Source organism: Actinobacillus pleuropneumoniae (assembly GCF_003290385.1).
Classification (GTDB): Bacteria; Pseudomonadota; Gammaproteobacteria; order Enterobacterales; family Pasteurellaceae; genus Actinobacillus; species Actinobacillus lignieresii.
Map to the genome: position 1 here is coordinate 1 of NZ_CP030753.1, position 115,343 is coordinate 115,343.

106 protein-coding genes, 1 tRNA gene, 3 rRNA genes and 1 pseudogene (1 of these 111 running past the window's edge) are annotated in these 115,343 nt (G+C 42.4%); 66 read left to right on the forward strand and 45 right to left on the reverse strand.

All coding sequences use genetic code 11. The annotated features are described in order from the left end of the window. From dnaA to recF, 3 genes are all read left to right on the forward strand, one after another. On the forward strand, window positions 1–1,356 hold the full coding sequence (gene dnaA, locus DRF63_RS00005; protein ID WP_005595570.1) for a chromosomal replication initiator protein DnaA: 1,356 nt from the start codon (window positions 1–3) through the stop codon (window positions 1,354–1,356). Window positions 1,357–1,372: 16 nt separating this feature from the next. After that, window positions 1,373–2,476 carry a DNA polymerase III subunit beta gene (gene dnaN / locus DRF63_RS00010; RefSeq protein ID WP_005595575.1) on the forward strand — a complete coding sequence of 368 codons (1,104 nt, stop codon included), beginning with the start codon at window positions 1,373–1,375 and terminating at the stop codon, window positions 2,474–2,476. Between the two features lie 334 nt (window positions 2,477–2,810). Further along, complete coding sequence (gene recF, locus DRF63_RS00015; RefSeq protein WP_005595577.1) at window positions 2,811–3,893, forward strand: DNA replication/repair protein RecF; 1,083 nt, start codon at window positions 2,811–2,813, stop codon at window positions 3,891–3,893. Between the two features lie 54 nt (window positions 3,894–3,947). Here recF and sodC read toward each other — a convergent pair whose 3' ends face one another. Then, on the reverse strand, window positions 3,948–4,520 hold the full coding sequence (gene sodC / locus DRF63_RS00020) for a superoxide dismutase family protein (protein WP_005595580.1): 573 nt from the start codon (window positions 4,518–4,520) through the stop codon (window positions 3,948–3,950). 182 nt (window positions 4,521–4,702) lie between these two features. Here sodC and asd point away from each other — a divergent pair, with 182 nt between their 5' ends. Beyond that, window positions 4,703–5,815, forward strand: coding sequence for an aspartate-semialdehyde dehydrogenase (gene asd / locus DRF63_RS00025; protein WP_005595584.1), 1,113 nt, complete (start codon window positions 4,703–4,705; stop codon window positions 5,813–5,815). A 126-nt stretch (window positions 5,816–5,941) separates the two neighbouring features. Here the strand turns inward: asd and DRF63_RS00030 are convergent, their stop codons facing one another. Beyond that, window positions 5,942–7,072, reverse strand: coding sequence for a porin (locus tag DRF63_RS00030; protein WP_043991681.1), 1,131 nt, complete (start codon window positions 7,070–7,072; stop codon window positions 5,942–5,944). Window positions 7,073–7,220: 148 nt separating this feature from the next. Between DRF63_RS00030 and lpxB the strand changes: the two genes are divergently transcribed. From lpxB to recN, 19 genes are all read left to right on the forward strand, one after another. Then, window positions 7,221–8,402 carry a lipid-A-disaccharide synthase gene (gene lpxB, locus DRF63_RS00035; protein WP_005595590.1) on the forward strand — a complete coding sequence of 394 codons (1,182 nt, stop codon included), beginning with the start codon at window positions 7,221–7,223 and terminating at the stop codon, window positions 8,400–8,402. A 29-nt stretch (window positions 8,403–8,431) separates the two neighbouring features. Further along, complete coding sequence (sohB, locus tag DRF63_RS00040) at window positions 8,432–9,487, forward strand: protease SohB (RefSeq protein ID WP_005595593.1); 1,056 nt, start codon at window positions 8,432–8,434, stop codon at window positions 9,485–9,487. Window positions 9,488–9,722: 235 nt separating this feature from the next. Beyond that, window positions 9,723–10,181, forward strand: coding sequence for a division/cell wall cluster transcriptional repressor MraZ (mraZ, locus tag DRF63_RS00045; protein ID WP_005595596.1), 459 nt, complete (start codon window positions 9,723–9,725; stop codon window positions 10,179–10,181). Between the two features lie 25 nt (window positions 10,182–10,206). Further along, entirely contained in the window at window positions 10,207–11,148 is a 942-nt protein-coding gene (gene rsmH, locus DRF63_RS00050; RefSeq protein WP_005595598.1) for a 16S rRNA (cytosine(1402)-N(4))-methyltransferase RsmH, read from the forward strand. Window positions 11,149–11,160: 12 nt separating this feature from the next. Then, window positions 11,161–11,475: a cell division protein FtsL gene (ftsL, locus tag DRF63_RS00055; RefSeq protein WP_005595600.1), complete on the forward strand. Its 315-nt coding sequence runs from the start codon at window positions 11,161–11,163 to the stop codon at window positions 11,473–11,475. Window positions 11,476–11,478: 3 nt separating this feature from the next. Then, complete coding sequence (locus tag DRF63_RS00060) at window positions 11,479–13,539, forward strand: penicillin-binding transpeptidase domain-containing protein (protein ID WP_009874742.1); 2,061 nt, start codon at window positions 11,479–11,481, stop codon at window positions 13,537–13,539. 23 nt (window positions 13,540–13,562) lie between these two features. Next, a complete protein-coding gene (gene murE / locus DRF63_RS00065; protein WP_005595604.1) occupies window positions 13,563–15,065 on the forward strand; it encodes a UDP-N-acetylmuramoyl-L-alanyl-D-glutamate--2,6-diaminopimelate ligase in 1,503 nt (500 codons plus the stop codon). A 214-nt stretch (window positions 15,066–15,279) separates the two neighbouring features. Next, window positions 15,280–16,674, forward strand: a complete 1,395-nt coding sequence (gene murF, locus DRF63_RS00070; protein ID WP_005595606.1) for a UDP-N-acetylmuramoyl-tripeptide--D-alanyl-D-alanine ligase — start codon at window positions 15,280–15,282, stop codon at window positions 16,672–16,674. A 96-nt stretch (window positions 16,675–16,770) separates the two neighbouring features. Further along, window positions 16,771–17,853, forward strand: a complete 1,083-nt coding sequence (gene mraY, locus DRF63_RS00075) for a phospho-N-acetylmuramoyl-pentapeptide-transferase (protein ID WP_005595609.1) — start codon at window positions 16,771–16,773, stop codon at window positions 17,851–17,853. A 61-nt stretch (window positions 17,854–17,914) separates the two neighbouring features. Beyond that, window positions 17,915–19,225, forward strand: coding sequence for a UDP-N-acetylmuramoyl-L-alanine--D-glutamate ligase (murD, locus tag DRF63_RS00080; protein WP_005595611.1), 1,311 nt, complete (start codon window positions 17,915–17,917; stop codon window positions 19,223–19,225). A 1-nt stretch (window position 19,226) separates the two neighbouring features. Further along, window positions 19,227–20,405: a putative lipid II flippase FtsW gene (gene ftsW, locus DRF63_RS00085; protein ID WP_005595613.1), complete on the forward strand. Its 1,179-nt coding sequence runs from the start codon at window positions 19,227–19,229 to the stop codon at window positions 20,403–20,405. A 154-nt stretch (window positions 20,406–20,559) separates the two neighbouring features. Then, window positions 20,560–21,615, forward strand: a complete 1,056-nt coding sequence (gene murG / locus DRF63_RS00090) for an undecaprenyldiphospho-muramoylpentapeptide beta-N-acetylglucosaminyltransferase (protein ID WP_043991684.1) — start codon at window positions 20,560–20,562, stop codon at window positions 21,613–21,615. 51 nt (window positions 21,616–21,666) lie between these two features. After that, window positions 21,667–23,094 (forward strand): UDP-N-acetylmuramate--L-alanine ligase, encoded by a 1,428-nt coding sequence (gene murC / locus DRF63_RS00095; RefSeq protein WP_005595615.1) that lies wholly within the window; start codon window positions 21,667–21,669, stop codon window positions 23,092–23,094. A 107-nt stretch (window positions 23,095–23,201) separates the two neighbouring features. Beyond that, window positions 23,202–24,113 carry a D-alanine--D-alanine ligase gene (locus DRF63_RS00100; RefSeq protein WP_005595616.1) on the forward strand — a complete coding sequence of 304 codons (912 nt, stop codon included), beginning with the start codon at window positions 23,202–23,204 and terminating at the stop codon, window positions 24,111–24,113. Between the two features lie 140 nt (window positions 24,114–24,253). Beyond that, on the forward strand, window positions 24,254–24,907 hold the full coding sequence (locus tag DRF63_RS00105) for a cell division protein FtsQ/DivIB (protein ID WP_005595617.1): 654 nt from the start codon (window positions 24,254–24,256) through the stop codon (window positions 24,905–24,907). Between the two features lie 25 nt (window positions 24,908–24,932). Next, window positions 24,933–26,207 (forward strand): cell division protein FtsA, encoded by a 1,275-nt coding sequence (ftsA, locus tag DRF63_RS00110; RefSeq protein WP_005595618.1) that lies wholly within the window; start codon window positions 24,933–24,935, stop codon window positions 26,205–26,207. 38 nt (window positions 26,208–26,245) lie between these two features. Beyond that, a complete protein-coding gene (gene ftsZ / locus DRF63_RS00115) occupies window positions 26,246–27,457 on the forward strand; it encodes a cell division protein FtsZ (RefSeq protein ID WP_005595620.1) in 1,212 nt (403 codons plus the stop codon). A gap of 33 nt (window positions 27,458–27,490) precedes the next feature. Next, the gene (lpxC, locus tag DRF63_RS00120; protein ID WP_005595622.1) at window positions 27,491–28,411 is read left to right on the forward strand and encodes a UDP-3-O-acyl-N-acetylglucosamine deacetylase; all 921 of its coding nucleotides are present in this window, start codon (window positions 27,491–27,493) and stop codon (window positions 28,409–28,411) included. A gap of 161 nt (window positions 28,412–28,572) precedes the next feature. Continuing rightward, window positions 28,573–30,246, forward strand: a complete 1,674-nt coding sequence (gene recN, locus DRF63_RS00125; protein WP_005595624.1) for a DNA repair protein RecN — start codon at window positions 28,573–28,575, stop codon at window positions 30,244–30,246. Window positions 30,247–30,387: 141 nt separating this feature from the next. On the opposite strand, the gene DRF63_RS00130 is transcribed toward recN, so the two are convergent. The 5 genes from DRF63_RS00130 to prfC all read right to left on the reverse strand — a co-directional run bounded on the left by DRF63_RS00130 (window position 30,388) and on the right by prfC (window position 36,968). Further along, window positions 30,388–31,791: an ABC transporter ATP-binding protein gene (locus tag DRF63_RS00130; RefSeq protein ID WP_005595626.1), complete on the reverse strand. Its 1,404-nt coding sequence runs from the start codon at window positions 31,789–31,791 to the stop codon at window positions 30,388–30,390. After that, complete coding sequence (locus DRF63_RS00135; RefSeq protein WP_005595629.1) at window positions 31,791–32,576, reverse strand: ABC transporter permease; 786 nt, start codon at window positions 32,574–32,576, stop codon at window positions 31,791–31,793. Before DRF63_RS00135 ends, DRF63_RS00130 begins: the two co-directional genes overlap by 1 nt. A gap of 2 nt (window positions 32,577–32,578) precedes the next feature. Continuing rightward, window positions 32,579–33,526, reverse strand: coding sequence for an ABC transporter permease (locus DRF63_RS00140; protein ID WP_005595632.1), 948 nt, complete (start codon window positions 33,524–33,526; stop codon window positions 32,579–32,581). A gap of 93 nt (window positions 33,527–33,619) precedes the next feature. Continuing rightward, window positions 33,620–35,194, reverse strand: a complete 1,575-nt coding sequence (locus DRF63_RS00145; protein ID WP_005595635.1) for an ABC transporter substrate-binding protein — start codon at window positions 35,192–35,194, stop codon at window positions 33,620–33,622. Window positions 35,195–35,387: 193 nt separating this feature from the next. Further along, a complete protein-coding gene (gene prfC, locus DRF63_RS00150) occupies window positions 35,388–36,968 on the reverse strand; it encodes a peptide chain release factor 3 (protein WP_005595638.1) in 1,581 nt (526 codons plus the stop codon). 196 nt (window positions 36,969–37,164) lie between these two features. Here prfC and DRF63_RS00155 point away from each other — a divergent pair. From DRF63_RS00155 to DRF63_RS00175, 5 genes and pseudogenes are all read left to right on the forward strand, one after another. Next, a pseudogene (locus DRF63_RS00155) lies at window positions 37,165–37,619 on the forward strand (DUF805 domain-containing protein). A gap of 46 nt (window positions 37,620–37,665) precedes the next feature. Then, entirely contained in the window at window positions 37,666–38,181 is a 516-nt protein-coding gene (locus tag DRF63_RS00160) for a DUF805 domain-containing protein (protein ID WP_005595642.1), read from the forward strand. Between the two features lie 126 nt (window positions 38,182–38,307). Beyond that, a complete protein-coding gene (pth, locus tag DRF63_RS00165; RefSeq protein ID WP_005595643.1) occupies window positions 38,308–38,892 on the forward strand; it encodes an aminoacyl-tRNA hydrolase in 585 nt (194 codons plus the stop codon). 108 nt (window positions 38,893–39,000) lie between these two features. After that, window positions 39,001–40,092: a redox-regulated ATPase YchF gene (gene ychF, locus DRF63_RS00170; RefSeq protein ID WP_005618681.1), complete on the forward strand. Its 1,092-nt coding sequence runs from the start codon at window positions 39,001–39,003 to the stop codon at window positions 40,090–40,092. Window positions 40,093–40,163: 71 nt separating this feature from the next. Then, on the forward strand, window positions 40,164–40,601 hold the full coding sequence (locus tag DRF63_RS00175) for a methyltransferase family protein (protein ID WP_005595645.1): 438 nt from the start codon (window positions 40,164–40,166) through the stop codon (window positions 40,599–40,601). 49 nt (window positions 40,602–40,650) lie between these two features. Here the strand turns inward: DRF63_RS00175 and DRF63_RS00180 are convergent, their stop codons facing one another. Genes DRF63_RS00180 through DRF63_RS00190 form a run of 3 tightly spaced genes read right to left on the reverse strand, consistent with a single transcriptional unit; the run spans window position 40,651 to window position 42,044 of the window. After that, a complete protein-coding gene (locus DRF63_RS00180; protein WP_005595646.1) occupies window positions 40,651–40,926 on the reverse strand; it encodes a hypothetical protein in 276 nt (91 codons plus the stop codon). Window positions 40,927–40,956: 30 nt separating this feature from the next. Next, entirely contained in the window at window positions 40,957–41,421 is a 465-nt protein-coding gene (locus tag DRF63_RS00185; protein ID WP_005618683.1) for an outer membrane lipoprotein, read from the reverse strand. Window positions 41,422–41,447: 26 nt separating this feature from the next. Then, window positions 41,448–42,044, reverse strand: a complete 597-nt coding sequence (locus DRF63_RS00190) for a VOC family protein (protein WP_005595649.1) — start codon at window positions 42,042–42,044, stop codon at window positions 41,448–41,450. Window positions 42,045–42,141: 97 nt separating this feature from the next. On the opposite strand from DRF63_RS00190, the gene argS reads away from it, so the two are divergent. The 3 genes from argS to DRF63_RS00205 all read left to right on the forward strand — a co-directional run bounded on the left by argS (window position 42,142) and on the right by DRF63_RS00205 (window position 45,874). Then, a complete protein-coding gene (gene argS / locus DRF63_RS00195) occupies window positions 42,142–43,869 on the forward strand; it encodes an arginine--tRNA ligase (protein WP_005595650.1) in 1,728 nt (575 codons plus the stop codon). Window positions 43,870–44,012: 143 nt separating this feature from the next. Then, a complete protein-coding gene (gene cgtA, locus DRF63_RS00200) occupies window positions 44,013–45,188 on the forward strand; it encodes an Obg family GTPase CgtA (protein WP_005595651.1) in 1,176 nt (391 codons plus the stop codon). Window positions 45,189–45,262: 74 nt separating this feature from the next. After that, window positions 45,263–45,874 (forward strand): HI_0552 family protein, encoded by a 612-nt coding sequence (locus tag DRF63_RS00205; protein WP_005595652.1) that lies wholly within the window; start codon window positions 45,263–45,265, stop codon window positions 45,872–45,874. Window positions 45,875–45,973: 99 nt separating this feature from the next. Here DRF63_RS00205 and rlmB read toward each other — a convergent pair whose 3' ends face one another. From rlmB to ribF, 4 genes are all read right to left on the reverse strand, one after another. Then, window positions 45,974–46,717 carry a 23S rRNA (guanosine(2251)-2'-O)-methyltransferase RlmB gene (gene rlmB, locus DRF63_RS00210; RefSeq protein WP_005595655.1) on the reverse strand — a complete coding sequence of 248 codons (744 nt, stop codon included), beginning with the start codon at window positions 46,715–46,717 and terminating at the stop codon, window positions 45,974–45,976. 78 nt (window positions 46,718–46,795) lie between these two features. Continuing rightward, window positions 46,796–48,160, reverse strand: a complete 1,365-nt coding sequence (gene pssA / locus DRF63_RS00215) for a CDP-diacylglycerol--serine O-phosphatidyltransferase (protein WP_005595658.1) — start codon at window positions 48,158–48,160, stop codon at window positions 46,796–46,798. Window positions 48,161–48,311: 151 nt separating this feature from the next. After that, a complete protein-coding gene (ileS, locus tag DRF63_RS00220; protein ID WP_005595660.1) occupies window positions 48,312–51,128 on the reverse strand; it encodes an isoleucine--tRNA ligase in 2,817 nt (938 codons plus the stop codon). 60 nt (window positions 51,129–51,188) lie between these two features. Beyond that, window positions 51,189–52,151 carry a bifunctional riboflavin kinase/FAD synthetase gene (ribF, locus tag DRF63_RS00225; RefSeq protein WP_043991686.1) on the reverse strand — a complete coding sequence of 321 codons (963 nt, stop codon included), beginning with the start codon at window positions 52,149–52,151 and terminating at the stop codon, window positions 51,189–51,191. A gap of 332 nt (window positions 52,152–52,483) precedes the next feature. On the opposite strand from ribF, the gene nadR reads away from it, so the two are divergent. From nadR to DRF63_RS00245, 4 genes are all read left to right on the forward strand, one after another. Beyond that, window positions 52,484–53,764 carry a multifunctional transcriptional regulator/nicotinamide-nucleotide adenylyltransferase/ribosylnicotinamide kinase NadR gene (gene nadR, locus DRF63_RS00230; RefSeq protein ID WP_005618688.1) on the forward strand — a complete coding sequence of 427 codons (1,281 nt, stop codon included), beginning with the start codon at window positions 52,484–52,486 and terminating at the stop codon, window positions 53,762–53,764. Then, window positions 53,761–54,459, forward strand: coding sequence for a metallophosphoesterase family protein (locus tag DRF63_RS00235; RefSeq protein WP_005595665.1), 699 nt, complete (start codon window positions 53,761–53,763; stop codon window positions 54,457–54,459). The genes nadR and DRF63_RS00235 overlap by 4 nt, the downstream gene beginning before the upstream one ends. A gap of 172 nt (window positions 54,460–54,631) precedes the next feature. After that, entirely contained in the window at window positions 54,632–55,348 is a 717-nt protein-coding gene (arcA, locus tag DRF63_RS00240) for a two-component system response regulator ArcA (protein WP_005595668.1), read from the forward strand. Window positions 55,349–55,399: 51 nt separating this feature from the next. Next, a complete protein-coding gene (locus DRF63_RS00245) occupies window positions 55,400–55,918 on the forward strand; it encodes a porin family protein (RefSeq protein ID WP_005595670.1) in 519 nt (172 codons plus the stop codon). Window positions 55,919–56,000: 82 nt separating this feature from the next. Here the strand turns inward: DRF63_RS00245 and DRF63_RS00250 are convergent, their stop codons facing one another. Further along, the gene (locus DRF63_RS00250) at window positions 56,001–56,537 is read right to left on the reverse strand and encodes a KdsC family phosphatase (protein ID WP_005595671.1); all 537 of its coding nucleotides are present in this window, start codon (window positions 56,535–56,537) and stop codon (window positions 56,001–56,003) included. A 54-nt stretch (window positions 56,538–56,591) separates the two neighbouring features. On the opposite strand from DRF63_RS00250, the gene DRF63_RS00255 reads away from it, so the two are divergent. From DRF63_RS00255 to DRF63_RS00270, 5 genes are all read left to right on the forward strand, one after another. After that, window positions 56,592–57,275: a YggS family pyridoxal phosphate-dependent enzyme gene (locus DRF63_RS00255; protein WP_005595672.1), complete on the forward strand. Its 684-nt coding sequence runs from the start codon at window positions 56,592–56,594 to the stop codon at window positions 57,273–57,275. A gap of 41 nt (window positions 57,276–57,316) precedes the next feature. Further along, window positions 57,317–57,493 (forward strand): hypothetical protein, encoded by a 177-nt coding sequence (locus DRF63_RS11180; protein WP_233432330.1) that lies wholly within the window; start codon window positions 57,317–57,319, stop codon window positions 57,491–57,493. Continuing rightward, window positions 57,450–58,166: a hypothetical protein gene (locus DRF63_RS00260; protein ID WP_233432331.1), complete on the forward strand. Its 717-nt coding sequence runs from the start codon at window positions 57,450–57,452 to the stop codon at window positions 58,164–58,166. Before DRF63_RS11180 ends, DRF63_RS00260 begins: the two co-directional genes overlap by 44 nt. A 191-nt stretch (window positions 58,167–58,357) precedes the next feature. Continuing rightward, window positions 58,358–60,205 (forward strand): translational GTPase TypA, encoded by a 1,848-nt coding sequence (typA, locus tag DRF63_RS00265; RefSeq protein WP_005595675.1) that lies wholly within the window; start codon window positions 58,358–58,360, stop codon window positions 60,203–60,205. Window positions 60,206–60,363: 158 nt separating this feature from the next. Beyond that, complete coding sequence (locus DRF63_RS00270; RefSeq protein WP_005595677.1) at window positions 60,364–60,627, forward strand: GrxA family glutaredoxin; 264 nt, start codon at window positions 60,364–60,366, stop codon at window positions 60,625–60,627. A 58-nt stretch (window positions 60,628–60,685) separates the two neighbouring features. Here DRF63_RS00270 and rph read toward each other — a convergent pair whose 3' ends face one another. Beyond that, the gene (gene rph, locus DRF63_RS00275) at window positions 60,686–61,402 is read right to left on the reverse strand and encodes a ribonuclease PH (RefSeq protein WP_005595679.1); all 717 of its coding nucleotides are present in this window, start codon (window positions 61,400–61,402) and stop codon (window positions 60,686–60,688) included. Between the two features lie 203 nt (window positions 61,403–61,605). Here rph and DRF63_RS00280 point away from each other — a divergent pair, with 203 nt between their 5' ends. After that, on the forward strand, window positions 61,606–62,469 hold the full coding sequence (locus DRF63_RS00280; protein WP_005595681.1) for a YicC/YloC family endoribonuclease: 864 nt from the start codon (window positions 61,606–61,608) through the stop codon (window positions 62,467–62,469). Between the two features lie 8 nt (window positions 62,470–62,477). Then, complete coding sequence (ygfZ, locus tag DRF63_RS00285; protein WP_043991687.1) at window positions 62,478–63,365, forward strand: CAF17-like 4Fe-4S cluster assembly/insertion protein YgfZ; 888 nt, start codon at window positions 62,478–62,480, stop codon at window positions 63,363–63,365. Between the two features lie 49 nt (window positions 63,366–63,414). Here ygfZ and DRF63_RS00290 read toward each other — a convergent pair whose 3' ends face one another. After that, complete coding sequence (locus DRF63_RS00290) at window positions 63,415–63,675, reverse strand: YfhL family 4Fe-4S dicluster ferredoxin (protein WP_005595684.1); 261 nt, start codon at window positions 63,673–63,675, stop codon at window positions 63,415–63,417. 145 nt (window positions 63,676–63,820) lie between these two features. Beyond that, window positions 63,821–64,450, reverse strand: a complete 630-nt coding sequence (locus DRF63_RS00295) for a response regulator (protein WP_005595686.1) — start codon at window positions 64,448–64,450, stop codon at window positions 63,821–63,823. 203 nt (window positions 64,451–64,653) lie between these two features. On the opposite strand from DRF63_RS00295, the gene rlmKL reads away from it, so the two are divergent. After that, complete coding sequence (rlmKL, locus tag DRF63_RS00300; RefSeq protein WP_005595689.1) at window positions 64,654–66,792, forward strand: bifunctional 23S rRNA (guanine(2069)-N(7))-methyltransferase RlmK/23S rRNA (guanine(2445)-N(2))-methyltransferase RlmL; 2,139 nt, start codon at window positions 64,654–64,656, stop codon at window positions 66,790–66,792. A 57-nt stretch (window positions 66,793–66,849) separates the two neighbouring features. Next, a complete protein-coding gene (gene trmL / locus DRF63_RS00305) occupies window positions 66,850–67,329 on the forward strand; it encodes a tRNA (uridine(34)/cytosine(34)/5-carboxymethylaminomethyluridine(34)-2'-O)-methyltransferase TrmL (RefSeq protein WP_005595690.1) in 480 nt (159 codons plus the stop codon). Between the two features lie 139 nt (window positions 67,330–67,468). On the opposite strand, the gene tal is transcribed toward trmL, so the two are convergent. Then, window positions 67,469–68,416 (reverse strand): transaldolase, encoded by a 948-nt coding sequence (tal, locus tag DRF63_RS00310; RefSeq protein WP_005595691.1) that lies wholly within the window; start codon window positions 68,414–68,416, stop codon window positions 67,469–67,471. A 498-nt stretch (window positions 68,417–68,914) separates the two neighbouring features. On the opposite strand from tal, the gene DRF63_RS00320 reads away from it, so the two are divergent. The 4 genes from DRF63_RS00320 (at window position 68,915) to rrf (ending at window position 74,079) form a co-directional block, all read left to right on the forward strand. After that, window positions 68,915–70,456 (forward strand): 16S ribosomal RNA (locus DRF63_RS00320). 152 nt (window positions 70,457–70,608) lie between these two features. Continuing rightward, window positions 70,609–70,684: transfer RNA gene (locus DRF63_RS00325), tRNA-Glu, on the forward strand. 218 nt (window positions 70,685–70,902) lie between these two features. Continuing rightward, a 23S ribosomal RNA gene (locus tag DRF63_RS00330) occupies window positions 70,903–73,804 on the forward strand. Window positions 73,805–73,963: 159 nt separating this feature from the next. Further along, window positions 73,964–74,079, forward strand: a 5S ribosomal RNA gene (rrf, locus tag DRF63_RS00335). The 16S, 23S and 5S rRNA genes sit together here with 1 tRNA gene alongside, the layout of an rRNA operon. 43 nt (window positions 74,080–74,122) lie before the next feature. Here rrf and DRF63_RS11105 read toward each other — a convergent pair. Next, window positions 74,123–74,272, reverse strand: coding sequence for a hypothetical protein (locus DRF63_RS11105; protein ID WP_157752166.1), 150 nt, complete (start codon window positions 74,270–74,272; stop codon window positions 74,123–74,125). A gap of 197 nt (window positions 74,273–74,469) precedes the next feature. On the opposite strand from DRF63_RS11105, the gene DRF63_RS00340 reads away from it, so the two are divergent. The 6 genes from DRF63_RS00340 to DRF63_RS00365 all read left to right on the forward strand — a co-directional run bounded on the left by DRF63_RS00340 (window position 74,470) and on the right by DRF63_RS00365 (window position 81,933). Continuing rightward, on the forward strand, window positions 74,470–76,065 hold the full coding sequence (locus tag DRF63_RS00340; RefSeq protein ID WP_005595694.1) for an ABC transporter substrate-binding protein: 1,596 nt from the start codon (window positions 74,470–74,472) through the stop codon (window positions 76,063–76,065). Between the two features lie 167 nt (window positions 76,066–76,232). Beyond that, window positions 76,233–77,834, forward strand: a complete 1,602-nt coding sequence (locus tag DRF63_RS00345; RefSeq protein WP_005595695.1) for an ABC transporter substrate-binding protein — start codon at window positions 76,233–76,235, stop codon at window positions 77,832–77,834. A 127-nt stretch (window positions 77,835–77,961) separates the two neighbouring features. After that, window positions 77,962–78,966: an ABC transporter permease subunit gene (locus DRF63_RS00350; protein ID WP_005595696.1), complete on the forward strand. Its 1,005-nt coding sequence runs from the start codon at window positions 77,962–77,964 to the stop codon at window positions 78,964–78,966. Window positions 78,967–79,043: 77 nt separating this feature from the next. Beyond that, complete coding sequence (locus DRF63_RS00355; protein ID WP_005595697.1) at window positions 79,044–79,934, forward strand: ABC transporter permease subunit; 891 nt, start codon at window positions 79,044–79,046, stop codon at window positions 79,932–79,934. 10 nt (window positions 79,935–79,944) lie between these two features. Continuing rightward, window positions 79,945–80,931, forward strand: a complete 987-nt coding sequence (dppD, locus tag DRF63_RS00360) for a dipeptide ABC transporter ATP-binding protein (protein ID WP_005595699.1) — start codon at window positions 79,945–79,947, stop codon at window positions 80,929–80,931. Between the two features lie 12 nt (window positions 80,932–80,943). Next, the gene (locus DRF63_RS00365; RefSeq protein WP_005595702.1) at window positions 80,944–81,933 is read left to right on the forward strand and encodes a peptide ABC transporter ATP-binding protein; all 990 of its coding nucleotides are present in this window, start codon (window positions 80,944–80,946) and stop codon (window positions 81,931–81,933) included. Window positions 81,934–82,005: 72 nt separating this feature from the next. Here DRF63_RS00365 and psiE read toward each other — a convergent pair whose 3' ends face one another. The 10 genes from psiE to exbB form a co-directional block, all read right to left on the reverse strand. Beyond that, window positions 82,006–82,416 (reverse strand): phosphate-starvation-inducible protein PsiE, encoded by a 411-nt coding sequence (gene psiE, locus DRF63_RS00370; RefSeq protein ID WP_005595704.1) that lies wholly within the window; start codon window positions 82,414–82,416, stop codon window positions 82,006–82,008. A 77-nt stretch (window positions 82,417–82,493) separates the two neighbouring features. Then, complete coding sequence (locus DRF63_RS00375) at window positions 82,494–83,126, reverse strand: hydrolase (protein ID WP_005595707.1); 633 nt, start codon at window positions 83,124–83,126, stop codon at window positions 82,494–82,496. Window positions 83,127–83,180: 54 nt separating this feature from the next. Further along, the gene (locus DRF63_RS00380; RefSeq protein ID WP_005595710.1) at window positions 83,181–83,525 is read right to left on the reverse strand and encodes a RidA family protein; all 345 of its coding nucleotides are present in this window, start codon (window positions 83,523–83,525) and stop codon (window positions 83,181–83,183) included. Window positions 83,526–83,611: 86 nt separating this feature from the next. Then, a complete protein-coding gene (locus DRF63_RS00385) occupies window positions 83,612–84,649 on the reverse strand; it encodes a branched-chain amino acid aminotransferase (protein ID WP_005595712.1) in 1,038 nt (345 codons plus the stop codon). Between the two features lie 141 nt (window positions 84,650–84,790). Next, window positions 84,791–85,123 (reverse strand): Grx4 family monothiol glutaredoxin, encoded by a 333-nt coding sequence (gene grxD / locus DRF63_RS00390; protein WP_005595713.1) that lies wholly within the window; start codon window positions 85,121–85,123, stop codon window positions 84,791–84,793. 71 nt (window positions 85,124–85,194) lie between these two features. Beyond that, window positions 85,195–85,800, reverse strand: a complete 606-nt coding sequence (gene recR, locus DRF63_RS00395; protein WP_005618700.1) for a recombination mediator RecR — start codon at window positions 85,798–85,800, stop codon at window positions 85,195–85,197. A gap of 70 nt (window positions 85,801–85,870) precedes the next feature. After that, the gene (locus DRF63_RS00400; RefSeq protein ID WP_005600053.1) at window positions 85,871–86,200 is read right to left on the reverse strand and encodes a YbaB/EbfC family nucleoid-associated protein; all 330 of its coding nucleotides are present in this window, start codon (window positions 86,198–86,200) and stop codon (window positions 85,871–85,873) included. Window positions 86,201–86,368: 168 nt separating this feature from the next. Beyond that, window positions 86,369–87,226 carry an energy transducer TonB family protein gene (locus DRF63_RS00405; protein WP_005595716.1) on the reverse strand — a complete coding sequence of 286 codons (858 nt, stop codon included), beginning with the start codon at window positions 87,224–87,226 and terminating at the stop codon, window positions 86,369–86,371. Window positions 87,227–87,235: 9 nt separating this feature from the next. After that, window positions 87,236–87,625 (reverse strand): TonB system transport protein ExbD, encoded by a 390-nt coding sequence (gene exbD / locus DRF63_RS00410; protein ID WP_005595717.1) that lies wholly within the window; start codon window positions 87,623–87,625, stop codon window positions 87,236–87,238. Between the two features lie 44 nt (window positions 87,626–87,669). Further along, window positions 87,670–88,122, reverse strand: coding sequence for a TonB-system energizer ExbB (exbB, locus tag DRF63_RS00415; RefSeq protein ID WP_005595719.1), 453 nt, complete (start codon window positions 88,120–88,122; stop codon window positions 87,670–87,672). A gap of 187 nt (window positions 88,123–88,309) precedes the next feature. Here exbB and glpE point away from each other — a divergent pair, with 187 nt between their 5' ends. Beyond that, window positions 88,310–88,636 carry a thiosulfate sulfurtransferase GlpE gene (glpE, locus tag DRF63_RS00420; RefSeq protein ID WP_005595720.1) on the forward strand — a complete coding sequence of 109 codons (327 nt, stop codon included), beginning with the start codon at window positions 88,310–88,312 and terminating at the stop codon, window positions 88,634–88,636. 43 nt (window positions 88,637–88,679) lie between these two features. Beyond that, window positions 88,680–89,525 carry a co-chaperone YbbN gene (locus DRF63_RS00425; RefSeq protein WP_005595722.1) on the forward strand — a complete coding sequence of 282 codons (846 nt, stop codon included), beginning with the start codon at window positions 88,680–88,682 and terminating at the stop codon, window positions 89,523–89,525. A 73-nt stretch (window positions 89,526–89,598) separates the two neighbouring features. Here DRF63_RS00425 and dhaM read toward each other — a convergent pair whose 3' ends face one another. The 3 genes from dhaM to dhaK are packed head-to-tail and all read right to left on the reverse strand — an operon-like array spanning window position 89,599 to window position 91,713. Continuing rightward, complete coding sequence (gene dhaM / locus DRF63_RS00430; protein WP_005595723.1) at window positions 89,599–90,006, reverse strand: dihydroxyacetone kinase phosphoryl donor subunit DhaM; 408 nt, start codon at window positions 90,004–90,006, stop codon at window positions 89,599–89,601. 8 nt (window positions 90,007–90,014) lie between these two features. Then, the gene (gene dhaL / locus DRF63_RS00435; protein WP_005595724.1) at window positions 90,015–90,641 is read right to left on the reverse strand and encodes a dihydroxyacetone kinase subunit DhaL; all 627 of its coding nucleotides are present in this window, start codon (window positions 90,639–90,641) and stop codon (window positions 90,015–90,017) included. Window position 90,642: 1 nt separating this feature from the next. Next, window positions 90,643–91,713 (reverse strand): dihydroxyacetone kinase subunit DhaK, encoded by a 1,071-nt coding sequence (dhaK, locus tag DRF63_RS00440; RefSeq protein ID WP_005595725.1) that lies wholly within the window; start codon window positions 91,711–91,713, stop codon window positions 90,643–90,645. Between the two features lie 169 nt (window positions 91,714–91,882). Here dhaK and trxB point away from each other — a divergent pair, with 169 nt between their 5' ends. The 3 genes from trxB (at window position 91,883) to DRF63_RS00455 (ending at window position 94,245) form a co-directional block, all read left to right on the forward strand. Beyond that, complete coding sequence (gene trxB / locus DRF63_RS00445) at window positions 91,883–92,836, forward strand: thioredoxin-disulfide reductase (RefSeq protein ID WP_005595726.1); 954 nt, start codon at window positions 91,883–91,885, stop codon at window positions 92,834–92,836. A gap of 107 nt (window positions 92,837–92,943) precedes the next feature. Beyond that, complete coding sequence (gene kdsB, locus DRF63_RS00450; protein ID WP_043991695.1) at window positions 92,944–93,696, forward strand: 3-deoxy-manno-octulosonate cytidylyltransferase; 753 nt, start codon at window positions 92,944–92,946, stop codon at window positions 93,694–93,696. 123 nt (window positions 93,697–93,819) lie between these two features. Further along, window positions 93,820–94,245, forward strand: coding sequence for a YidB family protein (locus tag DRF63_RS00455; protein ID WP_005595728.1), 426 nt, complete (start codon window positions 93,820–93,822; stop codon window positions 94,243–94,245). A 73-nt stretch (window positions 94,246–94,318) separates the two neighbouring features. Here DRF63_RS00455 and nudC read toward each other — a convergent pair whose 3' ends face one another. The 5 genes from nudC to pepQ are packed head-to-tail and all read right to left on the reverse strand — an operon-like array spanning window position 94,319 to window position 98,472. Then, window positions 94,319–95,107 carry an NAD(+) diphosphatase gene (gene nudC, locus DRF63_RS00460; protein ID WP_005595729.1) on the reverse strand — a complete coding sequence of 263 codons (789 nt, stop codon included), beginning with the start codon at window positions 95,105–95,107 and terminating at the stop codon, window positions 94,319–94,321. Continuing rightward, entirely contained in the window at window positions 95,107–95,805 is a 699-nt protein-coding gene (locus DRF63_RS00465) for a pseudouridine synthase (RefSeq protein ID WP_043947919.1), read from the reverse strand. Before DRF63_RS00465 ends, nudC begins: the two co-directional genes overlap by 1 nt. Continuing rightward, a complete protein-coding gene (locus DRF63_RS00470; RefSeq protein ID WP_005595732.1) occupies window positions 95,806–96,654 on the reverse strand; it encodes a DMT family transporter in 849 nt (282 codons plus the stop codon). It abuts the gene before it with no gap. Next, complete coding sequence (locus DRF63_RS00475; RefSeq protein ID WP_005595735.1) at window positions 96,654–97,118, reverse strand: FxsA family protein; 465 nt, start codon at window positions 97,116–97,118, stop codon at window positions 96,654–96,656. The genes DRF63_RS00470 and DRF63_RS00475 overlap by 1 nt, the downstream gene beginning before the upstream one ends. Window positions 97,119–97,140: 22 nt before the next feature. After that, a complete protein-coding gene (gene pepQ, locus DRF63_RS00480; protein WP_005595736.1) occupies window positions 97,141–98,472 on the reverse strand; it encodes a Xaa-Pro dipeptidase in 1,332 nt (443 codons plus the stop codon). 23 nt (window positions 98,473–98,495) lie between these two features. Between pepQ and tusA the strand changes: the two genes are divergently transcribed. Next, window positions 98,496–98,735, forward strand: a complete 240-nt coding sequence (gene tusA, locus DRF63_RS00485) for a sulfurtransferase TusA (protein ID WP_005603270.1) — start codon at window positions 98,496–98,498, stop codon at window positions 98,733–98,735. A 49-nt stretch (window positions 98,736–98,784) separates the two neighbouring features. Here tusA and rraB read toward each other — a convergent pair whose 3' ends face one another. The 7 genes from rraB to ilvG form a co-directional block, all read right to left on the reverse strand. Beyond that, window positions 98,785–99,225 carry a ribonuclease E inhibitor RraB gene (gene rraB / locus DRF63_RS00490; RefSeq protein WP_005595739.1) on the reverse strand — a complete coding sequence of 147 codons (441 nt, stop codon included), beginning with the start codon at window positions 99,223–99,225 and terminating at the stop codon, window positions 98,785–98,787. A 1-nt stretch (window position 99,226) separates the two neighbouring features. Continuing rightward, complete coding sequence (gene yihA, locus DRF63_RS00495; RefSeq protein ID WP_005595740.1) at window positions 99,227–99,847, reverse strand: ribosome biogenesis GTP-binding protein YihA/YsxC; 621 nt, start codon at window positions 99,845–99,847, stop codon at window positions 99,227–99,229. Between the two features lie 281 nt (window positions 99,848–100,128). Next, the gene (locus DRF63_RS00500; RefSeq protein ID WP_005595741.1) at window positions 100,129–100,545 is read right to left on the reverse strand and encodes a DUF805 domain-containing protein; all 417 of its coding nucleotides are present in this window, start codon (window positions 100,543–100,545) and stop codon (window positions 100,129–100,131) included. A 37-nt stretch (window positions 100,546–100,582) separates the two neighbouring features. Continuing rightward, the gene (locus DRF63_RS00505; RefSeq protein ID WP_043991697.1) at window positions 100,583–101,413 is read right to left on the reverse strand and encodes a ZIP family metal transporter; all 831 of its coding nucleotides are present in this window, start codon (window positions 101,411–101,413) and stop codon (window positions 100,583–100,585) included. 150 nt (window positions 101,414–101,563) lie between these two features. Next, entirely contained in the window at window positions 101,564–103,399 is a 1,836-nt protein-coding gene (gene ilvD / locus DRF63_RS00510; protein ID WP_005595743.1) for a dihydroxy-acid dehydratase, read from the reverse strand. Between the two features lie 116 nt (window positions 103,400–103,515). Further along, on the reverse strand, window positions 103,516–103,734 hold the full coding sequence (gene ilvM, locus DRF63_RS00515; protein ID WP_005595744.1) for an acetolactate synthase 2 small subunit: 219 nt from the start codon (window positions 103,732–103,734) through the stop codon (window positions 103,516–103,518). 19 nt (window positions 103,735–103,753) lie between these two features. Then, window positions 103,754–105,406, reverse strand: coding sequence for an acetolactate synthase 2 catalytic subunit (gene ilvG / locus DRF63_RS00520; RefSeq protein WP_005595745.1), 1,653 nt, complete (start codon window positions 105,404–105,406; stop codon window positions 103,754–103,756). Window positions 105,407–105,805: 399 nt separating this feature from the next. On the opposite strand from ilvG, the gene nrfA reads away from it, so the two are divergent. The 6 genes from nrfA to DRF63_RS11165 form a co-directional block, all read left to right on the forward strand. Continuing rightward, on the forward strand, window positions 105,806–107,317 hold the full coding sequence (nrfA, locus tag DRF63_RS00525; protein WP_005595746.1) for an ammonia-forming nitrite reductase cytochrome c552 subunit: 1,512 nt from the start codon (window positions 105,806–105,808) through the stop codon (window positions 107,315–107,317). Window positions 107,318–107,337: 20 nt separating this feature from the next. Then, window positions 107,338–107,985, forward strand: coding sequence for a cytochrome c nitrite reductase pentaheme subunit (gene nrfB, locus DRF63_RS00530; RefSeq protein ID WP_005595747.1), 648 nt, complete (start codon window positions 107,338–107,340; stop codon window positions 107,983–107,985). Next, window positions 107,985–108,662, forward strand: a complete 678-nt coding sequence (nrfC, locus tag DRF63_RS00535) for a cytochrome c nitrite reductase Fe-S protein (RefSeq protein ID WP_005618707.1) — start codon at window positions 107,985–107,987, stop codon at window positions 108,660–108,662. Before nrfB ends, nrfC begins: the two co-directional genes overlap by 1 nt. After that, window positions 108,662–109,630 (forward strand): cytochrome c nitrite reductase subunit NrfD, encoded by a 969-nt coding sequence (nrfD, locus tag DRF63_RS00540; RefSeq protein WP_005595752.1) that lies wholly within the window; start codon window positions 108,662–108,664, stop codon window positions 109,628–109,630. The genes nrfC and nrfD overlap by 1 nt, the downstream gene beginning before the upstream one ends. A gap of 310 nt (window positions 109,631–109,940) precedes the next feature. After that, on the forward strand, window positions 109,941–112,427 hold the full coding sequence (locus DRF63_RS11185; RefSeq protein WP_043991698.1) for an ESPR-type extended signal peptide-containing protein: 2,487 nt from the start codon (window positions 109,941–109,943) through the stop codon (window positions 112,425–112,427). A 175-nt stretch (window positions 112,428–112,602) separates the two neighbouring features. Continuing rightward, window positions 112,603–115,343, forward strand: the 5' end (the start) of a protein-coding gene (locus DRF63_RS11165) for a YadA-like family protein (RefSeq protein ID WP_472924570.1). Its footprint extends 7,606 nt past the window's final position; the window shows 2,741 of its 10,347 coding nt (coding positions 1–2,741); it begins with the start codon at window positions 112,603–112,605; its stop codon lies beyond the right edge, outside the window.

Consider the following 115,343-nt stretch of genomic DNA (forward strand, 5'->3'; position numbering starts at 1 on the left):
TTGGAGCAAATCGTGTCTTCCCTTTGGTCTGATTGTCTTAATCACTTACAAACGAAAGTATCGCCGACTGATTACAGCACTTGGCTACGCCCTTTGCAGGCAAGTTTTGCAAACGGGGAACTCACGCTTTACGCTCAAAACCAATTTGTTGAAAATTGGGTAAAAGATAAATTTTTGGCGGAGATCGTCGATCTTGCCCGTTTTTTATCGAAAAATAACGATTTAGCGGTTTCGATTCGCGTCGGGATTAAACCGGCGGAACATAGACCTGTCTCTCCAAGTACGACAAGCAGCAATTCAAAAGAAGAAGTACCAGAAACCAATAAAAATTTCAGAACGGGTTTAAACGAATCGCTTACTTTTGAGAATTTCGTACAAGGTAAATCTAACCAATTAGCCAAAGCGGTTGCCCAACAAGTAGCGGATAATCCGGGCGAAAGTCACTGTAATCCGTTTTCACTTTACGGTGGTACCGGTTTGGGTAAAACCCATTTATTACATGCGGTCGGTAATGAAATTCTAAAACGTAACCCGCAAGCGAGAGTGGTCTATATTCACTCCGAGCGTTTTGTGCAAGATATGGTAAAAGCGTTGAAAGGCAATACGATTGAGAATTTTAAGAAATTCTACCGTTCGCTTGATGTACTGATGATTGACGATATTCAATTCTTTGCCAATAAAGAAGCCTCACAGGAAGAGTTTTTCCACACGTTTAATTCCTTATTCGAACGTAATAAACAGATTATTTTAGCTTCGGATAACTTCCCAAAAAATATTGAGAATATCGAAGAACGCATTAAATCTCGACTAAGTTGGGGCGTGAGTACCGCAATCGAACCGCCTGAATTGGAAACTCGAGTGGCGATTTTGATGAAAAAGGCGGAAGAGCGTGGAGTAGAGTTACCAGAAGAAGTAGCGTTTTTCATCGGGCAAAAATTGCGTACCAATGTACGTGAGTTGGAAGGGGCATTAAACCGTGTGATTGCGTGGCGTAACTTTACTAAGCGTCAAATCACGATTGATGCGGTGCGTGAGGCGTTAAAAGATCTGATTGCGTCTTACGATCACTTAATTACGATTGAAAATATTCAAAAAACGGTTGCCGAATATTACAACATTAAGATGTCTGATTTAAAGTCGAAGAGCCGTACCCGTTCGGTCGCTCGTCCTCGTCAAATGGCGATGTCTTTGGCAAAAGAATTAACCAATCACAGCTTACCGGAAATCGGGCGAGAATTCGGCGGACGTGACCACACTACCGTGATGCACGCCTGCAGAACAATTAATGAATTACGTGATACCGATAGCGGTATTCAAGAAGATTATACCAACTTAACCAGAAAATTATCGTCATAGGCGATAAGGGATTATTATGCAATTTACGATAACCAGAGAACAGTTACTTAAGCCTTTACAACAGGTCTGTGGCGTATTAAGCAGCCGCCCGACGTTGCCTGTGATTAATAATATTTTGCTTGAAATCGAAGGCGACCGCTTATCGCTAACCGGAACGGACTTAGAAGTGGAATTAACTACGGTGGCAACCCTTGAACAAGCGGTTGATTTTGCCGGAAAATTTACCATTCCTGCCAAGAAATTTCTCGATATTTGCCGTAGCTTGCCGGAAGATAGCAGCATTTCGGTACAATTCGAAGAAGATCGTGCGTTAGTTAGAGCGGCTCGCAGTAAATTTAATTTAGCCACATTGCCGGCAAGCGATTATCCGAATTTAATGGATTGGAAGCCGGAAGTGGATTTTTCGATTGAACAATCCACCCTTGCTCGTTTGATTGATGCGACGCAATTCTCAATGGCGAACCAAGATGCGCGTTATTTTCTAAACGGGATGAAGTTCGAAACCGAAGGTAATTTATTGCGTACCGTCGCAACGGACGGACACCGTCTAGCGGTTTGTACCATGGCGTTAAATCAAGAGTTATTAACCCATTCGGTCATTGTGCCTCGTAAAGCGGTATTAGAATTATCACGCCTTGTCGCCGTGAGTGATGAAACGGTACGTTTAGAAATCGGCACCAGTAATTTACGTGTGTCAATGAACGGCGTGGTGTTTACCTCTAAACTGATTGACGGGCGTTTCCCGGACTATCGCCGTGTATTACCACGCAATGCGGATCGCATTTTAGAAGCGGAAACCGAAGTGTTAAAACGTGCATTAATGCGTGCGGCAATTTTATCGAATGAAAAATTCCGTGGCGTGCGTTTGGCATTAAGCGAAAACTTACTCAAAATTACTGCAAATAACCCGGAACAAGAAGAAGCGGAAGAGATCATTGACGTGGCATATCAAAGCCCGGAAATGGAAGTCGGCTTTAATGTGAGTTATTTGTTAGACGTGCTGAATACCTTAAAATGCGAGCGTGTGCGTTTCAATTTGGTGGATGCAAGTTCAAGCTGCTTAATTGAAGATTGTGATAACAGCACCGCCGAATATGTGATTATGCCGATGCGTCTGTAATTTGAATGTTACTTTCTTTGCTTCGCCAAAGAAAGTAACCCCTATACATTATTAACAGAAAGGCGACCCCAGATTTTCCTTTTTCTTCCGCTTATTGCTAACTTTTTGGACGAACTTTCCAAACTCGCTTGTAAGCAAGCTCAAACAAGGAAAGTTATCCTCAAAAGTTTACGCAATCGCTCCAGCGGAAAATAGGGGACAAGACAACATTCCAATTTTGCAAAAAATGGTATAAAAATGACCGCTTGTAAAAGCGATTTTATCAAGCGGTCATTTGTGAATTATTGCACCAATCAGAATTGCTTTAGAACACTCGATCTTAGAGAGTCCATATATGCCCCTATCCAGATTAATCATCAATAATTTCCGAAATCTCCAATCTCTCGATCTTGAACTCAGTCCTAATTTTAATTTTATCGTAGGGCATAACGGCAGCGGTAAAACCAGTCTGCTGGAAGCGATTTTTTACTTAGGGCACGGTCGGTCATTTAAAAGCCATATCAGCAATCGAATCATTCACTACCAAGCGGAAGACTTTGTGCTACACGGGCGTATTGATGAAGGACAACATCAATGGTCGGTTGGGATCCAGAAAAAACGTTCGGGCGATACGCTGTTAAAAATTAACGGCGAAGACGGCAATAAAATTTCCGATTTAGCGCACTTACTGCCGATGCAAGTAATTACGCCGGAGGGGCTAACCTTATTAAACGGCGGGCCGACTTTCCGTCGAGCGTTTTTAGACTGGGGGCTATTCCACCAATATACCGAATTTTATAGCTGTTGGGCGAATTTAAAACGTTTACTCAAGCAACGAAATGCTGCATTACATCAAGTTCGTAGCTATGCCGAATTAAAGCCGTGGGATATTGAATTGGCGAAATTTGCGGAGACTGTCAGCCAAATGCGTGCGAAATATGCGGAAGCGTTACGACCGGAAATTGAGAAAACCTGTCAGTTTTTCTTACCTGAATTGGAAATAGGGGTGAGTTTCCATCAAGGCTGGGAGAAAGGGACGGATTATGCCGAGATTCTTGCTCAAGGTTTTGAGCGAGATAAAGCCATGGGCTATACCATGATTGGTCCGCAAAAGGCGGATTTTCGTTTTCGGGCGAACGGCTTACCGGTGGAAGACGTACTTTCTCGCGGGCAATTAAAATTACTGATGTGTGCGTTGCGTTTGGCACAAGGCGAATATTTAGTGGCGCAAAAAGAACGTCAGTGTTTATTCCTGATCGATGATTTTGCTTCCGAGTTGGACCCGATTAAACGGGAACTGTTGGCACATCGTTTACGAGAAAGCGGCTCACAGGTGTTTGTGACGGCGATTACCAAAGATCAGCTAAATCAAATGCAATGGCAAGAGAGCGAACAAGATAGTCTGTTCCAAGTTCAACAAGGTATGCTGACTAAATAAAAAGGGATGTGTTACACATCCCTTTTTTCATCGGTTTAAATTTATTTAATTATGTTATTTGATGACGCCGCAAGCCATACGCGGACCGCCACCGCCTAATGGAGCCGGGTGATCAGAGTGGTTATCGCCGCCTTCGTGAATCATTAAAGAGTGACCTTTAACTTCATCAAGTTTTTTCAAACGCGGAGCAAGAACCGGATTGGTTGCAGAACCGTCGTGTGCGATGGTTAATGCCGGTAAATCACCTAAGTGCGCATCGTCCGACCACGGATAGCCGTGTTGCTTGGTATCTTTCGGATCCCAGTGCCCGCCCGCGCCTAAACCGGCAACCAGTTTACCGTCTTTTTCTTTCGGTTCACAGCTTGGGTTTTGGTGAATATGGAAGCCGTGTAAACCTTGAGCTAAACCGTGTAAGTGCGGAGTAAACACTAAACCGTATGCAGATTCGGTAATTTCTACCGTACCGACATCCTTGTTTCCTTTTACAGGATCAAGTTGTTGTACTTGTACGACAAGTTTTTCCACTGAGCTGTTATCCGCTTTTTTATGATCATGATCCGCATGTGCAAAGGCAACTGCCGATGCGCCGAATAATGTAAAAGCAAGAGCTAGATTTGTGAGTTTCATAGAACATCCTTTTATTTTGGTTAATGGACTGTGTGTATTGTACACTATAGTAAAGAATTTAAATAATATTATTTAAATAGTCTAAAACTAATTGCATTTTAGTAGAAAATCCTGTATTTATCAGATTCTATTTCTCAAAATAAATTCAAACACAACTTAGTAAATTTAATTAGGAGCATAAAATGCAAAATGTAGGTTTTATCGGTTGGCGCGGTATGGTTGGCTCGGTTTTAATGGATCGTATGGTTCAAGAAAACGACTTTGCGAACATTAACCCGATTTTCTTCACTACCTCGCAAGCGGGTCAAAAAGCGCCGGTTTTTGCGGGTAAAGATGCGGGCGAGTTAAAGAATGCCTTTGATATCGAAGAATTAAAAAAATTAGATATTATCGTAACCTGCCAAGGCGGTGACTACACGAACGAAGTGTATCCTAAATTAAAAGCAACGGGTTGGAACGGTTACTGGATCGACGCCGCATCGGCATTACGTATGGAAAAAGATGCGATTATCGTATTGGATCCGGTAAACCAACACGTCATTTCCGAAGGTTTAAAAAACGGCATTAAAACTTTTGTCGGCGGTAACTGTACCGTAAGTTTAATGTTAATGGCAATCGGTGGTTTATTCGAAAAAGATTTGGTCGAATGGGTTTCGGTTGCAACTTACCAAGCGGCTTCAGGTGCGGGTGCGAAAAATATGCGTGAGTTACTCTCACAAATGGGCGAATTGGAAGCTTCCGTAAAAGCGGAGTTGGCGAATCCGGCATCATCTATTTTAGAGATTGAGCGCAAAGTAACGGCGAAAATGCGCGAAGACAGTTTCCCGACCGATAACTTCGGTGCGCCGCTTGCCGGTAGCTTAATCCCTTGGATCGATAAATTATTAGAAAGCGGCCAAACCAAAGAAGAATGGAAAGGTTATGCGGAAACCAACAAAATTTTAGGTTTAAGCGATAACCCGATTCCGGTGGACGGTTTATGTGTGCGTATCGGTGCATTACGTTGCCATAGCCAAGCATTCACTATTAAATTGAAAAAAGATCTACCGTTAGCGGAAATCGAGCAAATTATTGCGGCGCATAACGAATGGGTGAAAGTAATCCCGAACGATAAAGAAACCACTTTACGCGAATTAACGCCGGCGAAAGTAACCGGTACGTTAAGCGTTCCGGTCGGTCGTTTACGTAAATTAGCGATGGGTCCGGAATATCTTGCGGCATTTACCGTAGGTGACCAATTATTATGGGGTGCGGCAGAGCCGGTACGCCGTATCTTAGTTCAATTAACCAAATAATTCGGATTAATTAGAGACTAACAAGCGGTCGGGTTTTGCAAAAAAATTGCAAATTTTGACCGCTTATTTATTGCAATAAAAAGCCCAAGCAATGCTTGGGCTTTGTTGTTTTCGGATAATATGAAATTACCAATAAGCACGGAAACCGACAACTGTCGTATAGTCGCGTGATTTGTTCACGCCGCGAGCTACTTTAGCTTCCGGATGTGTGGTACGAGTCGCTTGCCATTCTACAAAAAGTTTGGTTTTTAACTGATCAACCACTTTTGGTAAATAGTATTCGGTACCCACCATAAATTGGTGTTTTTTCTCGTTATTATCTCGACCGATTGCACGTTCAAGTCTATTGGTTTTATAAGCGTACATACCGTATGCACGCCAATCATCGGTTAAACGATGGTACACAAGGGTACGCACTTCTTTTTCGGTACGTTCGTTGCCTTGTACCGATTGATTTTCTGTTTTACGACGTTCTAAATCCACACCGAATGTAGTTTTATCATAGGTATATGCCGCACCTACCGAATAAGCATTACGGTCATAAGTCGGTGCCGAACCGATACGCTCGAAACGCTCGCGAGAGAAACCGGTCGCCACTTGTACGCTTTGTACGTCGTCAAATTTATGGTTATAAATTGAACCGAAGCCCCATACGTCTTTACGATCTTGGCTTAAATCCATATTCGTATTCGAGCGTTGGCTATGACCGCCGTAGTACGCACCGACTTTTAAGCCTTCAATACCTTTATACACATATTGTACCGAACGGCGTGCGCCGGAAACTAATAAGCCGTCAGATAAACTTAAGGTATTCGGGATATCGGTTTGTTTGACTTCATCGGTAATCACCGTTTGGTTACCGTAAGTCACTTCACCGTATTGCTTATGACCGAAACCGGCGTAAAGTTGATGAGCATAAATATGATCAAAATCGTGTTGAGAACTTGACACGCCACGCTCATCGGCACCGCGTAAACGCCATTCGACACGGCCTAAAGTGTAAACACCGCTGCCGAGTTGTTGAGTTAAGCGGAAACCGAAACGTGAACCGTTATTTTGTACCGGTTTATTTACGTGATTACGAACCGCCGAACCGTTTTGGTAAGTATCTTTAGTTGAAGTACTTGTCCATTTTACACGAGCGGAACCGATAAATTCCGCTTTAGTACCAGTTGAATCTAAGTTAAATAATTCAACCGCTGATGCCGAGCTTGCCATAAAAGCAGAAGCGAAAAGGGCTAATGCTGTTTTTTTCATATTCACTCCAAATGAAATATAAATCAAAGGCTATAGTTTACTTGGAGTGAAAAATTCAATCAATGTGATTTTGTTAGTTTATATTGTGATTGGTTATAATCAGCCTATAATAAAAGTAATTAAATGAATAATTAATGAGAGTGAAATTATGATGACAAAAGAAGCGCCTCTTATTGCTCTAGTTGCCGGTGAGATTTCTGGTGATATTCTTGGTGCTGGGTTGATTAACGCCCTTAAATTACATTATCCGAACGCCTGTTTTATCGGAGTTGCCGGCCCCCGAATGATACAAGCCGGTTGCGAAACACTATTTGATATGGAAGAGTTGGCGGTAATGGGATTGGCGGAAGTGGTCAAACATTTACCGCGTTTGCTGAAACGTCGTAAGCAAGTGATTGAAACAATGTTAGCGGAAAAGCCGGATATTTTTATCGGTATTGATGCACCCGATTTTAATTTAACCGTCGAAGAAAAACTCAAAGCGAGCGGAATTAAAGCTATTCATTATGTTAGTCCTTCGGTTTGGGCATGGCGTCAGAATCGTGTTCAGAAAATCGCACGTGCGACTAATTTAGTGTTGGCGTTTTTGCCGTTTGAGAAAGCATTTTACGATCGCTTTAATGTGCCTTGCCGTTTTATCGGTCATACCATGGCGGATGCGATTGCGCTGAAACCGAATCGCTCAGAAGCTTGTGCCACTTTAAATTTGGATGAAACGCAACGTTATCTGGCGATTTTGGTTGGAAGCCGAGCCAGTGAAGTCAGGTTTTTAGCGGAACCTTTCTTAAAAGCGGCGCAAATTCTAAAACAACAGTATCCGGACTTACAATTTTTAGTGCCGTTGGTTAATGACAAGCGTATCGCCCAATTCGAGCAAATTAAAGCGCAAGTTGCTCCTGAATTATCGGTACATATTCTGAAAGGCAACGCCCGTCAAGCGATGATTGCGGCGGAAGCCTCATTACTTGCTTCCGGTACGGCGGCATTAGAGGGAATGTTATGCAAATCACCGATGGTTGTCGGCTATAAAATGAAAGCGATGACTTATTGGTTGGCGAAACGCTTAGTGAAGACCAAATATATTTCCCTGCCTAATTTATTAGCGGATGAAATGCTCGTGCCGGAATTAATTCAAGACGAATGTAATCCGGAAAATTTAGCTTGGTATTTGGGTAATTATTTGGCGGATGATGCAGACCATAGAAAACAGCGAAACGAATTAAAACAACGTTTTACTGAATTACATAAACTGATTCAATGTGATGCGGACGCTCAAGCGGCTCAAGCGGTTGTCGATGTATTGGAAGCGAACACAAGCGATCAAAATTAATTTTATTTTTACAAAAGGAATCTCACGGCATGTGGAAAGAAATTTTACTTAATTACGGTATTTTTTTATTAGAATTACTGACGTTGTTCGGCATTGTTGCGGTGGTGGTGATGCTGATTTTGGAAGCTCGAAAACAGCCTGAAAGCGGTGCGATTTCGATTACGAATCTGACCGAAAAATATCAGGAGCAACAAAAGTCTTTAGCGAATTTTTTCTTGAGTGAAGAAGCACAAAAACAAGCGGAAAAAGCGGAGAAAAAAGCGGCGAAAGAAAAAGCGAAAGCGGAAAAGAAACGTTTGAAAGAGCTTGGAGAACAGGGAGAAGAAGCGCCGAAGTCACGTTTGTTTGTACTTAATTTTACCGGCGATGTTCAGGCGCATGCAGTAAGTTCTCTACGCCGAGAAATTGATGCGGTCATTTCTTTAGCGAATAAAGAGGATGAAGTGTTATTAAGATTGGAAAGTCCGGGCGGTGTAGTACACGGTTACGGCTTAGCGGCTTCTCAATTACAACGTTTACGTACTCACAATATTCCGCTGACGGTGGCGGTCGATAAAGTGGCGGCAAGCGGCGGTTATATGATGGCGTGTGTGGCGAATAAAATCGTCGCCGCTCCGTTTGCGATTATCGGATCGGTTGGTGTGGTGGCGCAAGTGCCGAATATTCATCGTTTATTGAAAAAACACGAAATTGATGTGGACGTGATGACCGCCGGCGAATATAAACGCACGGTAACCTTAGTCGGCGAGAATACCGAGAAAGGCAAACAAAAATTCCAACAAGAATTGGAAGAAACTCACCAATTATTTAAACAATTCGTAGCGCAGAACCGCCCGCAATTGGATATTGAAAAAATCGCCACCGGCGAGCATTGGTTCGGTAAACAGGCGTTGGCACTCGACTTGGTTGATGAAATCAATACCAGCGATGATTTATTGCTTAATGCGATCAAAGAAAAAGAGGTGATCGAATTGAAATTTAAACAGAAGAAAAACCTCACGCAACGTTTAGGCGAGCAAGTGGAACTTTCCGTAGAAAACGTGATCGCCAAGTTACTGCATAAGCAACGTTCAAATATGATGTAATCGAGTGTTAAGCAAGCGGTTCGATTTTGTGAAATTTTTGCAAAATCGAACCGCTTATTTTTTTTGTTATGATCTTTACCAAACAAAACGGTAAAACAGCTTGCCCGATTAACAACTAATCTATAAAATTTGATCTCTTAAGTGGGAAAAAGTGGTGTTTTGTGGAATTTTTAGGAACTTTTCCTAAATTAACGAATCTTTTAAACGTATCAATAAGCTTGGCTAGGTTGGCAAAATGTTTCGCGGCGTAACTTCAATTAGTATCGATAATAAAGGACGGATCGCTATTCCGACTCGTTATCGTGCCGAATTGCGTGAACAACACGAGGGAGTTTTGGTTTGCACCGTTGATATTCGCCAGCCGTGTTTATTGCTTTATCCGTTACACGAATGGGAAACGGTGGAACAAAAACTACTTGCGCTTTCCAATTTTGATCCGATGCAGCGTCGTATTCAGCGTGTAATGCAAGGTTTTGCAACCGAATGTGAAATGGATGCTGCGGGCAGAATTTTACTTAGCCCCACACTCAGACAGCACGCACAGCTCGAGCAACAAATTATGTTGGTCGGGCAATTAAATAAATTTGAAATTTGGCAAGATAAACAGTGGCAATCACAAATTGCGGAAGATCTTGCCTTGGGCGGTTCGGCGGAAATGCTGAATTGCGAAGCCTTAAAAAACCTTTCTTTATAAGATAAATAAGTGAGTTGGAAAAATAATGAACGACACAGTCCATAAGCATATTACCGTATTGCTACATGAAGCCGTTGACGGTTTGGCGATTAAGCCGAACGGTATTTACATAGACGGTACTTTCGGACGAGGCGGTCATTCTCGACTCATTCTCTCAAAGCTTTCCGAACAAGGTCGCTTAATTGCGACGGATCGTGATCCTCGTGCAATTGCCGAAGCGAATACGATTGACGATACTCGCTTTCAAATTGAGCATACCGCTTTTTCTGCGATTCCTGATGTTTGTGAACAATTAGGCTTAACCGGCAAAATTGACGGTATTTTGCTTGATCTCGGCGTTTCTTCGCCGCAGCTTGATGATGCGGAACGCGGCTTCAGTTTTATGCGCGACGGGCCGCTTGATATGCGTATGGATACCACTAAAGGTTTATCGGCTGCCGAATGGCTGGCACAAGTTTCAGCGGACGATTTGGCGTGGGTGCTAAAAACCTTCGGTGAAGAACGTTTTGCCAAACGCATTGCACAAGCGGTCGTTTCTTACAATAAATCTGCAACGAATAAGATTTCTCGTACGCTGCAATTGGCGCAAATTATTGCCGATGCCGTGCCTTTCAAAGACAAGCACAAACATCCGGCAACTCGCTCGTTTCAAGCAATTCGTATCTTTATTAACAGCGAGTTGGACGAGCTGGAGAAAGCGTTACAGTCGGCATTAAGCGTATTGGCGCCGGAAGGACGTTTATCGATTATCAGTTTCCATTCGTTAGAAGATCGAATGGTTAAACAATTTATGAAGAAAAACAGTAAAGGTATGGACGTGCCGAAAGGTTTACCTATTTTGGAGTCGGAATTAAATAAAAATATTCCGTTAAAAATCATTGGTAAAGCGATTATGCCGAGCGAAGCGGAAATCGAAGCAAACCCTCGCTCACGTAGTGCCGTATTACGTATTGCGGAAAAAAGATAGAGGATTTAGCGAATGGCAAGTAATGAACGTTATCCGCTCCATCAAATTATTTTAGATGATTTAACCGCGCATAATAAGGTGGCTCTAATCCTGATTATTGCCGTCGTTGCAACTGCAATCGGTACGATTTGGATTACTCATCAAACCCGTTTATTGACTGCGGAGCAAGGTAAACTTGTACAGGCACAGCGTAAACTTGAAAATCAATATATCCACTTACAATTAGAAGAAAATGCGAAGAGCCAGAAATCTCGCGTAGAGGCGGCGGCGGCAAGTTTCGGTTTACAGTCGATAAAAAAAGAGCAAGAAGTTATTTTGGTTGAATAAAGCATGGCAAAGTCAGTTAAATTAAAGCGTAAACCCGTGGCTATCGAGCCGAATACAGAAGTAAAAAAGCAAACTAATACTAAAAATGAACCGAGTTATCTCCCGATTCGTTTTGGTGTGGTCGGTTTTTTCATCCTTGTAATGGCGGGAATGCTGATTGCTAAAGCGGCTCATATTCAGTTATTTGATTCCGAACGCCTGATTAATGAAGCGAATAACCGCTCATTGCGTACTAAAGAGTTACCTTTCACGCGAGGGCGAATTCTTGATCGTAACGGCCGATTCTTATCCATCAGTGTACCGATGTACTCTCTCACCCTCGATCCTCGAGAATATTTTGACAGCAAATTACGCCGAAGCCCTGAACGTTGGAAATTACTGGCAATGGAAATGGGTGCCTCCAAAAGTAAAATTGAAAAAAACGTCAATGATTTCATAGAGAAAAAGAATACTTCAAAAGAAAAAGTAGCCTTTGATCCTCGTTCTATTCTCAATACAAAAAGTGAAGATTACTGGACGCTTTTAGCGCAATCGACCGGGCTGGATTACAATACGTTAATCCAATCGGTGAGAAATAATCCGAGTTCCGCATTCTTAATGCAGGAAATTTCCGCCTCGCAACTCGAACGTTCTAAACTTGAAGCGATTGCCAAAGCGACCGGCGAAAAATATAACGACCTGATGGCGCGTTTATATAAAGCGGTGCGCCAGCGTTTTATCTACATCGCACGCCACGAGCCGGAGAGTATCGCCAATTATGCGCAAGAACTGAAAATCGACGGTATGGTATTGAAAGCCGAATCACGCCGTTTTTATCCGCTGGCGGAAGAAGCCTCGCAATTAATCGGTTTTACCGATATTGATGACGTACACGGTACGGAAGGTTTAGAGCGTAGTTTCGATTCTTTATTAATCGGTAAAAACGGTCGCCAAGTGATTCGTAAAGATGCGCGCGGTAATGTGATTGAAAATATTCGCGATGAAAAACAATACGATCCGCAAGACGTTATGTTGAGTATCGATGAAGAATTACAATCCGAAGTATATAAAAAAATTAAAGAAGCGGTTATTGCCAATAATGCCGAATCCGGCACGGCGGTGTTAGTTGATGTGCAAACCGGCGAAATTTTGGCGATGGCGAATGCGCCTTCGTTTAACCCGAACAAACGGGACAGTTTTAAGCCGGAATTAATGCGTAACCGAGCGATTACCGATACTTTCGAACCGGGTTCGACGGTTAAGCCGTTAGTGGTTTTAACCGCATTGCAAAACGGGGCGACTTATCGCGACGAAGTGATTAATACGCGTCCGTTTGTGGTAAACGGGCATACGATTAAAGACGTTGCGCCGCGTGAAAGTTTATCGCTGACCGGTATTTTACAGAAATCGAGTAATATCGGGGTAAGCCGTTTGGCGTTACGTATGCCGTCCACCGCACTGGTCGATACTTATAGCAAGGTCGGTTTCGGTAAAGATACCGGTTTAGGCTTGGGCGAACAAAAAGGGACGAACGGCGATCGTAAACGTTGGTCGGATATCGAACGTGCAACCATGGCGTACGGTTACGGTTTAAATATTACACCGTTACAGCTTGCGCGAGCTTATGCGACCTTGGGAAGTTTCGGTATTTATCGACCGCTTTCGATTACCAAAGTGGATCCGCCGGTTATCGGCGAACGAGTATTACCGGAAAAAATTACTCGTGACGTAGTGCATATGATGGAAAGTGTGGCGCAAAAAGGCGAAGGCGGTCAGAAAGCGATGGTGGAAGGTTATCGTGTGGCGGTGAAAACCGGTACGGCTCGTAAACTTGAAAAAGGGCAATACGTCGAAAAATATATTGCCTATACCGCAGGTGTTGCGCCGGCAAGTGATCCCCGCTTTGCCTTGGTTGTGTTGATTAACGAACCGAAAGCCGGACAATACTACGGCGGTTCGGTTTCTGCGCCGTTATTCTCGAGTATTATGGGCTATACCCTGAAAACGAGAAATATCAAACCGGATAACCTCACCGACACCGAAAGTGCCGTACGAGAAATTAAATTAGAACAAAAAGTAAATTAGAACAGAATAAATTAGGTAACAATATGAAACGTTTACTTCCCTTTCTCACCGAACTTGATGCTTGGGTGACGGAATTAAAACCGCTTAAGCAAATGACGTTGGATTCTCGCCAAGTGGGTGAAGGCGATCTGTTTGTGGCGTTAAAAGGGCATCAAGTGGATGGTCGTCGATTTATTCAAAAAGCGATTGAGCAAGGCGCAGCTTTAGTCTTGGCGGAAGCGGACGAAGGGCAGGACGAAATTGAGTTGGATGCGAAATTTGCAAAATATAACTTAGATCGCACCGCTTGTAAGGTGGTTTTAGTACCGAATTTGGCTCGTATTTTATCGGAAATTGCCGGTGCGTTTTATGCCAATCCGTCTGAAAAACTTACTCTCGTAGGTGTAACTGGTACCAACGGCAAGACCACAAGCGCGCAATTACTTGCCCAATGGCATAACCTATTAGGCGGAAAATCGGCGGTAATGGGGACGATCGGTAACGGTTTATACGGCAAAGTACAAGATGCGGCAAATACCACCGGTTCGGCGATTGAAGTGCAACGTAATTTAGCCGACTTTGTGGAAATGGGCGCTGATTTTTGTGCGATGGAAGTTTCTTCGCACGGCTTAGCTCAATATCGTGCGGAAGCGTTAAGCTATGATTTAGCGGTATTCACTAATTTAAGCCGTGATCATCTCGATTACCACAAGACAATGGAAGAATATGCACAAGCAAAATTCCGTTTGTTTAGCGAATTAGATACCAAAGCACAAGTATTAAACGCAGATGATGAAGTCGGGCGTGAATGGTTGGCAAAATTGCCGGATGCGGTTGCCGTCAGTACCGATGCGAGCTTTAGTAGCGAGCATAAATTCGTTAAAGCGACCGATGTGAGCTTTAGCTTACAAGGTGTAAAAATTGCGTTTGAATCGAGCTGGGGCAACGGCGAGTTAAATAGCCGTTTAATCGGTGCATTTAACGTCAATAATTTACTCACAGCATTAGCCGGCTTATTAGTGCTTGGTCATGATTTACCAAAATTAATTGAAACTGCACCGCTTCTGCAAGGGGTTGCCGGACGTATGGAGTGTGTCGTTTCGCAAAAAAATCCGCAAAATAGACCGCTTGTATTAGTCGATTACGCTCATACGCCGGATGCGTTGGAAAAAGCCTTGCAAGCGGCACGATTACATACCGAAGGCGAGCTTTATTGTATTTTCGGTTGCGGTGGTGATCGTGATGCGGGCAAACGCCCGATGATGGCGGCGATTGCCGAAGAACTGGCGGATAAAGTGATTGCGACCGATGACAATCCGAGAACCGAAGATAACGCTAAGATTATGGCGGATATTCTCAACGGTTTCGTTCAAGTGGAGAAAGTACAAGTGATCCACGATCGTGAACAAGCAATTAAAACCGCAATTGAACAAGCGAATGAAAAAGATGTGATTTTAATTGCCGGTAAAGGGCACGAAGATTACCAAATTATCGGGACGACTAAGCATCATTTTTCAGATCAGGAAACCGCGGCTAAATACCTGTAGCTTGTCACTTTCTTTGCTTCGCCAAAGAAAGTAACCAAAGAAAGGCGACCCCAGATTTTCCTTTTTCCTCTGCTTATTGCTAACTTTTGGGACGAATTTTTCAAACTCGCTTGCAAGCAAGCTCAGACACGAAAAATTGTCCTCAAAAGTTTACGCAACCGCTTCGGAGGAAAATAGGGGGAAATGCAATAAATAGGCTGAAGATAGATATTCAATGATAAAACTAACAACAAATGAAATTGCCGGCATTCTTAATGCACAGCTAATTGGTGATGGCAATGTGCTGGTGGAAACCACTAGTACCGATACTCGACAAGCGGTCGAAAACGGGCTGTTTTTTGCGTTAAAAGGCGAGAACTTTGATGCGCACCATTACTTAGCTAATGCGGTGGAACAAGGCAGTGTGGCAGTAGTGGTTGAGCGTGAATGTGAGATTTCCGTACCGCAAATTGTGGTGAAAGATACACGCCTTGCGTTAGGCGAGTTAGCCAAATGGTTAAAAGCGAAACTTAATCCGAAAACCGTGGCGATGACCGGTTCTTCAGGCAAAACCACCGTAAAAGAAATGACGGCAAAAATTTTGCAAAAAATGACCGCTTGTGAAGATGAAGTGCTTTATACCTTTGGCAACCTAAATAACGACCTCGGTGTGCCGATGACCTTGTTACGTTTAACGCCGCAACATAAATTTGCGGTGGTGGAACTCGGGGCAAACCATATCGGCGAAATCGCTTATACCACAGAAATTACTCAGCCGGACGCTTGTTTAGTGAATAACGTTGCCGCGGCGCATTTAGAAGGTTTCGGCTCACTCGAAGGTGTAGCGCAAGCAAAAGGCGAAATTTATCGAGGCTTAAAAGCCGGCGGTAAAGCGATTGTGAATCAAGCCTTTTATTATCCGCAATGGCAAAAAGAAATCGGCGAGCATGAGCTACAATCATTTAGCTATATCGGTTCGGATCAAGATTCGTATGCGGATTTTTGGGCGGAAAATGTGGAATTGGGTTTAGCCGGATCTCGCTTTACCTTACATTCTCCGCAAGGTGAAATCGAAATTAATTTGCCTTACTTAGGCGCACATAATATCAGCAACGCTTTAGCGGCAACTTCGCTCTCTATGGCGGTCGGTGCGGATTTACAAGCGGTCAAATCCGGTTTGGAACAACGTTCGCAAGTAAAAGGTCGTTTGTATCCGGTTGAAGTCAATGATCATTGTTTGTTCATTGACGATACTTATAACGCCAATGTCGATTCGATGAAATCGGCGGTGTCGGTGTTAAAAAATTATCCGGCTTTCCGCATTTTTGCGGTCGGCGATATGGCGGAACTCGGTGACGAAAGTGAGGCTTGTCATCAGCAAGTGGCGGATTTCGTACGTGAAGCGAATTTAGATTTAGTCGTCAGCTTCGGTAAGCAAAGTGCGGTAATCAGTCATGATACGGCACATCATTTTACCGATAAACAAGCGATGCACGATTTCTTATTGCCGATTATTTCGCAAAAAATTGCGGAAAAACAACCGCTTGTGTTATTGGCAAAAGGCTCTCGCAGCCAAAAAATGGAAACGTTGATTTCCGCTTTATGCCTTTCTTTGGGCGTTTCTTTTTAATGTTAAGGTAGATAGCGGTGCGAGCGTTTGCTCGTCGCTATTTAAATATAAATCGGGTGATTTACCCGCTTAAAATAATTTAACAAGGGTTTTGTTATGTTAGTTTGGCTTGCTGAGTATTTAGTCCAATACAATACGGCATTTAACGTTGTATCTTATATTACTTTCCGTGCGATTATGGCGTTGCTTACCGCAATGGGAATCGGTTTATGGATTGGGCCTGAAGTGATTCGTCGCTTACAGCTCTTAAAATTCGGTCAAGAAGTGCGTAACGACGGTCCGGAAAGCCACTTTAAAAAACGCGGTACACCGACTATGGGCGGCATTATGATTTTAATCGCCATCGGTGTGAGTACCTTACTTTGGGCGGATTTGCGTAACAGCTATGTTTGGTTTGTGCTGTTTGTGTTATTCGGCTACGGTGCGGTTGGTTTTGTCGATGATTACTGGAAAATCAAACGTAAAAATACCGACGGCTTAATTGCTCGTTGGAAATATTTCTGGTTATCAGTGATTGCGTTGATTGCAGTATTCGGCATTTATGCAGTCGGTAAAGATACGGCAGCAACCCAATTAGTGGTGCCGTTCTTTAAAGACTTTATGCCGCAGCTTGGTATTTTCTTTATCATTCTGTCTTATTTTGTAATTGTCGGCACTTCAAACGCAGTAAACCTCACGGACGGTTTAGATGGTTTAGCGATTGTACCGACCATTATGGTGGCATCGGCTTTTGCATTAATCGCCTGGGCGACCGGTAACTTCAATTTTGCACAATATTTACATATTCCGTTTGTTCCGAATGCCGGTGAATTAGTGATTCTATGTACTGCGATTGTCGGTGCCGGTTTAGGCTTCTTATGGTACAACACCTATCCGGCACAAGTATTTATGGGCGATGTCGGTTCACTTTCATTAGGCGGTGCGTTAGGTACGATTGCGGTATTGGTTCGCCAAGAATTATTACTCGTGATTATGGGCGGTGTATTCGTAGTGGAAGCCCTTTCGGTAATTTTACAAGTCGGTTCGTATAAACTTCGCCAAAAACGTATCTTCCGTATGGCGCCGATTCATCATCACTTCGAATTAAAAGGTTGGCCGGAACCTCGTGTTATCGTGCGTTTCTGGATTATTACCTTGATGCTTGTGTTAATCGGCTTAGTGACGTTAAAACTTCGTTAATCATAGGTGGGCTTGTCCCACCTTTTTAACAAATTATAAAGAGTTATAAAGAGATTCAATTATGCAAAACCAATATAAAGATAAAGTCATTACGGTTATCGGCTTAGGTAAAACAGGTTTATCTTGTGTCGAGTTTTTGGCGGATAAGCAAGCAAAAGTACAAGTCATTGACACTCGTGAAACACCGGCTGGAGCAGATCAACTTCCGGCAGATGTACCGTTGCATACCGGCGGTTTAAACAGCGAGTGGCTGTTAGCCTCCGATTTAATTGTAATTAGTCCGGGGCTTGCGTTGGCTACACCGGAAATTCAACAAGCGATCAACGCCGGTATGGAAGTGGTTGGCGATATCGAATTATTTGTACGTGAGGCGAAAGCACCGATTATTGCGATTACCGGTGCAAACGGCAAAAGCACGGTGACGACCTTAGTGACCGAAATGGCAAAACAGGCGGGGATTAAAGTCGGTATGGGCGGCAATATCGGAGTGCCGGTATTAAGCCTGTTAAACGATGAATATGAATTGTTTGTGTTGGAACTGTCTAGTTTCCAATTAGAAACCACTTCGTCATTAAATGCGGTGGCAGCAACTATTTTAAATATTAGTGAAGATCATATGGATCGTTACAATAACTCGCTGGAAGAATATCGTTTAGCGAAATTGCGTATTTATGACAATGCCGAGAATGTGATTGTAAACGGTGAAGATAGACTGACTTATCCGCTTGAAACGCAAGCGGTCAAAAAATTGATTCGTTTTGCAGAACATAACGCCGAATATACGATGCGTAACGGCATTTTATATTCGGGCGATGATGCGATTATCCCAACTAAAGAAATGCTGATTTCAGGTCGTCATAACGAAATGAATTCATTAGCGGCAATGGCGTTAGCCGAAGCGGCGGGCATTCCGCGTGAAGGAATTGTCAAAGCATTGCAAGTGTACGGCGGTTTGAATCACCGTTTCCAAGCGGTCAAGACCAATGACGGTGTGCGTTGGGTAAACGACTCAAAAGCAACCAATGTCGGCAGTACGGTAGCGGCACTCAACGGTTTACAAGTAGCGGGAACGCTTTATTTGTTATTAGGGGGTGACGGTAAAGCCGCTGATTTTTCCGAGTTAAAACCGCTTATCAATAAACCGAATATCGTTTGTTATTGCTTCGGTCAGGACGGTGCGCAATTAGCCGCATTATCAAGCCAAAGCGTATTGGTGGAGACTATGCAACAAGCGATTGAACAAATCCGCCCGCAATTGAAAAAAGGCGATATGGTGTTATTGTCACCGGCGTGCGCAAGTCTCGATCAATTTAAGAACTTTGAAGAACGCGGACAGGTTTTTGTTAAATTAGCTCAGGAAGTAACCGCTTAATATGTTAGAAAGATTGAAGACAGAATGGGATAAATGGGTTCGATTAACACCGGCGAATTCGTTATACGATCGTACTTTGCTTTGGCTGTTTTTCGGCTTACTGGTTATCGGCTTCATTATGGTTACCTCGGCATCAATTCCGGTCAGTACCCGTTTAAACAATGATCCGTTTTATTTTGCGGTGCGTGACGGCGTCTATTTAGCGGCGGCATTGTTTGCCTTTGTCACGATCGTGCAAATTCCGACCGAAAGCTGGGAAAAGCGAAACGTGCTGTTTTTCCTCGTATCGCTGGCTTTTTTGGTTATCGTATTGATTTTCGGGCGCAGTATTAACGGTGCGGTACGTTGGATCCCGCTTGGTCCGGTCAATTTTCAGCCGGCGGAATTGGCAAAATTAGCGATCATTTGCTACTTTTCCAGTTTCTATGTGCGTAAATACGATGAAATGCGCACCAAACGGCTCAGTTTTATTCGTCCGATGGTGATTCTCAGTATTTTCGGTTTTTTATTGCTGTTACAACCGGATTTAGGTAGTACCTTCGTACTCTTTATGCTCACTTTTGCGATGTTGTTTATTATGGGCGCAAGAGTAATGCAGTTCCTATTTTTAGGGGTAACGGGTATTTTACTGTTCGCCTTTTTGGTACTGACGTCAGAATATCGTTTAAAACGAGTAACCTCGTTTATGGATCCGTTCGCCGATGCTTACGGGGACGGTTTCCAACTTTCAAATTCACAAATGGCATTCGGTCAGGGCGAATTTTGGGGACAGGGGTTAGGTAACTCAATCCAAAAATTAGAATACCTTCCCGAAGCGCATACCGACTTTGTTATGGCGGTAGTCGGTGAAGAATTCGGTTTTATCGGGATTGTCGCCATCGTGATTTTACTCTCGGTATTATCGTTACGCGCACTTAAAATCAGTCGAGACGCGTTAAAACTGGAAGCGCGTTTCAGAGGCTTTTTCGCCTTCGGTATTGCGATTTGGATTTTTATTCAAGGCTTTGTGAACTTAGGGGTCGCTTCCGGTTTACTGCCGACCAAGGGTCTGACTTTCCCGCTGGTCAGTTACGGCGGATCCAGTTTAGTGATTATGTCGATCGCCATTGCGGTACTTTTACGCATAGACTATGAAAATCGCCTAGAACTGGTTGGACACGCTCAAATTAAAGAGAGTTAAGATCAACAAGCGGTCGGAATTTGCAAAAAATTTGCAAAAACTGACCGCTTTCTTTTTCCGTAAATTGTCAATTTCCTGTACAATAACAACAGTTTGTCTAAAAAAAGTTTCACAAGCGGTCGATTCCGCTCAAAAGTTTGTAAAAGAGATCAAAATGGCTAAAAAACTTCTTGTCATGGCAGGCGGAACCGGCGGTCATGTCTTTCCGGCAATTGCCGTAGCGTGCGAGTTGCAAAAACAAGGCTGGGAGATCCGTTGGTTAGGTACCAAAGATCGAATGGAAGCCGACCTTGTGCCGAAGCACGGTATTCCGATTGAGTTTATTCAAATTTCCGGATTAAAAGGAAAGGGAATCGGTGCATTATTGAAAGCGCCGTTTGCGATTTTTAAAGCGGTAATGCAAGCGCGTAAAATCATTAAAAATTACCAGCCTGATGCGGTACTCGGTATGGGCGGTTATGTGTCCGGGCCGGGCGGTATTGCTGCGAAATTGTGCGGTGTGCCGGTTATTTTACATGAACAAAATGCGGTTGCCGGTTTAACTAATGTCTGGTTATCAAAAATCGCTTGCCGTGTGTTACAAGCGTTCCCGACCGCATTCCCAAATGCAGAAGTGGTGGGGAATCCGGTGCGTGAAGATCTCGCCCAGCTCGAAGCGCCGGAAATTCGTTTTGCCGAACGCGGTTATCCGATCAATATTTTAGTAATGGGCGGCAGCCAAGGCGCAAGAGTGATTAACCAAACCGTACCTGAAGTGGCGAAACAACTCGGTAACAATGTTTTTATTAGTCATCAAGTAGGGAAAGGTAACCTCGGCGGGGTAGAAGAAATTTATCAAGCGACCGGCAACGGTATCGCCGCCGAATTTATTGACGATATGGCGCAGGCTTATAGCTGGGCGGACTTAGTGATTTGCCGTTCGGGAGCTTTAACCGTCTGCGAAATCGCCGCGGCAGGCTTACCGGCAATTTTTGTGCCGTATCAACATAAAGATCGCCAACAATATTTGAATGCGACTTATTTGGCGGATGACGGTGCGGCAATCATTATCGAGCAACAAGATTTTACGCCGCAGACTTTATTGAATGTGTTACAACCGTTAATCGCCGATCGCCGAAAACTCACCGAAATGGCGGTCAAAGCCAGAGCTAAAGCAACACCTACCGCAGCACAACGTGTGGCGGAAGTGATTATCGAACAAGCTAAATAGTTTTAAATGCAATCAACAAAAATATTTGGTTGCACAGATAGGAAAACAACAATGAAAAATTTCCAAGATAAAATTAAAAAATTAGTGCCGGAAATGCGCCGTGTAAATCAGATCCATTTTATCGGTATCGGCGGTGCGGGTATGAGCGGTATCGCTGAAGTGTTATTAAATGAAGGCTATCAAATTTCCGGTTCCGATATTGCCGAAGGTCCTGTGACTAAACGTTTAGCGGAAGCCGGTGCAAAAGTGTTTATCGGTCATCAAGCGGAGAATGTTGCCGGTGCGAGCGTAGTGGTTGCTTCCAGTGCGATTGACGACAGCAATCCGGAAGTGCGTGCGGCAAAAGAAGCGCGTATTCCTGTGATTCAGCGTGCGCAAATGTTGGCGGAAATTATGCGTTTTCGTCACGGTATTGCGGTTGCGGGAACGCATGGTAAAACAACGACTACCGCAATGATTTCGATGATCTATACCGAAGCGAAATTAGACCCGACCTTTGTAAACGGCGGTTTGGTTAAATCGGCGGGGAAAAATGCGCATTTGGGTGCAAGCCGTTATTTAATTGCGGAAGCGGATGAAAGTGATGCGTCGTTCTTACACTTACAACCGATGGTTTCGGTGGTGACTAATATCGAACCGGATCATATGGACACTTACGGCGGCGATTTCGAGCAGATGAAAGCGACTTACGTAAAATTCCTACGCAACTTACCGTTCTACGGTTTAGCGGTGATGTGTGCCGATGATGAAACGGTAATAGAAATTGCGCCGCAAGTCGGTCGCCAAGTATTAACTTACGGCTTTAGTGAAAAAGCGGATTACCGTATCGAAGATTATCAACAAACCGGTTTCCAAGGTCATTACACTGTGGTTTGCCCGAACGGCGAGCGTATTGACGTATTGTTGAATGTGCCGGGTAAACACAATGCACTGAATGCAACAGCCGCACTGGCGGTCGCAAAAGAAGAAGGAATTGCTAACGAAGCGATTTTAGCCGCGCTTGCCGATTTCCAAGGTGCAGGTCGTCGTTTTGACCAATTGGGTTCATTTATTCGTCCGAACGGTAAAGTGATGTTGGTTGATGACTACGGTCATCACCCGACCGAAGTGGACGTAACAATTAAAGCTGCTCGTTCAGGTTGGGAAAACAAACGTGTTGTGATGATTTTCCAACCGCACCGTTATTCGCGTACCCGTGATTTATTTGATGATTTCGTACAAGTGTTATCGCAAGTCGATGCGTTAATTATGCTCGAAGTGTATGCGGCGGGCGAAGCGCCGATTGTCGGAGCGGATAGTAAAGCGTTATGCCGCTCAATCCGTAATTTGGGTAAAGTGGATCCGATTTTGGTTTCGGATACCGATCAGCTTGGCGAAGTATTAGATCAAATTATCCAAGACGGCGATTTAATTCTTGCACAAGGTGCCGGTAGCGTAAGCCGCATTTCTCGTGGCTTGGCGGAAAGCTGGAAAGCCTAACAAGCGGTAAGATTTGCAAAAAATTTTGTAAAATTGGCCGCTTGTGAATCTCCAATCGGTCAGTAGGGATACGAGACCTCGTGTCCATAATAAGAAAGGATAAAAAGATGAGCATTAAAGACGAAAAAATTGCGGTGTTATTCGGCGGTGTTTCTCAAGAACGCGAAGTATCGCTAAATTCGGGCGCAGCGGTAACCGAAGCGTTAAAATCGCTTGGCTATAATGTGGAAGGTATTGATACCAAGGATTTCCCGATTGAAAAATTAAAAGAAAAAGGCATTCAACGCGTATTCAATATTTTACACGGCGGTATCGGCGAAAACGGTGTGTTACAAGGCGCACTAGAGCAAATGGGGATTCCTTATACCGGTTGCGGCGTAATGGCTTCGGCAGTGACATTAGATAAATTCCGTACCAAATTAATGTGGCAAGCGGTTGGCCTACCAACAGCAGACATGGTGGTTGTTCGCCGTGGAGAAGCGGTCGATTCCGAACAAATTATTGCAAAATTAGGTTTACCGGTTTTCGTTAAACCTTCAAGCGAAGGTTCAAGTGTCGGCGTAACCAAAGTAAAAACGGTTGAGCAATTATTGCCGGCGGTGGAAGAAGCGTTAAAATTCGATTCAATCGTTTTAGTAGAAGCTTTCTTGGCGGGTAAGGAATATTCTGTTCCGGTGCTAGACGGTCAAGTATTACCGGCGGTACAAATCATTCCCGAAGGGGAGTTTTATGATTACCACGCTAAATATATCTCGGATAATACGCAATATCTCGTACCGGCGTTAAGTGACGATCGTCAGGCGGAAGTAGCGGAACTGGTCAAAGCAGCGTATGAGGTGGTCGGATGCCGTGGTTGGAGCCGTATTGATGTGATGGAAGATGCAAATGGTCACTTTAACTTAGTGGAAGTGAATACTTGTCCGGGTATGACAAGCCATAGTATTTTCCCTAAATCGGCGGCAACGGTCGGCATTCCGTTTGAAAAATTAGTCGAACGTGTATTGGAGTTAAGTGCTTAATGGTTTCTGTTTTACGGAAAAAAACGGCTCAGTCCGTCCGTTTCAAACCGCTAAAAGTGAGATCTTCGCTAAATCCATTCAATCGGATAGTATTAATTAAACCGTTGATTGTGTTATTATGCGTAATCTTTGCGTTTCTTGTGTATAGTAATTGGCATACTTGGCTTGAGAGTTTGGATCGTAGCCCGATTCGAGCTTATGCGCTGACACATAAAACAAGATTTACGACAAATGCGGATATCCGGGAAACTTTATCGCAAAAACCGGCTCTAAAAGGATATTTCGGTCAAGATATTCAAGACGTTAAAGCAAAATTATTAGCGATTTCTTGGGTGAGAGACGTCGTGGTTCGAAAAGTTTATCCGGATCGTTTAAGTATCACATTAATTGAACACAATCCTGTTGCCGTATGGAATGACGTGAATTTTTTATCCGAGCAAGGCATTGTATTCAGTTTACCGCCGGATAGGATCGATAAAACCGGATTCCCGATGCTGTACGGACCTGATACCGAAGGTAAAGTGGTTTTAGAGGCGTGGAGTAAAATCAAAGCGGATTTAAAAGCGCGTAATTTGGATTTATCTTCCGTTTCCGTAGATAATCGAGGTTCTTGGACGATAACTTTGTCGAACAATGTCGAACTCAGATTAGGTCGTGGCGAATGGACGCCTAAAATCGATCGCTTCGTGACGATTTTCCCTGAAATTGATGTACCGGAAGGAAAAAAACTTGCTTATGTCGATTTGCGCTACGAACATGGCGCGGCGGTCGGTTTTAGTCCTTTACCTAAATAATTTTTTGCAAGCATAATATAACGATATGACAAAAATAGCAGAATCCAAAATCATTGTCGGTCTAGATATCGGCACATCAAAAGTTGTCGCCGTAGTCGGTGAAGTATTGCCTGACGGCGTGATTAATGTTATCGGTTCGGGTAGTTGCCCAGCTAAAGGCGTTGATCGCGGCGGTGTTATCGACTTAGATGCAGCGGTAAATTCGATTCAACGTGCGATAGAACAAGCCGAATCTGTTTCCGATTGTCAAATTATCGGCGTAACGCTTGCGATTTCCGGTCAGCATATTACTGCGTTGAACGAAAGCGGTACCGTACCGCTTTCAGGTACGGTAACAAACGAAGATATTGATGCGGCTATTCATATCGCACGTTCGATTAAGTTACCTGACGGATTGGAGACCTTACATATTATTCCGCAGGAATATAAAGTGGACAGATTACCGGCAACCAAAAACCCGGTCGGTTTATCCGGTATGCGCTTGCAAGCACAAGCACATATTATCGCTTGTCACCAAGATTGGTTACGTAACCTGAAAAATGCGGTAGAGCGAGCGAAATTAAAAGTGGATCAAGTGGTCTTTTCCGGACTTGCATCAAGTTATTCGGTTTTAACCGAAGACGAGAAAGAATTAGGCGTATGCTTGATCGACATCGGCGGCGGTACAATGGATATTCTTGTTTATACCGACGGTGCGTTACGTTTTAGTAAAGTGATTCCTTTTGCCGGTAATAATGTTACCGATTATATTGCGCAAGTCTTCACTACTTCTCGCAATGAAGCCGAGAGTATTAAAATCAATTACGGTAGCGCCGTTAATCCTCCTACGCATAACGCGGATAAGAAAATTGAAGTCGCAGGGCTTGGCGGCCGTATGCCGAGAACCTTTACTAAAGCGCAAGTTGCTACCGTGACTTCACAATGTTATAGTGATTTGTTAAAAGTCGTAGAAAACGAATTGGTACAATTACGTCATGAATTGCTACAAAAAGGCATAAAACAGGAATTAATTGCAGGTTTTGTGCTTACGGGTGGTGGTTCGCAAATCGAAGATATTGTAGAATGTGCGAGAGAAATTTTCGGCTCTCAAGTAAGAGTCGGATATCCGTTGAATATTACAGGATTGACGGATTACGTAAATAAGCCGCAATATGCGACAGTACTCGGTCTTTTACAATATAGCCATTATAACTCGGATGAAAAGGGCAATGGCGAAATTAGCGAGAAAGTAGATAGTATCCTTGATATTCTGAGTCGAGGACTGAAAAAAGTAGTTAATGTGGCAAGATCGAATTTTTAAATGTGTTGAGTTGCAAATCAGCACGAGGGAGATAAAAAATGTTTGAACCTATTTATGAAACAACGCAAGATGCGGTAATTAAGGTAGTCGGCGTTGGTGGCGGTGGCGGTAACGCACTAAACCATATGGTGGACGGAAACCTGAATAACGAAGGTGTCGGCGGCGTTGAGTTTTTCTCGGTAAATACCGATGCGCAAGTATTGCGTACAAGTTCCGTGCGCCAAACGATTCAAATCGGTGCGAATATCACTAAAGGTTTAGGTGCCGGTGCAAATCCGAATGTAGGTCGTCAAGCAGCGGAAGAAGACCGCGAAGCGTTATCGAATATGCTTGCGGGTGCGGATATGGTATTTATCTCTGCCGGTATGGGCGGCGGTACGGGTACCGGTGCGGCGCCGGTTATTGCCGATATCGCAAAATCGCAAGGTTCATTAACGGTTGCCATCGTAACCAAACCGTTCCGTTTCGAAGGTAACAAACGTATGAATTACGCGGAGCAAGGTATCCAAGAGTTATCTAAGCACGTAGATTCATTAATTATCATCCCTAACGATAAATTATTAAAAGTATTACCTAAAAATACGAAAATGATGGATGCTTTCAAAGCGGCGAATGATATTTTACGTAACGCCGTTTTAGGTATCACCGATATGATTACTTCTCCTGGTTTAATCAATGTGGACTTTGCCGATGTGAAAACCGTTATGTCGGAAATGGGACGTGCGATGATGGGTACCGGTATTGCCGAAGGCGAGGATCGTGCCGAACATGCGGCACACGATGCGGTGGCAAGCCCGTTATTGGAAGATGTGGATTTATCCGGTGCGAAAGGTATCTTAGTAAGTATTTCTTCAGGTTTGGATATTGAGTTAAACGAAGTTGATGTGATTATGGACTATATCCATAGCTTTGCCGCTCCGGATGCGACGATTGTATTCGGTACTTCGGTTTATCCGGAAATGGAAGGTAAACTTCGCGTAACATTAGTGGCGACAGGTATCGGTCAAGCGGAAGAATTAACGTTACCGAGAGCGACTGTCGTTCCGCAACCAATGCAACAACCTATGCAACAGCAAGGCTATCAACAACAAGCGCAACAGCCTCAACAACCTGCTTTTGCACAACAGGGTTACGCTCAGCCGGCGCAATTCGCTCAACCGCAACAAGCGGCTCCGAAACCTCAGCAGGTGGATTCTTCCCAAGTTTGGTCTCCTAATTCGATTCCGGGATTTATGAGAAACGGTCAATAACACCGTTACCCAAACGGGGAATAAGGATAGAATATGATTAAACAAAGAACATTAAAACAAGCGACTAAAGTCACCGGTATCGGTTTGCACAGCGGTAAAAAAGTAACGCTAACATTACGTCCCGCACCGGCTAATACGGGGATTGTTTATGCTCGTACGGATTTAGAACCGGCGGTGTATTTTCCTGCAAGTGCGGAATCTATTCGTGATACGCAGCTTTGTACTTGTATGATTAATGATGACGGTGTACGTATTTCAACGGTTGAACACTTAAATGCGGCAATGGCTTCATTAGGTTTGGATAACTTAATCGTTGAAGTGGATGCGCCTGAAATTCCGATTATGGACGGCAGTGCGAGTCCGTTCATCTATTTATTATTAGATGCCGGTATTGAAGAGCAAGACGCACCGAAGAAATTTATTCGTATCAGAGAAACGGTACGTGTGGAAGAAGGCGATAAATGGGCGGAAATGAAGCCTTATAGCAAAGGCTTAAAACTAGATTTCACCATCGATTTTAGCCATCCGATGATCAGTAAGGATGTGCGTAATTTCAAAATGGAATTATCTGCCGAAAACTTTATTCACAAAATCAGCCGTGCAAGAACTTTCACCTTTATGAAAGATGTTGAATATCTTCAATCAATCGGCTTAGCATTAGGCGGTAGCCTTGATAATGCGATTGTATTAGATGAATATCGTATCTTGAATGAAGAAGGCTTACGCTATAAAGACGAATTGGTTAAGCATAAAATGTTAGACTCAATCGGCGACTTATTTATGTGCGGTTATAATATCCTTGGTGATTTCAGTGCATATAAATCGGGACACGGTTTAAATAACAAATTATTACGTGCAATCCTTGCTAACGAAAATGCTTGGGAATTTGTAACCTTTGAAGATAAAGAACAAGCGCCGCAAGGTTATCGTATCGGTGAACAAGTCTTTATCTAGTATCAAGATCAATTAATTTAAAAATCCTCGTTGATGAAAATCAGCGAGGATTTTTTTATGGCAAGCGGGCGGATTCAGCAAAAATTTTGCAAAAACACTTTACTGTTCAAAAAAACAGTAATAGTATATATCCATACAGGATATATTTTTACAGGTGTTTTATGCTTACTCATTTAACGGTTAATAATTTTGCAATTGTTCGTCACTTAACATTAGAGCTGAATGAAGGTATGTCCGTGATTACCGGCGAAACCGGGGCGGGTAAGTCCATTGCGATTGATGCGTTAAGCCTTTGTCTCGGCTATCGTTCGGAAAGCAGTATGATTCGTCATGGTGCGGATAAAGCGGATATTACCGCAACCTTTAGTATGCAAGCGACTAGCCCGGCTTATTTATGGTTGAAACAACATGAATTACTGGATGAAGATAATCCGCAAGAATGTATTTTACGCCGTATGATTAACCAAGAGGGGCGTTCTAAGGCATTTGTAAACAATCGCCCGTTACCGATTTCTCAACTGCGAGAGTTAGGTCAATATCTGATTCATTTGAACGGCCAGCATGCACCGCAATTATTATTAAAAAGTGAGTATCAGTTGGAGGTATTGGATAACTATGCGGGTATTCATAACTTGTTGAATGAAATGAGTAGCCAATACCAGCGTTGGAAGAAATTACATCAGCAAGTGAAAAATTTCCGCCAACAGTGCCAAGAGAATGAGGCTCGTAAACAGCTGCTGCAATATCAAGTAGATGAGCTAGATGAGTTTGCGATTAAGCAAGGTGAATTTGAGGAAATGGAAGAAACGCATAGCCGGTTATCCAATTCCGAAGCATTAACCGCATTATCCCAAGAGGTGACTGATTTACTGAGCGAAAGTGAACTAAATGTCGATTCAATGTTATATAAGGCGATTCGTCATTTAGAAGATTTAGTCGAGGTTGATTCACGTTATCAATCGGCATTAAATATGCTCAATGAATCACTTATTCAGGTTCAGGAAGCCAGTTCCGAGGTGAGTGATTTAGCCGGCAAAATAGAGCAAGATCCGGATTTACTCAATGAGTTGGATATACGTATCAGTAAGACGCTTCAATTAGCCCGTAAGCACCATGTATTGCCGGAGAATTTATGGCAACATCACGAATTTATTCAGCAAGAATTACAAAAACTGGTGGATTTTGCCGGAAATGAAGAACAGTTAATTGCGGATGAGCAAGCGGCTCATCAACAGTCTATTCAGCTGGCTGAGCAAATTTATCAAAAGCGTCTTGAGGCAGGTAAAAAATTAGCTGAGCAAGTGACGGCACAAATTAAACGTCTTTCAATGGAAAACGGCGAGTTCTTTATTGATGTTCAGCATGATGCAAAAAGATTATCAAGCAACGGGGCTGATGTTGTTGAATTTAATTTGCGCAGTAATTTAGGGCAACAGGCTCAGCCGTTAGCTAAAATCGCTTCCGGCGGTGAGTTATCACGTATTTCCTTGGCTGTACAGGTGTTGACGGCAAATAAATTATCCACACCGACAATTATTTTTGATGAGGTGGATGTTGGGATTAGTGGACTGACGGCCACTACAGTCGGTAAGCTGTTGCGCCAATTAGGTAAGAAATGTCAGGTGCTTTGCGTGACACATTTACCGCAGGTAGCAAGCTATGGGCATCACCATTTTAATGTGCAAAAGTATGTGGAAAATAATCAGACGGAAACTCAAATGTCGTTATTAACCCAAGCGGAACGCGTTCAGGCCTTAGCAAGATTATTAGGTGGAAGTAAGATTACCGATACGGTGCTTGCTAATGCACAGGAAATGCTAGATTTAGTTGAATAACATCACTGAGTAACATAGTCAAATTAAACGAAATAAGCGGTCGTTTTTTTAGAGAACAACGCAATTTTTGCAAAGTTTTCCTAAAAAAACGACCGCTTGTTGTTATGATTCGTCAGTATGAATCAGCTATTTTCTGAAGCGCTAAACAAACTGAGTTAAATCAATTACTTTATCGCAGCTTTTCTCAATCAAATAGGGATCATGACTCACAATCACTAATGTGCATTTACGTTGGCGACATTGATTGATTAATAACTCAATCGTTTCTTTTTGCGTGATCGGATCTAAGCGAGAAGTGACTTCATCGGCAAAAAGTAATACCGGCTCAAGCAATAATGCACGTAAGATCGCAATCCGTTGTAATTCTCCGCCTGAGACGTTTTCCGCATTACGGGCGAGAATTTCCGGAGCAAGTGCTAGCTGTTGCAGTAAAGTTGGAATTTGCGAACGATCTAACTTATGTTTATTAATCACGTCATCCAAAAGTGTTTGTAAGCTGACGGTCGGTGCAAAGGCTTCCGGTGGATCTTGGTACAGTTTCAATACCTGATGTTTTTTATGTTGCCGGCTGTGCCAGATTACTTCGCCCGATTTAGGCTTAAGCAAACCGCATAGCACATCGGCGAGCGTACTTTTGCCGATACCGCTGTGTCCGACAACGCCTAAGATTTCGCCTTGGTGTAAGTCAAATGAAAGTCCGCTGAAAAGTGTGCGTTTACCTCGTGCAACACTCAGGTTTTTCACCGAAACAAGCGGTTGATTTTTTGCAAAATTTTGCGAATTTTCGACCGCTTGCCAATGTTTCGGATCGGCGGCAATCAAGGCTTTGGTATATGGATGCTGCGGGTCGGCAAGCAATGTCTCTGCTGCACCTTTTTCTAATAATTGCCCTTTTTTCATCACTAAGATTTCGCCGCCTAATTGTTCGGCAACGTCAATATCGTGCGTGATGGTAAGCAAACCGCCTTGTTGCTGATAAGCCTGTTTGAGTAATTGAATCACATTTGCCTTGCTTTTCGGATCAAGCCCTTTGGTCGGTTCATCCGCTAACAAAATTTTACCGCCGGCAGCGGTAGCGACAGCAAAAGAAGCGCGTTGAGCCATACCGCCGGATAGTTGGTGCGGATAGGCGGTTTCCCATGCTTTTAAACCTAAATGCTCAAGGGCTTTTTTACCCTCATTTTTTGCCGCTTGTTTATCTTTTTTAGCAACAAAAGTAAAACTTTCCCAAAGCTGTTTACCTATCGTCATAATCGGGTCAAGAGAACGACGAGGTTCTTGCGGCAACATTACCAACGTTCTACCCCAAAGGGATTCGAGCTGCATATTCTCGGTTTTGCTATTTTCTACAAAAATTTGACCGCTTGCTTCAAGTCCTTCAGGTAAAGCCCCCATAATCGCTTGAATCAGTAGGCTTTTCCCTGATCCGGTTTCACCGAGAATCGTGATATTTTTGCCCTGTTCTAAACTTAAACTGATCGGTTCAACTAAAGTTAAACCTGTAGTGGTTTTTACCCCAACATTTTCAATTCGTAGCAGTGCCATTATTTTACTCTCCCGGATAAAAGTTGAAGACTAAGTACCATGAAAAAGACCGCAACTACCGGCTGCATAAAGATCCAAGGGGCTTCATAGTAGTAAGGGAATAATTCGGTCATCATTAAACCTAATTCTGCTGTTGGCGGACGTAGCCCGACATTGACAAATCCGAGAGTGGCTAACGCCAGAATCGCATTACCTAATGAGAAAGCACTTAAGGTCACAATAAGCGGCAGTAAACGCGGTAAAAGATGGCGTTTAAAACTGTAAAATAAGCCCATTCCCATTAAACGTGAAGATTCGATTTCGGCACTGGAAGCAAGTGTTTGGCTGACTGCTCGAATCACACGGAAAAATTCCACCCACATCACTAAAGCGATACCTAAATAGAGCGTCCAAAATGATCCCGGTGATAATGAGGCAAAGAGTAGAATCAATAATAATCCGGGTAACGCCATCACCAAATCGCAGATAAAGCTGAATAGTCGGTCAAGCCATCCGCCGAAAAAGCCGGCTAGAATACCAAATAGCAGCCCGGCAACTAAGGCACAAAATACGCTAAAAAGAGATAGACCGAATGATAAACGAATCGCCGAAGCAAGGCGAGCAAGCATATCTCTGCCGAGATGATCGGTGCCGAGCCAAGCAAACTCATCCGGTTTAGCAAGCATATTACCAAGATCTTGGAAGCCAATATCCATCGGGTAAAAATAAGGCTGTAAAAAGGCAAAAGCGAGTAATATAGTAAGAATTATCGCCCCTATTTTTTGGCTAAATGTCATTTTATTCATTGTTATTCTCCATGACGTTTATGGGTAATTCGCGGGTCAATCCACGCACTTAGCATATCCGCACACATATTTAACAGGACAAATAGACCGCCCATTACGAGAGAAGTCCCTTGGATCATCGGTACGTCTCTGGCAATAATGGCGTGTACTAAAGCGTGTCCGCTGCCCGGCCAAGCGAAGAGACTTTCTACCACGACCACACCTTCAATCAGATAAACCAACTGTACCGCATGGTAAGCAATGACCGGAATCGCAATATTGCGGATACCGTGGCGGGTAAAAGTTTGCCATTTTGAAAGCCCCTTTAAACGCGCAAATTGGTAATATTCGGATTGTTTTACCTGTAACATTGCGGCACGTGTCACACGAACAGAAACCGCACTTAAACCTAATGCCAAAGTAAAAGCCGGTAAAACAAAATGTTGCCATTTACCGTAACCGCCGGCAGGCAGCCAACGTAATGTCGCCGAAAAGAGCGTAATCAGTCCGATAGCGATAATAAATGCCGGTACGGAGCGAAACAGCGTGCTGAATACCAAGGTAAAGCGGTCAAAAAAGCCGTTTTCTTTGCGAGCGGCAAGTACACCAAGAATCGGACCAATCATAATTGCCATAACGAGCGCAACCAGAGCAAGACTAAGTGTATGCCCGAATTGATGGGCAATTTCACTCCAAACCGAATCGCCGGTAACTAAAGATTTACCTAAATTAAGTTGTAAAAGATCAAGTAGCCAGTTGCCGTAGCTTTGCCACCAAGGTTGGTCTAGACCTAATTCGGTACGAACTAAATCGGCGGCGGCACTATCGACTTGATCATAACCGTAACGACTTGCCGCAATACGATAAGCCATATCGCCGGAGAGTTGTCGTGTCAAAATAAAAGTAAGCGTGCCGACCGACCAAATCACTAAAATAATTTGCAGTAGGCGTCTGAAAATAATCTTAAGCATATTTTTAACCGTGAGAATTCATATAAAAAACACGGAAAGCGGCTTAAATTTGTATGCTGTTTTCCGTGTTTTTAATGCTAAATTTTTATCATGTTATTTTGTGAGTTTTTCTAAAAAGAATCTTCTTTCGAATGTATCTAGCGTAACGCCTTTCATCTCATTATGTGTTGCGACATTTTGCTGATAATACACAATTGGAATAATCGGTAATTCATCATGAATGATTCGGCTAACCGTTTGTTTTAACTGCTTAGCTTTTTGCGGATCACGTTCCGTTTCGATTTTCTCTAACGTTTGTGCTAATTGTTCATTGCTCCAGTTCATTACACCCCAGTCGCTACCGCCTTTTGCATAATCTTGTACGATAACACCGAACGGATCGATGGTTTTGCCATAGTTCAGCGCATAGAGTGCCATTTCTAAGCTACCGTCTTTATGACCGGCAGGAATTTCACTCGAATTGCCGACAGAAACATTGACATCAATACCAATCTCTCGCCATTGTGCTTGGAGAATAGTCGCAATAATCGGTAATTCCGGACGATCCGAGAAGGTTCTTAAGGTAAAGCTGAACGGCTTTCCTTCTTTATCGGTTAATTTGCCTTCGCTATTGAATTGGTATCCGGCAGAGGTTAAATTTTGTTTGATTTTTGCAATATCAACGCTTTCGTCTTTATTTTCCACACGCCAATCGGCAAAGGCTTTCGGTAAGATTTGATCCGCCGCACCGTCTTTAATTTTTAACACTTGTTCGGCAATCGCCTTACGGTTAATTGCCTGTGAAAGTGCTTGGCGAATTGTTAAATCTTTAAAGAACGGTTTAGCCGCATCCATCTTCATTTGAATCGTACGAGCGATAGAACCGCTGGTAACAGTTAAATTCGGATCGGTTTTTAAACGTGCGACACTGGCGGTATCTAAATTAAATACTAATGAACTTACATCGCTTTGTGCCATTAATACACGAGTTTCACTACGGCTGCTGGCTAAATAATTTGCATGAAGAACCTTCGGTTTTTCTCCCCAGTATTGCTCAAAACGAACAGCTTCAATTTTTTGCGGTGCTTCGACTTTGGTCGCTTTAAAAGCACCGGTACCGATTAATTTCACCACTTCGTTTTTTTCATTAAATGCTTCGTCCGCTAAAATAATGGTGGAATAGTGCGTTAAAAAAGATGGGAAGGGTACGAACGATTTCGTGAGTTTAAATTTAACTTGATTGTCCCCTAATGCACTGATCTCTTGAATAAAGGCTTTTTGTAGAATGCTTGGTTGCACCATTAATAAATTGAGATTTTTGGCTACGGTTTGCGCATTTACTTTTTCACCGTTATGGAAGGTTGCATCACGTAGAGTAAAAGTCCACTCGGTTGCGTCTTCATTACTTTGCCATTCTGTTGCCAATCCCGGAATCAATTCGCCTTTTTCATTCGCTTCAACTAAAGTTTCGGCTAAGTTCATTCGTTGGAAAATAACGCCGGATTGAGTCGGATGCAAACTGTTTAACTCCCAAGGCGCAATTACGGTGACTTGAGTTAATTCATTGTTTTTTAAGTTTTTAACTTCGCTTTCTTTATTATTTTGCGGATTGTTTTGTGTAACGGATTTATCTTCGCAACCTACGGTAAATAATGTGGTTGCCAGTAACGGAAGTAGCCATTTTTTCATTAGAAATTCCCTTATTTTTAGTCAAGTATTTAATAGCGCGGCAATTCTATCATAAAACCATAAAAAAATAATAGCTATTAATCTATTAAATCAATAAAAAAATAATGGAATAAGAAAAGAGGAGAATTAGAAGGATAAAAAAGCGGTCATTTTGTCGAATTTCTCTACAAAATGACCGCTTGTTTAGCAAAGATTAATGTTCGCGTGTTTTAAAGAAGTTTATGTCGGGATAACGCTCTTGCGCCAGATTTAAGTTCACCATAGTCGGTGCGATATAAGTTAAGTTATCGCCGCCGTCTAATGCGAGGTTTTGTTCGTTTTTGCGTTTAAATTCTTCAAATTTCTTCGCATCACCGCACTCAACCCAACGAGCGGTTGCAACGTTTACCGCTTCGTAAATCGCTTCTACGTTATATTCTGTTTTCAGACGGGAAACCACCACGTCAAACTGAAGCACACCGACCGCACCTACAATCAAGTCATTGTTCATTAACGGACGGAACACCTGTACAGCACCTTCTTCCGAAAGTTGAACTAAGCCTTTCAGTAATTGTTTTTGCTTAAGTGGGTCTTTCAAGCGAATACGACGGAACAGTTCCGGTGCAAAGTTCGGAATACCGGTAAATTTCATCACTTCACCTTGAGTGAAGGTGTCGCCGATTTGGATTGTGCCGTGGTTATGTAAACCGATAATATCGCCGGCGTAAGCTTCTTCAGCATGTGCACGATCACCCGCCATAAAGGTTAAGGCATCGGAAATCACGACATCTTTGCCGATACGTACGTGTTTGAGCTTCATACCTTTTTCGTATTTGCCTGAAACAACGCGCATAAATGCCACTCGGTCACGGTGTTTCGGGTCCATATTCGCTTGGATCTTAAACACGAAGCCAGAGAATTTTTCCTCGCTTGATTCGACCGTACGTACATCGGTTTGACGTGCTTGCGGTTTTGGCGCCCATTCGGTTAAACCGTCTAGGAAATGATCCACACCGAAGTTACCTAATGCGGTACCGAAGAATACCGGTGTGAGTTCGCCGTTGATAAAGGCTTCGTGATCAAATTCGTTTGATGCACCTTGTACAAGTTCTAATTCTTCACGTAACTGGTTCGCTAAATCATCACCGACCGCAGCATCAAGTTCTGGGCTGCTCAAGCCTTTTACGATACGTACTTCTTGAATGGTTGAACCTTGACCGGATTGATAAAGATAGGTTTCGTCTTTTGCAATATGATAGACGCCTTTAAATAATTTACCGCAACCAATCGGCCAAGTAATCGGCGCACAACGGATTTTTAGGACGCTTTCAACTTCATCTAGTAACTCCATCGGATCACGGATATCACGGTCGAGTTTGTTCATAAAAGTTAAGATCGGCGTATCACGCAGACGAGTCACTTCCATTAATTTAATTGTACGTTCCTCAACACCTTTTGCACTGTCGATAACCATTAAGCAGCTATCTACCGCAGTCAATGTGCGGTAAGTATCTTCGGAGAAGTCTTCGTGTCCGGGGGTATCCAATAAATTAACTAAGCAATTATTGTAAGGAAATTGCATGACGGACGTTGTAATAGAAATACCGCGTTGTTTTTCCATTTCCATCCAGTCGGATTTGGCGTGTGCGCTAGAGCCTTTTCCTTTCACTGAACCGGCGGTTTGGATTGCATTTCCGTAAAGTAAAACTTTTTCGGTTATGGTGGTTTTACCCGCATCGGGGTGAGAAATAATCGCAAAGGTACGACGTTTATTGACTTCTTGTGGATATGACATGCTTTTCTCTAGATTAAAATTAAGACAAAGAAGGGCGGACGAACCACCTTAAAAATATTGATCTATTTTCGCTGATTTATGCTTTGAGGACAACCTAAGCACGCAAATTTATTCAAATTACGTGACAAGCGGTTCGATTTATTTCAAAATTTGTAAAAAGATTAAAAAATGTTCATTAAAAATAAGGGAATGACCAATGGAGTGGTTTATCTATACTTTACGCAATACTTTTAATTATCAAGGTAGAGCGAAACGAGCCGAATTTATTTGGTTTATTCTGATTTATGAATTAAGCGATTGGGCGATTGTGCTGATTGCCAAGCTCGCTTTTGCTTTACGTTTAATACATCTTTCCGATGATCTGCATATTTTAAATAGCCTTTTAGATATTTTATTGTTGCTACCGATGTCTAGCGTAACGGTAAGGCGGCTACATGATTTAGGTTATTCCGGTTGGTGGCAATCCTATTTATTGACGATGAATATAGTAGCTATGATACTAACTTATCTCATACCTAAACATAGCTTGAATGCTATGTTAGATACCAAATTCGGTACGTTTTGGTCACTTATTTTATACAAATCTTTTTCTTAATATTTAAACGAGGTCAACCGTTTATCAATCGCTACGGCAAGCAACCGGATAGTTAAAATAATAAACAATTTTCATCATGTTAAATAAGGAGTCAGCGTAAAAATGAATTGGTTTTTATTAGTCTTGAAAAAAACGTTTAATTTTAAAGATCGCGCCAGACGTAGAGAATACGGTTGGTTCTATTTAATTAATATTTTGATTGTGATTACGTTCAATATTTTAGTGAGCGTATGTGTCGCTATCGGATTAGAAGAGCTCGGTATCGGCTTAAATTCTCTCTCGTATTTATATCAGCTGCTTACCGCCGTTACGGCAATTAGTCTTACCGCGCGCCGTTTACACGATTTGGGCTGGTCGGGATGGTGGCAGTTATTGCCCTATGCCGTTGCAGTCATGTTCGGAATTGCGACAATCTTCTCTTTAGAGAAAGAATTGGGCGGTGCAATTACCGGAACGGAGTATGCGCTTTACGGTTCAACCGTTTTCGGCGGCATCGCAGTTATTGTTTTTTCGTTGTTACTTTTATTTAAAGACGGGCAACGCTTTAGCAACAAATATGGCGAAGATCCGAAAGCGGTTAAAAATAGCAATGAAGTTACAAATTCCTTAACCGTATAAATTCGGCGAAATCAGGGCATTTTCCTTGTGGAAAATGCCCTTTTTGCCTACAATAATAACTTTTCATTTTAGGTTAGGGCTTTTTCCCGTTAATCGAGTAGGACAGATAATTAAATAGGACAGAAAATGTCGCAAATTAAACTTATTGTCGGTTTGGCAAATCCGGGGACGAAATACGAAGATACTCGCCATAATGCCGGTGAATGGCTGATTAATGAAATCGCTCGTCAATTTAATGTCAGCTTAAAAGAAGAAGCGAAATTCTTCGGAAAAGTCGCAAAAATTAATGCGGCAGGCGGTGAAGTTCGTTTACTTGTACCGACGACCTTTATGAATTTAAGCGGTAAAGCGGTCGGTGCTTTAGCGAATTTTTATCGAATCAAACCGGAAGAAATTTTAGTCGCTCATGATGAATTGGATTTACCGCCCGGTGTGGCAAAAATTAAGCAGGGCGGCGGTCACGGCGGTCATAACGGTTTGAAAGATATTATTGCCAGCCTTGGCAACAGTAATAATTTTTACCGTGTGCGTATCGGTATCGGACATCCGGGCAGTAAAGAATTGGTTGCCGGTTATGTGTTGGGTAAACCAAGTCCGCAAGATCAAGAAAAAATTAATGCGGCGGTGGATGAAGCCGGTCGCTGTGTTGATCTTTTACTGAAAGATGGTATTACAAAAGCGACTAATCGATTAAATGCGTTTAAAGCTTGAAACTTTTAGCTATCTGACAGAATTATGATAAGCGGTCAAATTTAGACCGTTTTTTACCAATTTATTTCGAGGTAAAATTGTGACCTCGTATCTTTAATAGGAAAAATTATGGGATTTAAATGTGGTATTGTGGGTTTACCGAACGTTGGTAAATCAACTCTTTTCAATGCACTTACTAAAGCCGGTATTGAAGCGGCTAACTATCCGTTCTGTACTATCGAACCGAACACGGGTGTGGTACCGATGCCGGATCCGCGCTTAGACGCATTAGCGGAAATAGTGAAACCCGAGCGTGTACTTCCAACCACAATGGAATTTGTGGACATTGCCGGTTTAGTTGCCGGTGCAAGTAAAGGCGAAGGTTTAGGCAATAAATTCTTAGCCAATATTCGTGAAACCGATGCGATCGGTCACGTAGTGCGTTGTTTTGAAAATGACGATATCGTACACGTTGCCGGTAAAATAGATCCGGCGGATGATATTGAAATCATCAATACCGAACTGGCGTTAGCGGATTTAGACAGCTGCGAACGTGCGATTCAACGTTTACAAAAACGTGCGAAAGGCGGCGATAAAGACGCGAAATTCGAATTATCGATTATGGAAAAAATCTTACCGGTGCTTGAAAATGCCGGAATGATTCGTTCCGTTGATTTAGATAAAGACGAATTACACGCAATCAAAGGTTATAACTTCTTAACCTTAAAACCGACTATGTACATTGCGAACGTGAATGAAGACGGTTTTGAAAACAACCCGTATTTAGATCGTGTGCGTGAAATCGCCGAGAAAGAAGGTGCTGTAGTGGTGCCGGTATGTGCTGCGATTGAATCGGAAATCGCCGAGTTGGATGATGAAGAAAAAGTCGAGTTTTTACAAGATTTAGGCATTGAAGAACCGGGTTTAAACCGTGTTATTCGTGCCGGTTACCGTTTATTAAACCTGCAAACTTACTTTACCGCAGGTGTGAAAGAAGTGCGTGCTTGGACGGTTTCCGTCGGTGCAACCGCACCGAAAGCGGCGGCGGTTATTCATACCGACTTCGAAAAAGGTTTTATTCGTGCGGAAGTGATCGCCTATGACGATTTTATTCAGTTTAAAGGTGAAAACGGTGCGAAAGACGCCGGTAAATGGCGTTTGGAAGGTAAAGATTATATCGTACAAGACGGTGATGTAATGCACTTCCGCTTTAACGTATAATTTGCAAAAATAACCGAAATTTGACCGCTTGTGAAAGAGTACAAGCGGTTATTTTTTAGGAGAAATTGACCATGGAACTCAAACTTCCCCCGCCGCTTTTATTTATTCTGTCCGCTATATTGATTTACTTTTTGCCTCAAGCCGAAGTTTATTTTATTCCTAAAGCATTCGGTTATTTGTTTCTGTTACTGAGCGCCATTGTCGGCTTGATGAGTGTTTATGCGTTTTTTAAAGAGAAAACGGCATTTACGCCGAGAGATCCGACTCAAACAAATAAACTTGTGGTACAAGGTATTTATCGCGTAAGTCGTAATCCGATGTATTTATCGCTGGTGTTAGCGCTGATAGCATGGGGAATTTGGCTGAACAGCTATTTTGCTATTCTAGTGATTGCCGGATTTATGTGGTATGTCGATCGCTTTCAAATTATTCCCGAAGAACGTGTTTTAGTACAGAAATTTGGCAAGGATTTTACGGATTATCAAACGAAAGTTCGTAAGTGGCTGTGAGAAAGATAAAAAAACCTCGATTGCTCGAGGTTTTATATAATTTCAACCGTTATTTGAATTCATAACGACGAATAGTCGTTAAATCGGAATCTTTTTGTTCGGTTTTTTCTGATAGATTCACGCGAGCTCCGACAGCGGCATGAGGGTCATTCTTACGAGTAAGCGTAACAATTTCGCCACTATCTTTTTGCACGGTTAATTCAACAGTATCTTGAGATAAATTTTTGCTGTTTAATACTGTTGCATTTCCCTTATCGGCATAGAAATCTTGAGTACAAGCCGCAAGTGTTACAGCCGCCAATAGAGCAAGAGAAAATTTTTTCATTATGTATGTATCCTTAGGAGATAAACGAAGTTACAGCACAGACACGTTCAAGTCTGAATTGGAGCCAACGATTCTAACACGTTTGCCGGGTACGAAACCATCTTCTTTTTTCTGAACGACCACGATTTCTTTACCGTCGTCTTTACGAATTACCATTTCTAACGAAGAAACTTGGCTGACTTTTTCTTCAATCGTGCTACCGATTACCGCACCGGCAATCGCACCGACCGCCGTCGCTACCGCACGGCCGCTACCGCCACCGATAGTCGAACCGGTAATACCGCCGAGCGCACCGCCGCCGAGCGTTCCCAATACGCCTTGGTTATCCGCTTGAATTTTGACGTCACGTACGGATACGATGGTACCGTAGCTAATTGAACGCGCTTCTTTCGCTTGGCTTGAGTTATAAACGCTACCGCTGTAAATATCGGTATTTGCACAACCGACAAGGGTTAAACTTGTAAATAAAGCCGCTGCTAAACTAAATTTTTTCATATTTTTCTTCTCCAATGAAAAATTGCTCAGAAATTACTCCCTGAATGAATAATTTCAGTTATACCATAAGGGTGGAGCTTTAGACAACAAGGATTACAATAAGTTTTATTTTTTAACGAAATTGCAATACTCGGATTCGGTAAACGTTCGCCTGCTACTTTAGGCTGACTGATCTTAAGATCAAGATTGGCATTAATCGTTAAATGAAACTGTTTTAAGGTGCGCTGAACCCATTGCTCAATCGTTTCGTTTGGCTTCATCGGATAAACGATTTCAATATGTTCCCAACCTTGTTGCGGATAAACTTTATCTTTAGGAAACGGTAATTCGATAATTGAAACCGATTGTCCTAAAAAAGACAACGGCTGATTGAGTTTGATAAGGGCTATCGGCCGTCCGTTTACTTCGCTTTCTTTCAACAATTCACTGTTTTCTAGCAAGATCGAACGCCACCGTTCGGCGGTTTGCCACTCATTCATTCTGACCGCTAAATGGTCAATTTCAAATTGACTCAAATCCAACATTGCCAAATGAGCTATTTGCTGAATTTTTTGTTGAAATTCAGAAAAATCGCCAAAACAAGCGGTCATTTTCTCGTAAAATTTTGCATTTTCTTGTATCATAGAGCGTTTTCCCTTTTAGGTGCGATTTGACGCACTCTTCGGATTTTTTAAATTAAATGTCGTGCAAAAATAGCACGTTGAAAAAGGTTATAGATTCGTGAATATTCAACAGATTTTATCAGACAAAATTAAACAAGCAATGATTGCGGCAGGAGCGGACAGCAATGTCGAGCCGCTAGTGCGTCAATCGGGTAAACCGGAATTCGGCGATTATCAAGCAAACGGCGCAATGGGCGCAGCAAAAAAATTAGGTATGAACCCACGTGAGTTTGCCCAGAAAATTTTGGATAACGCAGATTTAAACGGCATTGCCGATAAATTAGAAATTGCCGGTCCGGGCTTTATCAATATTTTCTTAAACCAAGCGTGGTTAGCAAATCAAGCAAGTGAAGCATTACAAGCGGTCAATTTCGGGATTAAAACTGCAAATCCGCAAACGATCGTGATCGACTATTCTTCGCCGAACGTAGCGAAAGAAATGCACGTAGGTCACTTACGTTCAACCATTATCGGTGATGCGGTGGTGCGTACTTTAGAATTTTTAGGTAATAAAGTGATTCGTGCCAACCACGTTGGCGACTGGGGTACGCAATTCGGTATGTTAATTGCTTACTTGGAGAAAATGGAAAACGAACACGCCAGCCAAATGGAATTAAGCGATTTGGAAGCGTTCTACCGTGCGGCAAAAGAGCATTACGATAGTGATGAAGTATTTGCCGAAAAAGCACGTAACTATGTGGTGAAACTCCAAAGCGGTGATGAATATTGCCGTACGATGTGGAAAAAATTAGTTGATATTACAATGCACCACAACCAAGAAAACTACGATCGTTTAAACGTTACCCTTTCAGAAAAAGATGTGATGGGCGAAAGCCTTTACAACCCGATGTTGCCGGAAATCGTAGCGGATTTAAAAGCAAAAGGTTTAGCGGTGGAAGATGACGGTGCGTTGGTGGTGTTCTTAGAAGAATTTAAGAACAAAGACGGTGATCCGATGGGCGTTATCGTACAGAAAAAAGACGGCGGTTTCTTATATACCACGACGGATATTGCCGCAGCGAAATATCGCTACGAAACCTTAAATGCGGATCGTGTGTTAGTGTTCTCGGATTCTCGCCAAGCACAACATATGCAACAAGCGTGGTTAATTACTCGTAAAGCGGGTTATGTGCCGGAAAGTTTCAGCCTTGAACATCCGTTCTTCGGAATGATGTTAGGCAAAGACGGCAAGCCGTTTAAAACCCGTTCGGGCGGTACGGTTAAATTAAAAGATCTATTAGATGAGGCGGTGGAACGTGCGGATAAATTAATTTCAGAGCGTTCAACCGATTTAACCGCAGAAGAAAAAGCGGCGGTAGTGGAAGCGGTAGCTATCGGCTCGGTCAAATATTCGGATCTCTCGAAAAACCGTACCACAGACTACGTATTCGACTGGGATAATATGCTGACCTTCGAAGGCAACACCGCACCGTATATGCAGTACGCTTATACTCGTATTCGTTCAATCTTCAACCGTGCCGGCATTGATGTAAACGGCTTAAACGGCGAAATTAATTTAACTGAAGATAAAGAGCGTGCGTTAGCGGTTAAACTTTTACAGTTTGAAGAAGCGTTAAACGGTGTAGCAAAAGACGGTATGCCGAATATTCTTTGCCAATACTTATACGAATTAGCCGGCGCATTCTCAAGTTTCTACGAAGCTTGCCCGATGCTGAATGCGGAAGAGAATGTAAAAAACAGCCGTTTAAGTTTAGCCGCATTAACGGCGAAAACGCTAAAACAAGGTCTAGATCTCTTAGGTATTAAGACGATTGAAAAAATGTAATGAAACGTCCCCCTCTTTTATAAAGAGGGGTTAGGGGAGATTTTACAAGCGGTGAAATTTCTCCAATATTTTGCAAATTTTAGATCTAACAAATCTCCCCCTGCCCTTCTTTGCTTAAAGAGGGGAGTAAAAAAGGAATAACAATGAAATTTATTGATGAAGCCCTGATTCGTGTAGAAGCAGGCGATGGCGGTAACGGTTGCGTGAGTTTCCGCCGTGAAAAATATATCCCGAAAGGCGGGCCGGACGGCGGCGACGGCGGTGACGGCGGTGATGTTTATTTAATCGCTGACGAAAACCTAAATACGCTTATCGACTACCGTTTTGAAAAACGTTATGCCGCAGGTCGTGGCGAGAACGGTCGTAGTGCCGGTTGTACCGGTCACCGTGGTAACGATATTACTTTACGTGTGCCGGTCGGTACGCGAGCAATCGATAATGACACCCAAGAAGTCATCGGTGACTTAACCAAACACGGTATGAAAATGTTGGTGGCAAAAGGCGGTTATCACGGTTTAGGTAATACCCGTTTTAAATCGTCGGTAAACCGTGCGCCTCGTCAAAAAACGAACGGTACACCGGGCGAAAAACGTGATTTATTACTGGAGTTAATGCTACTTGCCGATGTTGGTATGCTTGGCTTACCGAATGCCGGTAAATCAACCTTTATCCGTGCCGTATCGGCTGCAAAACCGAAAGTAGCGGATTATCCGTTTACTACGCTTGTGCCAAGTTTGGGCGTAGCGCGTGTCGGTGCGGATCGCAGTTTTGTGGTGGCGGACATTCCGGGCTTAATCGAAGGTGCGGCGGACGGTGCCGGTTTAGGTATTCGTTTCTTAAAACATCTTGAACGTTGCCGTGTGTTAATTCACTTAGTCGATATTATGCCGATTGACGAAAGCGATCCGGCACAAAATATTTCGGTGATTGAAAGCGAGCTTTACCAATATAGCGAAAAATTATCGGAAAAACCGACTTGGTTAGTCTTCAATAAGATTGATACGATTGGCGAAGAAGAAGCACAAGCTCGTGCGCAAGAAATCGCAGAACAAATTGGTTGGGAAGGCGATTATTACCTAATTTCTGCTGCAACCGGTCAAAACGTACAAAATCTTACCCGTGACATTATGGACTTTATCGAAGCGAACCCTCGTGAAGTCGCAGAAGAAAATACAGAAGCGGATGAAGTGAAATTCAAATGGGATGACTACCATCAACAAGCAATGCAAAACCCTATCGAAGAAGATTGGGATGACTTTGATGATGATTGGTCGGAAGAAGATGAAGAAGGCGTGGAATTTGTTTACACCCGTAGTTAATCCTAGCTAATGACAAGCGGTTGAATTTGCGAAAAAATTTACAAATTCGACCGCTTTTTATTTGAGGAACCAAAATGCTAAATGCCAAAAGTTGTGAATTATTTGAGATCCCGTTTTTTCAATTTGCGCAAATGAAAAAATATTGTCCGGAAGATATTCCGTTGATAAAAGCAAATTACAAATCGGAGTGGCAAAAATGGAAAGCGTTGCATTTAGAAGTGGCACGTCAGCTCGGTATGCCGTTTGCCGAACCGCATATTGAAAAATGGTGTAACGGTTGGCAGGTACGAGCGCATTTTTTTGCCTATTACAAATATGAATTTAACCGCAATTCTGCGGCAATTTTATCGGTGATTTTAAATCGCCGCCGTTTACAGGTGTGTTTGGATTGGCATTGTTACCGAGCGGATCGTTCTCAGATTTCGTTAGCACAATATAACCAATGGTTGGAAAAATTAGACCGCTTGCAATACCAAGATTTTGAGGTGTGGCACGGTGCGGAAAGTGAATATGCCGATTTTAAAACGCTTAAAGAGACAGATTCGTTGTCGCTTGAAAATGAGGAAGATTTTTGGTGCATCGGGCGCAATATTGAAAAAGCCGATTTGGATCAGATTGATATAGCGGAATTTATTTACCAAACGATTCGAAAATTATTACCTCTGTATGAGGTGTGTCATCAGTAGAGAAAATACGGAAGAGATAAGCGGTTAAATTTGTAGCAAACTTTGCAAATGCCGAGTGACTGAAATTTTATCATCTTCCATATTTGAAGAAATTAGCACTTATTGTGCGGCTAGTTTTTGGCGTACGATTTCAAATAAACATACGCCGGTCGCAACCGAAACGTTCAATGAAGAAACCGAACCCGCCATTGGGATACTGATTAACTGGTCGCAATGTTCACGGGTTAGACGACGCATACCGTCACCTTCCGCTCCCATCACTAAAGCGATAGCACCGGTTAATTTAGCCTGATAAATACCGGAAGTCGCTTCACCTGCCGTGCCGACAATCCAGATATTATGTTGCTCTTGTAGCTCTCGCATTGTGCGAGCAAGGTTGGTAACACGAATTAACGGCACGGTTTCCGCCGCACCGCAAGCTACTTTACGAGCGGTTGAGGTAAGCTGTGCCGATTTATCTTTCGGTACAATCACCGCATCCACACCTGCCGCATCTGCAGTACGCAAACAAGCACCAAGGTTATGCGGATCGGTCACACCGTCTAAGATTAATAAAAACGGGTTTTGTTTTTGCGCCAGAATAGCATCCAGATCATGTTCGTTCAGCTCTTTTTGCGGCACGACTTTCGCAATAATCCCTTGGTGAACTTCACCTTGCGCTTTGTTATCCAATGTTTGGCGGTTTACTTGCTGAACGGAAATACCTAAACGTTGTAACTCATTTAGTAACGGGGTTAAGCGTTTATCTTCACGCCCTTTTAGCACTAAAACTTCAATTAAGCGTTCCGGTGCGTTATCTAAGAAAGCTTTTACGGCATGAATACCATAAATTTGTTCGCTCATTTTTATTCCTTTGTAAATAAAAAAGACGGATAACAAAGTTTTATACAAATCTATGTTATCCGTGATAAATCAAATAATTTATAACAACATTTTGACGACTTTATCCAACTTCACTCGACCGAAACGTTTTAACAGTTTCCGTACCGCTTCGGGATAATCGTTAATTTGTTCTAAGTCACTATAGTGTTTTAAAACCGTCGTATGAGTACGAATCTGCGTTAATTCGGTTTCTGCCTTTGCGCTTAGTTCGGCTTTCGGGTCATAAATTAATACCGCATTTTCCGCGTCTAAAGCCCAAGCTCGAGGATTGAGATTATTACCGGTTAATAAGATATAACGATCGTCAATCCATACTCCTTTCAGATGGTAACTATTATCACCGTGTTTCCATAGACGTACGGTTAATTGCCCGTTCTGAATATAACGATCAAAACGTTTGGTAAAGGCGCGTAAATTTTTCTCATATAAATACGGCAATGCCGATGCCATCGTAAATTTTTCTTCCGGCGGCGTATAAAAGTCGTTGGCGGTTTTATCGCCGACAATAATTTCCGCTTTTTTACCGTGATCCAATAACCAATTTAAACGCTTATAGAGCGAAAGCGGAAAATTAAAATACGGCGTACATATCGTTAATTTATCTTCCACCTGATAAAACAAGGCTTCAATCGTTTTATTTAACGCATTTTTACGTCCTAAACCGACTAACGGCGATAAGCTCAATTGATCACTTTGCGGCTGTCCGTTAAATATATAACTTTGTGCGGATAAATATTTACGAAACGCTTTGATAAGCGGTCGAATTTCGTGCGTTTTCGGACGGTTGGCATTATCCAGACGATTTACCGCATCATGCTGCAAAATATGCGTATCGGCAAACTCGACTATGGCATCGGTTAAGGCTTTATTTTCAATCACATGATAACGGTCGTAACGATAACGTTCGAATTGTTGCAGATAGACGTTATTAATACTTGCGCCGCTATAGAGTAACGTATCATCGAAGATAAAGCCTTTTAAATGCAATACGCCGAATAACTCTTTGCGATTAACCGGCACGCCCCAAAACTGAATTTCTTGATCAGTCGGTAAATTATATTGTTGTTTGATTTTTACATACCAATCGGCATTTGAACTTGTCGTTTCTTCTCCGATACGACCTCGTTGCGCTCTGTGCCAATCGACGAGGACTTTAATATCGAGCGTAGGATTATCTCGTTTCGCTTGATATAAAGCGGTTAAAACTTCTTGCCCCGCTTCATCTTGTTCAAAATATAAAGCGGTTAAATAAATGCGTTTTTTTGCATTTTTGATTAGCGTTAAAATGCGCTCTTTGAACTCACGACTATCGGATAGAAATTCCACTTTATCCGCCGTTTGCGGGATAAAACGTAATGCTTCCAGCTGTTTTTTGGCGTGATTAGGTTTATTGAGAATGAGCATTTTACGATCCTATATGATAGACCCGATAGTAATATATCGGGTTAGTATATCGTTGTCGCTCTGCGACAGAATTTACGGAAGCTATTGATTAAAAATAACTTTGTAATGTAAAACCTCGCACATTGTGCGAGGTTACGTTACTTAAGCAATTTTAAGCAAACGAACGTTTCTCGCCTTCACCGGCTACGTTTTCTACGCAACGTCCGCACACCGAACTATGTTCCGTATGTGTACCGATGTCGGTTGCGAAGTGCCAGCAGCGTGGGCATTTTTCGCCTTCGGCACGTTCCACTTTCACCGCTAAACCTGCCATTTCGCCTTCCGCTACGTCCGCTTCGCTTAACGGCTTGATAATCGCTTGTGAAGTAATCAGTACAAAACGAAGTTCATTGCCAAGTTGCTCTAACATTGCACGGATTTCATTATTTGCATAAAGCGTTACTTTTGCTTCTAAACCCGAACCGATAACTTTGTCTTTACGCGCTTGTTCTAACACGCGGTTTGATTCGGCACGTACTTTTAAGATTTGTTGCCAGTAAGCGTCGTCCAATTTATCCGCTTCGGTTAAACCGAATAAGCCTTCGTAAAATTCTTCGGTAAAGACGAATTCCGAACGACCTTCAACTTGCGGTAAATAGCTCCAAATTTCATCTGCTGTGAACGATAGAATCGGTGCCATCCAACGAACTAACGCTTCTGCGATATGCCATAATGCGGTTTGGCAGCTACGACGTGCAAGACTGTCCGCTTTCGTTGTGTATTGACGGTCTTTGATAATATCTAAATAGAATGAACCCATTTCGATAGAGCAGAAACGCATTAAACGTTGTACCACCGTATGGAATTGGTAGTTATCGTACGCTTCTTTAATATCGTTTTGCGCTTCTAAAGCACAGCTTACCGCCCAACGATCGAGTGCGATCATTTCTTCCGGTTTAACTAAGTCACGTTTCGGATCAAAACCGTTTAAGTTTGCCAATAAGAAACGAGCCGTGTTACGGATACGACGATAAGATTCGCCCGCACTATTTAAGATATTGTGCGAAACGGCGATTTCACCGGTATAGTCGGTTGATGCCACCCATAAACGTAAAATATCCGCACCGTTTTTATTCCAAACTTCCGAAGGCACGATGACGTTACCTAACGATTTTGACATCTTACGGCCTTTTTCATCAACCACGAAACCGTGAGTTAACACTTGTTTATACGGTGCTTTGCCGTTTGTTGCCGTTGAAAGCATTAATGAAGACATAAACCAACCGCGGTGCTGGTCTGAGCCTTCAAGGTACATATCGGTACTGTTGCCATTAAACTCCGGACGAGCTTCTACTACGGATGCATAAGTAGATCCTGAATCGAACCATACATCTAAAGTATCCGGTACTTTACGGTAGTTTTTCGCATCTTCTTCACCTAGTACTTCAACCGGATCAAGATCCCACCACGCTTGAATACCTTTTTCTTCTACACGTTTAGCTACGCTTTCTAAGATTTCAAGTGTACGAGGATGTAGTTCTTCGGTTTCATTGTGAACAAACATCGTCATTGGCACACCCCAAGTACGTTGACGAGAGATACACCAGTCAGGACGGTTTGCCACCATGGTATCAATACGCGCTTCCCCCCAACTTGGGATCCAACGTACCGATTTAATTTCGCCTAACGCTTGTTCACGTAAGCCTTGCGTTTCCATACCGATAAACCATTGCGGAGTCGCACGGAAAATAATCGGTGTTTTATGACGCCAACAGTGCGGGTAGCTATGTTTGATACGTTCTAATTTTAATAACGCTCCGACTTCTTTTAATTTTTCTAAAACTTTTTCGTTTGACTCGAATACACCTAAGCCGGCAAAGAACGGCGTAGTTGAAATAAACTTACCGTCATTCGCCACTAAACCAGCCATTTCGATATTATATTTTTTCGATACCACAAAGTCGTCTTGACCGTGATCCGGTGCGGTGTGTACCAAACCGGTACCGCCGTCAGTAGTTACGTGATCGCCTAAAATTAACGGCACGCTGTAATCATAGAACGGATGTTGGAATTGCATTAACTCTAATGCGTCGCCTTTTACTTCACCTAATACTTCGACCGATTCTATGCCGACCGCTTTTTGTACGCTTTCCACTAAATCTTTGACTAAAACAACACGTTCATCACCAAATTGAACTAATTGATAGTCGAATTCAGGATTGATTGAGATCGCTTTGTTTGAAGGTAAAGTCCAAGGTGTTGTGGTCCAAATTACTGCGGAAATTTGACCGCTTCCTTTACCTACTGCGTTGAATTTTGCTTCAACAGCCGCACTATCAATCGCTTTAAAGCGAACATAAATAGACGGAGACACTTTGTCTTCGTATTCTACTTCCGCTTCCGCTAATGACGAGCCGCAGTCTAAACACCAGTGAACCGGTTTAGAACCTTTGTATAAGTGACCGTTCGCAATCACTTTGCCTAAGGTACGGATAATGTGTGCTTCCGTATCAAAATTCATCGTAAGGTACGGATTATCCCAGTCACCTAAAATCCCCATACGGATAAAGTCTGCTTTTTGTCCTTCGACTTGCTCTTTTGCATAATCACGGCAAGCTTGACGGAATTCCGCCGCAGAAATTTTTTCGTTCGGTTTGCCGACGATACCTTCTACTTTTAATTCAATCGGTAAACCGTGGCAGTCCCAACCCGGAACATAAGGCGTATCGAAACCTAAAGCGGTTTTCGATTTCATAATAATATCTTTTAAAATTTTATTAACTGCATGACCAATGTGAATATTACCGTTCGCATACGGAGGACCGTCGTGCAGAATGAAAGATTTTTTCCCTTTCGAACTTTCACGTACTTTTTGGTATAGGTTTTTGTCATACCAATTTTTTAACATATCGGGTTCACGTTTAGCGAGATCCCCACGCATAGGAAAGCCTGTTTCAGGCAAATTTAAAGTGTTTTTGTAATCAATCATGTTTGTTTTCCAGTTAATAAAATTTTTAGTTTGAATTCGGTTTAATTATTCGATTACTTGCTAGTTTGCAAAATGTTTAAAAAATTCGACCGCTTGTTCTCTGTCTTTTTCGATTTGTGCTTTCAGTGCTTCAAAGTCGGGAAATTTGACTTCATTACGAATTTTACGAATAAAAAATACTTCTATCGCTTCGCCGTAAATCGAACGATTAAAATCAAAAATATGCACTTCAAGCAACGGTTTCGTGCCGTTAATGGTCGGTCGGTTTCCGACATTAGCGATCCCGTTATGTCTGCCCGTTTGGGTTTGAATTTGTACGGCGAATACGCCTTGTAGCGGGGTAATTAATCGGTTTAGCATAATATTTGCGGTCGGAAAACCGATCGTTCTCCCGAGCTTATTACCATGCGCCACTCTGCCGCAAATAGAATAAGGCTTGCCTAATAATTTTTCGGCTAAAACGAGATCATCTTGTTGTAATGCCGTTCGAATTAAAGAACTGCTGACACGTTGTTCCGCATGATTTAATGTCTGACTGTCTTCAACGGCAAAGCGATATTTCAATCCGGCATTACGTAACAAGGCAAAATCACCGGTTCGGTTTGCACCGAAGCGGAAATCGTCGCCTACGCTTAAGTAACGCACTCGCAATTGTTTAACTAATAACTCGCGGATAAAAGCGTCAGCCGATAAATTGGCGAATCGTTCGTTAAATCTTACGCAAAGGACGAAATCAACGCCGGCTTGTTCAAGATATTTTAATTTATCCCGTAAACGCATCAAGCGAGCGGGAGCGATACAAGCGGTTGAATTTGCTTGTTTATTTGCAAAAAACTCTCTCGGCTGCGGTTCAAACAACATCACGACCGAAGGTAAGTTACGCTCAAGCGCTTGATCACATAGGCGAGCGAGAATATTTTGGTGTCCCAAGTGAACACCGTCAAAATTACCGATACTGATAACGCTGCCTTTTGCGAGGTCTTTGTGATTTGCCAAATTGTATAAGCCGCGAATGAGTTGCATTTTTTCCGCTTTTAATGTCCGTTTTTTTAAGAAAATTCCGTTGATTATACGGTTATCGACCAAAAATGAAAAGTCAAATGCAATGCAGATTTTACCATTTTATGTCTAGGGTTGCGTCCCGAAAAATTTTCGCCGTAACGTTTGGCATAAAATAGTATATGGATAAGCGGTCGTTTTTTATTTAAACGAAGAATTCGCTTTGTCTTATATAAAATACGGAACGAAAAAATATGTCGAAAAATAGCGCATCCATATAATATTTTTTAGATAAATCAATACTCAAATGCTACATTTTGTTTTATTATAACAAAAGTTATTTTGAGGAAAAAATTATGACAAATTTTGCTTACCTTCAACAAAAACGCAAACAATTAAAAATGAAAGTAAATGATGTTTGTGAGCAAGCCGGCGTAACTCGCGCTTATTTTAATCAATTGGTAAGCGGGAAAATTAAAAATCCGAGCGCAAATAAATTAAAAGCGTTACATCAAGTATTAAATATCGTGGAAGATATGAATCAGCGTGTCGGGGTCATTTTCGGTAAATTTTATCCGGTTCATACCGGTCATATTCATATGATCTACGAAGCCTTCAGTAAAGTGGACATTTTACATGTGGTGGTTTGTACCGATGCGGAGCGTGATCTGCAACTTTTCAAAGACAGTAAGATGAAGCGTATGCCGACCAATGAAGACAGACTTCGTTGGATGCAACAAATCTTTAAATACCAGCAAAAGCAAATTTTTATTCATCACCTCAAAGAAGACGGCATTCCGAGCTATCCGAACGGATGGCAAGGTTGGGCGGATCGCGTAAAAGAATTATTCAATGAGAAGAATATTCGTCCGTCGCTTGTGTTTAGCAGTGAGGTTCAAGATAAAGAACCGTATGAAAAATATTTGGATTTGGAAGTTCATCTGGTTGATCCTAAACGAGAGTCTTTCAATGTGTCCGCCACTAAAATTCGTAATAATCCGTTCCAATATTGGCGATTTATCCCGAAAGAAGTACGTCCTTTCTTTGTAAAAACCATTGCGATTTTAGGCGGGGAAAGTAGCGGTAAATCGGTCTTGGTCAGCAAACTTGCCAACGTATTTAATACTACTTCCGCTTGGGAATACGGACGAGAATTCGTGTTTGAGCGTTTAGGCGGTAATGAGCAGGCAATGCAATATTCCGATTATCCGCTCATGGCGTTAGGTCATCAGCGATATATCGACTATGCGATGAAACACGCGCATAAAGTGGCATTGATTGATACCGACTATATTACTACGCAGGCGTTTTGTATTCAGTACGAAGGTAAATCACATCCTTTCTTAGATTCGATGATCAAGGAATATCCTTTTGACGTCACGATTTTATTGTCCAATAACACCAAGTGGGTGGACGACGGAATGCGTAGCCTTGGCTCGGTCAAGCAACGTCAGCGTTTTCAACAGTTGTTGAAGAAACTGCTCGAAAAATACAATGTGCCTTATATCGAAATTGAGTCGCCGAGCTACTTGGATCGATATAATCAAGCGAAAGAAGTGGTTGAAGCCATTTTGAAAGAAGAAGAAATTCCATTGCAATTTAAACAGTATAATCATACGACGGAAGATAAAGAATGATACTTTTTGCGGGCGATCCTCACGGTAGTTACCGGCATCTTTATCCTGTACTACAGGAATATAAAGGTGAGGAAATCGCATTGGTCATTTTAGGTGATCTACAACTTACGACGCCGGATGAACTGGATAAACTTTCACAATATTGTGACGTTTGGTTTATTCACGGTAATCACGACAGTAAAACCGTCGCCGCATTTGATTCGATTTGGAATAGCGAGTGGAAAACGCGCAGTTTGCACGGCAAAGTCGTAGATATTCAAGGGGTAAAAATCGCCGGCTTGGGCGGTGTGTTCAGAGGGCATATTTGGATGCCGCCGAATCGCCCGATGTTTTTTGACCCGATTCATTATTGCCAATATTGTCCGCAAGAACGTATTTGGCGCGGCGGCTTGCCGTTACGTCACAGAACGTCGATTTTTCCATCGGATGTCGAAATACTGGAAGGGCTGCAAGCGGATATTTTAATTACGCACGAAGCGCCCCGTCCGCATCCGCAAGGGTTTGCCGTGATTAATCAACTGGCGAAAAAGATGGGAGTTAATAAAATTTTTCATGGACATCATCATGATAATTTCGATTATCGCCCGATAAATCGTAATAAACATTGCGATATTTTTAATATCGGCTTTCGTAGTTTAGCGGACATTAACGGAAATTATTTGATTGTCGGGGTGGATGATCGGGAGAATCGCTAACAATTTTTTAATATCAGTATAGCAAGAGTGTAAAGATATTTGACTTTACATAACAAAAGTATAATTAACTCTTTCTAGTAAGTCGGAAGATAGGTAAAATTGCCACAATTTTACAACAATAATTCAACAGATTGTAATAACGGATTTTTAAAATTAACAGAAGGCTTATACAATGCAGAACCCACAAATCTTGATTGTCGAAGATGAACTTGTTACGCGCAATACGCTCAAAAGTATATTCGAGGCGGAAGGTTATGAAGTTTTTGAGGCGACGGACGGCACGGAAATGAACGCCATTCTTGCGCAACAAGAAATTAATCTTGTGATTATGGATATCAATCTTCCGGGTAAAAACGGTTTAATGTTGGCGCGCGAATTAAGAGAGAACACTAAAATTGCATTAATGTTCTTAACCGGACGCGATAATGAAGTGGATAAAATTCTCGGTTTGGAAATCGGTGCGGACGATTATATTACTAAACCGTTTAACCCTCGTGAATTAACCATTCGTGCGCGTAATCTTTTACATCGTACGATGAATGAAAAAGAGAAAACGACGAAAGACATCGTACAGACGGACAGCTATCGTTTTAACGGCTGGGAGCTTGATGTTAATAGCCGTAGTCTAATTACACCGGAAGGTGTGGTAAATAAATTACCTCGTAGCGAATTTAGAGCGTTACTCCATTTCTGTGAGAACCCGGGTAAAATTCAAACACGAGAAGATTTATTACTAAAAATGACCGGTCGTGAGCTAAAACCGCATGACCGTACTGTGGATGTGACGATTCGTCGTATTCGTAAACACTTTGAAGATCACCCTAATACACCGGAAATCATTGTAACCATTCATGGTGAAGGTTACCGTTTTTGCGGCGAGTTAGAGTAGTAATTAAACGCCTATAAGCGTTTAGCATCTTCTTTCTAAAAAGGACATTTTATGAAAAATTTAACAGTTTTAGCATTAGCAGGTTTATTCTCTGCGTCGGCATTTGCCGCACCGGTCGGAAATACCTTTACCGGCGTAGGCGTAGGCGTTGATCTCACCACGGTAAAATATAAAGTGGACGGTGTGAAAGGTAAACAATCAACCGGTCCTGCGTTAGTCGTAGATTACGGTATGGATTACGGTGACAATTTTGTTGGTGTTGTACAAGGTAAAGTAAAAGTAGGCAGTACAAAAGTATTTAGCGATGTAAAACAAAAAACTAAATATACTGTCGCTTATCAACAAGGTTATCGTGTAGCTTCTGATTTACTTCCGTATGTCAAAGTCGATGTGGCGCAAAGTAAAGTCGGCGATACCAATTTCCGTGGTTACGGTTACGGTGCCGGTGCTAAATATGCCGTATCAAGTAATGTAGAAGTGGGTGCGGAATATACGCGCAGCAATTTAAGAAAAAGCGGTGCTAAATTAAAAGGTAATGAATTTACTGCGAACCTAGGTTACCGTTTCTAATTATTTTTCCCTTATGACAAGCGGTCGTTTCTTGCAAAAAATTTGCGAAAAACGACCGCTTATTTTTTTATTAATACTTTATTTACTGAGCCATTTTTTCAGCTACGGTTAGAAAACCGTCTGCAGTCGCATAGATTTCTTCAAAGCCTTGCGCTTGTAGAATACGGTCGGACACTTCACGAAATGCGCCCTCTCCACCTGCCTTTTCTAATATCCAATCCGCTTTTGCTTTCACATAGTCGTGCGCATTACGGGTAGCAATTGCCAGTCCGCAAACCTCAAATGCCGGTAAATCTAACGTATCATCGCCAATAAAAGCCGTTTGTTCCGCTGTTACGCCAGCTTCTTTCATCAATTCAAAACAGGCGGAACGTTTTTCCATTTTGCCTAATTTAAACAGAGGCACTTTCAGTACATCAATACGTTTACGCAACAATGCCGAATCGCCGCCGGATAAAATTGCAACTTGGACTCCACAGGTTCGCAGCATTTTCATCCCTAAGCCGTCATGGACGTGGAAGCGTTTCATTACTTCGCCTTCTGCGGTGTAATACATGCCACCGTCGGTAAGCACACCGTCCACATCGGTAATCACTAATTTAATCTGAGTTAAATCCATTATTCTGTTCCTCAATATGCTATGATTTATCCATTATAGTTTTTGGAGTAAAAAATGTCGATTTCTCAAAATTTATCTGAAATTAAGCAACAAATTCAGCAAATTTCCCAACAATGCGGGAGAGATAATGTACGCTTATTAGCCGTTTCTAAAACTAAACCGGTTGAAGCGATTGAAGAGGCGATTGCCGCCGGACAAACTGCCTTCGGCGAAAACTATGTGCAGGAAGGTGTGGAGAAAATTGCTTATTTTGCTCAACAGCCGAATTTAGAATGGCATTTTATTGGGCCTTTACAGTCGAATAAAACCCGCTTAGTGGCGGAAAATTTTGACTGGATTCAAACGGTTGATCGTTTAAAAATTGCCGAACGCTTGAGTGTGCAACGCTCGGCAAATAAAGCACCGCTCAATGTGTTGATTCAGATTAATATTAGTGATGAAGCATCTAAATCAGGTATTCAACCCGAAGAGTTAGATGAGTTGGCAAAAGCGATTAGCCAGCTACCGAATTTACGTTTACGTGGTTTGATGGCGATTCCGAAGCCGGAAAGTGAGCCGGAGCAGCAAAAAATCGCATTGCGTAAAATGCAGCAACTTTTTGACCGCTTGCAAGACGAGTTTGAAGGGATAGATACGCTTTCAATGGGAATGTCCGATGATATGGCGGCGGCGATTGAGTGCGGTTCGACGATGGTTCGTATCGGCACAGCGATTTTTGGAACAAGGTATTATAGTTAATAGAGTAAAATACTTAGGTTTTTATTTAGGGAGTATATTTTATGCAAGCTCACATGCAAGCAAGTGAACCTATAGCTGCAGTTGTTACGGCAACTATTGGTAAACCTAGTCTTGAACAGGCTATTTTAAGTGTCAAGAATCAAACAATTCCTTGTAAACATTATGTTTTTGTCGATGGGAAACAATATTGGAAGGCAGCTAAAGAAATTATTAGATAAATATCCTGATGTAATTGCAACCTATTTACCTATGAATACCGGACAATTGAGTTTTAAAAATAGTGCAATTTTTAGTCTTGCTCCTTTTACTGTTAAAGAAGAGTTTATTGGTTTTTTAGATGATGATAATTGGTTTGAATTACAGCATATGGAAGAGGCTGTTAGATCTATTCAAGATAACGAGGTTGATTACGCCTATAGTCTTAGAAACAAGATATTTGTTTATGGTGATCGTCATTTTATTTGTCAAGATACGGTAGAGTCTATAGGACATTTTAAACGAGCTTTACCAAATGAAATTAGAGTTGATTTTCAGGATACAGGGGTACAATTAGTTAATAGAATGGCGAAAGGAGCTCCGTTAGTTGATGCGAGTTGCTATGTGATGAGAAAGAACATCGCTATTCGTGTAGCTTCCGCTTGGTATGAAGGTGCTATAGTAAATGATCGAAATGTATTAAAACGTCTAACAGATATAAATGCAAAGTCTGTATGTGTTGGAAAATATAATGTAAATTATAGAACTATGTTAGATAAAGAATTAATTACATCACTTATGAATAACCATAATCTTAATGAAGATGAGGTTCTTTCTACATTATATGTTTTTTATGAAGAAATTAATAACCAGCATCGAAGAATGTTTGGAGGAAAGTTTCCTTGGGAAGCATAATTTGCAAAAAATTTAGTAAATCGGACCGCTTAAATCATAGCCAATAAATAAAAATTTCTGTATAATCTCGCCCCTTGATGAATTGTGATCTTGATCACATTAGATCACGTGTAAAGGGGCGATTCCCTTCAATAAAGATTTCCACGGTGTGTATAAACGCACCCTATATTCAACTCAATAAAGACATTTCAATGCAAAATTTAGATATTAATAAATTGCGTAATATCGCAATTATCGCGCACGTTGACCACGGTAAAACAACGCTTGTAGATAAACTTTTACAACAATCAGGCACATTAGGCGAAACGCGTGGCGATGCGGACGAGCGTGTAATGGACTCAAACGATCTTGAAAAAGAACGCGGCATTACCATTCTCGCTAAGAATACGGCGATTAACTGGAACGATTACCGTATCAATATCGTAGATACGCCGGGACACGCGGACTTCGGCGGTGAAGTGGAGCGCGTACTTTCAATGGTCGATTCTGTGTTATTAGTGGTAGATGCGTTTGACGGTCCAATGCCGCAAACACGTTTCGTAACCCAAAAAGCATTTGCACACGGTTTAAAACCGATCGTAGTTATCAATAAAGTGGACCGTCCGGGCGCACGTCCCGACTGGGTTGTGGATCAAGTATTCGATTTGTTCGTAAACTTAGGTGCAACTGACGAGCAATTAGATTTCCCAATTATTTATGCATCGGCATTAATGGGTGTTGCAGGGTTAGAGCACGAAGATCTTGCGGAAGATATGACCCCGTTATTCCAAGCGATCGTTGATCACGTTGAACCGCCAAAAGTGGAATTAAACGCACCGTTCCAAATGCAAATTTCACAATTAGATTACAACAACTATGTGGGCGTAATCGGTATCGGCCGTATCAAACGCGGTTCAATCAAACCGAACCAAACGGTTACTGTGATTGACTCTGAGGGCAAAACCCGTAACGGTAAAGTGGGTCAAGTATTAGGTCACTTAGGTTTACAACGTTACGAAGCAAACGAAGCATTTGCCGGCGACATCATCGCAATCACCGGTTTAGGCGAATTAAATATTTCAGATACGATTTGTGATATTAACAACGTAGAAGCATTACCGGCATTAACCGTTGATGAACCTACCGTAACGATGTTCTTCTGTGTGAATACTTCTCCGTTCTGCGGTCAAGAAGGTAAGTTTGTGACATCACGTCAAATCCTTGAGCGTTTAAACAAAGAATTAGTCCACAACGTAGCATTACGTGTAGAAGAAACACCAAATCCGGATGAATTCCGTGTATCCGGTCGTGGTGAGTTACACTTATCGGTATTAATCGAAAATATGCGCCGTGAAGGTTACGAGTTAGCGGTATCGCGTCCGAAAGTAATCTACCGTGAAGAAAACGGCAAAAAACAAGAGCCATTTGAGCAAGTAACCATCGATATCGAAGAACAACACCAAGGTGCGGTAATGGAAGCATTAGGTATCCGTAAAGGTGAAGTGAAAGATATGATTCCGGACGGTAAAGGTCGTACACGTTTAGAATACGTGATCCCAAGCCGTGGTTTAATCGGTTTCCGTAACGAATTTATGACGATGACTTCTGGTACAGGTTTACTTTATTCAAGCTTCAGTCATTATGATGACGTAAAACCGGGTGAAATCGGTCAGCGTAAAAACGGCGTGTTAATTTCTAACGCAACCGGTAAAGCGCTTGCTTATGCATTATTCGGTTTACAAGAACGCGGTAAATTAATGATTGATCACGGTGTGGACGTTTACGAAGGTCAAATTATCGGTATTCACAGCCGTGGTAACGACTTAACCGTAAACTGTTTACAAGGTAAAAAATTAACCAATATGCGTGCATCGGGTAAAGATGATGCAATCGTATTAACAACTCCGGTTCGTTTGAGTTTAGAACAAGCGTTAGAGTTTATCGATGATGACGAGTTAGTCGAAGTAACGCCGCAATCAATTCGTGTACGTAAACGTTTATTAACCGAAAATGATCGTAAACGTGCGGGTCGTACTACAACAAGTACCAGCACGAAATAATTTGTATTAGTTTAATGAAATGCTCGCTGCTATTACCTAGCAAGCGGGCATTTTTTTAGGATTTTTTGCAAAAAGCTGATAGAATTCGACCGCTTACCAGTCTGTTGAAACTGGCATTTATCACTGAATAATTAGCTCAATTTTATAAGGAATGAATTATGTTCGTAGAAATTTATGGTCGTATGACTTGCCCGTACTGCACACGTGCAAAAGCGTTAGCAGAAAAAATGAAAGGCGAATTAGCTGATTTCGATTTTAAATTTATCGATATGATTGCTGAAGGCATTTCAAAAGAAGATTTAGAACCGCGTGTCGGCAAACCGGTTGCAACCGTGCCGCAAATTTTCTTAGATAACGTTCACGTTGGCGGTTGTACTGATTTCCAAGCGTTAGTGAAAGAAAAATTCGGGATTGAAGTTTAATTACTAATCATTAGAAACAAAAACGGCACAAGTATTTAATTTACTTGTGCCGTTTAGTTTATAGGCCTAACGCTTTACGTTGAGCATCTAACAATTGATTAATGCCTTGATGAGCGAGATCGAGTAATTGTAACAATTCCATATGTGAGAACGGCTCGCCTTCCGCAGTGCCTTGCACTTCGACTAATCTGCCGTCTTCGACCATCACTACATTCATATCCGTTTCGGCATTTGAATCTTCGACATATTCCAAATCACATACCGCATTACCGTCCACGATACCGACGGAAATTGCCGCCACTAAACCTTTCATCGGATTTTCTTTCAGTACGCCGTCAGCGACTAATTTACTCATCGCATCGTGTAAAGCCACACACGCACCGGTAATTGCCGCCGTACGAGTACCGCCGTCCGCTTGAATCACATCACAATCAACCGTAACCGTACGTTCGCCAAGTGCTTTTAAATCGACTACTGCACGTAATGAGCGTGCGATAAGACGTTGAATTTCCATGGTTCTGCCGCCTTGTTTGCCTTTTGCCGCTTCACGTTGCATACGGCTGTGGGTTGAACGTGGCAACATACCGTATTCGGCGGTTACCCAGCCTTGCTGCTGACCTTTTAAAAAGCGAGGAACCGTTTCTTCCACGGTAGCATTACATAAAACTTTGGTTTCGCCGAATTCAACTAAAACGGAACCTTCCGCATAACGAGTATAGTGACGAGTAATTTTTACCGGACGAACTTGATTCAGTTCACGATTATTTGGGCGCATGATTTCTTCCTTTTATTAAAAAATTTTCGCCATTTTAACAAATAAAACAGTACAATGTGATTTTTATTGCCTCGGAAAATACGGAAATACACGGAAAGGTTTTTTGAAGGACTGCAAGCGGTTAAATTTTCCGAAAATTTTGCAAAAATCTTTCCGTGTTTTTCAGTGATATTCCGAGGTTAATTAACAAGAAGGAACACAAAATGATTTACAGTATGACCGCTTTCGCCCATTTAGAAATTAAAAAAGAGTGGGGTAATGCCGTGTGGGAAATCCGCTCGGTTAATCAACGTTTTTTAGAGACCTATTTTCGTTTACCGGAGCAATTCCGTAATTTAGAAATGACCTTACGCGAGCGTTTACGTGCGTCACTTACACGCGGAAAAGTAGAATGTAGTTTACGTATCGAATTAAGCGATAACCAAAATAGTGAATTGGCATTAAATAAAGCGTATGCGGAAAAGGTAATCAGCTCATTACAAACCTTGCGAGGCATTGCCGGTGAGGGTGAGATCAACTTAGTGGATATTTTACGTTATCCGGGCGTGGTGGATGCTCAAACACAAGATTTGGATCAAATCGGGCAAGACCTGTTAGCCGGTTTCGAACAAATTTTAGCGGACTTTATTGCGATGCGTGGTCGTGAAGGTGCAAACTTACAGGCATTAATCCAACAGCGTTTAGATACGATTGCCGAAATCGCAACCAAAGTACAAGCGCAAATGCCGGAAATTCTGCAATGGCAGAAAGATAAATTACAACAACGTTTTGACGAGCTGAATTTACAATTAGATCCGCAACGTTTAGAGCAAGAAATGGTGTTAACCGCACAGCGTGTGGATGTGGCGGAAGAATTAGACCGCTTGCAATTACACGTGAAAGAAACGACTAACGTCTTGAAAAAAGGCGGAGCGGTAGGTCGTAAATTGGACTTTATGATGCAAGAGCTAAATCGTGAATCCAATACGTTGGCATCAAAATCCATTAATGCGGACGTAACCAATTCAGCGGTTGAATTAAAAGTATTAATCGAACAAATGCGTGAGCAAATTCAGAATTTAGAGTAGGTGTTTTTATGACGTGTGAATGTAGCAAAATCAGTAATAGCCATCCAGATCTCTGCGTGCAACTTTCTCAGTATCGTTTAATTGAAATTGCAGGTGTGGATGCTGAGAAATATCTTCAAGGACAATTAACCTGTGATGTAGCGAAACTGGCAGAGGGTGAGCATACCTTAACCTGCCATTGTGATCCGAAAGGCAAAATAAGTGCGTTAATCCGTTTATATCGTCAAGCGGCAGATAAATTTATCGCCATGATTCATGCGGATTTATTACCGGAAGCGCTTAACCAACTAAAAAAATATGCGGTGTTTTCTAAAGTCACTTTCACTGAGCTGGATACACCGATTTATGGCGTAACAAGCGGTGAGATTTTGGCAAAACTTTGCGAAAATACGACCGCTTTAGTCATTCCGCAAGGGCAAAAACGTGCAATTGTTTGGGGTGAAACGCTAGAAACCAATGCCGATAGCCAATTGTGGGATTTAATCGATATTCAAGACGGCATTCCGATGTTACTAAAGGCGAATCAATTTGAATTGATTCCGCAGGCAACCAATTTACAAGCGGTCGAAAACGCGATTTCTTTTAGCAAAGGTTGCTATATCGGGCAAGAAACGGTAGCGCGTGCAAAATATCGTGGTGCGAATAAGCGTGCGATGTTTACGTTAGTCGGTAAATTTGATGGTGAGGTGAGTTTACCGGAGGTTGGCGGCTCGGTTGAAATGCAGCTCGGTGAAAATTGGCGTGCAACCGGCACAATCTTAAATAGCGTGGCATATCAAAATAAACTTTGGTTGCAAGTGGTAATGAATAATGATGTTGAAGCGGATAGCGCATTTAGAATCAACGGAGTTCCATTAGCAATTTGCGATTTGCCTTACAGCTTTAAAGACGCATAATAAAAAACGGAGAATGAATAGCCATTCTCCGTTTTTTTACATTTTATTTTTATATCTTATCCGGGTGATGAATCATCACAAATCTTTCCCATAACTCTTCTTGCGTTTCTTGATGTTCCGGATCCGGAGTAATACAGTTGGTAATCGGGCAAACTTTTTGACAGGTCGGCTTTTCATAATGTCCGACACATTCGGTACATAGCACCGGATCAATCACATACACATCATCGCCGATTGAAATCGCTTCATTCGGGCATTCGGGTAAGCACATATCACAGTTGGTACATTTGTGGGTAATCAGTAAAGCCATAAATTCAAACGTGTTCTAAAAAGTGAGCGATTATACAGATAAAGATAAAAATAGGAATGGATTTTACATAGACTTGCATAGTTAAGCGGTACAAGTAAGCGGTTAAATTTGCCACTTTTTTAGTAAATTTAACCGCTTGCTGGGATTAACCCTTTTGTTGCTCGAGATAAAGTACGGTAGCCGCGACACGAGAGTGAACGTTTAATTTACGTAATAAGTTACGAATATGTACTTTAACGGTTTCTTCCGAAATAAATAATTGGCTGGCAATCTGTTTATTCGACATACCGGTCGCAATCCATTGTAAAACATCACGCTCGCGATCAGTCAATACGCTTAACGGATCGTTCTCCGGACGGCGTTCTAATAGATGTTGTTTAACGCTTTCGCTTAATACGGTTTCGCCCTGTGCCGCCTTGCGAATATTTTCGACTAATTCTGCGGTATCGCTGTCTTTTAATAGATAGCCGTCCACACCGGCATCCATCAGGGCGAAAATATCGGACTGCTCATCCGAAACGGTTAATACGATAATACGACTATCAATACCGTGCTTTCTTAATGCACGTAATGTATCCAAACCGGAAATTCCTTTCATATTTAAATCTAAGATAATTAAATCAGGGTTTGTATCTAAGGCGATACTAATGCCGTCCGTGCCATTACTTGCTTCACCCACGATAACAAAGTTATCTTCTAATTCTAAAATTTGTCTAATTCCCTGACGCATTAAAGGATGATCGTCAATTAAAAGTATTTTATAAGCTTCGGTCATTGTTACCTCCAACGGAAATAGGAAAAATTGTGCTTGTTATATCTCACTAAAGCAAGTTACCCATTTTGGGTAATTCAACTAATTTTTGATCTGCACCAAGTTATTGTCCAGTTAAATTTCCGTTTGATTTGTAAAACTTTTCAACTATTAGACCGCTTGTTCCGCTATAATAATGTTAAATTTTAGCTAGAAGAACGATAACAATGACAACTCAAATAACTTATTTTGCTACAGCTGCTCGTGGCTTTGAAGAAATGTTAAAAACGGAACTGGAGCAGATCTGCCAAGCCGAGTGCAAAGTCGCACAAGGCGGAGTGCATTTTACGACAACTCAACGAGGGGCATATCAGGCGTTACTACACAGTCGTTTGGCTTCTCGTATCTTATTACCGTTGGTAACTACTAAAATTTTTAGTGATCTGGATTTATACGCCACGATCGTCGGTATCAACTGGGCGGAAATTTTTGATCCTCGCGATACTTTCTTTGTAGATTTCAACGGTACTAACAGAGAGATCCGCAACACGCAATTCGGAGCGATGCGAGTAAAAGACGGCGTAGTCGATTATTTTGAACGTAAAGGCTTTGCTCGCCCGACCGTAGACAAAGATCATGCGGATATTCGTATTCACGTTTATCTTGACCGAGAAAATATGGTGGTATCGCTTGATTTAAGCGGTGATGCGTTACATATGCGAGGCTACCGTGAAGACACAGGCAAAGCACCGTTACGTGAAACATTGGCGGCGGCGATAGTTCTTCGTTCCGGTTGGCAAAAAGGCACACCGTTGGTTGATCCGATGTGCGGTTCCGGTACCTTGTTGATTGAAGCTGCACAAATGCAAGCGGGTATCGCGCCGCAATTACACCGTAAACACTGGGGCTTTAATGCGTGGAAAGGACATCAACAAGCGGTTTGGAAAGAAGTGCTGGAACAAGCCTATTTGCAACAAAATGAAGAAATTCAACCGCTTTTCTTCGGCTTTGACCTTGATCATCGCGTACTGGCTAAAGCCAAACAGAATGCGAAAAATGCCGGTGTGGCACATTTAATTCAATGGCAACAAGGCGATATAGCGGCGTTAAAAAATCCTTGTCCTAACCAAGTCGGTACGGTGATTTGTAACCCGCCGTACGGTGAGCGTTTAGGTACGACACCGGCGCTGATTGCACTTTATTCGGTATTCGGACAACGTTTAAAACAACAATTCAGTGGTTGGAATGCCTCGATTTTTAGCGGTGAACCGGAATTATTGAACTGTTTACGTTTACGTTCTCACCGTCAATTCAAAGCGAAAAACGGCCCGTTAGACTGTTTACAAAAGAATTATCAAATTAGCGAACGCACAGCAGCAGAGCAGCAAGCTGATGAACTTAAATTTGAGCAAAATGCACAAGTTGCCCCCGACTTTGCGAACCGTTTAGCGAAGAATATTAAGAAAATTGAAAAATGGGCGAAGCAACAAGGTATTAATGCGTATCGTTTATATGATGCGGATTTACCGGAATATAATTTAGCGGTCGATCGCTATGATGATCATATTGTGGTACAAGAGTATGCCGCACCGAAAAACATTGACGAACAAAAAGCTCGCCAACGCTTACTAGATGCCGTGTCTGCAACCTTGTATGTAACGGGCGTGGAAACCAATAAGTTGGTATTAAAAGTACGTCAAAAGCAGAAAGGTACAAACCAATATGAGAAATTAGCCAATAAAGGTGATTATTTCTATGTCACCGAATACGGTGCAAAATTATGGGTGAATTTGACCGATTATCTTGATACCGGCTTATTCTTAGATCACCGTCTCACACGTAAGATGGTAGGGCAGATGGCAAAAGGTAAAACGTTCCTTAATCTTTTTGCTTACACCGGTTCAGCGACTATTCACGCCGCATTAAACGGTGCGAAATCAACCACCACGGTAGATATGTCAAATACTTACCTGAATTGGGCGGAACAAAATTTAGAGCTAAATAATTTACCACTGCGTAATAACCGCTTATTCCAAGCTGATTGCTTGCAGTGGTTGGCGGAATGTCGAGAACGCTTTGAGTTGATTTTCGTTGATCCGCCGACGTTCTCGAATTCAAAACGAATGGAAGACAGTTGGGACGTACAGCGTGATCATATTAAATTAATGACACAGCTTAAACGCATTTTAACGACGGACGGAACAATCGTATTCTCAAATAATAAGCGTGGCTTTAAAATGGATTTCGAAGGTTTAGCCGAATTAGGGTTACAAGCGGAAAATATTTCGCATAAAACATTACCGCTTGATTTTGAGCGTAATCCGCAAATTCATAACTGTTGGATCATTCGCCACATTGAAAATTAACAATCACGAAATACACGAAAAGTTTTGTGTATTCCGCCTATTGGATGGTAAATAAAAATGTTAGATATTGTTTTATATGAACCGGAAATTCCACAAAACAGCGGTAATATTATTCGCTTGTGTGCGAATTGCGGTTTTAGATTACATATGATTGAACCGTTAGGCTTTGCGTGGGATGACAAAAAACTACGTCGTTCAGGTTTGGATTACCACGAATTTGTCGATATTCAAAAATATAAGAATTTTGAAGATTTTCTAGAACGCGCCAAGCCAAAACGTCTATTTGCGCTGACAACTAAAGGCGAACCGAATCATAGTGAAGTGAGTTATGAATTAGGCGACTTCCTTATGTTTGGGCCGGAAAGCCGTGGTATCCCGATGACGATTTTGGATAATTTACCGATGTCGCAAAAAATCCGAGTGCCAATGTGTAAAGACAGCCGCAGTATGAATTTATCCAATACGGTGGCGGTTGTTGTATATGAAGCGTGGCGTCAATTTGGTTACCAAGGTTCTGTACCGAGACAGCCAATTTAGCTTAGTGCCATCAAATTACAAGCGGTTAATTTTCCTTAAGAATTTACAAATTATTCTGAGAAATTGACCGCTTGCTTACCTAGTAGCATAAAAAAATCCCAAGCCTCAGCTTGGGATTTTTGTTTCAATAATTCAGTAATTAAAGTTTAGCGGCAAGCATTGCTTCTAATTTCTCAATATCTACTGCAAATTTACGGATACCTTCCGCTAATTTTTCAACAGCCATTGGGTCTTGGTTATGTTGCCAGTAGAATTCCGCTTCTGTTAATGGTGCCGGACGAGTTTTCACTTCACCTTTATATTCTAATTTACGAACAAGAGGGGCATTGCTTTCAGCAAGTTCTTTTAATAATGGCGGAGCAATGGTTAAACGGTCACAGCCTGCGATTTCGGTAATTTCACCTACGTTACGGAAACTTGCGCCCATAACCACAGTTTGATAGCCGTACTGTTTGTAGTAGTTATAGATATTTGTAACAGAAATTACCCCCGGATCTTCTGCCGGTGCATATTCTTTTTTCTCTGCTGCTTTATACCAGTCTAAGATACGACCAACAAACGGAGAGATTAAGTAAACGCCTGCTTCCGCACACGCACGAGCTTGCGCTTGAGAGAATAATAAGGTTAAGTTACAGTTGATACCTTCTTTCTCTAGCACTTCCGCCGCACGGATACCTTGCCAAGTTGAAGCGATTTTAATAAGAATACGATCATTACTAATGCCAGCGTCATTATAAAGTTTCATAATTTGGCGAGCTTTCTCAATTGTTGCTTTCGTATCGTAAGAAAGGCGAGCATCAACTTCCGTAGAAATACGTCCCGGTACGATTTTAAGAATTTCTAAACCAATATTCACGGCTAACTTATCTTCCGCATCAATAAGTTGCTGGGCTTTATCATCACTTCTTGCTTTAGCATAAGCTACTGCATCATCAATTAATGAAGCGTATTGCGGTAATGCAGACGCACTTAAAATTAAAGACGGGTTAGTAGTTGCATCTTGCGGTTGATATTGTTTGATCGCTTCAATGTCACCAGTGTCTGCAACAACAACGGTCATTTCACGTAAAGCATCTAATTGGCTCATAAAAGGTTCCTCTTTATATATAATAGATGAATAAGGATAATGGCATATATAATACCAGTAACTACCGGAAAAAGTACGAATAATTTTGTGAGGAAGATCACAAAATCAGATATGCACTCAAAAGTTATCATGAAATTACTCAAAAATGTTCTTGTTTTACTCAATTTGAATAAATGTTATGCAAAGAGTCAGTTTTTCTAAATTTTTTTGCAAAAAGAACTTGCAAGGAATTTAGATTTCTCTATAATGCATCCCACACAACGACGCACTGTTGTGAACGAGAAGTAAATGCGGTGCGTCGTTCTTTTTTGTTCTTTAACAACTTATCAGACAATCTGTGTGGGCACTTGTTGATTGACTTGATTTAAAAAATATTTTTAATTTTGAAGTCTTAATAAGTGCTTAAACTAGAAATTCATATTTTTCAGTTTTCTTAACGTTGAGTTAGGAAAGCGAAGTGAACTTAGCTAAGCAGAATATTGAGCGATTAAACTTTTTGAATTGAAGAGTTTGATCATGGCTCAGATTGAACGCTGGCGGCAGGCTTAACACATGCAAGTCGAACGGTAACGGGAAGGGAGCTTGCTTTCTTTGCCGACGAGTGGCGGACGGGTGAGTAATGCTTGGGAATCTGGCTTATGGAGGGGGATAACTACGGGAAACTGTAGCTAATACCGCGTAATATCTATGGATTAAAGGGTGGGACTTTCGGGCCACCTGCCATAAGATGAGCCCAAGTGGGATTAGGTAGTTGGTTAGGTAAAGGCTGACCAAGCCGACGATCTCTAGCTGGTCTGAGAGGATGACCAGCCACACTGGAACTGAGACACGGTCCAGACTCCTACGGGAGGCAGCAGTGGGGAATATTGCACAATGGGGGGAACCCTGATGCAGCCATGCCGCGTGAATGAAGAAGGCCTTCGGGTTGTAAAGTTCTTTCGGTAGCGAGGAAGGTATCAAATTTAATAGATTTGGTAATTGACGTTAACTACAGAAGAAGCACCGGCTAACTCCGTGCCAGCAGCCGCGGTAATACGGAGGGTGCGAGCGTTAATCGGAATAACTGGGCGTAAAGGGCACGCAGGCGGTTGATTAAGTGAGATGTGAAAGCCCCGGGCTTAACCTGGGAATTGCATTTCATACTGGTCAACTAGAGTACTTTAGGGAGGGGTAGAATTCCACGTGTAGCGGTGAAATGCGTAGAGATGTGGAGGAATACCGAAGGCGAAGGCAGCCCCTTGGGAATGTACTGACGCTCATGTGCGAAAGCGTGGGGAGCAAACAGGATTAGATACCCTGGTAGTCCACGCTGTAAACGCTGTCGATTTGGGGATTGGGCTTTAAGTCTGGTGCCCGAAGCTAACGTGATAAATCGACCGCCTGGGGAGTACGGCCGCAAGGTTAAAACTCAAATGAATTGACGGGGGCCCGCACAAGCGGTGGAGCATGTGGTTTAATTCGATGCAACGCGAAGAACCTTACCTACTCTTGACATCCATGGAATCTTATAGAGATACGAGAGTGCCTTCGGGAACCATGAGACAGGTGCTGCATGGCTGTCGTCAGCTCGTGTTGTGAAATGTTGGGTTAAGTCCCGCAACGAGCGCAACCCTTATCCTTTGTTGCCAGCGATTAGGTCGGGAACTCAAAGGAGACTGCCGGTGATAAACCGGAGGAAGGTGGGGATGACGTCAAGTCATCATGGCCCTTACGAGTAGGGCTACACACGTGCTACAATGGCGTATACAGAGGGAAGCAAGATGGCGACATGGAGCAAATCTCACAAAGTACGTCTAAGTCCGGATTGGAGTCTGCAACTCGACTCCATGAAGTCGGAATCGCTAGTAATCGCAAATCAGAATGTTGCGGTGAATACGTTCCCGGGCCTTGTACACACCGCCCGTCACACCATGGGAGTGGGTTGTACCAGAAGTAGATAGCTTAACCGAAAGGGGGGCGTTTACCACGGTATGATTCATGACTGGGGTGAAGTCGTAACAAGGTAACCGTAGGGGAACCTGCGGTTGGATCACCTCCTTACCAGAAATTGAGCGACTGCAAGTGTTCACACAGATTGTTTGATGAATGAATGAGCGTTTAGGTTAAACGAGTCGGAAAGCGATTGAAAAACGGCACGATTTAACGTAAAATATTGCGCTCAAATGGCAAAGCGGAGAGCATCTTTAAATGTTGTCCCCATCGTCTAGAGGCCTAGGACATCGCCCTTTCACGGCGGTAACCGGGGTTCGAATCCCCGTGGGGACGCCATTTAAAGATGACTTTTGTTGTCTGAATTGTTCTTTAAAAAATTGGAAACAAGCTGAAAACTGAGAGATTTTCGAAAGAAAGTCTGAGTAGTAAAAGATAAGTAATTATCTTGAAAATCTTAGCTGAACAAAAGCAGCTAAGTGTTTAGTTGAATAAAGTATCGCGTTGAATGCGTTCAAATAAAATTTGAAAATATTTGAAAACATTTGAGGTTGTATAGTTAAGTGACTAAGCGTACACGGTGGATGCCTTGGCAATCAGAGGCGAAGAAGGACGTGCTAATCTGCGAAAAGCTTGGATGAGTTGATAAGAAGCGTTTAATCCAAGATATCCGAATGGGGAAACCCAGTAGATGAAGAATCTACTATTATTAAGTGAATACATAGCTTAATAAGGCAAACCGGGAGAACTGAAACATCTAAGTACCCCGAGGAAAAGAAATCAACCGAGATTCTGTAAGTAGCGGCGAGCGAAAGCGGAAGAGCCTGTTAGTGATAATGGTTTTGTTAGGAGAATGAGCTGGGAAGCTCAATCGTAGAGGGTGATAATCCCGTATCCGAAAACATTATTATGGTACTAAGCTAACGACAAGTAGGGCGGGACACGAGAAATCCTGTTTGAAGATGGGGGGACCATCCTCCAAGGCTAAATACTCCTGATTGACCGATAGTGAACCAGTACTGTGAAGGAAAGGCGAAAAGAACCCCAGTGAGGGGAGTGAAATAGAACCTGAAACCGTGTACGTACAAGCAGTGGGAGCAAGAGAAATCTTGTGACTGCGTACCTTTTGTATAATGGGTCAGCGACTTATATTTTGTAGCGAGGTTAACTGAATAAGGGAGCCGAAGGGAAACCGAGTCTTAACTGGGCGATTGAGTTGCAAGGTATAGACCCGAAACCCGGTGATCTAGCCATGGGCAGGTTGAAGATTGGGTAACACTAATTGGAGGACCGAACCGACTAATGTTGAAAAATTAGCGGATGACTTGTGGCTGGGGGTGAAAGGCCAATCAAACCGGGAGATAGCTGGTTCTCCCCGAAATCTATTTAGGTAGAGCCTTGAGCGGACACCTTCGGGGGTAGAGCACTGTTTCGGCTAGGGGTCCATCCCGGATTACCAACCCGATGCAAACTGCGAATACCGAAGAGTGATACTCAGGAGACACACGGCGGGTGCTAACGTCCGTCGTGGAGAGGGAAACAACCCAGACCGCCAGCTAAGGTCCCAAAGTACTAGTTAAGTGGGAAACGAAGTGGGAAGGCTTAGACAGCTAGGATGTTGGCTTAGAAGCAGCCATCATTTAAAGAAAGCGTAATAGCTCACTAGTCGAGTCGGCCTGCGCGGAAGATGTAACGGGGCTAAAACTAGTCACCGAAGCTGCGGCATCAATGGAAACATTGTTGGGTAGGGGAGCGTTCTGTAAGCGGACGAAGGTGAATCGAGAGGTTTGCTGGACGTATCAGAAGTGCGAATGCTGACATAAGTAACGATAAAACGAGTGAAAAACTCGTTCGCCGGAAGACCAAGGGTTCCTGTCCAACGTTAATCGGGGCAGGGTGAGTCGGCCCCTAAGGCGAGGCTGAAAAGCGTAGTCGATGGGAAACGGGTTAATATTCCCGTACTTGGTATAACTGCGATGTGGGGACGGAGAAGGTTAGGTTATCGCACTGTTGGATGTGCGTTTAAGCCGGTAGGTGGGTGTTTTAGGCAAATCCGGAACACCATTCAACACCGAGAAGTGATGACGAGGTTCTACGGAACTGAAGTAACCGATACCACGCTTCCAGGAAAAGCCACTAAGCTTCAGGTTATACTAAACCGTACTATAAACCGACACAGGTGGTCAGGTAGAGAATACTCAGGCGCTTGAGAGAACTCGGGTGAAGGAACTAGGCAAAATAGCACCGTAACTTCGGGAGAAGGTGCGCCGGCGTAGATTGTAGTGATTTACTCACGAAGGTTGAACCGGTCGAAGATACCAGCTGGCTGCAACTGTTTATTAAAAACACAGCACTCTGCAAACACGAAAGTGGACGTATAGGGTGTGATGCCTGCCCGGTGCTGGAAGGTTAATTGATGGTGTTATCGAAAGAGAAGCTCCTGATCGAAGCCCCAGTAAACGGCGGCCGTAACTATAACGGTCCTAAGGTAGCGAAATTCCTTGTCGGGTAAGTTCCGACCTGCACGAATGGCATAATGATGGCCAGGCTGTCTCCACCCGAGACTCAGTGAAATTGAAATCGCCGTGAAGATGCGGTGTACCCGCGGCTAGACGGAAAGACCCCGTGAACCTTTACTATAGCTTGACACTGAACATTGAATTTTGATGTGTAGGATAGGTGGGAGCCTTTGAAGATGACACGCCAGTGTTGTTGGAGGCGTCCTTGAAATACCACCCTTTAACGTTTGATGTTCTAACGAAGATTGCGGAACGCGGTCTCGGACAGTGTCTGGTGGGTAGTTTGACTGGGGCGGTCTCCTCCCAAAGCGTAACGGAGGAGCACGAAGGTTTGCTAATCACGGTCGGACATCGTGAGGTTAGTGCAATGGTATAAGCAAGCTTAACTGCGAGACGGACAAGTCGAGCAGGTGCGAAAGCAGGTCATAGTGATCCGGTGGTTCTGAATGGAAGGGCCATCGCTCAACGGATAAAAGGTACTCCGGGGATAACAGGCTGATACCGCCCAAGAGTTCATATCGACGGCGGTGTTTGGCACCTCGATGTCGGCTCATCACATCCTGGGGCTGAAGTAGGTCCCAAGGGTATGGCTGTTCGCCATTTAAAGTGGTACGCGAGCTGGGTTTAGAACGTCGTGAGACAGTTCGGTCCCTATCTGCCGTGGGCGTTGGAGAATTGAGAGGGGCTGCTCCTAGTACGAGAGGACCGGAGTGGACGCATCACTGGTGTACCAGTTGTCTCGCCAGAGGCACTGCTGGGTAGCTACATGCGGAAGAGATAAGTGCTGAAAGCATCTAAGCACGAAACTTGCCTTAAGATGAGTTCTCCCAGTCTATAAGACTGTAAGGGTTGTTGGAGACTACGACGTAGATAGGTGTGGTGTGTAAGCGTAGTGATACGTTGAGCTAACACATACTAATTGCCCGAGAGGCTTAACTATACAACGCTCAAGTGTTTTTGGGCGTGAAGCGAAGTTAAATGCTAACAAGAACTAAAGAAGACAAAAAACGAAAAAATCAGTGACGGCTTGTTTCGAATTTAAGAAGAAAAGAACAAAGGGAAAGACAGATAAAGAAGACGAAAGACATCAACAGAATATTCTGGCGACCAGAGTGCTGTGGCTCTACCTGACTCCATTCCGAACTCAGAAGTAAAACGCAGTAACGCCGATGGTAGTGTGGGGTTTCCCCATGTGAGAGTAGGGCATCGCCAGATTGAATTTAGCGCGAAAGCGAAAACGAAGCAAGAAACCCTGTGGTTAGCGATAACTACGGGGTTTTTGCTTTTTTACAACAGACAATAGTGTTGTTTTATCCTCAGCCTTATTCTCAACCTTATCCTTATCTTTACTTTCATTTTCTCCTTTCTTTTTTCCTTTTTGCTTCTTTCTTCTCCAAACAGCTTTCACCTCCGTAATTTGCAAAACAACAAGGGAATTTGACCGCTTGTTCGGGAAATATTAAAAAATTTATCTCGGATAAGAATATAGAAGGTTTTAGCGTTTTTTATAATTACCTTACGATTGAACGTTGCAATATGAAATAGGGCTGATAATATGTAAATTATTGGATAGAAATAATTTATAACACAGCGTCAGGATATTTCATGCAAAAATATTTTTCCTTATCAGCACTTGCATTAGTGTTGTTTTCTAATACTGTATTTGCTTCCCCTAAAACTTTTACCTATTGTATCGAATCTTCCCCAGCCTTTTTAAATCCGCAAATTGGTACAGACGGCGCGACCTTAGATGTGGCACAAGCGTTATATAACCGTTTAATTGATTTTGAACCGGGTACAACTAATCTTGTTCCTTCCTTAGCTGAAAAATGGGATATTTCTGCGGACGGGAAAACTTATACCTTTTATTTACGTAAAGGCGTTAAATTTCATAAAAATAAAGAATTTACGCCATCCCGCAATTTCAATGCCGATGATGTGCTATTCGTCTTTAATCGCCAATTAAATAAATACAATTATTTCCATAATGTTTCGGGCGGTAACTACGAGTTTTTCTTAGGTATGGATATGCCTAATATCATTGAAAAAGTCGAGAAAGTGGATACTTACGTGGTTAAATTCCACTTAAAAGTGCCGAATGCACCGTTTTTAGCAAATCTTGCAATGGATTTCGCTTCGATTTCATCTTCAGAGTATGCAGATCAAATGTTAAAAGCCGGTACGCCGGAAAAAGTGGATACCGCACCGATTGGTACCGGACCGTTTGAGTTCGCCGGTTTACAAAAAGATGCTTATGTACGTTTTAAAGCATTTGATGATTATTGGCAGGGTAGAGCAAAATTAGACCGCTTAGTCTTTAGTGTGACGCCGGATGCGACTGTTCGTTATGCCAAATTGCAGAAAAATGAATGTCAGGCAATGCCTTATCCGAATCCGGCAGATATTGCTCAGATGAAAGCTGATACTAATTTACAGGTATTAGAAAAATCTGGACTAAATATCGGCTACATTACTTTTAATTTGGATAAGAAGCCGTTGGATAATCAAAAGGTTCGCCAAGCACTCAATTATGCGGTAAATAAGCAAGCGATTTTAGAATCGGTTTATCAAGGTACAGGATCAGCTGCGAAAAATCCGATGCCACCGACAATTTGGGGCTATAACGATGAAGTTCAGGATTATGAATATAATCCTGAGAAAGCGAAAGCATTATTAAAAGAAGCTGGATTGGAAAACGGTTTTGATACGGAATTATGGGCAATGCCGGTTTCCCGTCCTTATAATCCGAATGCACGCCGTATGGCTGAAATGGTTCAAGAAGATTGGAAGCAAATCGGGGTGAATGCCAAAATTGTGAGTTTTGAATGGGGGGAATATCTCAAACGAATGGAACAAGGCGAACATTCAACCGGTATGATGGGGTGGACAGGCGACAATGGCGATCCGGATAACTTCTTAAATACATTATTAAGTTGTAATGCGGTAAAACAAGGTTCGAATTATGCCCATTTTTGCGATCAATCTTATAATGATTTAGTGACGCAAGCGGCGCAAGAATCGGATAAAGCAAAACGAGAAGCACTTTATAAACAGGCACAAGTGATTTTTAAACAACAAGCACCTTGGCTTCCTATTGCACATTCGACGACTTATTTCCCAATGCGTAAAGAAGTAAAAGGTTATACGGTTAGCCCTTTTTTATCACATAACTTTTATCGGGTCGAGTTAGAAAATAACTAATAGAGTATAGTAAATATGATAAGCGGTCTAGATTTTGCGGAAATTTGCAAATTTTCGTTGAATTTAGACCGCTTTTTACTGAAAAAGTATTGAACTTCATCGAAAAACTTGTATATTCAAAGAAAACATAAAAAATAATAATCCTAAACACAACACCGGAGTATTCAATGAAAAAACTTACAAAACTCTCGCTTCTCTCATTAGCTATAGCGGCTTCAAGTTCCGCTTTAGCTGCCCCAAAAACATTTGTTTACTGCTTAGAAGCCTCACCGACTTACTTAAATCCGCAATTTGCTACAGACGGCGGTACGCTTGATGCAACCAGCCAAGCGATTTTTAATCGTTTAGTTGATTTTGCTAAAGGAGAAACAACAGTTATACCTTCTTTAGCGGAAAAATGGGATGTGTCGGAAGACGGCAAAAGTTATACCTTTTATTTACGTAAAGGGGTGAAATTCCATTCGACTAAAGATTTTAAACCGAGTCGTGATTTTAATGCGGACGATGTTTTGTTCTCATTCAATCGTCAATTAGATCCGAATCATCCGTATCATAAAATATCCGGTGGTAACTATGAATATTTTATCGGTATGGATATGGGCAACATTATTCAAAATGTTGAGAAAGTGGATGATTATACGGTTAAAATTAATCTAAAAGTTCCGAATGCACCATTCTTAGCAAATATTGCGATGGATTTTGCTTCGATTTTCTCTGCAGAATATGCGGATAAATTATTGAAAGCGGGAACGCCTGAAAAATTAGATCAAAATCCTATCGGCACCGGTCCATTCCAATTTGTCGATTACCAAAAGGATGCTCAGATTCGTTACAAAGGCTTTGATCAATATTGGGCCGGCAAGCCGGCGATTGATCGCTTAGTCTTTGCAATTACACCGGATGCTTCGGTGCGTATGGCGAAATTACAAAAAGGCGAATGTCATGCAGCACCTTACCCGAATCCGGCTGATCTGGAAGCATTGAAAAAAGATCCGAATATCAATTTAATGACCAAACCGGGTTTAAATATCGGTTATTTACATTTCAATACGCAGAAAAAACCGTTTGATGATGTGAAAGTGCGTCAAGCGTTAAATCATGCAATTAACAAAGATGCGATTATTCAGTCGGTTTATCAAGGTTCCGGTGAAAAAGCGAAAAATCCGATTCCACCGACAATGTGGAGTTATAACGATGCAGTGAAGGATTATGACTATAATCCGGAAAAAGCCAAAGCCCTGTTAAAAGAAGCCGGACTTGAAAAAGGTTTTGATACTGAAGTGTGGGCAATGCCGGTTTCTCGTCCGTATAATCCGAACGCACGTCGTATGGCGGAGCTTATCCAAGAAGATTGGAAAAAAGTGGGTGTGAATGCCAAAATCGTGAGTTACGAATGGGGTGAATATCTCAATCGTATGCGTGACGGCGAACATACAACCGGTATGATGGGCTGGAACGGTGATAACGGTGATCCGGATAACTTCCTAAATACCTTATTAAGTTGTGCGGCGGTAAAACAAGGTTCTAACTATGCAAAATTCTGTCATAAAGATTTTGATAAGCTAATGACCGATGCGGTTCAAACAACTGATAAAGCAAAACGTACCGAGCTTTATAAACAAGCGCAAGTACTTTTCAAAGAACAAGCACCATGGGTAACCATTGCTCACTCAACCACTTATTTCCCTGTTCGTAAGGAAGTAAAAAGTTATGTGATCAGCCCATTTAGCTTACATAATTTCTACGGTGTTGATTTAGAGGCAAAATAAGTTCTCTTATTAACCATTGAAAAGCACGGCAGAGAGTTATCGGCTATTTGTAAAAAATTCGCTGAATTTTACCGCTTAATGCCGTGTTTTTCATATTTTCCGTGGTTCAAATAACGAGTATTACCTAATGTTTTCATTTATTCTTAAACGTCTTTTGATGGTTATCCCAACCTTTTTGGCGATAACGTTAATTACTTTTGCCTTAGTGCATTTAATTCCGGGCGATCCGATTGAAATTCGGATGGGGGAACGAGGTCTAGATCCGGCGGTTCACGCTCAGATGATGGCTCAGCTTGGTTTAGATTTACCCTTACCTGAACAATATTTTAATTATATTAAGGGAATCTTTCAGGGCGATCTCGGCAATTCATTCCGTAATAACGAACCGGTGTTAAAAGAATTTTTTACCCTATTCCCGGCAACGGTTGAATTAGCCTTCTTTGCATTATTATGGTCGCTCGTATTTGGGATTTTCCTTGGCGTAATTGCCGCAGTGAAGAAAGATTCTTGGATTTCCCATACGGTTACTACTTTATCTTTAACCGGCTATTCGATGCCGATTTTCTGGTGGGGTCTAATCTTAATTCTCTATTTTTCCACACCGCTGGGCTTACCGGCTTCAGGGCGTTTGCCTTCCGAATATTGGATTGAAGCGGAAACCGGCTTTATGCTGTATGACACTTGGGTTTCAGATGAGCCGGGAGCATTTATCGCTGCAATTAAATCGCTAATTTTACCTTCGATCGTATTAGGTACTATTCCGTTGGCGGTGGTAACTCGTATGACTCGCTCTTCAATGTTGGAAGTGTTAGGCGAAGATTATATTCGTACCGCAAAAGCAAAAGGTTTGAATACTACCCGTATTGTGATTGTCCATGCGTTACGTAATGCTTTGATTCCGGTAGTTACCGTTGTGGGATTAATTGTGGGGCAGTTACTTTCCGGTGCGGTACTTACCGAAAATATTTTCTCGTGGCCGGGTATCGGTAAATGGATTATTGATGCGATTAATGCGCGTGACTATCCGGTTTTACAAGGTTCGGTATTAATTATTGCAACGATTATTATTTTAGTGAACTTAACCGTTGATTTAATTTATGGTGTTGTTAACCCAAGAATTCGACATCACTAAGCCTATTTTTCAGCTTTTACAAGCGGTTAAATTTACGCAACATTTTGCAAAATGATTTGAATGGAGTGAGATACATAATGTCTTCAACAACCCTTTCGGCACCGGCTCCGAAGACACCTTTACAAGAGTTTTGGTATTACTTTTGCCAAAACCGTGGTGCGGTTATCGGGCTTGCCTTTATTACTCTTGTCTTTTTTGCTGCAGTATTTGCAGGTTGGGTCGCACCTTTTGACCCGATTGAGCAAAACCGTAGTGCCTTATTACTGCCTCCGGCGTGGATGGAGGGTGGTAATTCCACTTATTTGTTAGGAACCGATGATATTGGGCGTGATATTCTTTCTCGCATTATCTACGGTGCGCGTTTATCGGTATTTATCGGTTTGGTAATTGTGATTTTATCTTGCGTATTCGGCGTGATTTTAGGCTTACTTGCCGGCTATTACGGTGGTGTGATTGATATCGTGATTATGCGTTTTGTCGATATTATGTTGGCAATTCCGAGCCTACTTCTCACCATTGGTGTGGTTACGATTTTAGGCCCTTCTTTGATTAATGCGGCGATTGCGATTGCGATTGTTTCGATTCCAAGCTATGTGCGTTTAACTCGTGCTTCGGTGATGAGCGAAAAAAATCGTGATTATGTAGTCGCGAGTCGAGTTGCCGGTGCCGGTGTATTACGTTTAATGTTTATTGTGATTTTACCGAACTGTCTGGCACCGTTAATCGTACAAATGACGATGGGTATTTCCAATGCGATTTTAGAACTTGCCGCACTTGGCTTCTTAGGAATAGGTGCGCAGCCGCCGACACCAGAATTAGGTACAATGTTGGCGGAATCTCGTGGCTTTATGCAATCGGCGAACTGGTTGGTAACCATTCCGGGGCTTGCGATTTTATCGCTTGTATTAGCGTTTAACTTAATGGGTGACGGCTTACGTGATGCGCTCGATCCGAAACTGAAACAATAAGGAGAGCAAGATGGCTTTATTAACGGTAGATCAGCTTTCTGTCCATTTCGGTGATGAGAAAGCGCCCTTCAAAGCGGTAGATCGTATTAGTTATACGATAAACGAAGGCGAAGTGTTAGGCATTGTCGGTGAATCCGGATCGGGTAAGTCGGTTAGCTCGTTAGCGATTATGGGCTTAATTGACTTCCCCGGTCGTGTGGCGGCAAACTCGCTTGAGTTTAACGGCAATAATTTATTAGCGTTAAAACCGAAAGAAAAGCAAAAAATTGTCGGTGCGGACGTGTCGATGATTTTCCAAGATGCAATGACCAGTCTTAACCCGAGTTATACGGTCGGGTTCCAAATTATGGAAGCGTTGAAAGTGCATCAAGGCGGTTCAAAAGCGGCTCGTCGTGAACGTGCGATTGAATTATTGACGATGGTCGGTATTCCGGATCCGCAATCTCGTTTAGAGGTGTATCCGCATCAGCTTTCGGGCGGTATGAGCCAGCGTGTGATGATCGCAATGGCGATTGCGTGCAATCCGAAATTATTGATTGCGGACGAACCGACCACCGCATTAGACGTAACGATTCAAGCTCAAATTATTGATTTATTGTTGGAATTACAACGTAAAGAAAATATGGCGTTGATTCTGATTACCCATGATTTAGCGTTAGTAGCGGAATCGGCACATCGTATTATCGTGATGTATGCAGGGCAAGTGGTGGAAGAAGGTAAAGCGGAATTAATCTTTAAAGCACCGCTTCACCCCTATACGCAAGCGTTGCTGGAAGCGTTGCCGGAGTTTGCCGAAGGTAAATCTCGTTTGCAATCGCTACCCGGAGTGGTTCCCGGCAGATACGACCGACCGCAAGGCTGTTTGCTGAATCCTCGCTGTCCGTATGCAACGGATAAATGCCGAACCAGCGAACCTGAATTACGTGTTTTAAACGGTCGCCAAGTGAAATGCCATTTCCCGTTAGATGAAAATGGCGTACCGACTACCCAACAATAACGGAGAAGCGAAATGACTGATTTGCAAAAAAACGAACAAAACGCACCGCTTCTTGATGCGAAAAAGCTGAAAAAATATTATCTGGTTAAGCAAGGTTTATTTGCTAAACCGAAAACAGTTAAAGCGGTAGATGGCGTGTCATTCCAATTGGAACGAGGCAAAACATTAGCGGTGGTTGGCGAATCCGGCTGCGGTAAATCAACCTTGGGGCGAATGCTCACCATGATTGAAAGCCCGACTGAAGGTGAGCTGTTTTATAAAGGACAAAATTTCTTAGTCAATGATAAAGAAACTGCTGCATTACGCCGTAAGAAAATTCAGATTGTTTTTCAAAACCCTTATAGCTCGCTGAATCCACGTAAAAAAGTGGGCAGTATTTTAGAAGAGCCGTTATTAATTAATACCGATTTATCGGCGGCTGAGCGTAAAGCGAAAGTGTTGGAAATGATGAGTAAAGTCGGTTTAAAACCCGAGTTTTACGACCGCTATCCGCATATGTTTTCCGGCGGGCAACGCCAGCGTATTGCGATTGCCAGAGGCTTAATGCTCAATCCTGATATGGTCGTGGCGGATGAGCCGGTTTCGGCATTGGACGTATCGGTGCGTGCGCAGGTGCTTAATTTGATGATGGATCTGCAAGAGGATATGGGGCTTTCTTATGTTTTCATTTCGCACGATCTGTCGGTGGTTGAGCATATTGCCGATGAAGTGATGGTAATGTACTTAGGACGAGTGGTAGAACAAGGCGAAACCAAAGCGATTTTCAGCAATCCTCGTCATCCTTATACCCAAGCATTGCTTTCGGCGACACCTCGCTTAAATCCGGAACAACGTCGTGAGCGGATTAAATTAACCGGCGAATTACCCAGCCCGTTAAATCCGCCGAAAGGTTGTGCGTTCCACGCTCGTTGCCGTTTGGCGACTGAAAAATGTAAAGCGGAACAACCTCAATTAAAAAACTACGAAAACGGCACTAAAATCGCCTGTTTTATGGTGGAATAGTTAGTCTTAAGATAGCCAAGCGGTCGTTTCTTGCAAAAAATTTGCGAAAAACAACCGCTTGTTTTTTTATTATTAGATATTTCTCAATTTATCCGAATAAAGCACTAAGCAGAGTGCGATAACCATCAATAAGATTGCGCCGGCGAATAGAATCGTGTTCGTTGCACTTTCGTGATCGACAATAATCAAGCGTAACATGGCGGTGATCCCAGCATAAATAAAATAGCGTAAAGGGAAGTGGTAACCGCTCTTAAAATATTGTGAAATGAGTCCTAGGAAACCGAAGTAGAGAAAGAACATTACGATTTGTTCGGCAAGAGCATAAGGGACGGTCGCACCGCTGGTGATAATCATTACACATAGCCCATAGGTTACTTTAACCAGGGCAATAATGAGTACGATAGCTAAAATAATAAGTAATACGCTTAAGATATTACGTAATAATTTGGTAATTGTCTCGGGGAATTTTTCGCTGATATTCATTGTTTGTCCTTGTTATAAGAATTTAATTTATATTCTAAAATAATTATCGGACAATCGTAAAGTAAGAATCGTCGCAGTTATAAAAGTTGTCGAATGTTTTCGATGATATAGTCCATAATGGATTTGCCGGTATGTAATTTGTGTCTTAGCATACGTTGAGCATCCGAATGATGAATGTATAGCTTTTCGTTGATGTCAGGCTCATCGCTAAGGAGCCATTGACGACCTATTTGCGCCACAATATCCGAGAGATCCAAATCGTCGTTTTCCGCTTGAATATTTATCCAAAAGTCGGCAAGCGGCTTCGGTTCCGGATTTTTAAAAATATTTGACCCCATCCAAACCAGCGTACCTTCCCCAACCGGATCAAGTGTTGCAAGAATACGAACTCGGTAGCCTTTATCTTTTAGAATTCGCGCTAAATGCGTGGCATTCCAGCCGCCTAAACTGTGTCCGATAATGTAAATCAGATCTTGCGGCTGGATTTTGACTAAGACGTTTAACTCGATATCGCTTAAATAATAAACACGATTATAACTTAGAGAATGGAAATGAATATTAGCATGATGTGCTAAGTATTTTTTGACTTGGCGGGCTAATTTTTTTTGTGCAATCGTAATATTGTGCAGTGGCCCGACAAAGTAATAGGGTTCAAGGTCGGCGGCTCCGCCAATAAAGAAAATATGAGCGTGTCGATGAAATACTTTCATTTTCCCTCCTTTCAGGCTAAGCAAGGAGCGTAAGCAAATACTTACGCCTTGTTATTAAATGGCTGCAGTAACGACAATTTCAACCTTCCAATTCGGATTTGCCAGTCTTGCTTCCACCGCAGCACGTGGCGGCGCATTATTTTCCGCTGCCCATTCGTCCCAAGCACGGTTCATTTCATCATAATAAGCCATATTCGCAAGATAGACGGTCGCTATTAAGATCTTACTTTTATCGGTATTGGCTTTAGCTAAGCATTTATCAATTTCCGCCAATACTTGTTTGGTTTGTTGATAAGCGTCTTGGCTATCGTCCGTCGGCACTTGGCCTGCAAGATAAGCCACGCCGTTATAAATCGCGACTTCAGAGAAACGTTTACTGACATCAATACGTTGAATCATAATATTCCTTATGTTTGAAAGAAAACAAGCGGTAGAAATTTGCAAAAAAATTGCAAAATTTTACCGCTTGCATAGCTTAAATCGGCTTATTCTACTTTAACAATCCAGCCTTCCGGCGCTTCGACATCACCGAATTGGATACCGGTAAGTTCCGCATATAGGCGTTTTGTTACCGGGCCGACTTCCGTTTCCGAATAGAATACGTGGAAGTTATCTTTATGTTGAATACCGCCGACCGGTGTAATTACCGCCGCCGTACCGCAAGCACCGGCTTCAGCAAATTGATCCAATTGATCGATATATACGTCACCCTCAATCGTTTCCATACCTAAACGTTCTTTAGCAATATGTAATAACGAGTATTTGGTAATACTTGGTAAGATTGATTCAGACGCAGGAGTAATAAATTTATTGCCTTTGGTAATCCCGAAGAAGTTTGCCGCACCCACTTCTTCAATTTTGGTGTGAGTTTTCGGATCAAGGTAGATCGCATCGGCAAATTTACGGGTTGCCGTACCTTGTTGTACGGCTAATTCGTGCGGTAACAAACTTGCCGCATAGTTACCGCCGACTTTAACTCCGCCGGTTCCAACCGGTGCGGCACGGTCATAGTCGGTTGTGATGAAGTTGGACGGTGCTAAACCGCCTTTGAAATAAGCACCGACCGGACAGCAGAATACCGAGAAAATGTATTCCGGCGCCGCTTTCACTCCGATGTTATCACCCACGCCGATTAAGAACGGACGTAAGTAAAGCGTTGCACCCGAGCCGTACGGGCCTAACCAATCTTGGTTTGCTTTCACCACTTCTTTACAGGCGCGTACAAATAATTCGGTCGGCACTTCCGCCATTAATAAACGGCGAGCAGTGCCTTGCATACGTTTTGCATTCTCTTCAGGGCGGAATAAGTTAATAGAACCGTCTTTGCAGCGATAAGCTTTTAAGCCTTCGAAACATTGTTGACCGTAGTGAAGTGCGGTGGAACCTTCGTGAATATGGAGAGTGTTATCCGTGGTTAATTGACCTTCGTCCCATTTACCGTCTTTCCAGTGGGCGATGAAGCGATAATCCGTTTTGATATATGAGAAGCCTAAATTGGCCCAGTCTAAATCTTTTAAAGCCATGTTGTTGTGTCCTTATTGTTATGTATTACAAATGAATTTTTACATTGTAAGCCAAAAACGAATAAGAATGTAAGAGCAAAACGGCATTTTTTCGATAAAAAAGCCCAAGCGAATTGCTTGGGCTAACTGTTTGTAAAAGAATTAAGCGTGTTTTGCAGCCACTTCTTTTAATAAGGTTTGTAATTCGCCTTTTTGGAACATTTCTAACACGATGTCGCAACCTCCAACTAATTCGCCTTCCACCCATAATTGTGGGAAAGTCGGCCAGTTTGCGAATTTCGGTAACTCGGCACGAATATCCGGATTAGTTAAAATATCTACATAACCGAACGGCACTTGGCAGTTGATTACCGCTTCTACCGCACGTGCAGAGAAACCACATGAAGGGAATTTCGGTGAACCTTTCATATAAAGGAGAATTGAGTTTTCGCCGATTTGTTTTTTGATTTTTTCAATAGTATCGATAGTTTCCATGATAACCTCTAGTGATTAATACTTGAGTAATTGTATCAGACTTTTATGACTAGCCAAATAACCTTTTCGCCTTATAACGAAATATCTCGTCTGCCGGCAAAAGAGTGGGAAAGGGTCGTACCGTCCACCATTTCTAATGAACCGCCGACCGGAATCCCATGCGCAATTCGAGTTACTTTCACGTTGTGAATGCGGCACATTTCCGCAATATAGTTGGCGGTGGCATCACCTTCAATGGTCGGATTGGTAGCTAGAATAACTTCGTGAAAAGATTCGTTTTCTAAACGGCTTTGTAACAAATCCAAGCCGATTTCTCTCGGTCCGATACCGTCTAGCGGTGAAAGATGTCCCATTAATACGAAATAACGTCCCGAAAACTGTCCGGTTTGTTCAATCGCTTGAATATCTTCCGGCATTTCTACTACGCAAAGCTGACCGCTCATTTGGCGACGAGGATTTTTACAAATATTGCATTCGTCTTCTTCGGTAAAAGTACGGCAAGAACGGCAATGACCGATATGCGTCATCGCTTCATTTAAGGCTTTGGATAAATTGATACCGCCGGAACGATTGCGTTGCAATAAATGATACGCCATACGTTGTGCGGATTTCGGACCGACGCCGGGTAATGCACGTAGGGCTTCCATCAGATTTTCGAGTAAAGGGCTAATTTGCATAAATAGAAACGGATAGTTGAAAATTAATAATGGATAGCCGCAATAAAGCGAACTATCCATTATCGCTAAATTAGAATGGGAATTTCATGCCCGGCGGTAATTGCATGCCGGCGGTCACGCTTGCCATTTTTTCTTTTTGCATTTCTTCCGCACGGCGAACGGCATCATTGAATGCGGCAGCGACTAAATCTTCCACCATCTCTTTATCGTCTTCCATTAATGACGGATCGATTTCGATACGACGGCAATTATGTGCGCCATTGATCGTTACTTTGACTAAACCCGCACCGGATTCGCCGGTGACTTCAAGCTGTGCGATTTCTTCTTGCATTTTCTGCATACGCTCTTGCATTTGCTGAGCTTGTTTCATTAAACCGCCTAAGCCGCCTTTTCCAAACATTATATTTTCCTCAATTTGTATAATAAAAATAGAAACGGTTTATTTTACTTAAGCACTCCGCTTTAGGCAAGCGGTTATCTTTTGTCGATTTTTTGCAACAAGTAAGCTAAAAACGACCGCTTGGCTTAAGTAAAAATAAGCTCCCTTACGGGAGCTTATTGACAAGATTTATTCAATCGAGAATTTCACCGGAACGGTCACATTACTCGGGAATCCCGCCGGCGGCGGTGAAACTTTCGTGCTTTGTGCCGCTTTGACCGCCGCATTATCAAGATTACCGTTACCGGAACTGTTTAACACTTTGACATTGATTAACTCGCCGGAAGAGGATACGGTAAAACCGATAGTAACCACGCCCGTTTTGCGCATCATTTTTTCTCGAGTCGGATAAGCGTTATTGGCTCGGCGTTGTAATGCACGTTGTAATGCCGCTTTATACGCACCGATTTCACTTCCGGAAGCTCCGCTACCACTACCGCCTACCGCACCGTTTTGTGAACCGTTGGCGGAAAGACCGTTCGGATTACCTTCCGGTTTACCGTTTGGAATACCTGCACGTAATTGAGTGCCTTGTACCGCATTAGGAATCGCTTTGGCGACAATACCTTGTTTTGCTTCAGGACCTTTTTCTAACGCCTTAATCGGTTTATCTTTTACTTTCTCTTTTTTAGGTTTTTCTTTTTCTTTAGGCTTTGGCGGTTCTTTCGGTTTTGGTTTTTCCTTAGGCTTTTCCTTCGGTTTTTCTTTCGGCTTAGGCTGAGGTTTAAGTTCTGGAATAGCTTCCGCTTCAGGCTCCGGTTCCGGCTCGACTTCGACTTTCTCCGGCTCCGGCGGTGCCGGCTCTTCTTGTGCGACGGCAACTTGAGGTTGTTCCAAAAGTGCGGCGACTAACTCCATAGACATCGTTTCTTCTTGGGGTAAATCATCGGAATGAGAATGGGTTACCATAGAGGCTAAACCGCCGAAAATAGCGGTATGGATAAGAATGGAGCCGGTTAAACCGATACGAGAATGTTTTTTCTTCATACTCGTATCCTATTTCTTCGAGGTATCTTTTTTGGTCACGATAGCGACATTCTTAATTTCATTCGCAGAGAGAACATCAGTCAGTTCGACAAATTTTTCAAAGGCTACCGCACCGTCCACTTTTAAGGTTACTTTTTGGGTTTTATCCCAAGTTGCAATCTCGCTCGTGAGTGCTTCTTTGGTAATCGGCTGATCGTTGAAATAAAACTCGTTGTTTTCGGTAATCGTCAGAAGTTTTGCCAATTCGTCCGCTTTCATCGCTTGAGTTGTGGTCGCTTTCGGAATATTAACCGGAATTTTTCCTTGAGAAATAAATGAAGCGGTTACCAACACGATAGCCAGTAATACCAACATAATGTCGATAAAGGGAATAATATTAATTTCGTCAAATTTTTTCATAAGAAGCCTGATTGAGTTGCAAAAAATAAGTGAAATTTGACCGCTTATTGATTGGCTTTACGAGCTTGAATCGCTTGCCATTTAAGTTTGCTTTCATCCACTTTACGGTTAAAACCGCTGTAGAACATCATTGCCGGAATAGCGACTAAGATACCGGCTGCGGTTGCTTTTAATGCAAGCGAAAGGTGAACCATAATGGATGCGGCGTCAATATCACCGCCGGAATGCCCTAAATGATAGAAGGTAAGTAAGATCCCTAATACGGTTCCTAATAAACCGATATAAGGGGCGTTGGCACCGATAGTGGAAATGGTGGTTAAATTGCGAGTGGTATCAATTTCCAAATCTTGTAGCGTGTCATATTTGGTCACATCCAATTGTTTGTAGAAAAGTACGCGTTCAATAATTTTCCATACCAACACAACACTCATTAATAGTAATAAGCCTAAAATAATATAATCAACATGACCTTGTAAAAGTTCAAGCATTTGTTCCATAAAATCCTCGGAAACAGTCTAAAAGAAGCAAACAGTGAGTTCTGTATAATGAAAATGGTTTGCAATTATACTAAGTAAGTCAGAAAATTCAACTCGTAATAATAGGTATTCTCGTTTATTTTTGTAAACGTCTTATGGTATAGTCGATTAATTTTATTTGGTTTATTTTTCTTATTGAGCATGAAATATGAGTGAAACATTTACTGAGATCAGCCCGCATCAGGCGTGGGAATTAATCGAAAACGAAGGTGCGACTTTAGCGGATATTCGTGATGGACGTCGTTATGCCTATAGCCATCCGCAAGATGCGTTCCATTTAACTAATGAAAGCTACGGGCGTTTTTTAGATGAAGTGGATTATGAAGAACCGGTCATCGTCATGTGCTATCACGGCGTGAGCAGTCGTAATACCGCACAATTTTTAGTCGAACAGGGTTTTGATCGCGTATATAGCGTGAAAGGCGGTTTCGACGGTTGGGAAAGAAGCGGTTTACCGATTGAAACGGCTTACTAAAAATAAAGTATAATTTGCCGATTTTTTAGATTAGGAAAAGAGTATGAATTATTTTGTCAATGTTACCGAAAGTAATTTTAGTGAAGTGTGGAATGCGGCGACACAAGTGCCGGTCGTGTTTAATTTTATCTCGCCGAGAGAAGTGGCTTCATTGGAAATGGATTCATTATTACGCCGGTTGGCGGATGAAAATCCGGCACAATTTTTATTGGCAACCGTGAATTGTGACGAACAACAAGCATTGGCAGCTCAATTTAGAATTCAAACGATTCCGACCATGTATCTTTTTTCTGGCGGGCAACCGGTTGATATGATTCAAGGGGCAATTTCCGAGCAAGAAATGCGAGTGCGTTTAGCCAATATTTTACCGAAAGAAGAAGAGCTTAAATTTAATCAAGCTTTAGAATTGCTGCAAGATCAGTGTTATGAAGAAGCGTTACCGCTACTCAAATCGGCATGGGAAATGACCGATAAGAAAAACAGTGATTTCGCATTGCTTTATGCGGAAACATTTATCGTGATGAAGAAAGTGGAAGAGGCTCGTGAAATCTTAAAGCAAATTCCGATTCAAGATCGTGATAGTCGTTGGAACGGTTTACAGGCACAGATCGAGTTGTTAGAACAAGCAAACGAATCACCTGAATTACAGCAATTACAAGCAGATTATGCAAATAACAAAACTCCGGAAATTGCGATTCGTTTAGCAAATCAGTTACATCAAGCACATAAAAATGAAGAGGCGTTAGTGCTATTGTTTGATTGGCTAAAAGCCGATTTAAATAGTGCAAACGGCGAAGTTAAAAGCCAATTTTTAGCGATTCTTTCCGCTTTGGGTAATGATCCTGTTGTGCCGAAATTTAGACGTCAGCTTTATTCATTGCTCTATTAATCGTATTTGAAGCAAAAAATGAGGCGGAAGAGTTACTCCGCCTCATTTTTTATTGGGTAAATTTTTCAGAAAATTAGACCGCTTGTTGCTGCTTTAATGCAGCTGCTTCATTTGCTTCTTGTAATACTGAAGCTAAATCATCACCTCCGGCAGCAGCGACTGCTGCAGCGAATGCGCCTTCAACCAACGGCGCATAGCTAATTACCACTTTTTCCGCTTTTTCAGGCTCAAGTAAATCAATCGCGGTTTCCGCGCTTAAAATCGCACTGCCGAGATCGACAAAAATTAACACGCCGTCTTCGCTGAATACGTCTTCAATTGCATTCATAATTTTTACTGCATCCGTACCAATCGGATTATCCGGATCATCGATACCGGCTGCGACTGCGATTTTGCACGAACCTTGTGCCATTTGGCGGGTAATTTCCGCTACGCCTTCTCCAAGCTGTTTACTATGCGAAACAATCACTAAATTAACCATCACTACTCCTATTTAACCGCATCAGCTAAAGCTTTGATTAAATAATAGCTTGATGTTGCGCCGGGATCCGCATGACCAACGCTACGTTCGCCTAAATAGCTGGCTCGCCCTTTTTTAGCTGTCATCGGCACGGTGGCTTTTGCAAAATTTTCGGCTTTTTCGACCGCTTGATTAAGTAGAACGGCTTCAGGCTGAGAGTGATCCGCTTGGGCTAATTCATCAAGCAACGGAAGCCAAACGTCACACAGAGTTTTATCACCCGGTTCTGCACGCCCACGCGCAATAATGCCTTCCACGCCGGCTTTGAAGATGCTAACAAGTTCTTCAAAAGTTAGTTGTTCTTTACCGTTAGCAACTTGTGAACCTTTGATAAATAAAGTGCCGTATAAAGGCCCGCTTGCACCGCCGACTTGAGAGAGTAACGTCATACCGACCGTTTTTAAGATCGTACCGATATCTTTATCGCTTACGGTAGCAATTTTTTCTAACGCCTTACTAAAGCCTCGTTGCATATTTAAACCGTGATCGCCGTCACCGATTTCGGTATCCAACTGTGTGAGAAAATCTCGTTGCTCAGTCATCACCTGATTACAATTTTCAAGCCATTGTAGGATTTGTTGTTTTGAAATCGCCATCTTATTCTCCCCAACGTAATGCCGGCGTATTAACCGGTGCATCCCAAAGTGCTAAGGTTTCATCATCGACTTTTAGTAAGGTAATAGAAACACCTTGCATATCGAGTGAGGTACAGAATGAACCGACCAAATTACGCTCAATCGTTAAACCGAATTGTTCACAACAATCGGCAAGCACATTGTAAACACCATATAATTCTGAAAGCGGTACCGCACCTAAGTTATTCACTAACGCAATCACACGATCGCCTTTTTGTAACGCTTGTTTTTTATCTAACACTTCGTTCCATTGTTGAGTGTCGTTATCCCAACGGCGTACAGTACGCTCATAATCGCCGTGTGCGATGAGTGTTTCAAACATTTGGCGTACGGTTTTATCGAGGTTCTCAAACGGACGGCGTTCAATGCCCGGTTCGCCGTGAATTCCTACACCAAATTCCATTTCGTTTTCGGCTAAAGTGAAAGACGGTTTACCGGCTGCAGGTACGGTACAAGCGCCAAGCGCAACACCAATCGAATGACCTGCATTATTTAATTTGTAACCGAGTTCGGCTAATTGCGATAAGTTGTAACCTTTATCTGCCGCTGCGCCTAATAGTTTTTCTAATAACACTGTGTTAGCAACGCCGCGGCGACCGGCGGTATATAAGCTGTCTTTGACCGCTACGTCATCATCAATTAATACGGTTGCAACTTTTACCCCACTATCGGCAAGAAGTTCGGTTGCGGTTTCAAAATTTAAAACGTCACCGGTATAATTTTTAATAAGTAATAACACGCCTTCGCCGCTATCGACATTTAAACCGCATTCAAACATTTGATCCGGTGTCGGAGAAGTAAAAATCGCACCCGGACAAGCACCGTCTAACATTCCCTTACCCACAAAACCGGCGTGCATCGGCTCGTGTCCGCTCCCGCCACCGGAAATCAATGCTACTTTACCGGCAACCGGTGCATCAGCTCGGCGTACATAAGTCGGCTCGGTATTCAGAGTAATAGTAGGATGTGCTTTGGCAAAACCGGCTAACTGTTCCTGTAAGACAGTTTCGATTGAATTGATAAGTTTTTTCATCGGTGTTTATCCTTTTAAAAGAAGAATTTGTCCCAATTTAACCAAAATTCGAGGCGAATTTCTGTTAGTTACTTCACAAAATCGAAAAAAATATGAGTGAAAACGAAAATAGAGTTACAACTAAATTTACGCTAAAATAGCAACGATATTTATTAATAAGGATTACATAATGACAGTTAAACACGCAAAACTTTTAATTTTAGGTTCAGGCCCGGCGGGCTATACCGCAGCCGTTTACGCCGCTCGTGCGAATTTAAATCCGGTATTAGTTACAGGTATGCAACAAGGCGGTCAATTAACTACTACCGATGAAATTGAAAACTGGCCGGGCGAGTATGAGCATACTACCGGTACCGGTTTAATGGATAAAATGCTGAAACACGCTGAAAAATTTAATACGGAAATCGTTTTCGACCACATCAATAGCGTAGATTTATCAAAGCGTCCGTTTACTTTAAAAGGCGATATTAATACCTTCACCTGTGATGCGTTAATTATCGCAACCGGTGCATCGGCAAAATATTTAGGTTTACCTTCTGAAGAAGCTTTTAAAGGCAAAGGCGTATCGGCTTGTGCGACTTGTGACGGTTTCTTCTATCGTAACAAACCGGTTGCGGTTGTTGGCGGCGGTAATACTGCGGTTGAAGAAGCGTTATATTTAGCCAATATCGCTAGTGAAGTGCATTTAGTGCATCGCCGTGACAGCTTCCGTGCCGAGAAAATTTTATTAGGCCGCTTACAGAAACGCGTGGAAGAAGGCAAAATTATTCTTCACACTGACAGAACGGTCGAAGAAGTGTTAGGCGATAATATGGGCGTAACCGGTGTGCGTTTAGCTTCAACCAAAGACGAGAGCAAAGAAGAAATTAAAGTGGATGGTTTCTTTGTCGCAATCGGTCACGCACCGAATACTGCCATTTTTGACGGTCAGCTTGAATTGGATAACGGTTACATTAAAGTGAAATCGGGCTTAGAAGGCAATGCGACTGCAACTAGTGTAGAAGGCGTATTTGCTGCCGGTGACGTTATGGATCATAACTATCGCCAAGCAATCACTTCAGCAGGCACAGGCTGTATGGCTGCGTTAGATGCAGAACGTTTCTTAGATGCGTTAGAAGCCTAAAGATTTTTACGGAATATTAGCTCCATTCAAACAAGCGGTTAAATTTCACAAGAATTTTGCTATGTTGATTCGATAGGATGTTCCGTGTTTTTTATAAAGGAAATTGTATGAATTTTACTGTGATTATTCCGGCACGTTACGCTTCAAGCCGCTTACCTCGTAAACCGTTGTTAGATATTGCCGGTAAGCCGATGATTCAGCACGTATGGGAAAAAGCGCAACAAGCCGGTGCAACACGGGTGATTATTGCGACCGACCATCCGGAGATTGAAGCAACCGCCAAAGCATTTGGCGCGGAAGTGTGCATGACTTCGGATCAACATAATTCAGGTACGGAACGTTTAGCGGAAGTGATTGAAAAGATGCAGATTGCCGATGATGAAATTATCGTGAATGTACAAGGTGATGAGCCGTTGATCCCGCCGGTGATCGTCTCGCAAGTGGCAGAAAATTTAGATCGTTGCCAAGTGAATATGGCGACATTAGCGGTAAAATTAACCACCAAAGAAGAACTTTTCAATCCGAATGCCGTCAAAGCGCTGGCAGATAAAAACGGTATGGCACTCTATTTCTCTCGTGCGCCGATTCCGTTTGCCCGTGATCATTTCGCAGACTGTGATGACGCTTTTGTCGCAAGCCAGAATTACTTACGCCATATCGGTATCTACGCATACTGTGCCGGCTTTGTGAAACAATACGTCGCTTGGCAGCCGACCCAATTAGAACAATTGGAATCGTTAGAGCAACTACGTGCGTTATGGTACGGAGAAAAAATTCATATCGAACTTGCTAAACAGGCACCTCAAGTGGGGGTGGATACGCAAGAAGATTTGGAACGTGTTCGCCGAATTCTGGCTTAGAATCGGCGGAAACAAGCGGTCAAAATTGCAAAAAACTTTGCAAATCGGACCGCTTAATTATCTAGGCTGAGTAGCAACTCAGTAAATAAAAACGTGCTTAGGCACATTTCTCGGAGTAAACCTATGTTAGGAAACATTTTAGGCTCAATCGCATCATCCGTATTAAGTGGCGGTAACGGCAATCAATCAACAGCACTTCAATTAATTCAAGCGTTACTACAATCTCAAGGTGGCGTTGAAGGCGTAATCGCTAAATTACAACAAGGCGGTTTAGACGATTTATTAAAAACGTGGATTAGTGCGGATGAAGAAAACGCACCGGTATCCGGCGAGCAAATCGCAAATGTATTCGGCCAAGAAAATCTGCAAGCGGCGGCACAAGAAGCTGGCGTAGAAGAAAAAGATGCGGGTGATTTATTAGCGGAGTTTTTACCAAAAATCGTTGATACATTAACACCAGACGGTCAATTACCGGATCTACAAAACTTAAATACCAACGACCTATTAGCCCAAGCGGCAAAAGGCGTATTAGGTAAATTATTTAGCTAATCTTAAAACAACAGGGAGAATTTAATTCTCCCTGTTTTTGTTTAGGCTTAATTAGCCCTTTATAAAATTATTGTTATCCTTCCTCTCGACAAATCTTCAGCGTTTCTTTGATTAGCTCCAATGCAATCGTGCCTTCCGGTGGCAGTTCCGGAAGTGGTTGATCGCAATCGAACCATTTGGCATCGAAGATTTCTTCCTCTTGTAGCGTGATTTCTCCGCTATCATAATCGGCGAGAAAACTTAACATCAGTGAGTTAGGGAATGCCCACGGTTGGCTGCCGAAATAGCGGATATTTTTGATTTTTAAGCCGCTTTCTTCCCATACTTCACGTTGAACGGTGGTTTCGATCGCTTCACCGGCTTCGACAAAACCGGCCAATGTGGTGTAAATCGTACCTTTATGACGCAGATGGTTGGCGAGTAAAATTTGTCGTCCACGGCGTACCGCCACGATAATAGACGGGCTGATAGTCGGGTAGCTACGATGTTGGCAATTTGGGCAATGAATCGCTATTTCGTTATCAGCAAGTTCGGTGTGAGCACCACATTTACCACAGAATTTATGCGTATTGAGGAAATGATTAAGTGAAACGGCTCGGTGTAATAGGTGAGCTAATTCCTCTGGGAGAGCAATCTGTGAGCGTAGGTTCACCATGGTAAAATTTTGTAGATTTTCGACCGCTTGCTCATTCAATTGTACTAGAAAAACCGGTGAGTTTTGGTATTCTCCAACCTGTAATTTAGCAAAGCCGACTAGACCTAATTGTTCGGCTGTACCGAAAGGAATTTCATCATCTTTTAAAGCAAGATCAAAATGATGTACTAATACCCAATAACTTTTCATATTTGCTCCCGAAATCATTAAATTTTTAAGTCAATTTGTTGAAATAATTGGCGTTTTTCTTTTTCATCTAAAACTCGATATTCACCGCTATTTAACTCGCCTAGCTGAAATTGTCCTAAACCGATACGGATTAAGCGTAGGGTCGGAAAGCCGATGTGTGCGGTCATTCGGCGTACTTGGCGGTTTTTCCCTTCGTGGATTTTTAGCTCAATCCAACTAGTTGGAATGGTTTTTCGTTCTCGAATTTTTGGGGCGGTTTGCCATTCATAATTCGGGGCGGAAATCGCTTTCGCTTTTGCCGGCTTGGTTAAGCCGTCTTTCAATTCAACACCTTTCTCTAACTTAGCTAAATCCGCAGCTTGCGGAATACCTTCCACCTGTGCGAGATAAGTTTTTTGCTTTTCAAATTTAGGATTTGCTAGGCGGTGCTGAATTTCACCGTTATTAGTCAGTAACAATAAGCCTTCGCTGTCACGATCTAAACGGCCGACCGGATAAATCTGTGGAATCGGAATAAAATCTTTCAGCGTTTGTCGCCCTTGTTCATCAGTGAATTGGGTTAGCACGTCAAACGGCTTGTTAAACAATACAACCACAGTATCTTCAAACGAAAGCTGTGGTTTAAGCGGTCGTTTTTTGGTTCTATTTTGCAAGTTCGGTTTGTTTGTTGCGGAACGAGCTTTATTTTTTTGATTAAATTTAGCTTTAAACATCATTTATTTCTTTAAGTTAGCCCAAGCGACCGAGAGTAAAATAATCGCACCGCCAATCAACATTGTTAATGTCGGTACTTCGTTAAAACATAGCCACGCAATTGCAATCGCATATACCGGCTCAAGCGAGATAATCATCGAAGCGGTACGAGCGTTAATCGTATCGAGGCTGGAAACAAACAGCGTGTATGCCAATGTGGTACAGAAAAAGCCGATACAGAAAATCCAAAACCAATCGAGGGCGGATGCATTGAGTAAGCCTTTGGCTGAAAAAGGTAACAGGATCAGCATTGCCACTAAATATTGCCACCAGCTCGTTTGTGTGCCGGATAATTTGCTCATGTTTTTCCGGTTTACAATTGCTAATATGCCATAGACTAAAGCGGATAAAACGCCCCATAAAAGCCCTAATGTCGCTTGATTGCCAAAAGTAAATTCCGGTGTGACCAATATTAAGCCGATAGTAATCGCAATTAATAAAAAGCCCTCTCGATAACTGAGTTTTTCTCTAAAAAAGAGCATTTCAAATAATGCGACAAAAGCAGGAAAGCTGGCGAAGCCTAAGGTGGCTAAGGCGACACCACCTACTTGCACCGCAGTAAAAAAGGTGACCCAATGAGCGGCAAGTAATACGCCGGACAATATTTGGCTAAATAACTCTCGGCGAGTGAGTTTTACAAGCGCTTGTTTTTTCCATATAAAATACAAAGAGATACAAACAAGCGCAATCATCACTCGCCCAAGCACAAGTGTATCCGGGCTGCTTTTAATTAATGCACCAAAAATACCGGAAGCACCAAAAAAGATGGCGGTAAAATGCACTTTCAATAGTGCGAGCGAATGTTTATCCACTATTTAATCCATTTGTCTTGATCTTGTTTGCGTTCAAATTCGGCATCAAACGTATTGTTATCTTGCTGTGAAAATTGACCGCTTGAAAAATAGCTAAAGCGTGCTCTTGCTTTAAAGAAACGCATCAAATAGCGTTCGGCAATATGACGAGTTACCGGCAACATTAATAAAATCGCAATAATATCGCTTAAAAAACCGGGAATAATTAAAAAAATGCCGGCTAAAATAAACAGGAGCGAGCCGATCACCGCTTGGGTCGGGATTTTGCCTTGACTTAATTCGTTACGTACGGAATAAATGGCGTAGATACCGCGTAATTTCACAAACCATAAGCCTAGTGCGGAAATACCGATCAGTAACAAAATCAGCGGTAACACCCCGATTTGTGATCCGATTGAGACCAATAATGAGATCTCGAAGTAGATATACAGAAAAATGCCGAATAAAATAAAAAGAAATGGCATAGCAGTTCCTTATTTGAATGCTTTAATGATCGGAAAGTTGAAGTTCAATTTCCGCTTTTTGGGTTAAATTCTCCGCGCCTTGCGAACGCATTACAATATTGTCTTCGGTACGGATGCCGCCGAATTGTTTAAATTCAGCGATCTTTTGCCAATTAATATGACGTGCAAGCGGGCTATTTTGCAACGGATTCAGCAACATATCAATGAAATAGAAGCCCGGTTCAATTGTCAGCACCATATTTTCAGCCAAATCACGGGTACAACGCAGGCTTGGGTAAACCTCCGGTGGCGATTTGCGAGTGCCACGAGGATTTTGTTGGAAGCCGGCGGCATCGTGTACTTGTAGCCCAAGCAAATGCCCTAAACCGTGTGGCAAAAAGGCTCTCGAAATTCCTTCTTCAAAAATTTGTTCCGGTGTAAGACGAACAAAATCATATTCGTATAACATTTCGGCAATCCATTGTTGCATTTGCGTATGATAGCTTAGATAGTTCACGCCCACAGTGAGTTGATCGATAATGCGATATTTGTATTGCTCCATTTGCTTAATCATTGCCGCAAATTCGCTATTAGGATCAGCCGCATAAGTACGAGTAATATCGGAGGCATAACCATGTATGGTTGCACCGGCATCGATCAGAAAACTCTGCTGTTGCGGATTAGGGGCGTAATCAAGCTGAGTATAGTGCAAAATAGCCGAATGTTGATTAATGGCAACAATATTGCCGTAAGGCACGTTTAAATCGGATTGCTGACTGGCTTTTAGATAAGCGAGGTTAATTTCAAACTCACTTTTCCCCTCAAAAAAGGCTTGTTTTGCCGCCTGATGCCCTTTTAACGCCGCAAGTTGTGCTTGATAGATTGCTTCGATTTCAAATTCACTTTTAATTGAACGTTCAAAATGGAACTGATTCAGCACTTTTTGCGGATTGATTTGGTTAAAACCGAGCGATTCTGCCAAGTTTTCATCTTCACCGATAAAGGTGCAAGCGGTCGGATTTTGGATAAATTTTGCAATTTCTTGGCTATCTTGCAAAATCACCCATTGAAATTCATCGGCAAAGAACGCATCTGTCGGAGCAACCGGCGGTGTATGCCAATAATCGTTCGGTGCATAGAAATAGACGGTCGGTTTATTTTTACCGTCTAAAAACAACCAGCAATTTTCTGCTGTCGGAAAAGGGAATAAGTAGTTAAAATGCGGGTTTATTTTAAAGGGGGCGGTTTGATCATCTAAAAAATGATAGCGAGCTGTGCCGGAATGAATCCATAAACCGCTGAGAAAATTAGTTTCTAAAATCGTTTGAACGACTTGTTGTAGTCGCTTGATATGTTGTGTAAATAATTGTTTCATAAGATAAAAAATAAGAGAAAAATATGACAGATATAAAAATTGACCAAACACTAGATACACTTGGGCTACGTTGTCCGGAGCCGGTAATGCTTACACGCAAAACCATTCGCAATATGGCGGAAGGTGAGGTGTTATTAATTGTGGCGGATGATCCTGCCACTACGAGAGATATTCCGAGCTTCTGCGAATTTATGGATCACCAATTGCTAAATAGCGAAACGGAAAATACCCCGTATCGTTATTGGGTCAAAAAAGGGCTTTAAGCACAATAAAATAATCCCCCACACAAATGTATGGGGGATTTTTTAACTATTAGTGACGTGTAATTTCTTCTTGGTCAAACTCGAAATCTTCATCTTGGTCATCAAAGAATTCGCCGTCTTCACCGTATTCATCATCTTCCGCATTCGGATCTTCAAAATAAGTGCCCCAGCCTTCATATTCCGCACCGACTTTTTCAATCAGCGGCAGTAATTCTTTTTGTTGGGCGGTAATGATGTCGGCATTTAAATTGACTTCGCTCACGATATCGCACACGAAGATCACTTTACCGTTCTCTTCTTCCACTTCTTCCGCTTCGGAAATTTCATAGCCGAGTTTATAAGCATCAACTACTAATTTTTCCAGTTTATCAAAATCACGGTGTGCCACGTGGTGTTCGATAATATAAAGTGCTTCCGGATCCGAACCGTCGTTTAATAGGTTTTCGATGATCTCGTCCGTTTCTTGGCGTAATTCGTTTAAATCGTACATATTATGCTCCTTGATTGAGGAATTGCTCGGCAAACCAGCTATCCAATTTACCGGAAAGTTTATCGATACCGACTTTGTTTAAAGCGGAATAGGCTTCGACTTGAATATCGCCTTGGAACGGTAAAATCGCTTCTCGCACCATTTTTACCGTTTTACTTCTTGCGCTTTGGCTGAGTTTATCCGCTTTGGTTAATAGCAATAACACCGGTAATTGTGCGGATACCGCCCATTCGATCATCTGTTGGTCGAGATCTTTTAACGGGTGACGAATGTCCATTAGGATTACCACACCGCGTAAGCATTCACGTTTTTGTAGGTATTCGCCTAACGCTTTTTGCCATTGGAGCTTCATTTGCTCAGGTACCGCGGCATAACCGTATCCCGGTAAATCGACCAGTTTACAATTCGGCTCGACTTCAAATAAGTTAATTAACTGAGTACGTCCCGGTGTTTTTGAAGTTCTTGCTAAGTTTTTTTGGTTGGTTAATGCATTGAGAGCAGTAGATTTACCGGCATTTGAACGACCGGCGAAGGCAATTTCCACACCATTGTCTTCCGGTAAATGACGGATATCCGGTGCGGAAGTTAAAAAATGAGTTTTGTGATAGTTTAGTTTGAGCATTATTAGTATTTCTTTTTTAAATTAAAAATAAATTTTTTTCCTACTTTCTTTGCGTTGCTAAAGAAAGTCTATTAGACAGTCTGGATTCCCTTCTGAACCGCCTGAGCGTGTTGCAATTTTTAGGAACATTTTTCTTGAGCGAAGCGAATCTAGAATGTTCCGTTAAGCAAATTTCAACTAAGCGAAGATAAGCGGTGAAGTAGGGTTGCCTTTCTTTTGGTTACTTTTCTTTGGCAACGCAAAGAAAATTAACCTAATATGATTTATAGTGCTAGGTTAAGCTATCTAAGTTTTATACTTAACCCCTTTTCCCCATACCGGTTTGCTTGCGGATTACCTTTAAATACACCCCATTCCAGCAACAGCATAGTACCGATAAACATCGGCATCATTATCCCCAATAGCCATTGCATCGTGCCTTGCGCGGAAAGCGATACACCATAGCACACAACCGGCACAAATGCCATGATAACCGCTTTACCGGAGCGGTTACGATCGTGTAGGCGTTTAATAATCACCGCAGATAAACTGTATAGCGATAATACAAGCGGAAGCAAACTGCTCAGATTGAAAGCGGTCGAATTTAACCAAAAATTTGCAACCATAAATAAGAAAATAAAGTTAATCGCAAAGCCGATCCAAAAGCCTTGGCGGTTAAGCCGCCCTTGAAACGAAAACAGTGCCTTATACCAAATCATATCAATCCTTTTTAGATGAAGCGTTATGTTCGGTAGCTTAGCCTAAAGCCACGTCCAATACCATCATAATTACAAATCCCACCATTAAGCCCAAGGTAGCGATATCGGTATTGCCGCCGCTTTGCGATTCGGGAATTAGCTCTTCCACCACCACGAAAATCATCGCTCCGGCAGCGAATGCAAGCGCATAAGGTAGAATTACCGTCATAGAAAGCACGAATGCGGCGCCGATAACGGCGGCAATTGGTTCGACAATCGCGGACATCGCTCCCCATAAAAAGGCTTGTTTACGGCTTTTGCCTTCGCCTCGAATCGGTAAAGATAGTGATGACCCTTCCGGAATATTTTGTAAACCGATACCGATAGCCAAGCCGATTGCCCCGGTGAGCATCGCTTGATGATCGGCTACATTTGAAGCTAAAGCACCGAATGTCACCCCGAGAGCAAGCCCTTCCGGAATATTGTGAATAGTAATAGCTAAGAAAAGTAGCATACTTTTAGATAAGCCCTGTTTAAATTTAGGCATACCTTCCGCATCGGTAAGCGGTTTGCTTAAATGTAAATGCGGGACGATTTTATCGATCATCCGTAAGAAAAAACCGCCGGCAAGGAAACCGACCGCAGCCGGTAGCCACGCAAGCGAACCGTAACTCGGTTCGGCATATTCCAGCGCAGGGGCGAGTAACGACCAAAACGAAGCGGCAATCATCACACCGGCGGCAAAGCCCATCATCACGTCCAATAATTTTCGGTTTACCGTTTTAAAAAAATAGACAAAAGCCGCACCGAAAATAGTACAGCCCCAAGTAAACAAACCGGCGATAAAGGCTTGTAAAATCGGGTTCAGCGATAAAAACAGATCAAACATTTGCATTCCTAATAAAGAGATCTCAAACGGAGATCAAAAAGCGGTCGAATTTGCTCGAATTTTTGCAAATTATTTTGCAATTTTCTAGCGAAATTTGACCGCTTTTATTAGTTTTAATCAATAGATTTTATAAGTTTTGATGAATGACCTTTACAGTTTGGTTTTATCACGTACCGCACCTTTGTCGGCAGAGGTTGCGAAGTGACCAAACATTTTTAACGCCATCGAAACTTCACGTTGGCGATTTGCCGGTTTCCAGCCTTTCGTATCTTGTTCCGCTCTGCGTACCGCTAATTCTTCATCCGAAACTAAAAGTTGAATTGAGCGGTTCGGAATATCGATCGCAATTTTATCACCGTCACGGACTAAACCGATGGTACCGCCGGAAGCCGCTTCCGGTGAACAGTGTCCGATAGATAAACCCGATGTACCGCCGGAGAAACGACCGTCGGTTAATAGCGCACATTCTTTACCTAAACCGATGGATTTTAAGTAAGTGGTCGGATACAACATTTCTTGCATACCCGGGCCGCCTTTCGGGCCTTCGTAACGAATAATTACTACGTGACCGGCGCGCACTTTACCGCCTAAAATACCTTCCACCGCTTCTTCTTGGCTTTCAAACACAATCGCATCACCGGTGAATTTTAAGATGGATTCATCTACACCGGCAGTTTTTACGATACAGCCGTCCAGAGCGATATTACCGGTCAGCATTGCTAAACCGCCGTCTTGGCTATAAGCAAATTCTTTTGAACGGATACAACCGTTTTGACGGTCGTCATCTACCGTATCCCAACGGCAATCTTGTGAGAATGCTTTAGTGGTACGAATCCCCGCAGGGCCGGCACGGAAGAATTTATGCACCGCTTCGTCTTTGGTTAAGGTTATGTCGTATTTCGCAATCTGTTCGCCGATCGTCATACCTAATACGGTACGAGTATCAGAATGTAATAAATCGGCACGCTCAAGTTCGCCTAAAATCGCCATAATACCGCCGGCACGGTGTACGTCTTCCATATGGTATTTATTGGTATTCGGTGCAACTTTCGATAAACACGGCACTTTACGTGATAAGCGGTCGATATCCGCCATAGTGAAATCCACTTCCGCTTCTTGTGCTGCGGCTAATAAGTGTAAAACCGTATTGGTTGAACCGCCCATTGCGATATCTAAGCTCATTGCGTTTTCAAATGCCGCTTTGGTTGCGATTGAACGTGGTAATACGCTAGCATCGTCTTGTTCGTAATAACGTTTGCAAAGCTCAACGATTTGACGGCCGGCAGTTAAGAATAATTCTTTACGGTCGGCGTGGGTGGCTAACATTGAACCGTTACCCGGTAAAGATAAACCTAACGCTTCGGTTAAGCAGTTCATTGAGTTGGCGGTAAACATACCTGAGCATGAACCGCAAGTCGGGCAAGCGGATTTTTCAATCGCATCTACGTCATCGTCACACACGGTTTTGTCGGCGCTTTTCATCATTGCATCAACTAAGTCTAATTTGATGAGCTGATCGGATAATTTGGTTTTACCCGCTTCCATCGGACCGCCTGACACAAATACCGCCGGAATATTTAAGCGCATTGCCGCCATTAACATTCCCGGAGTGATTTTGTCACAGTTTGAAATACATACCATCGCATCGGCACAGTGCGCATTGACCATATATTCCACCGAGTCGGCGATTAAATCACGGCTTGGTAAGGAATAAAGCATACCGCCGTGACCCATTGCGATACCGTCGTCCACCGCAATGGTATTAAATTCTTTTGCGACACCGCCGGCTGCTTCGATTTGTTCGGCAACCAGTTTACCCATATCACGTAAGTGGACGTGACCCGGTACAAATTGGGTAAATGAGTTTACCACGGCGATAATCGGTTTGCCGAATTCGTTTTCTTTCATTCCTGTTGCACGCCATAATGCACGTGCGCCTGCCATATTGCGACCTTGCGTTGAGGTTGCAGAACGTAAAATAGGCATATATTTCTCCAAATTAGGGTATGTTGTGTTTCGTTATTCGGTAAGCGGTTCGATTTGTCGATAAATTTGTAAAAACTGATAAAATCAGACCGCTTATCCGATTTATTTTTTATAGATTATTCGATGACGGTAACATCAATCAATTTACTTAATTGATGCGTCAATAATTCAATGGCACGCTCGCTTTGTACGCTTAGTGTGATTTCAAATTGATTTCCGTTATTCTGAGCACTTAATGTCACGACTTCAAAGCCGCGATGGCGTACAACACGTAAAATACGCTCCAGCGTTTCAGGACGTTTTTCCGCTTTAAGCGTTAAATCATAACGTTGCATTTCTTCATTCTCCTCAATCCTAAATCTCATCATCCAGCATATCCGCATTACACGCACCCGGCGGCACAAGCGGCCATACGTTATCTTCTTCCGGAATACAAACGTGTAATAGATAAGCTCCTTTAGCATTGAGTAAACGATCTAACGCATCGGATACTTCACTTGCTTTTTCGATTCGTTCACCTTGAATACCGAATGCTGAAGCTAATACGACAAAATCAGGATTGTCGTCTAAAATAGTATTACTGTGGCGACCGTGGAAGAAAAGCGATTGCCATTGGCGCACCATACCTAAGCGTTGGTTATCAAGTAAGAGGATCTTAACCGGTAAATGACCGCGTTTAAGCGTACCTAATTCTTGGATATTCATCATAATCGAACCGTCACCGGTAACTAAAATCACCGGATCTTGCGGACGAGCCTTAACCGCACCAACCGCAGCCGGTAAACCGAAGCCCATCGAGCCGAAACCTGCCGAAGTGATGAAGTTTTCCGGGGCGAAATGTTGTAAATGTTGTGCTGACCACATTTGGTGCTGACCGACATCGGTAGTAATAATCGCATTTTTCGGTTTACGCTGAGAAAGCGTATTCAGTAACGCTTTCGCATTAATATCGCCTTCGCCCGCATTATCAACATATTGGAAATCCAAATCCGCTTTTAAGCGTTTTACGTCTTCACGCCAAGGATCAATATCTAGCGGTTGCGCTAATGTATTAACCGCTTCAACTAAATCGCCTCGTAGCGCAACTTCCACTTTGCGTAATTTATTAATCTCGGCAATATCAATATCAATATGAATCACTTTAGCGTGTGGGGCGAAAGTATCCAATTTACCGGTTACACGGTCGTCAAAACGCGCACCGCATGCGATTAAAAGATCACATTCTTGTACTGCGTAGTTTGCCGCTTTAGTACCGTGCATACCAATCATACCCATATAAAGCGGATCATCAATGGTAATTGTGCCTAATCCTTTTAATGTTGATACGGACGGAATATTTGTGACTTTTAGGAAATTTCTGACCGCTTGCACACCGCCAGCCATACCGACACCGCCCCCGACATAAAGTACCGGACGTTTGGCATTTGCCAGCAATGTTTTCGCTTCGTTTAATAAGTCTTGATTTTGCGCTTCAACCGCTTGTTTTTCATAAACGATAGGTTTTGCTGAGGTCAGTGCAAGTTGAATATCGCGCGGAATATCCACTAATACCGGACCGGGGCGACCGCTTTGCGCGATTTGGAAGGCACGTGCGATGATTTCCGGTAATTCTTCGATATTTTGCACGATAAAGCTGTGTTTGGTACAAGCGAGAGATAAGCCTAATACGTCTGATTCTTGGAACGCATCGGTACCGATTAAATGACTTGCCACTTGTCCGGTAATTGCGACGACCGGAATCGAATCTAACGCCGCATCGCCCAAGCCGGTAATTAAATTGGTTGCGCCGGGGCCGGATGTTGCGATACAAACGCCGACTTTACCGGTCGCACGAGCGTAACCGATAGCCGCCATCGCCGCACCTTGTTCGTTGCGTACTAATAAGTGATCTAATCCTGAGTCGTAAATCGCATCGTAGGTAGGCATGATTGCACCGCCCGGATAACCGAAAAGGGTAGTCACTCCGTGCGCTTTGAGGCTTTCTATGACCAAATTTGCACCATTCATGATGTTGTGTCCTTCTTTAATATTGTTATGTAGTTGAATCTATAGCGTGAAAGGGTTTATTGATAACATAGATTTTCGCTTTTTTAAACCTTAATCAAAAAAATAATTTTATTTAATGAAGAAAATCCTAATAAAAAGTTATGTGACGGATAAAAATCGGCAGGGATTTAATTTATATATGGCGATTAATAAAAATAGTTACTATTTGAGTAAGAAAGACTGTAACACTAAAGAGGTATTTGTAGGAATTTTGTTGATTTATTTCAATAAAAGTTAAGATTCGTCTGGCTAACCCCCTTTATTTTATTTTATGCTCATGCGTGAAACTTAAATGTTTATCTTATTGTTTTTAATAAGAAAAACTCTCATTTCTATCAGGCATTTTGTGGGGGACACAACGTGAAACGTTTAACTAAAAACCTAGCAATGGCAACCATTGCAATGTTGGGATGTTTATCATCAGCAGCATGGGCGGAAGAAAAACCGGCTCAAACACCATCTTTAACCGATAAAGCTTTAAAACATGAAAAACTAGGAGTGGTAGTAGAATCAGCAAACCATAAATTTGCTGAAAAATATCCGCTTCAATATAACTCATGGAAAGCAACTTCAGAATCAACCGACCGTGGTAGTGCTTTAGCGGCGGATCCTCGCTACGTTGTGTTATGGGCGGGTTATGCATTTGCAAAAGACTATAACAAACCTCGTGGTCACTATTATGCTATAACAGATGTACGTGAAATTTTACGTACTGGTGCGCCGAAAGATGAGAATGATGGTCCACAGCCAATGGCTTGTTGGACATGTAAAGGTCCTGATGTTGCACGTTTAATCGAAGAAAAAGGTGAACGTGGTTATTTTGATCCTAAATGGGCGAAATACGGTGCGGAAATCGTAAACTCAATCGGTTGTGCAGACTGTCATGACACAACATCGAAAGAGTTTGAAGAAGGCAAACCTGCATTACGTGTTGCTCGTCCACATGTATTACGTGCGTTAGAAACTGTAGGTTGGAAATTTGAAGACTTAGATAAACATGGCAAACGTACCGCAGTATGTGCAAACTGCCACGTAGAGTACTACTTCAAAGGCAAAACAGACGTAACTTTCCCATGGGATAAAGGTGTAGATGTAGATAGCATTGAGAAATACTACGATGAAATTCAATTTGCTGACTGGACTCACGCATTATCTAAAGCACCAATGTTAAAAACTCAGCACCCGGATTTTGAAATCTGGTCGCAAGGTGTTCATGGTAAAAACGGCGTAACTTGTATTGACTGCCATATGCCGAAAGTGAAAGATAAAGACGGTAAAGTTTATACGGATCATAAAATCGGTAACCCGTTCGATCAATTTGACGCAACGTGTAAAACTTGTCACGAACAAAGCAAAGAAACACTTGAGAAACGTGTGAAAGAACATAAACACCAAGTGAAAGAAGCAATGATTCGTTTAGAAGATCAATTAGTGAAAGCGCACTTTGAAGCGAAAGCAGCTTGGGAAGCAGGTGCAACTCAAGAAGAGATGAAAGATATCTTAACTGCAATTCGTCACGCTCAATGGCGTTGGGATTACTCAGCAGCAGGTCACGGTAGCCATATGCATGCACCTGATGTAATGCTTCACGTAATCGCATCAGGTATCGACCGTGCAGCGGATGCGCGTGCGCAATTAGGTGTCGTATTAGCGAAACACGGCGTGACAGCACCGGTAGCAATTCCTGATATCTCTACTAAAGAAAAAGCACAAAAAGCGATTGGTTTAGATATTCCTAAAGATCAAGCTGCGAAAGACGAATTCTTACGTACAGTTGTTCCACAATGGGATGCGGAAGCACGTAAAAAAGGCTTATTACCTGCAGAAGAAGAACCAAAAGCAGTTGTAGCACCAAAAGCAGAAGCGAAATAATAGAAGCTTGAGGTGAAATTATGAAAAACATTATCTCAAAAGCAGGGCGAGCAATCGCCCTCCAAGCGGTCGCTTTTGCAAGTTTTCTTGCAATTTCAACCGCTAGCCAAGCGGATATGCCGCAGCAACCTAAACCACTTTGGACGCAACAAGCAAGTGATGCGCAAATTGCGGAAGACGCACGTCGCGACCCGAACAAATACTGTGTGCAATGTCACGAATCGGCAAACGCAACCGGTAAACCTTTCCATCATGCGGGTAAACACTTCCAAAAAGATGCGAAAAGCCCGAATACCGGCGAACAAGTAACTTGTGTCAGTTGTCACGGCAATATTTCCGAAAATCACCGTAAAGGTGTGAAAGATGTAATGCGTTTTAATCCGCACGGTAAAGCGAGCAACCCTTCACTTGAACGTTCGGTTCACGAACAAAATCAAGTATGCGTAGCTTGCCATACCGCAGACAAATTACGTGAAAAATTCTGGGCGCACGATACGCATGCTGCGAAAATTTCATGTACGAACTGCCATGAATTACATCCGGAAAAAGAACCGATGAAAGGTATTGAAGAAAAACAACGTATTAAACTTTGCGTTGATTGTCATACCAAAGTTCAAAAAGGCGAGTTTAACACTCCGGCAAAAACAGAAGTGAAGGAAACCAAATAATGACTTGCACCCGTAGAGACTTCGTCTCAGGGGCAGGTGCTATCGCTGTCGTAGCAAGCACTGGGCTTGCTACCTCAGTAACTCTTGCTACTGAGAAAGAAGAGAAAAAAATTCGCTATGCGATGGTGCACGATGAAACCTCTTGTATCGGTTGTACCGCTTGTATGGACGCATGTCGTACGACAAACAAAGTACCGGAAGGCGTTTCACGTTTAGAAATTATCCGTAGCGAGCCTTATGGCGAATTCCCTAATGTCGAGTATGAATTTTTCCGTCAATCTTGCCAACACTGTACGAATGCTCCGTGCGTAGCGGTATGTCCGACCGGCGCTTCATTCGTAGATCCGGAAACCGGCATTGTTGATGTACATTCAGACTTATGTGTCGGTTGCCAATACTGTATCGCAGTTTGCCCGTACCGTGTACGTTTTATCCATCCGGAGAAAAAATCCGCAGACAAATGTAACTTCTGTCGTGATACTAACCTTGCGGAAGGTAAACAACCGGCTTGTGTAGAAGCATGCCCGACTAAAGCATTAACCTTTGGCGATATGAACGATCACAATAGCGAAGTGTACAAAAAAGTGCGTGAAAATCCTGTGTATCGTACTAAAGTTGCGTTAGGTACCGAGCCTAACTTATACCACATTCCATTTGGCAAGGGGGAGCATAGATAATGAACAGCTATATTCCGTTCCAAACCCCGAATTTAGTGTGGGACAGCACCATTGCGATTTACCTTTTCTTATTGGGTATTTCATCAGGTGCGGTGCAGTTGGCGATTGCTTATCGTAATAGCGGTGCCAAAATTGCAAAAAACAGCGATAACTGGGTTATCCGTAGTGCGGCGATTTTAGGTACGTTACCGACGCTTATCGGTTTAACATTATTAATTTTCCACTTGACCAAACCGTGGACATTCTGGAAATTAATGTTTAACTATAACGGTACTTCCGTAATGTCGATGGGGGTAATGTTATTCCAAGTTTACATGGCGGTATTGGTAGTTTGGATAGCGATTATGTTCAAAGATTGGCTGGCTGTTTTAGTGAATCGCTACTTACCGATGTTTAAATTCGTATTACCGTTGGTTGATTTTGCCGAAACTCGCTTGCTTAAAGCGGTAGAATTCGTACTCTTTGTGTTAGCGGCGGTGTTGGGAGCTTATACCGGCTTCCTACTTTCAGCATTAATCAGTTATCCGATGTTGAATAACCCTGTATTACCGGCGTTATTCTTAGCATCAGGTACGTCCTCAGGTATTGCGGCGACATTCTTAGTGATTCTGCTTGCCGGTAAATTATCCGGCGAAAGCAACGAAGTGCATTTTATGCATAAATTCGAAGTACCGATTATGGTTACCGAATTAGGTTTACTCGTTGCATTCTTTGTCGGTTTACACTTCGGCGGCGCGGATAAACAGTTAGCATTACAAAACGCCTTGTCAGGCTTCTGGGGAACGATATTCTGGGTTGGGGTATTCTTAATCGGTATCTTAATTCCGTTAATCGCCAATATTTTCGGTAGCCACAGCTTGAAACACAATGTTAAATTTATCATTTTAGTTTCAATCTTCGACCTAATCGGCGTACTCTGCTTACGTTACTTTATCCTCTATGCAGGGCAATTGACTGTAGCGAGTTAATTTAATCTATTTCTAATAAATAAAAACTCTGTACTTGAAATCGGATTTCACTTTGGTTTTGAGGGCAGAGTTTTTGTTTTTATTCGTAGTAAGAACGGTTATTTTTATTTGGATATATTATGAAATGCAAAATAAAGATAAAGATAAAGATAAAGATAAAGATAAAGGTTTTAACTATTGAACCGATAGATATTAATGGGACCAATAAAGAGTGGTTGAATGTAAATTCGTTATAAATTATAAGCAATATATCTTATTATAGATACTAGCATATAGTGTCTATATTTTATCTGATTTTTTGGAGTATAAAATGAATAAAATTTTTAAAGTAATTTGGAGTCACGTAACACAAACTTTTGTGGTGGTATCTGAATTAACACGCAGTAAAAGTAAAGCGAAAGCTTCGGTATCTGATGTAAAGATGAATGATGTTCCTTCTTTAATTACATCAGGTTTTAAATTAACCCTTATATCTTCTCTATTAATTTCAAGTATTCCAACAGTGTATGCAGCTGTGGCTATAGATAGTATGAATAGAGGTTTTGCTTTTAATAATGGTACTGCTAAAGCGGGTACTAATAGTGCTCATTATTCATATAATTATGAAAATCCGGGCAATAAGAATTATGTAGGACAATCAGATACAAGCCGTTATTCTGGAACTCTTGAAGCTTCTTCCGGTATCGCAATAGGATTAAATGCAACAACGATAGCATCTGATAATTATTCTTCTGGGGTGGCTATTGGAGATAATGCTATGGCAACTGGTGGATTATCTTTTGCCTTGGGAGCATATACTCAAGCTACAGCTATTGGCTCTACGGTTATTGGTACTGCAGGTTTAGCTTCCGGCTTTAACTCGCTGGCAATGATGCGCCAGTCTGCTGCTACAAATAACTATGCGATGGCAATCGGTACAGCATCTTGGGCTGATGGTGTAGCGAGTTTAGCAATGGGATCATCTGCTACGGCTAGAGGCAAACAGTCTATTGCTATAGGTAGTTCGGATATGCTTGCCCAAAATGGTGGTAATGGTCGAGCCTTAACAAAATATGATGGAACTAATAATACTCAAGCCAGTGGCGTTAGAGCGATAGCTATTGGTACAACGGCTCGTACAAGTGCGGATGATACTATTGCTATTGGTACAAAGACACGCATTCTTGAGAAAGAAAGTGGAAGTATTGCTATTGGTAATACTGCAGGTACTCAAGGTATAAAGGATACAAGAGCGGATTATTTGGGATATACCCCAATCACGATTAAAGATAAAGTAGGTAATCAACAAGATAAAATTGCTATAGGTACAAATTCTTATGCAGACGGTCACGATTCAATTGCAATTGGTACTCGTGCTCAAGCTATATTTACTAATAATGCACCGTCAATTGGTACATCTAGAAATACTGAAAATGCAGGTGCTGTCTCAATCGGTTATCAAAGTATTGCTCAGGGTGATCAAGCTGTTGCATTAGGTTCAAGAGCGGAAGCATTAAATCGCCAAGCTATGGCATTAGGTAATGATGCATTTGCATCAGGCGTTGGATCTATTGTAATTGGTGGTGATGATTCATTACCTCACGGTAGTGCTGATACTGCTGGATACCAATTAACGACCGGATATAATCCGAATAGTGCGAAGTTCAGACCTTCAGCAGCGACGGGGAACGGAGCTGTTGTAGTTGGTGTACATAGCCAAGCATTAAGCCAAGGTTCAACGGCAATTGGTGTTGCCGCTACAGCAGGCGATAATGATGAAGTTAAAACTAAAGATACTGTAAAAACTGCAACGGCAGCTAAAGAAGCAACGGCAGTGGGTGCAAAATCACGTGCGAAAAGTGAACATACAACGGCTGTAGGTTATGAAGCGAAAGCTTTTGGTCTAAATTCAACGACGGTTGGTGCGGAATCAACAGCTGAATCAACAAATTCATTTGCAGGCGGATATAAGGCTACTGCAAATGGCACTAATGCAACCGCAATCGGTTCTTCGGCACAAACTAAAGGCGACGATGCAATCGCAATCGGTACAGGCGCAAAAGCATTAAATACTAATACTATCTCTATCGGTACGGGAAATACGGTAACAGGCGCAAATTCAACCGCTATTGGCGACCCTACAACTATTTCAGGAACCGGTTCACACAGCCTTGGTAACGACAATATTATTCCGGATGATAATTCAACCGTGATCGGTAATAGCAATGTCCTATCTAAAGGAGATTGGAGTAGCACATCTGATGGCTCACATGTAGTCGGTAATAATGTCCAAATTCGTGGCGAAAACTCCCTTGCATTCGGTAATAATGCAATGGTTGGTGATGCTAATAATGAAGGTGTATCAGGTAGTGTAAATGCAACAGCTATCGGTACTTCTGCTACAGCTAAAGGAGCGAATGCGTTAGCGGTAGGTACCGGTGCAAAAGCCTCTAAAACCAATAATACCGCAATTGGTACATCTGCAACGGTAACTAAAGATGCCGGTGAAGATAATATTGCTTTCGGTTCAGGTGCAACAGTTACTCGTGGTAAAAATAATGTTGTAATTGGTAAAGGTTCACAAGCCGATTCCTTAAATGGCTCTTCTATTGCAATTGGCGACGGTGCGACTATTGGTAATGGCGTAACCGGAAACGGCTATGCAATCGGTACCGGTGCAAATATTGCTTCAACTAATGGCGGTATTGCTTTTGGTAACGGTGCAAAAATTACTAATAGTAATGGTGGAGATGGTTCTTCCGTAGCAATCGGTGAAGGTGCCGTAGCAACCTACGCGTGCCATTTCATTAGGTCATAAGGCAAATACTGATGGTAACCAAGTTGATTCAATTGCGATTGGTTCTTCTGCTAAGACTTCAGGTAATAATAATATTGCGATTGGTAATAACGCAACGGCACAAGGTAACCAAGCGGAACAAATTGTGATTGGTACAGGTGCTAATGCAAGCGGTACTAGCCAATACAGTATTGTTATGGGTTCCGGTGCGGGAGCAACTAGAGAACATTCAACCGTACTTGGTTCTAAAGCGAATTCCATTGTAGATGGCGGTGTTGCACTTGGTGCAAATAGCGTATCGGATCGCCAAGACGGCGGTTCTGCTACTGGGCATCGTTCCACTTATGAACCATATATTCCAGGAACTGCTGATCCGGCTCAAATAGAAGCTATTAATAAAACTAAAGGTACAACCGGTGCGGTAAGTGTAGGTGCGTCAGCTACCTCTAGTTCTCCTGCAATTCTTCGTCAGATTACCAATCTTGCTGCGGGTGCTGAAGATACCGATGCGGTAAACGTTGCGCAGTTAAAAGCGGCAGTAACGACAGCAGTTGCAAGTAGTTCATGGAATATCAAAGAAAATTCTACTCAAAAAGATGTAGTAAATAGTGGTGATAATGTTAGCTTTGCTAATGGTACCGGTACAACTGCAACTGTTGAGGTGACTGATTCAGATAAAACATCAACTGTAAAATATTCTGTTAATAAATCAAATTTAAATGTTGCTACAGATGGTACGGTAACGGCAGCTAATACAGGGGATAATTTTGCTACTGCAGATCAAGTAGCCCAAGCTATTAATAAGTCTGAAAAAACAACCGCTATTAATAACAGTACGACAATTACTGCAAAACCAACAACTGTTGGTACAGTAACAACTTATGATTTAGATCTTACCCAAGAAACTAAGGATAAGATCCAACAAGGTATTGATGCAAATACAACCGTGAATACCAAAGGTATTACGTTTACGGCGGATAATGCTGGTGCGAAGACTGAACGTAAATTAGGCGAAACCTTAGCGATTAATGGCGATAAGACTTTAATCAATACGACTGTTGAAGCAGGAAAAGTATCTATTGCCGCAACGGATAAATTGAAAACGGCGGTAACCAATGCGGAAAGCGCATTACAAGAAATTGTAACGACCGTAAATGGTACTACAGCTCAAACGGTTAATAAAAATAGCAATAAAGCGAATTTTATCAACGGTAAAAATATTGAATTAACCCCATCTAAAGACGGTATTACGGTTGCAACTAAAGAGAACGTTGATTTTACAACTGTTAATGCAACCACAGTGAATGCAACGACGGTAAACGGTAACACGATTAAATCAGGCAATGTAGTGATTAACCAAGACGGTATTAATGCCGGTGGTCAAACTATCACTAATGTAAAAGCCGGTGATAAAGGTACGGATGCGGTAAACCTTAATCAGTTAAATGAAGTGAAGAACACGGCGAATGCGGGCTGGAACTTACAAGCGAATGGTCAGAACGGTTCTAACGTGAAGCCGAATGAAACGGTCTCGTTAAACAATACGGATAACAATATCGTGATTAGCAAAGATGCGAATAATGATAATGTGACGTTTGGTTTAAATAGTACGTTAAATATTGGTAATACCAAACCAATCAAGATTGACGGTACAACAGGTACTATTAGTGGATTAGTTTCAACTTTACCGACTAGTTCGACGCTAACGGCTCAAACTAAACCGACGACTACAGATGCAATCTTAAGTTCTGCAGCGACGGTGGGTGATGTATTAAATAGCGGTTGGAATCTGCAAGGCAATAGCCAAGCGGTGGATTTTGTGTCGGCGTATGATACGGTGAATTTTGTAAGTGGTAGCGGTACGACGGCAGAAGTTACGGTGGATGCAGGTAAAGCGGCTTCAACAGTCAAATATTCAGTGAATAAATCGGATTTAACAGTTGCTCCAAATGGTACTGTAACTGCATCTAATAAAGGGGATAATTTTGCTACTGCAGATCAAGTGGCTAAAGCGATCAACGATTCCGAGAAAACTTCTAGTGTAGTCAGCTCGACTAAGACAATTAAAGTTACATCTAAAGTTGATGGTAAAAATACCGAATACGACTTAGATTTATCTGAAACAACCAAAACCTCATTACAAAATGCAGATAATGCATTGCAGTCTTGGACAGCACAAGCAAACGGTCAAGCGGTTAAAACCGTTAGCAAAGATAATGCGACATTAAACTTCGTGAATGGTACGAATATCCAAGTCACGAATGATAATGGTCAAGTTAAGATTGCTACGGTAGATGCACCGACATTTACGACGGTAACGGCGGGAACGGTAAATGCAGAGAATTTTACTACCGGTACGGTTTCTATCACGGATAACGGTATTAATGCGGGTAATCAAAAAATCACGAATTTAGCGAATGGTACGGCAAATTCAGATGCGGTAACGTTAGCGCAATTAAATGCAAGTAAATCGGTGGTACAAGCAGGTAACAATACCCATGTGCGTAGCGAAACGGTAACGGACGGCTCGACCGTTTATACCGTGGATGCGAACGCAACAACAGTAAGTGGTAGCAATGCATTAAATATCACGAAATCGGATGCCGGTAATAATGTTACCAATTATGCGCTAGATCTTTCGGATAAGACTAAAGGTGAGATTAAACAAGGCGTTGATGCAAATACGACCGTTAATACCAAAGGTTTGACTTTCACAGCAGATTCAGGTACGGATACTTTACGTAAATTAGGTGAAACCTTAGCGATCAATGGTGATGCAACGCTAATTAATACGAAAGTTGAAGCTGGTAAAGTATCTGTTGTGGCAACTAAGACCTTAACAGATGCGGTCACGAATGCAACAAGTGCATTACAAAGCATTGTAACGACTGCTGATAGTAAGGATGCGCAAACGGTTAATAAAGATAGTAATAAAGC

Bases quoted from the DNA above. Each gene is read 5' to 3' on its own strand.
- dnaN (WP_005595575.1), top strand. From the start codon at position 1,373: ATGCAATTTACGATAACCAGAGAACAGTTACTTAAGCCTTTACAACAG.
- recF (WP_005595577.1), top strand. From the start codon at position 2,811: ATGCCCCTATCCAGATTAATCATCAATAATTTCCGAAATCTCCAATCT.
- sodC (WP_005595580.1), bottom strand. From the start codon at position 4,520: ATGAAACTCACAAATCTAGCTCTTGCTTTTACATTATTCGGCGCATCG.
- asd (WP_005595584.1), top strand. From the start codon at position 4,703: ATGCAAAATGTAGGTTTTATCGGTTGGCGCGGTATGGTTGGCTCGGTT.
- DRF63_RS00030 (WP_043991681.1), bottom strand. From the start codon at position 7,072: ATGAAAAAAACAGCATTAGCCCTTTTCGCTTCTGCTTTTATGGCAAGC.
- lpxB (WP_005595590.1), top strand. From the start codon at position 7,221: ATGATGACAAAAGAAGCGCCTCTTATTGCTCTAGTTGCCGGTGAGATT.
- sohB (WP_005595593.1), top strand. From the start codon at position 8,432: ATGTGGAAAGAAATTTTACTTAATTACGGTATTTTTTTATTAGAATTA.
- mraZ (WP_005595596.1), top strand. From the start codon at position 9,723: ATGTTTCGCGGCGTAACTTCAATTAGTATCGATAATAAAGGACGGATC.
- rsmH (WP_005595598.1), top strand. From the start codon at position 10,207: ATGAACGACACAGTCCATAAGCATATTACCGTATTGCTACATGAAGCC.
- ftsL (WP_005595600.1), top strand. From the start codon at position 11,161: ATGGCAAGTAATGAACGTTATCCGCTCCATCAAATTATTTTAGATGAT.
- DRF63_RS00060 (WP_009874742.1), top strand. From the start codon at position 11,479: ATGGCAAAGTCAGTTAAATTAAAGCGTAAACCCGTGGCTATCGAGCCG.
- murE (WP_005595604.1), top strand. From the start codon at position 13,563: ATGAAACGTTTACTTCCCTTTCTCACCGAACTTGATGCTTGGGTGACG.
- murF (WP_005595606.1), top strand. From the start codon at position 15,280: ATGATAAAACTAACAACAAATGAAATTGCCGGCATTCTTAATGCACAG.
- mraY (WP_005595609.1), top strand. From the start codon at position 16,771: ATGTTAGTTTGGCTTGCTGAGTATTTAGTCCAATACAATACGGCATTT.
- murD (WP_005595611.1), top strand. From the start codon at position 17,915: ATGCAAAACCAATATAAAGATAAAGTCATTACGGTTATCGGCTTAGGT.
- ftsW (WP_005595613.1), top strand. From the start codon at position 19,227: ATGTTAGAAAGATTGAAGACAGAATGGGATAAATGGGTTCGATTAACA.
- murG (WP_043991684.1), top strand. From the start codon at position 20,560: ATGGCTAAAAAACTTCTTGTCATGGCAGGCGGAACCGGCGGTCATGTC.
- murC (WP_005595615.1), top strand. From the start codon at position 21,667: ATGAAAAATTTCCAAGATAAAATTAAAAAATTAGTGCCGGAAATGCGC.
- DRF63_RS00100 (WP_005595616.1), top strand. From the start codon at position 23,202: ATGAGCATTAAAGACGAAAAAATTGCGGTGTTATTCGGCGGTGTTTCT.
- ftsA (WP_005595618.1), top strand. From the start codon at position 24,933: ATGACAAAAATAGCAGAATCCAAAATCATTGTCGGTCTAGATATCGGC.
- ftsZ (WP_005595620.1), top strand. From the start codon at position 26,246: ATGTTTGAACCTATTTATGAAACAACGCAAGATGCGGTAATTAAGGTA.
- lpxC (WP_005595622.1), top strand. From the start codon at position 27,491: ATGATTAAACAAAGAACATTAAAACAAGCGACTAAAGTCACCGGTATC.
- recN (WP_005595624.1), top strand. From the start codon at position 28,573: ATGCTTACTCATTTAACGGTTAATAATTTTGCAATTGTTCGTCACTTA.
- DRF63_RS00130 (WP_005595626.1), bottom strand. From the start codon at position 31,791: ATGGCACTGCTACGAATTGAAAATGTTGGGGTAAAAACCACTACAGGT.
- DRF63_RS00135 (WP_005595629.1), bottom strand. From the start codon at position 32,576: ATGAATAAAATGACATTTAGCCAAAAAATAGGGGCGATAATTCTTACT.
- DRF63_RS00140 (WP_005595632.1), bottom strand. From the start codon at position 33,526: ATGCTTAAGATTATTTTCAGACGCCTACTGCAAATTATTTTAGTGATT.
- DRF63_RS00145 (WP_005595635.1), bottom strand. From the start codon at position 35,194: ATGAAAAAATGGCTACTTCCGTTACTGGCAACCACATTATTTACCGTA.
- prfC (WP_005595638.1), bottom strand. From the start codon at position 36,968: ATGTCATATCCACAAGAAGTCAATAAACGTCGTACCTTTGCGATTATT.
- DRF63_RS00160 (WP_005595642.1), top strand. From the start codon at position 37,666: ATGAATTGGTTTTTATTAGTCTTGAAAAAAACGTTTAATTTTAAAGAT.
- pth (WP_005595643.1), top strand. From the start codon at position 38,308: ATGTCGCAAATTAAACTTATTGTCGGTTTGGCAAATCCGGGGACGAAA.
- ychF (WP_005618681.1), top strand. From the start codon at position 39,001: ATGGGATTTAAATGTGGTATTGTGGGTTTACCGAACGTTGGTAAATCA.
- DRF63_RS00175 (WP_005595645.1), top strand. From the start codon at position 40,164: ATGGAACTCAAACTTCCCCCGCCGCTTTTATTTATTCTGTCCGCTATA.
- DRF63_RS00180 (WP_005595646.1), bottom strand. From the start codon at position 40,926: ATGAAAAAATTTTCTCTTGCTCTATTGGCGGCTGTAACACTTGCGGCT.
- DRF63_RS00185 (WP_005618683.1), bottom strand. From the start codon at position 41,421: ATGAAAAAATTTAGTTTAGCAGCGGCTTTATTTACAAGTTTAACCCTT.
- DRF63_RS00190 (WP_005595649.1), bottom strand. From the start codon at position 42,044: ATGATACAAGAAAATGCAAAATTTTACGAGAAAATGACCGCTTGTTTT.
- cgtA (WP_005595651.1), top strand. From the start codon at position 44,013: ATGAAATTTATTGATGAAGCCCTGATTCGTGTAGAAGCAGGCGATGGC.
- DRF63_RS00205 (WP_005595652.1), top strand. From the start codon at position 45,263: ATGCTAAATGCCAAAAGTTGTGAATTATTTGAGATCCCGTTTTTTCAA.
- rlmB (WP_005595655.1), bottom strand. From the start codon at position 46,717: ATGAGCGAACAAATTTATGGTATTCATGCCGTAAAAGCTTTCTTAGAT.
- pssA (WP_005595658.1), bottom strand. From the start codon at position 48,160: ATGCTCATTCTCAATAAACCTAATCACGCCAAAAAACAGCTGGAAGCA.
- ileS (WP_005595660.1), bottom strand. From the start codon at position 51,128: ATGATTGATTACAAAAACACTTTAAATTTGCCTGAAACAGGCTTTCCT.
- ribF (WP_043991686.1), bottom strand. From the start codon at position 52,151: ATGCAACTCATTCGCGGCTTATACAATTTGGCAAATCACAAAGACCTC.
- nadR (WP_005618688.1), top strand. From the start codon at position 52,484: ATGACAAATTTTGCTTACCTTCAACAAAAACGCAAACAATTAAAAATG.
- DRF63_RS00235 (WP_005595665.1), top strand. From the start codon at position 53,761: ATGATACTTTTTGCGGGCGATCCTCACGGTAGTTACCGGCATCTTTAT.
- arcA (WP_005595668.1), top strand. From the start codon at position 54,632: ATGCAGAACCCACAAATCTTGATTGTCGAAGATGAACTTGTTACGCGC.
- DRF63_RS00245 (WP_005595670.1), top strand. From the start codon at position 55,400: ATGAAAAATTTAACAGTTTTAGCATTAGCAGGTTTATTCTCTGCGTCG.
- DRF63_RS00250 (WP_005595671.1), bottom strand. From the start codon at position 56,537: ATGGATTTAACTCAGATTAAATTAGTGATTACCGATGTGGACGGTGTG.
- DRF63_RS00255 (WP_005595672.1), top strand. From the start codon at position 56,592: ATGTCGATTTCTCAAAATTTATCTGAAATTAAGCAACAAATTCAGCAA.
- DRF63_RS11180 (WP_233432330.1), top strand. From the start codon at position 57,317: ATGCAAGCTCACATGCAAGCAAGTGAACCTATAGCTGCAGTTGTTACG.
- DRF63_RS00260 (WP_233432331.1), top strand. From the start codon at position 57,450: ATGGGAAACAATATTGGAAGGCAGCTAAAGAAATTATTAGATAAATAT.
- typA (WP_005595675.1), top strand. From the start codon at position 58,358: ATGCAAAATTTAGATATTAATAAATTGCGTAATATCGCAATTATCGCG.
- DRF63_RS00270 (WP_005595677.1), top strand. From the start codon at position 60,364: ATGTTCGTAGAAATTTATGGTCGTATGACTTGCCCGTACTGCACACGT.
- rph (WP_005595679.1), bottom strand. From the start codon at position 61,402: ATGCGCCCAAATAATCGTGAACTGAATCAAGTTCGTCCGGTAAAAATT.
- DRF63_RS00280 (WP_005595681.1), top strand. From the start codon at position 61,606: ATGATTTACAGTATGACCGCTTTCGCCCATTTAGAAATTAAAAAAGAG.
- ygfZ (WP_043991687.1), top strand. From the start codon at position 62,478: ATGACGTGTGAATGTAGCAAAATCAGTAATAGCCATCCAGATCTCTGC.
- DRF63_RS00290 (WP_005595684.1), bottom strand. From the start codon at position 63,675: ATGGCTTTACTGATTACCCACAAATGTACCAACTGTGATATGTGCTTA.
- DRF63_RS00295 (WP_005595686.1), bottom strand. From the start codon at position 64,450: ATGACCGAAGCTTATAAAATACTTTTAATTGACGATCATCCTTTAATG.
- rlmKL (WP_005595689.1), top strand. From the start codon at position 64,654: ATGACAACTCAAATAACTTATTTTGCTACAGCTGCTCGTGGCTTTGAA.
- trmL (WP_005595690.1), top strand. From the start codon at position 66,850: ATGTTAGATATTGTTTTATATGAACCGGAAATTCCACAAAACAGCGGT.
- tal (WP_005595691.1), bottom strand. From the start codon at position 68,416: ATGAGCCAATTAGATGCTTTACGTGAAATGACCGTTGTTGTTGCAGAC.
- DRF63_RS00340 (WP_005595694.1), top strand. From the start codon at position 74,470: ATGCAAAAATATTTTTCCTTATCAGCACTTGCATTAGTGTTGTTTTCT.
- DRF63_RS00345 (WP_005595695.1), top strand. From the start codon at position 76,233: ATGAAAAAACTTACAAAACTCTCGCTTCTCTCATTAGCTATAGCGGCT.
- DRF63_RS00350 (WP_005595696.1), top strand. From the start codon at position 77,962: ATGTTTTCATTTATTCTTAAACGTCTTTTGATGGTTATCCCAACCTTT.
- DRF63_RS00355 (WP_005595697.1), top strand. From the start codon at position 79,044: ATGTCTTCAACAACCCTTTCGGCACCGGCTCCGAAGACACCTTTACAA.
- dppD (WP_005595699.1), top strand. From the start codon at position 79,945: ATGGCTTTATTAACGGTAGATCAGCTTTCTGTCCATTTCGGTGATGAG.
- DRF63_RS00365 (WP_005595702.1), top strand. From the start codon at position 80,944: ATGACTGATTTGCAAAAAAACGAACAAAACGCACCGCTTCTTGATGCG.
- psiE (WP_005595704.1), bottom strand. From the start codon at position 82,416: ATGAATATCAGCGAAAAATTCCCCGAGACAATTACCAAATTATTACGT.
- DRF63_RS00375 (WP_005595707.1), bottom strand. From the start codon at position 83,126: ATGAAAGTATTTCATCGACACGCTCATATTTTCTTTATTGGCGGAGCC.
- DRF63_RS00380 (WP_005595710.1), bottom strand. From the start codon at position 83,525: ATGATTCAACGTATTGATGTCAGTAAACGTTTCTCTGAAGTCGCGATT.
- DRF63_RS00385 (WP_005595712.1), bottom strand. From the start codon at position 84,649: ATGGCTTTAAAAGATTTAGACTGGGCCAATTTAGGCTTCTCATATATC.
- grxD (WP_005595713.1), bottom strand. From the start codon at position 85,123: ATGGAAACTATCGATACTATTGAAAAAATCAAAAAACAAATCGGCGAA.
- recR (WP_005618700.1), bottom strand. From the start codon at position 85,800: ATGCAAATTAGCCCTTTACTCGAAAATCTGATGGAAGCCCTACGTGCA.
- DRF63_RS00400 (WP_005600053.1), bottom strand. From the start codon at position 86,200: ATGTTTGGAAAAGGCGGCTTAGGCGGTTTAATGAAACAAGCTCAGCAA.
- DRF63_RS00405 (WP_005595716.1), bottom strand. From the start codon at position 87,226: ATGAAGAAAAAACATTCTCGTATCGGTTTAACCGGCTCCATTCTTATC.
- exbD (WP_005595717.1), bottom strand. From the start codon at position 87,625: ATGAAAAAATTTGACGAAATTAATATTATTCCCTTTATCGACATTATG.
- exbB (WP_005595719.1), bottom strand. From the start codon at position 88,122: ATGGAACAAATGCTTGAACTTTTACAAGGTCATGTTGATTATATTATT.
- glpE (WP_005595720.1), top strand. From the start codon at position 88,310: ATGAGTGAAACATTTACTGAGATCAGCCCGCATCAGGCGTGGGAATTA.
- DRF63_RS00425 (WP_005595722.1), top strand. From the start codon at position 88,680: ATGAATTATTTTGTCAATGTTACCGAAAGTAATTTTAGTGAAGTGTGG.
- dhaM (WP_005595723.1), bottom strand. From the start codon at position 90,006: ATGGTTAATTTAGTGATTGTTTCGCATAGTAAACAGCTTGGAGAAGGC.
- dhaL (WP_005595724.1), bottom strand. From the start codon at position 90,641: ATGGCGATTTCAAAACAACAAATCCTACAATGGCTTGAAAATTGTAAT.
- dhaK (WP_005595725.1), bottom strand. From the start codon at position 91,713: ATGAAAAAACTTATCAATTCAATCGAAACTGTCTTACAGGAACAGTTA.
- trxB (WP_005595726.1), top strand. From the start codon at position 91,883: ATGACAGTTAAACACGCAAAACTTTTAATTTTAGGTTCAGGCCCGGCG.
- kdsB (WP_043991695.1), top strand. From the start codon at position 92,944: ATGAATTTTACTGTGATTATTCCGGCACGTTACGCTTCAAGCCGCTTA.
- DRF63_RS00455 (WP_005595728.1), top strand. From the start codon at position 93,820: ATGTTAGGAAACATTTTAGGCTCAATCGCATCATCCGTATTAAGTGGC.
- nudC (WP_005595729.1), bottom strand. From the start codon at position 95,107: ATGATTTCGGGAGCAAATATGAAAAGTTATTGGGTATTAGTACATCAT.
- DRF63_RS00465 (WP_043947919.1), bottom strand. From the start codon at position 95,805: ATGATGTTTAAAGCTAAATTTAATCAAAAAAATAAAGCTCGTTCCGCA.
- DRF63_RS00475 (WP_005595735.1), bottom strand. From the start codon at position 97,118: ATGCCATTTCTTTTTATTTTATTCGGCATTTTTCTGTATATCTACTTC.
- pepQ (WP_005595736.1), bottom strand. From the start codon at position 98,472: ATGAAACAATTATTTACACAACATATCAAGCGACTACAACAAGTCGTT.
- tusA (WP_005603270.1), top strand. From the start codon at position 98,496: ATGACAGATATAAAAATTGACCAAACACTAGATACACTTGGGCTACGT.
- rraB (WP_005595739.1), bottom strand. From the start codon at position 99,225: ATGTACGATTTAAACGAATTACGCCAAGAAACGGACGAGATCATCGAA.
- yihA (WP_005595740.1), bottom strand. From the start codon at position 99,847: ATGCTCAAACTAAACTATCACAAAACTCATTTTTTAACTTCCGCACCG.
- DRF63_RS00500 (WP_005595741.1), bottom strand. From the start codon at position 100,545: ATGATTTGGTATAAGGCACTGTTTTCGTTTCAAGGGCGGCTTAACCGC.
- DRF63_RS00505 (WP_043991697.1), bottom strand. From the start codon at position 101,413: ATGTTTGATCTGTTTTTATCGCTGAACCCGATTTTACAAGCCTTTATC.
- ilvD (WP_005595743.1), bottom strand. From the start codon at position 103,399: ATGCCTATTTTACGTTCTGCAACCTCAACGCAAGGTCGCAATATGGCA.
- ilvM (WP_005595744.1), bottom strand. From the start codon at position 103,734: ATGCAACGTTATGATTTAACGCTTAAAGCGGAAAAACGTCCTGAAACG.
- ilvG (WP_005595745.1), bottom strand. From the start codon at position 105,406: ATGAATGGTGCAAATTTGGTCATAGAAAGCCTCAAAGCGCACGGAGTG.
- nrfB (WP_005595747.1), top strand. From the start codon at position 107,338: ATGAAAAACATTATCTCAAAAGCAGGGCGAGCAATCGCCCTCCAAGCG.
- nrfC (WP_005618707.1), top strand. From the start codon at position 107,985: ATGACTTGCACCCGTAGAGACTTCGTCTCAGGGGCAGGTGCTATCGCT.
- nrfD (WP_005595752.1), top strand. From the start codon at position 108,662: ATGAACAGCTATATTCCGTTCCAAACCCCGAATTTAGTGTGGGACAGC.
- DRF63_RS11185 (WP_043991698.1), top strand. From the start codon at position 109,941: ATGAATAAAATTTTTAAAGTAATTTGGAGTCACGTAACACAAACTTTT.